Annotated in this window: 99 protein-coding genes and 1 tRNA gene; 51 read left to right on the top strand and 49 right to left on the bottom strand. The window is 65.0% G+C overall.

What is annotated here, in order from left to right:
- Positions 1 to 161: 161 nt before the first annotated feature.
- The 3 genes from groES to EPD66_RS18955 all read right to left on the bottom strand — a co-directional run bounded on the left by groES (position 162) and on the right by EPD66_RS18955 (position 2,760).
- Positions 162 to 476 (bottom strand): co-chaperone GroES, encoded by a 315-nt coding sequence (gene groES / locus EPD66_RS18965; RefSeq protein ID WP_142850081.1) that lies wholly within the window; start codon positions 474 to 476, stop codon positions 162 to 164.
- A gap of 216 nt (positions 477 to 692) precedes the next feature.
- A complete protein-coding gene (rpoH, locus tag EPD66_RS18960) occupies positions 693 to 1,577 on the bottom strand; it encodes an RNA polymerase sigma factor RpoH (protein WP_142850080.1) in 885 nt (294 codons plus the stop codon).
- Between the two features lie 142 nt (positions 1,578 to 1,719).
- Positions 1,720 to 2,760 carry an RluA family pseudouridine synthase gene (locus EPD66_RS18955; RefSeq protein WP_142850079.1) on the bottom strand — a complete coding sequence of 347 codons (1,041 nt, stop codon included), beginning with the start codon at positions 2,758 to 2,760 and terminating at the stop codon, positions 1,720 to 1,722.
- Positions 2,761 to 2,802: 42 nt separating this feature from the next.
- Between EPD66_RS18955 and EPD66_RS18950 the strand changes: the two genes are divergently transcribed.
- From EPD66_RS18950 to EPD66_RS18940, 3 genes are all read left to right on the top strand, one after another.
- Positions 2,803 to 3,156, top strand: coding sequence for a hypothetical protein (locus tag EPD66_RS18950; RefSeq protein ID WP_142850078.1), 354 nt, complete (start codon positions 2,803 to 2,805; stop codon positions 3,154 to 3,156).
- Positions 3,157 to 3,160: 4 nt separating this feature from the next.
- Complete coding sequence (locus EPD66_RS18945) at positions 3,161 to 3,586, top strand: Mov34/MPN/PAD-1 family protein (RefSeq protein WP_142850077.1); 426 nt, start codon at positions 3,161 to 3,163, stop codon at positions 3,584 to 3,586.
- Positions 3,587 to 3,635: 49 nt separating this feature from the next.
- Positions 3,636 to 3,711 (top strand) — tRNA-Glu (locus EPD66_RS18940).
- 25 nt (positions 3,712 to 3,736) lie between these two features.
- On the opposite strand, the gene EPD66_RS18935 is transcribed toward EPD66_RS18940, so the two are convergent.
- Positions 3,737 to 4,054, bottom strand: coding sequence for a hypothetical protein (locus EPD66_RS18935; protein ID WP_142850076.1), 318 nt, complete (start codon positions 4,052 to 4,054; stop codon positions 3,737 to 3,739).
- 176 nt (positions 4,055 to 4,230) lie between these two features.
- The gene (locus EPD66_RS18930) at positions 4,231 to 4,437 is read right to left on the bottom strand and encodes a hypothetical protein (RefSeq protein ID WP_142850075.1); all 207 of its coding nucleotides are present in this window, start codon (positions 4,435 to 4,437) and stop codon (positions 4,231 to 4,233) included.
- A gap of 359 nt (positions 4,438 to 4,796) precedes the next feature.
- On the opposite strand from EPD66_RS18930, the gene greB reads away from it, so the two are divergent.
- The 5 genes from greB to EPD66_RS18905 all read left to right on the top strand — a co-directional run bounded on the left by greB (position 4,797) and on the right by EPD66_RS18905 (position 8,452).
- Positions 4,797 to 5,342 (top strand): transcription elongation factor GreB, encoded by a 546-nt coding sequence (gene greB, locus EPD66_RS18925; RefSeq protein ID WP_142850074.1) that lies wholly within the window; start codon positions 4,797 to 4,799, stop codon positions 5,340 to 5,342.
- A 98-nt stretch (positions 5,343 to 5,440) separates the two neighbouring features.
- Positions 5,441 to 5,956: a hypothetical protein gene (locus tag EPD66_RS18920; RefSeq protein WP_142850073.1), complete on the top strand. Its 516-nt coding sequence runs from the start codon at positions 5,441 to 5,443 to the stop codon at positions 5,954 to 5,956.
- 157 nt (positions 5,957 to 6,113) lie between these two features.
- Entirely contained in the window at positions 6,114 to 6,323 is a 210-nt protein-coding gene (locus tag EPD66_RS18915) for a cold-shock protein (RefSeq protein ID WP_142850072.1), read from the top strand.
- 205 nt (positions 6,324 to 6,528) lie between these two features.
- Positions 6,529 to 6,756, top strand: coding sequence for a hypothetical protein (locus tag EPD66_RS18910; RefSeq protein ID WP_142850071.1), 228 nt, complete (start codon positions 6,529 to 6,531; stop codon positions 6,754 to 6,756).
- A gap of 178 nt (positions 6,757 to 6,934) precedes the next feature.
- A complete protein-coding gene (locus tag EPD66_RS18905) occupies positions 6,935 to 8,452 on the top strand; it encodes an inorganic phosphate transporter (protein ID WP_142850070.1) in 1,518 nt (505 codons plus the stop codon).
- Positions 8,453 to 8,665: 213 nt separating this feature from the next.
- Here EPD66_RS18905 and EPD66_RS18900 read toward each other — a convergent pair whose 3' ends face one another.
- Positions 8,666 to 9,976 carry a class I SAM-dependent methyltransferase gene (locus tag EPD66_RS18900; protein WP_255448581.1) on the bottom strand — a complete coding sequence of 437 codons (1,311 nt, stop codon included), beginning with the start codon at positions 9,974 to 9,976 and terminating at the stop codon, positions 8,666 to 8,668.
- Positions 9,977 to 10,103: 127 nt separating this feature from the next.
- On the opposite strand from EPD66_RS18900, the gene EPD66_RS18895 reads away from it, so the two are divergent.
- The 6 genes from EPD66_RS18895 (at position 10,104) to EPD66_RS18870 (ending at position 17,756) form a co-directional block, all read left to right on the top strand.
- Positions 10,104 to 10,697, top strand: a complete 594-nt coding sequence (locus EPD66_RS18895; RefSeq protein WP_142850069.1) for a TetR/AcrR family transcriptional regulator — start codon at positions 10,104 to 10,106, stop codon at positions 10,695 to 10,697.
- Between the two features lie 111 nt (positions 10,698 to 10,808).
- Positions 10,809 to 12,416 (top strand): carboxyl transferase domain-containing protein, encoded by a 1,608-nt coding sequence (locus EPD66_RS18890; protein ID WP_142850068.1) that lies wholly within the window; start codon positions 10,809 to 10,811, stop codon positions 12,414 to 12,416.
- A gap of 11 nt (positions 12,417 to 12,427) precedes the next feature.
- Positions 12,428 to 13,213 (top strand): enoyl-CoA hydratase/isomerase family protein, encoded by a 786-nt coding sequence (locus tag EPD66_RS18885; protein WP_142850067.1) that lies wholly within the window; start codon positions 12,428 to 12,430, stop codon positions 13,211 to 13,213.
- Positions 13,214 to 13,215: 2 nt separating this feature from the next.
- Positions 13,216 to 15,213 carry an acetyl/propionyl/methylcrotonyl-CoA carboxylase subunit alpha gene (locus tag EPD66_RS18880; RefSeq protein WP_142850066.1) on the top strand — a complete coding sequence of 666 codons (1,998 nt, stop codon included), beginning with the start codon at positions 13,216 to 13,218 and terminating at the stop codon, positions 15,211 to 15,213.
- Positions 15,210 to 16,112 carry a hydroxymethylglutaryl-CoA lyase gene (locus EPD66_RS18875; protein WP_142850065.1) on the top strand — a complete coding sequence of 301 codons (903 nt, stop codon included), beginning with the start codon at positions 15,210 to 15,212 and terminating at the stop codon, positions 16,110 to 16,112. Before EPD66_RS18880 ends, EPD66_RS18875 begins: the two co-directional genes overlap by 4 nt.
- 75 nt (positions 16,113 to 16,187) lie before the next feature.
- Positions 16,188 to 17,756 carry a GlcNAc-transferase family protein gene (locus EPD66_RS18870; protein WP_142850064.1) on the top strand — a complete coding sequence of 523 codons (1,569 nt, stop codon included), beginning with the start codon at positions 16,188 to 16,190 and terminating at the stop codon, positions 17,754 to 17,756.
- A gap of 2 nt (positions 17,757 to 17,758) precedes the next feature.
- On the opposite strand, the gene EPD66_RS18865 is transcribed toward EPD66_RS18870, so the two are convergent.
- From EPD66_RS18865 to EPD66_RS18815, 11 genes are all read right to left on the bottom strand, one after another.
- On the bottom strand, positions 17,759 to 18,862 hold the full coding sequence (locus EPD66_RS18865; RefSeq protein ID WP_142850063.1) for an alpha/beta hydrolase: 1,104 nt from the start codon (positions 18,860 to 18,862) through the stop codon (positions 17,759 to 17,761).
- Between the two features lie 26 nt (positions 18,863 to 18,888).
- Positions 18,889 to 20,124 (bottom strand): molybdopterin molybdotransferase MoeA, encoded by a 1,236-nt coding sequence (locus tag EPD66_RS18860; RefSeq protein WP_185961506.1) that lies wholly within the window; start codon positions 20,122 to 20,124, stop codon positions 18,889 to 18,891.
- Between the two features lie 4 nt (positions 20,125 to 20,128).
- Positions 20,129 to 20,899, bottom strand: coding sequence for a molybdopterin-synthase adenylyltransferase MoeB (locus EPD66_RS18855; RefSeq protein ID WP_255448580.1), 771 nt, complete (start codon positions 20,897 to 20,899; stop codon positions 20,129 to 20,131).
- Between the two features lie 10 nt (positions 20,900 to 20,909).
- Positions 20,910 to 21,203 (bottom strand): hypothetical protein, encoded by a 294-nt coding sequence (locus EPD66_RS18850; RefSeq protein ID WP_142850060.1) that lies wholly within the window; start codon positions 21,201 to 21,203, stop codon positions 20,910 to 20,912.
- Between the two features lie 22 nt (positions 21,204 to 21,225).
- Positions 21,226 to 21,480: a MoaD/ThiS family protein gene (locus EPD66_RS18845; RefSeq protein ID WP_142850059.1), complete on the bottom strand. Its 255-nt coding sequence runs from the start codon at positions 21,478 to 21,480 to the stop codon at positions 21,226 to 21,228.
- 5 nt (positions 21,481 to 21,485) lie between these two features.
- Positions 21,486 to 22,811: an NAD(P)/FAD-dependent oxidoreductase gene (locus tag EPD66_RS18840; RefSeq protein ID WP_142850058.1), complete on the bottom strand. Its 1,326-nt coding sequence runs from the start codon at positions 22,809 to 22,811 to the stop codon at positions 21,486 to 21,488.
- Positions 22,812 to 22,886: 75 nt separating this feature from the next.
- The gene (locus tag EPD66_RS18835) at positions 22,887 to 24,737 is read right to left on the bottom strand and encodes an aldehyde ferredoxin oxidoreductase family protein (protein ID WP_142850057.1); all 1,851 of its coding nucleotides are present in this window, start codon (positions 24,735 to 24,737) and stop codon (positions 22,887 to 22,889) included.
- A 15-nt stretch (positions 24,738 to 24,752) separates the two neighbouring features.
- Positions 24,753 to 25,229, bottom strand: coding sequence for a 4Fe-4S dicluster domain-containing protein (locus EPD66_RS18830; RefSeq protein WP_142850056.1), 477 nt, complete (start codon positions 25,227 to 25,229; stop codon positions 24,753 to 24,755).
- A gap of 144 nt (positions 25,230 to 25,373) precedes the next feature.
- The gene (locus EPD66_RS18825; RefSeq protein WP_142850093.1) at positions 25,374 to 26,057 is read right to left on the bottom strand and encodes a response regulator transcription factor; all 684 of its coding nucleotides are present in this window, start codon (positions 26,055 to 26,057) and stop codon (positions 25,374 to 25,376) included.
- A gap of 116 nt (positions 26,058 to 26,173) precedes the next feature.
- Entirely contained in the window at positions 26,174 to 28,657 is a 2,484-nt protein-coding gene (locus EPD66_RS18820; protein WP_142850055.1) for a PAS domain S-box protein, read from the bottom strand.
- A 94-nt stretch (positions 28,658 to 28,751) separates the two neighbouring features.
- On the bottom strand, positions 28,752 to 29,414 hold the full coding sequence (locus EPD66_RS18815; RefSeq protein WP_142850054.1) for a hypothetical protein: 663 nt from the start codon (positions 29,412 to 29,414) through the stop codon (positions 28,752 to 28,754).
- A gap of 120 nt (positions 29,415 to 29,534) precedes the next feature.
- On the opposite strand from EPD66_RS18815, the gene EPD66_RS18810 reads away from it, so the two are divergent.
- The 10 genes from EPD66_RS18810 to EPD66_RS18765 all read left to right on the top strand — a co-directional run bounded on the left by EPD66_RS18810 (position 29,535) and on the right by EPD66_RS18765 (position 41,195).
- Positions 29,535 to 30,242 (top strand): hypothetical protein, encoded by a 708-nt coding sequence (locus EPD66_RS18810; RefSeq protein ID WP_221931029.1) that lies wholly within the window; start codon positions 29,535 to 29,537, stop codon positions 30,240 to 30,242.
- Between the two features lie 103 nt (positions 30,243 to 30,345).
- Entirely contained in the window at positions 30,346 to 31,602 is a 1,257-nt protein-coding gene (locus EPD66_RS18805) for a cytochrome P450 (RefSeq protein WP_142850052.1), read from the top strand.
- A gap of 126 nt (positions 31,603 to 31,728) precedes the next feature.
- Positions 31,729 to 32,700: a PstS family phosphate ABC transporter substrate-binding protein gene (locus EPD66_RS18800; protein WP_142850051.1), complete on the top strand. Its 972-nt coding sequence runs from the start codon at positions 31,729 to 31,731 to the stop codon at positions 32,698 to 32,700.
- Positions 32,701 to 32,770: 70 nt separating this feature from the next.
- Positions 32,771 to 35,353 (top strand): ABC transporter permease subunit, encoded by a 2,583-nt coding sequence (locus EPD66_RS18795; protein WP_185961504.1) that lies wholly within the window; start codon positions 32,771 to 32,773, stop codon positions 35,351 to 35,353.
- Positions 35,354 to 35,368: 15 nt separating this feature from the next.
- A complete protein-coding gene (gene pstA, locus EPD66_RS18790; RefSeq protein ID WP_142850050.1) occupies positions 35,369 to 37,123 on the top strand; it encodes a phosphate ABC transporter permease PstA in 1,755 nt (584 codons plus the stop codon).
- Between the two features lie 12 nt (positions 37,124 to 37,135).
- A complete protein-coding gene (pstB, locus tag EPD66_RS18785) occupies positions 37,136 to 37,963 on the top strand; it encodes a phosphate ABC transporter ATP-binding protein PstB (protein ID WP_142850049.1) in 828 nt (275 codons plus the stop codon).
- A gap of 23 nt (positions 37,964 to 37,986) precedes the next feature.
- Complete coding sequence (gene phoU / locus EPD66_RS18780) at positions 37,987 to 38,721, top strand: phosphate signaling complex protein PhoU (RefSeq protein ID WP_142850048.1); 735 nt, start codon at positions 37,987 to 37,989, stop codon at positions 38,719 to 38,721.
- Between the two features lie 6 nt (positions 38,722 to 38,727).
- Positions 38,728 to 39,426 carry a response regulator gene (locus EPD66_RS18775; RefSeq protein ID WP_142850047.1) on the top strand — a complete coding sequence of 233 codons (699 nt, stop codon included), beginning with the start codon at positions 38,728 to 38,730 and terminating at the stop codon, positions 39,424 to 39,426.
- A 63-nt stretch (positions 39,427 to 39,489) separates the two neighbouring features.
- Entirely contained in the window at positions 39,490 to 40,509 is a 1,020-nt protein-coding gene (locus tag EPD66_RS18770) for an AI-2E family transporter (RefSeq protein ID WP_185961503.1), read from the top strand.
- A gap of 20 nt (positions 40,510 to 40,529) precedes the next feature.
- The gene (locus EPD66_RS18765; protein WP_142850045.1) at positions 40,530 to 41,195 is read left to right on the top strand and encodes an RluA family pseudouridine synthase; all 666 of its coding nucleotides are present in this window, start codon (positions 40,530 to 40,532) and stop codon (positions 41,193 to 41,195) included.
- Between the two features lie 4 nt (positions 41,196 to 41,199).
- Here the strand turns inward: EPD66_RS18765 and EPD66_RS18760 are convergent, their stop codons facing one another.
- On the bottom strand, positions 41,200 to 41,886 hold the full coding sequence (locus EPD66_RS18760; RefSeq protein ID WP_142850044.1) for a DUF2786 domain-containing protein: 687 nt from the start codon (positions 41,884 to 41,886) through the stop codon (positions 41,200 to 41,202).
- A gap of 4 nt (positions 41,887 to 41,890) precedes the next feature.
- Positions 41,891 to 42,175, bottom strand: coding sequence for a DUF3572 domain-containing protein (locus tag EPD66_RS18755; RefSeq protein ID WP_142850043.1), 285 nt, complete (start codon positions 42,173 to 42,175; stop codon positions 41,891 to 41,893).
- Positions 42,176 to 42,402: 227 nt separating this feature from the next.
- Between EPD66_RS18755 and EPD66_RS18750 the strand changes: the two genes are divergently transcribed.
- The gene (locus EPD66_RS18750) at positions 42,403 to 42,585 is read left to right on the top strand and encodes a hypothetical protein (RefSeq protein WP_142850042.1); all 183 of its coding nucleotides are present in this window, start codon (positions 42,403 to 42,405) and stop codon (positions 42,583 to 42,585) included.
- A 220-nt stretch (positions 42,586 to 42,805) separates the two neighbouring features.
- Here EPD66_RS18750 and EPD66_RS18745 read toward each other — a convergent pair whose 3' ends face one another.
- Together EPD66_RS18745 and EPD66_RS18740 are read right to left on the bottom strand one after the other, a co-directional pair.
- The gene (locus EPD66_RS18745; protein ID WP_142850041.1) at positions 42,806 to 43,591 is read right to left on the bottom strand and encodes a hypothetical protein; all 786 of its coding nucleotides are present in this window, start codon (positions 43,589 to 43,591) and stop codon (positions 42,806 to 42,808) included.
- Positions 43,588 to 44,313 (bottom strand): phosphatase PAP2 family protein, encoded by a 726-nt coding sequence (locus tag EPD66_RS18740; RefSeq protein ID WP_142850040.1) that lies wholly within the window; start codon positions 44,311 to 44,313, stop codon positions 43,588 to 43,590. Before EPD66_RS18740 ends, EPD66_RS18745 begins: the two co-directional genes overlap by 4 nt.
- A gap of 212 nt (positions 44,314 to 44,525) precedes the next feature.
- Here EPD66_RS18740 and EPD66_RS18735 point away from each other — a divergent pair, with 212 nt between their 5' ends.
- Positions 44,526 to 46,577, top strand: a complete 2,052-nt coding sequence (locus tag EPD66_RS18735) for a YgiQ family radical SAM protein (protein WP_142850039.1) — start codon at positions 44,526 to 44,528, stop codon at positions 46,575 to 46,577.
- 96 nt (positions 46,578 to 46,673) lie between these two features.
- On the opposite strand, the gene glgC is transcribed toward EPD66_RS18735, so the two are convergent.
- On the bottom strand, positions 46,674 to 47,954 hold the full coding sequence (gene glgC, locus EPD66_RS18730; RefSeq protein ID WP_142850038.1) for a glucose-1-phosphate adenylyltransferase: 1,281 nt from the start codon (positions 47,952 to 47,954) through the stop codon (positions 46,674 to 46,676).
- 164 nt (positions 47,955 to 48,118) lie between these two features.
- Between glgC and glgA the strand changes: the two genes are divergently transcribed.
- The 5 genes from glgA (at position 48,119) to EPD66_RS18705 (ending at position 53,170) form a co-directional block, all read left to right on the top strand.
- A complete protein-coding gene (gene glgA / locus EPD66_RS18725; RefSeq protein WP_142850037.1) occupies positions 48,119 to 49,567 on the top strand; it encodes a glycogen synthase GlgA in 1,449 nt (482 codons plus the stop codon).
- Between the two features lie 80 nt (positions 49,568 to 49,647).
- Positions 49,648 to 51,036, top strand: a complete 1,389-nt coding sequence (otsA, locus tag EPD66_RS18720) for an alpha,alpha-trehalose-phosphate synthase (UDP-forming) (RefSeq protein ID WP_142850036.1) — start codon at positions 49,648 to 49,650, stop codon at positions 51,034 to 51,036.
- Position 51,037: 1 nt separating this feature from the next.
- Positions 51,038 to 52,021: a glucokinase gene (locus tag EPD66_RS18715; protein ID WP_142850035.1), complete on the top strand. Its 984-nt coding sequence runs from the start codon at positions 51,038 to 51,040 to the stop codon at positions 52,019 to 52,021.
- A gap of 264 nt (positions 52,022 to 52,285) precedes the next feature.
- On the top strand, positions 52,286 to 52,699 hold the full coding sequence (locus tag EPD66_RS18710) for a hemerythrin domain-containing protein (protein ID WP_142850034.1): 414 nt from the start codon (positions 52,286 to 52,288) through the stop codon (positions 52,697 to 52,699).
- 42 nt (positions 52,700 to 52,741) lie between these two features.
- Positions 52,742 to 53,170: a YqaA family protein gene (locus EPD66_RS18705; RefSeq protein ID WP_142850033.1), complete on the top strand. Its 429-nt coding sequence runs from the start codon at positions 52,742 to 52,744 to the stop codon at positions 53,168 to 53,170.
- Here EPD66_RS18705 and EPD66_RS18700 read toward each other — a convergent pair.
- The 4 genes from EPD66_RS18700 to EPD66_RS18685 all read right to left on the bottom strand — a co-directional run bounded on the left by EPD66_RS18700 (position 53,140) and on the right by EPD66_RS18685 (position 56,423).
- On the bottom strand, positions 53,140 to 54,066 hold the full coding sequence (locus EPD66_RS18700; protein ID WP_142850032.1) for a hydrogen peroxide-inducible genes activator: 927 nt from the start codon (positions 54,064 to 54,066) through the stop codon (positions 53,140 to 53,142). The genes EPD66_RS18705 and EPD66_RS18700 overlap by 31 nt on opposite strands.
- A 61-nt stretch (positions 54,067 to 54,127) precedes the next feature.
- The gene (locus EPD66_RS18695; RefSeq protein WP_142850031.1) at positions 54,128 to 54,325 is read right to left on the bottom strand and encodes a bacterioferritin-associated ferredoxin; all 198 of its coding nucleotides are present in this window, start codon (positions 54,323 to 54,325) and stop codon (positions 54,128 to 54,130) included.
- Between the two features lie 112 nt (positions 54,326 to 54,437).
- The gene (locus tag EPD66_RS18690; protein ID WP_142850030.1) at positions 54,438 to 55,790 is read right to left on the bottom strand and encodes a tetratricopeptide repeat protein; all 1,353 of its coding nucleotides are present in this window, start codon (positions 55,788 to 55,790) and stop codon (positions 54,438 to 54,440) included.
- 105 nt (positions 55,791 to 55,895) lie between these two features.
- Positions 55,896 to 56,423, bottom strand: a complete 528-nt coding sequence (locus tag EPD66_RS18685; RefSeq protein WP_142850029.1) for a bifunctional 2-polyprenyl-6-hydroxyphenol methylase/3-demethylubiquinol 3-O-methyltransferase UbiG — start codon at positions 56,421 to 56,423, stop codon at positions 55,896 to 55,898.
- A gap of 94 nt (positions 56,424 to 56,517) precedes the next feature.
- Between EPD66_RS18685 and EPD66_RS18680 the strand changes: the two genes are divergently transcribed.
- On the top strand, positions 56,518 to 56,952 hold the full coding sequence (locus tag EPD66_RS18680; RefSeq protein WP_142850028.1) for a DUF1178 family protein: 435 nt from the start codon (positions 56,518 to 56,520) through the stop codon (positions 56,950 to 56,952).
- An 11-nt stretch (positions 56,953 to 56,963) separates the two neighbouring features.
- Positions 56,964 to 57,260: a hypothetical protein gene (locus EPD66_RS18675; protein ID WP_142850027.1), complete on the top strand. Its 297-nt coding sequence runs from the start codon at positions 56,964 to 56,966 to the stop codon at positions 57,258 to 57,260.
- Here the strand turns inward: EPD66_RS18675 and glp (EPD66_RS18670) are convergent, their stop codons facing one another.
- From glp (EPD66_RS18670) to glp (EPD66_RS18655), 4 genes are read right to left on the bottom strand one after another with little or no spacing between them, the layout of a single operon-like run.
- Positions 57,261 to 58,517, bottom strand: coding sequence for a gephyrin-like molybdotransferase Glp (glp, locus tag EPD66_RS18670; protein WP_142850026.1), 1,257 nt, complete (start codon positions 58,515 to 58,517; stop codon positions 57,261 to 57,263).
- On the bottom strand, positions 58,514 to 59,014 hold the full coding sequence (gene mobB, locus EPD66_RS18665; RefSeq protein WP_142850025.1) for a molybdopterin-guanine dinucleotide biosynthesis protein B: 501 nt from the start codon (positions 59,012 to 59,014) through the stop codon (positions 58,514 to 58,516). The genes glp (EPD66_RS18670) and mobB overlap by 4 nt, the downstream gene beginning before the upstream one ends.
- Entirely contained in the window at positions 59,011 to 59,529 is a 519-nt protein-coding gene (locus tag EPD66_RS18660) for a DUF2478 domain-containing protein (RefSeq protein WP_185961502.1), read from the bottom strand. Before EPD66_RS18660 ends, mobB begins: the two co-directional genes overlap by 4 nt.
- 4 nt (positions 59,530 to 59,533) lie before the next feature.
- On the bottom strand, positions 59,534 to 60,799 hold the full coding sequence (gene glp, locus EPD66_RS18655) for a gephyrin-like molybdotransferase Glp (protein WP_370511900.1): 1,266 nt from the start codon (positions 60,797 to 60,799) through the stop codon (positions 59,534 to 59,536).
- A gap of 132 nt (positions 60,800 to 60,931) precedes the next feature.
- On the opposite strand from glp (EPD66_RS18655), the gene EPD66_RS18650 reads away from it, so the two are divergent.
- The gene (locus EPD66_RS18650; RefSeq protein ID WP_221931028.1) at positions 60,932 to 61,840 is read left to right on the top strand and encodes a helix-turn-helix transcriptional regulator; all 909 of its coding nucleotides are present in this window, start codon (positions 60,932 to 60,934) and stop codon (positions 61,838 to 61,840) included.
- Between the two features lie 12 nt (positions 61,841 to 61,852).
- Here the strand turns inward: EPD66_RS18650 and EPD66_RS18645 are convergent, their stop codons facing one another.
- Entirely contained in the window at positions 61,853 to 62,239 is a 387-nt protein-coding gene (locus tag EPD66_RS18645) for a response regulator (RefSeq protein WP_185961501.1), read from the bottom strand.
- Positions 62,239 to 63,681, bottom strand: coding sequence for an ATPase domain-containing protein (locus EPD66_RS18640; RefSeq protein WP_142850022.1), 1,443 nt, complete (start codon positions 63,679 to 63,681; stop codon positions 62,239 to 62,241). Before EPD66_RS18640 ends, EPD66_RS18645 begins: the two co-directional genes overlap by 1 nt.
- Positions 63,682 to 63,911: 230 nt before the next feature.
- Here EPD66_RS18640 and EPD66_RS18635 point away from each other — a divergent pair, with 230 nt between their 5' ends.
- A complete protein-coding gene (locus tag EPD66_RS18635; protein ID WP_142850021.1) occupies positions 63,912 to 64,349 on the top strand; it encodes an Rrf2 family transcriptional regulator in 438 nt (145 codons plus the stop codon).
- A gap of 50 nt (positions 64,350 to 64,399) precedes the next feature.
- Here the strand turns inward: EPD66_RS18635 and EPD66_RS18630 are convergent, their stop codons facing one another.
- Genes EPD66_RS18630 through EPD66_RS18615 form a run of 4 tightly spaced genes read right to left on the bottom strand, consistent with a single transcriptional unit; the run spans position 64,400 to position 68,177 of the window.
- A complete protein-coding gene (locus tag EPD66_RS18630) occupies positions 64,400 to 65,908 on the bottom strand; it encodes a tripartite tricarboxylate transporter permease (protein WP_142850020.1) in 1,509 nt (502 codons plus the stop codon).
- A 42-nt stretch (positions 65,909 to 65,950) separates the two neighbouring features.
- Positions 65,951 to 66,394, bottom strand: a complete 444-nt coding sequence (locus tag EPD66_RS18625) for a tripartite tricarboxylate transporter TctB family protein (RefSeq protein WP_142850019.1) — start codon at positions 66,392 to 66,394, stop codon at positions 65,951 to 65,953.
- Positions 66,395 to 66,432: 38 nt separating this feature from the next.
- Entirely contained in the window at positions 66,433 to 67,392 is a 960-nt protein-coding gene (locus tag EPD66_RS18620) for a tripartite tricarboxylate transporter substrate binding protein (protein ID WP_142850018.1), read from the bottom strand.
- A gap of 38 nt (positions 67,393 to 67,430) precedes the next feature.
- A complete protein-coding gene (locus tag EPD66_RS18615; protein ID WP_255448579.1) occupies positions 67,431 to 68,177 on the bottom strand; it encodes a GntR family transcriptional regulator in 747 nt (248 codons plus the stop codon).
- Positions 68,178 to 68,326: 149 nt separating this feature from the next.
- Between EPD66_RS18615 and EPD66_RS18610 the strand changes: the two genes are divergently transcribed.
- On the top strand, positions 68,327 to 69,124 hold the full coding sequence (locus tag EPD66_RS18610; RefSeq protein ID WP_142850017.1) for an amidohydrolase: 798 nt from the start codon (positions 68,327 to 68,329) through the stop codon (positions 69,122 to 69,124).
- Here the strand turns inward: EPD66_RS18610 and EPD66_RS18605 are convergent.
- On the bottom strand, positions 69,121 to 69,606 hold the full coding sequence (locus EPD66_RS18605; protein ID WP_142850016.1) for an Lrp/AsnC family transcriptional regulator: 486 nt from the start codon (positions 69,604 to 69,606) through the stop codon (positions 69,121 to 69,123). The genes EPD66_RS18610 and EPD66_RS18605 overlap by 4 nt on opposite strands.
- Before the next feature lie 129 nt (positions 69,607 to 69,735).
- On the opposite strand from EPD66_RS18605, the gene hppD reads away from it, so the two are divergent.
- The 8 genes from hppD to putA all read left to right on the top strand — a co-directional run bounded on the left by hppD (position 69,736) and on the right by putA (position 85,181).
- The gene (hppD, locus tag EPD66_RS18600; protein ID WP_142850015.1) at positions 69,736 to 70,776 is read left to right on the top strand and encodes a 4-hydroxyphenylpyruvate dioxygenase; all 1,041 of its coding nucleotides are present in this window, start codon (positions 69,736 to 69,738) and stop codon (positions 70,774 to 70,776) included.
- Between the two features lie 130 nt (positions 70,777 to 70,906).
- Positions 70,907 to 72,358 (top strand): hypothetical protein, encoded by a 1,452-nt coding sequence (locus EPD66_RS18595; protein WP_142850014.1) that lies wholly within the window; start codon positions 70,907 to 70,909, stop codon positions 72,356 to 72,358.
- On the top strand, positions 72,345 to 73,211 hold the full coding sequence (locus EPD66_RS18590; RefSeq protein ID WP_142850013.1) for a hypothetical protein: 867 nt from the start codon (positions 72,345 to 72,347) through the stop codon (positions 73,209 to 73,211). The genes EPD66_RS18595 and EPD66_RS18590 overlap by 14 nt, the downstream gene beginning before the upstream one ends.
- Positions 73,198 to 78,216 (top strand): hypothetical protein, encoded by a 5,019-nt coding sequence (locus EPD66_RS18585; RefSeq protein WP_142850012.1) that lies wholly within the window; start codon positions 73,198 to 73,200, stop codon positions 78,214 to 78,216. Before EPD66_RS18590 ends, EPD66_RS18585 begins: the two co-directional genes overlap by 14 nt.
- Before the next feature lie 67 nt (positions 78,217 to 78,283).
- The gene (locus EPD66_RS18580) at positions 78,284 to 79,402 is read left to right on the top strand and encodes a patatin-like phospholipase family protein (protein ID WP_255448578.1); all 1,119 of its coding nucleotides are present in this window, start codon (positions 78,284 to 78,286) and stop codon (positions 79,400 to 79,402) included.
- Entirely contained in the window at positions 79,402 to 80,853 is a 1,452-nt protein-coding gene (locus EPD66_RS18575) for a GntP family permease (protein WP_255448577.1), read from the top strand. The genes EPD66_RS18580 and EPD66_RS18575 overlap by 1 nt, the downstream gene beginning before the upstream one ends.
- A gap of 148 nt (positions 80,854 to 81,001) precedes the next feature.
- Entirely contained in the window at positions 81,002 to 81,865 is an 864-nt protein-coding gene (rpoH, locus tag EPD66_RS18570; protein ID WP_142850010.1) for an RNA polymerase sigma factor RpoH, read from the top strand.
- 160 nt (positions 81,866 to 82,025) lie between these two features.
- Positions 82,026 to 85,181 carry a bifunctional proline dehydrogenase/L-glutamate gamma-semialdehyde dehydrogenase PutA gene (gene putA / locus EPD66_RS18565; RefSeq protein ID WP_142850009.1) on the top strand — a complete coding sequence of 1,052 codons (3,156 nt, stop codon included), beginning with the start codon at positions 82,026 to 82,028 and terminating at the stop codon, positions 85,179 to 85,181.
- A 3-nt stretch (positions 85,182 to 85,184) separates the two neighbouring features.
- Here the strand turns inward: putA and EPD66_RS18560 are convergent, their stop codons facing one another.
- The 7 genes from EPD66_RS18560 to EPD66_RS18530 form a co-directional block, all read right to left on the bottom strand.
- On the bottom strand, positions 85,185 to 86,348 hold the full coding sequence (locus EPD66_RS18560; RefSeq protein ID WP_142850008.1) for a PP2C family protein-serine/threonine phosphatase: 1,164 nt from the start codon (positions 86,346 to 86,348) through the stop codon (positions 85,185 to 85,187).
- Entirely contained in the window at positions 86,345 to 86,848 is a 504-nt protein-coding gene (locus EPD66_RS18555; protein ID WP_185961500.1) for an ATP-binding protein, read from the bottom strand. Before EPD66_RS18555 ends, EPD66_RS18560 begins: the two co-directional genes overlap by 4 nt.
- A 5-nt stretch (positions 86,849 to 86,853) precedes the next feature.
- Positions 86,854 to 87,159 carry an STAS domain-containing protein gene (locus tag EPD66_RS18550; protein WP_255448576.1) on the bottom strand — a complete coding sequence of 102 codons (306 nt, stop codon included), beginning with the start codon at positions 87,157 to 87,159 and terminating at the stop codon, positions 86,854 to 86,856.
- Between the two features lie 104 nt (positions 87,160 to 87,263).
- The gene (gene argE / locus EPD66_RS18545; RefSeq protein ID WP_255448575.1) at positions 87,264 to 88,454 is read right to left on the bottom strand and encodes an acetylornithine deacetylase; all 1,191 of its coding nucleotides are present in this window, start codon (positions 88,452 to 88,454) and stop codon (positions 87,264 to 87,266) included.
- Between the two features lie 64 nt (positions 88,455 to 88,518).
- Entirely contained in the window at positions 88,519 to 88,959 is a 441-nt protein-coding gene (locus tag EPD66_RS18540; protein WP_142850005.1) for an NUDIX hydrolase, read from the bottom strand.
- Positions 88,960 to 89,469: an isoprenylcysteine carboxyl methyltransferase family protein gene (locus EPD66_RS18535; protein ID WP_142850004.1), complete on the bottom strand. Its 510-nt coding sequence runs from the start codon at positions 89,467 to 89,469 to the stop codon at positions 88,960 to 88,962.
- The gene (locus tag EPD66_RS18530; protein WP_255448574.1) at positions 89,466 to 90,515 is read right to left on the bottom strand and encodes a type III polyketide synthase; all 1,050 of its coding nucleotides are present in this window, start codon (positions 90,513 to 90,515) and stop codon (positions 89,466 to 89,468) included. The genes EPD66_RS18535 and EPD66_RS18530 overlap by 4 nt, the downstream gene beginning before the upstream one ends.
- Before the next feature lie 185 nt (positions 90,516 to 90,700).
- On the opposite strand from EPD66_RS18530, the gene EPD66_RS18525 reads away from it, so the two are divergent.
- Complete coding sequence (locus EPD66_RS18525; protein WP_221931027.1) at positions 90,701 to 91,471, top strand: DUF502 domain-containing protein; 771 nt, start codon at positions 90,701 to 90,703, stop codon at positions 91,469 to 91,471.
- A 50-nt stretch (positions 91,472 to 91,521) separates the two neighbouring features.
- Here EPD66_RS18525 and recG read toward each other — a convergent pair whose 3' ends face one another.
- The gene (gene recG, locus EPD66_RS18520) at positions 91,522 to 93,603 is read right to left on the bottom strand and encodes an ATP-dependent DNA helicase RecG (RefSeq protein WP_142850003.1); all 2,082 of its coding nucleotides are present in this window, start codon (positions 93,601 to 93,603) and stop codon (positions 91,522 to 91,524) included.
- An 89-nt stretch (positions 93,604 to 93,692) separates the two neighbouring features.
- On the opposite strand from recG, the gene EPD66_RS18515 reads away from it, so the two are divergent.
- Together EPD66_RS18515 and mfd are read left to right on the top strand one after the other, a co-directional pair.
- A complete protein-coding gene (locus EPD66_RS18515) occupies positions 93,693 to 93,953 on the top strand; it encodes a succinate dehydrogenase assembly factor 2 (RefSeq protein ID WP_255448573.1) in 261 nt (86 codons plus the stop codon).
- On the top strand, positions 93,950 to 97,429 hold the full coding sequence (mfd, locus tag EPD66_RS18510) for a transcription-repair coupling factor (protein WP_185961499.1): 3,480 nt from the start codon (positions 93,950 to 93,952) through the stop codon (positions 97,427 to 97,429). The genes EPD66_RS18515 and mfd overlap by 4 nt, the downstream gene beginning before the upstream one ends.
- Here mfd and EPD66_RS18505 read toward each other — a convergent pair.
- Positions 97,384 to 98,067, bottom strand: coding sequence for a DsbA family oxidoreductase (locus EPD66_RS18505; RefSeq protein ID WP_142850002.1), 684 nt, complete (start codon positions 98,065 to 98,067; stop codon positions 97,384 to 97,386). The genes mfd and EPD66_RS18505 overlap by 46 nt on opposite strands.
- 82 nt (positions 98,068 to 98,149) lie before the next feature.
- A complete protein-coding gene (locus tag EPD66_RS18500) occupies positions 98,150 to 99,511 on the bottom strand; it encodes a diguanylate cyclase domain-containing protein (protein ID WP_255448572.1) in 1,362 nt (453 codons plus the stop codon).
- A gap of 131 nt (positions 99,512 to 99,642) precedes the next feature.
- On the opposite strand from EPD66_RS18500, the gene EPD66_RS18495 reads away from it, so the two are divergent.
- The 3 genes from EPD66_RS18495 (at position 99,643) to EPD66_RS18485 (ending at position 105,440) form a co-directional block, all read left to right on the top strand.
- Positions 99,643 to 100,731: an efflux RND transporter periplasmic adaptor subunit gene (locus EPD66_RS18495; protein ID WP_142850001.1), complete on the top strand. Its 1,089-nt coding sequence runs from the start codon at positions 99,643 to 99,645 to the stop codon at positions 100,729 to 100,731.
- 1 nt (position 100,732) lies between these two features.
- Entirely contained in the window at positions 100,733 to 103,798 is a 3,066-nt protein-coding gene (locus EPD66_RS18490; RefSeq protein WP_142850000.1) for an efflux RND transporter permease subunit, read from the top strand.
- Between the two features lie 73 nt (positions 103,799 to 103,871).
- Entirely contained in the window at positions 103,872 to 105,440 is a 1,569-nt protein-coding gene (locus tag EPD66_RS18485; protein WP_142849999.1) for a lysylphosphatidylglycerol synthetase family protein, read from the top strand.
- A gap of 10 nt (positions 105,441 to 105,450) precedes the next feature.
- Here EPD66_RS18485 and EPD66_RS18480 read toward each other — a convergent pair whose 3' ends face one another.
- Both EPD66_RS18480 and EPD66_RS18475 read right to left on the bottom strand, forming a co-directional pair.
- Complete coding sequence (locus EPD66_RS18480) at positions 105,451 to 105,978, bottom strand: peroxiredoxin (protein WP_142849998.1); 528 nt, start codon at positions 105,976 to 105,978, stop codon at positions 105,451 to 105,453.
- Positions 105,979 to 106,117: 139 nt separating this feature from the next.
- Positions 106,118 to 106,420 (bottom strand): DUF2293 domain-containing protein, encoded by a 303-nt coding sequence (locus tag EPD66_RS18475; RefSeq protein WP_142849997.1) that lies wholly within the window; start codon positions 106,418 to 106,420, stop codon positions 106,118 to 106,120.
- Between the two features lie 163 nt (positions 106,421 to 106,583).
- Here EPD66_RS18475 and EPD66_RS18470 point away from each other — a divergent pair, with 163 nt between their 5' ends.
- Entirely contained in the window at positions 106,584 to 107,588 is a 1,005-nt protein-coding gene (locus EPD66_RS18470) for a lipid A deacylase LpxR family protein (RefSeq protein ID WP_142849996.1), read from the top strand.
- Positions 107,589 to 107,763 lie beyond the last annotated feature (175 nt).

Below are 107,763 nucleotides of genomic sequence, written 5' to 3'. Positions count from 1 at the left end.
ATGCGCGGGGCGCCGAAGGACTTCTCGATGACCACGTTGCGGCCCTTCGGACCCAGGGTCACCTTGACCGCGTCGGCCAGGATGTCGACGCCGCGCAGCATGCGGGCGCGGGCATCGGCACTGAACTTGACTTCCTTAGCAGCCATTCCTCGATACTCCCCTTAAGCGGCCTTGCGATCAGCGGCGGCGCCTTCGATGACGCCCATGATGTCGCTTTCCTTCATGATCAGCAGCTCCTGGCCATCGATCTTGACCTCGGTGCCCGACCACTTGCCGAACAGAACGCGGTCGCCGACCTTCACATCCAGCGCGACCAGCTTGCCGTCTTCGCCACGGGCGCCCGGGCCGACGGCGATGACTTCGCCTTCCTGGGGCTTTTCCTTGGCGGTGTCGGGGATGATGATGCCGCCGGCAGTCTTCTGCTCCTGCTCGACGCGCTTGACCAGCACACGGTCATGAAGGGGCCGGAAGTTCATTTTCGTTGTCTCCGTCATTCCTAATCTCAGCAAATGACTTGTTGTGCCCGCGCTTCTCGCACCGGGCGACAGCGAGATAATCCAGGGCAGAGGGCTGTCAATGGGAGGACGAAAAAATTTTTTGGGTGGTTCACCGCACCCTTTGGAACGGCGATTCGGGCAGAAAAAGGGCCCCTGCGAGAGGGGCCCTGCAATCATTGCCGGGACGGCAGTCCGTCAGGCGTTGACGGTCTGTTCGATGACCGCGTTGCGCATGGCTTTCTGCAGCTTCTCGAAGGCGCGCACCTCGATCTGGCGCACGCGTTCGCGCGAAATGCCGTATTGCTGGCTCAGGTCTTCCAGCGTCAGCGGATTGTCGCGCAGGCGGCGTTCGGTGAGGATGTGGCGCTCGCGCTCGTTCAGGTTCTTCAGGGCGTCGCCCAGCAGGACCCGGCGGTTGCCCATTTCCTCGCGTTCGGCCAGTTCGGTTTCCTGGTCCTCGCGCTCGTCCATCAACCAGTCCTGCCACTCGCCCTCGCCGTCGGTGCGGACGGGGGCATTCAGGCTGTGGTCGGGGCTGGCCAGGCGACGGTTCATGCTGACCACGTCGGCTTCGGAAACGTCCAGCTTCTGGGCGATATTGGCCACGTTCTCGGGCGACAGGTCGCCTTCCTCGATGGCCTGCATCTGGCCTTTCAGCTTGCGCAGGTTAAAGAAAAGCTTTTTCTGAGCGGCGGTCGTTCCCATCTTCACCAAAGACCAGGAATGCAGGATGTATTCCTGGATGGCGGCGCGAATCCACCACATGGCATAAGTGGCGAGGCGGAAGCCCCGGTCGGGATCGAAGCGGCGGACGGCCTGCATCATCCCCACATTTCCTTCCGAGATCAGCTCGCCCATGGGAAGGCCATAGCCGCGATACCCCATTGCAATTTTCGCCACGAGGCGCAAGTGGCTGGTCACCAGCCGATGGGCCGCTTCCATGTCGCCGTCTTCCCGATAGGAGCGGGCGAGCGAATATTCCTCATCCGGTCCCAGCATGGGGAACTTTCGGATTTCCTGCAGATAGCGTGACAGATTGCCTTCGGGAGCAACCGACACTCCGGTGGAAAAAGCGGTCATCCGATCTCTCCTTTCGTCTCGTCCCGAGATGTCTCGTGTCGAGCCTGGTTCCGTTTTGGGCGCCTGGGCTGGCGCCGCCATTTCATTGTCTACCTCTCTCTGCTGCGAGATTACCTAACTGCAAGGCTCGGGTATAGAGTGGCTAAACGTTCTCTAACTTCTGGACTAATTGCCTTAGGTCATTAGGCTCTTCTTTTTCGAACCGCAGCATCTCCCCTGTTCGCGGGTGGATAAACCCAAGCAGGAAGGCATGTAATGCCTGGCGCGGAAAGCCGATCAATGCTTCCCGTGCCGCTGGGGCCAAATCGCGCAACTTCTGCGCCGAACGGACCCGGCCATAGGTACTATCCCCCACGAGGGGGTGGCCCAACGCGGTCATATGCACCCGGATCTGATGTGTCCGGCCCGTCGCCAACCGGCATTCCACCTGGCTTGCGGAGGTCCCGAACATCTTCAAGACCCTGTATCGGGTCAACGCATGTTTGCCGCCTTTGTTCACGATGGCCATTTTCTTCCTATTGGTCGGGCTTCGGCCGATATTGCCCTCGATTTCTCCACTTTTTTGCGCGGGCACACCCCACACCACGCAGCGATAGGCCCGCGTGATGCTGTGGTCCGCGAATTGGACAGCAAGCCCGTTGTGCGCGGCGTCATTTTTCGCCGCCACAATCAGGCCGCTCGTTTCCTTGTCCAAACGATGCACGATGCCGGGGCGTTTGACTCCTCCTATTCCGGACAGGGTCGAGGAGCAATGGTGCAGGAGGCCATTTACCAAAGTGCAATCCGGGCTACCCGGGGCCGGATGAACGACCAGTCCGGCAGGCTTATTGACAACGATCAGGTCCTCGTCCTCATACACGATGTCCAGGTCCATCGGCTGGGGCTGGGGGATGGCCGGGATACTTTCCGGAATGACCAGGGCGAAGGACTGACCCGATTTGACGCGGAAAGAGGCGTCGGATATGGTCGCGCCGTCTGCCGTGACCATGCCTTCCTCGATCAGCGCCTTGATCCGGGTGCGCGACAAGTCGGGCAGGGCGCCCGACAGCCATTTGTCCAGCCTTGTTCCCGCCTCTTCGGCGCCGACCGTGGCAGCCAGGGAAATTCCCGGCTCCACTTCCGCGGGGTCGATATCCTCGTCCAGGGAGTCGTCTTCAAAGGGCTCGAAAAGGGGGCGTGTCATCGGTCGGGCATCCACGGAATGAAAAAACGGACCTGAAAAAGCATGCAAGCCATCAAAGCCATCAAGACGCTGGTTCTTGTCCTGGGCCTTCTGATCCTGGTGGTCCTGGGATTGTTGGGCTACACGCTTTATAGCAGGAGCACGCAGATCCTCGCAGAGGATACCGCGCCGGGGGCGGCGGAATTGCCGGAACGGGCCCCGGCCCAGCGTGCTTCCGCCGTGTCGTCCCGGGTCTTCGGCGAGGTCGAACTGCCCGTCCCGGCGGGGGGACGTCTGGCCGAGATGACCTTGGCCGGCGAATTGGTGGTGCTGCGCGTCGAGACTCCGGACGGCGAGCGCGTGGTGGTCGTCGATCCGCGCACCGGCACTGTGAACGGCCTGTTCCGTCTGCCGTGATGCCATGATCCTGCGCCTCTCGCCCGATCATCTGCGCCTGATCGCCGCCGAGGCCGAAGCTGCCTGGCCGCATGAATGCTGCGGCCTGCTGGTGGGGCGCCACGACGGGGCAGGGGAGGCGGTGGTGACGCGCGTCGAACCGGCGGCCAATCTGATGGCCCACACCCGCGACCGTTTCGAGCTGGACCCCGCCGTGCATATCCGCCTGCTGCGGGAATTACGCGGCACGGAGCTGTCCATCATCGGCCATTACCATTCCCATCCCGACGCCCCGGCCGAGCCCTCCGCCGAGGATCTGGCCCGGGCCAACGACCCGGATCTGATCTGGCTGATCGTGCCGGTGGCGCAAGGCCGTGCCGGCACGCCCAAGGCCCACCGCCTCGATCCTTCCGGCAGCCGTTTCCTGCCTGTATCCCTCATGGGAAAATAGGGCTTGCGAGGCAGGGGGCAATCGGCTAAATACCGCCTCCCGCCTCGACGTCCCCATCGTCTAGAGGCCTAGGACACCGCCCTTTCACGGCGGCGACCGGGGTTCGAATCCCCGTGGGGACGCCATTTCCTGGGGCTGGATTTCCCGCCCCTACATTCCTTCGACGAAATCCGCCAGATCGTTCAGGCAGGCCGCCAGCAGGCGGTGGTCCTTGGCGTCGACCACGGCGGCCAGGATGACGGCGGTTTCCTCTCCGATCACGGTCATGGCTTTCAGCGCCGCGGCGAAACCCGATTCGTTCAGTGCGGCTTCGACGGGCAGATATTCGCGGCGGCGGCCGGCGCGCAGCTGTTCCTCGATATGCGTGCGCAGCACGTCTTCCGCCGGTTCCTTGCGGTGGATATGGAAGGCGAAGGCGCGCAGGAGGCGGGCTTTGTCGCCGCCGGAAAGGGACTGAGACCGGGCCATGGGATGCTCCAAGGAAAACGCGGCATCATACCGGCCGACGGCGACAAGACCAGCCCCAAGGGAAAGGGGCTGCCATGCATCTCTCGAAACACTCTATGAATAATGAAGGGGAAGGGAGAAGGCCGCTTCCCCTACTGTCGGCGCTGAAGGCGGAATTCAGCGGACAGGGGGAAGGGTCAGGAGACTTCCTGGGACTCGTAGCCGAGGGCGCCGGTATGGACGCGCCAGCCGGTCATTTCCTCGACCTGGTCGACGATCTCGACCATGCGATAGGGGTCGAGGGAATGGCTGAGGCTGGCTTCGACGCACATGAGTCGTGCCTGGAAGGCATCCTGGGCAGTCGCGGCAATACTGCGAGCGATAGAGGTTAGGGTTTCCGCCATGTCACGCATGTCCTGTAAGAGCAGTGTCACAAACCGGTGGGGCTATCCACGAGGCAGATAAAACACGGATCGTCCCCAATTGGGAATCCCTTTGATGCGCCTTCTCCTTCTGACCAGATAACCAAAGTCTAGTTGACGCCCCCCACCTCTGACCAAGGCCAGGCCTATGGTCGCCGGCCAGAGCGTGCCATGCGGAAGGAAATAGTCAGCCGCCATTTCGCCAGGATAACTGCGGCTTTCACGCAGGTCCTCCCAGGGACTGGACAAGGGCACGCGAATCCGCCGCCTGTCGCGGCGGCGCTTGCGTCCCGGGCTTTCAGGCCATATTCACTGACGGACAGCAATCATCGGCGTGAGACATGAGCCAGAGCTTCCTTACCAATCGCGAGGATGCCGACGAGGATGAGGGTCCGGCCCTGCCGCGCGGCACCAAGAATTATATCACCCGGGCCGGGTTGGAGCGGCTTCAGGAGGAGTTGAAGCATCTCGCCCGGGTCGAGCGGCCCAAGGTGGTCGAGATCGTGTCCTGGGCCGCGGGCAACGGCGACCGGTCCGAGAACGGCGACTACCTCTACGGCAAGAAGCGCCTGCGCGAGATCGACCGGCGCATCCGCTTCCTGAACAAGCGCCTGGAGATCGCCCAGGTGGTGGACCCCGCCGAGCAGACCAACCGCGACCAGGTCTTCTTCGGCGCCACCGTGACCTACGAGAATTCGCGCGGCGAGGAAAAGACCGTCACCATCGTGGGGGTGGACGAGGCGGATATGGAAGCGGGGAAGGTCAGCTGGATCTCGCCCATCGCACGGGCGCTTCTGAAGGCCCGCGAGGGCGACGTGGTGGAGTTGCGGGCGCCGTCGGGGCGGGAGAGCCTGGAGGTGATCTCGATCACCTATCCCGAGCGCTGAAAGGGGGCCCGGACGGGCGGGGGCGGGCCTTTCGCCTTGAGAAAGGGCGGGAGGATGCCCACTTGTATAAGGGTGGAATATCAGACCCGGAGATGCTCATGCGTTGGTCCCCGCCCGCCCATAGCGGTTATGACGTGGTCATGCCGATCACGCTTTACCGAGTCATCGGACGGCGGCCCAGCGCCGTCTACGTCAACGAACATCACGAGCCGACGGAAGATTGCTCGACCGGCAACCGTCTGTGGGACCGCGTCTTCCTGACCGCCTTGGCCGAGCCGGGTGACCAGATCCAGGAACGGTCCGGCGGGCTGGTCCTGGTGACCCAGGACGGCGAATGCCATGCCGTGCAGCTTTCGGAGCCCGAGGCGCGTTCTTTCGAGACGGCTTTCACCCAGGCGGATCATATTCTGGCCGCCGACCGAGACATGGCCGAGCGCATGCTCGCCGATGGCCGCCTGATCCCCGGCAAGACCAAACGGCTGAAATGCCCGCCGGTCCAACCGGCTTCGGTGAAGTTCGACGAGGACCATCCTTTGGTGGTCGATACCCTGCCGGAAGCCGTGGCCTTGGCCGAAGCGGCACCGGCTCCTGCGCGCAAGCCATACTTCCGCTGAGAGAGGCAGGCGGAAAGTCAGGGTAGGCAGGACGGTTAGGCGTCTTGCCAAACCTCCAACCGCTTCCCACTATCAACTTCGTGATCCTAAATCCTTGCCGACTTTCCGGCAGGGTCTGCATAGGATCCACGCACCGCGCAGTACGACGGAGGACAGGATGCCCACCGGCACCGTGAAATGGTTCAACAGCACCAAAGGCTACGGCTTCATTCAACCCGACGACGGCTCGGCCGATGTCTTTGTCCATATCTCGGCAGTGGAACGCGCCGGCATGGGCGACCTCAGGGAAGGCCAGAAGCTGTCTTATGAGGAAGAGCGCGATCCGCGCAAGGGCAAGACGGCGGCGGCCAATCTGAAGGCGTTGTAAGCCTCTTTGTCCGAAGCTTCTCGGGCGGTCGTGGTGATCACGGCCGCCCGAACTTTATTGGAGCGGTTTCCATTCAGGGGAAAACTCCTGTAAGGTGCCGCGTCGCTTGAATCCGCCAATCGCCGTTAAGGAGAGGAAGGCGGAGGGAAAGTGATGCGTTTAGGTTTTTAAGTGGTCCATCTCCGGGCCTGACGAGGAAATTTTCATGGCCCGCAAGAAAAGCAAAGCCGAGACCGAATTCGTCCTGTTCGATGTTCTTTACGAGGACGGCTCGCGCAGTTCCAACCGCCGGGTGCCCGGCAGCGAATTGGGCGGATTGGACGGCGACGAACCGGCCCGCCGCATCATCGAAGAGCAGGACGCCAAGATTGGCGAGATGTCCGGCAATCCGCGTCCGCGGATCAAGTCCATCTCCCGCACGCCCACGCGCTGAGGCCTTTCCGCTTCCTGCCCGTAGCCGCCCCGAGGGACGGCACAATTCGGTGGTGTAGACCTTCCCCCCCAAATCAAGTCTCGACATCGGCTCCATAAAGGGCGACAACGTCCGCTGTCACACTATTGTCATATGACAACGGCGTAATAGCTCCCTGCCCAAAATGCATCAATCAGATATGAACCGGCCGAACCCGTCTCAGATCCGGAAGAAGGCCGTCGACAAGGACCTCAAGAAGATCGTCCTGCTGGAGACGACGACTCAGGCCCTGGCCCGCCGTCATGCGGGTCTGGCTTTGTCGTTCCTGTTCCTGCTGGGCGTCTGGGCTTTCACCGCCGCCTATACCAGGGGGGTGGAGCACGGCTTCTTCATCATCATCGCCGGCGTCGTCGGCGGCTACATGGCCCTGAATATCGGGGCCAACGACGTCGCCAACAATGTCGGACCGGCGGTCGGTTCGAAGGCCCTGACCATGGTCGGGGCCCTGATCATCGCGGCAATCTGCGAAGCGGCCGGGGCGATCCTGGCCGGGGGGCAGGTGGTCAACACCATCTCGCGCGGGATCGTCGATCCCGCCCAGATCGCCGATTCCACCACGTTCATCCTGGCGATGACATCGGCATTGTTCGCCGGGGCCTTGTGGATCAATCTGGCGACCTATCTGGGCGCGCCGGTTTCGACCACTCATTCCATCGTCGGCGGCGTGGTCGGGGCGGGTATCGCCGCGGCAGGCCTGTCGGCGGTGAACTGGCCGGTCATGGGCGGCATCGTCGCAAGCTGGGTGGTCTCGCCCGCTTTGGGTGGCCTGGTCGCCGCGCTGTTCTACCTGCTGATCAACGTCGCCATCCTGCGCCAGCCCGACAAGGTGGCCGCGGCCCGCGTCTGGGTGCCGATCCTGGTTGCGGTGATGGCCGGGGCCTTCGCCGTCTATATGGCGAGCAAGGGGCTCAGCCGGATCTGGAAGCCGCCGATGTGGCAGGTCCTGGTCATCGGCGCGGCGATCGCCGCCGCTGTCTGGGCGGCCGCACGTCCGGCCGTGGCTTGGCGGTCGCAGGCCCTGGAGAACCGCCGCAAATCCATCAATCAGCTGTTCACCATCCCTCTGATCGCCTCGGCGGCGCTGCTGTCTTTCGCCCATGGCGCCAACGACGTCGCCAATGCGGTCGGTCCGCTGGCCGCCGTGGTGGCGGCGGTGGGGACGGGCGATGTGGCCGGTGGACAGGTGGCCGTGCCGGGCTGGGTCCTGCTGGTGGGTGCCATCGGCATTTCCGCCGGTCTGGCCCTGTTCGGTCCGCGCGTCATCCGCTCGGTGGGCGAGGAGATCACCCGCCTCGACCCCATGCGCGCCTTCTGCGTCGCCTTGGCGGCGGCGATCACGGTGATCATCGCCTCGGCCCTGGGGCTGCCGGTCAGCTCGACTCATATCGCCGTGGGCGGTATCTTCGGCGTGGGCTTCTATCGTGAATTCCATACCAACCGGAAACGCGCCCAACCGGACGAGACCTTGGCCGACCTGATCGACACCGCCGGTCAGCCGGAGGACAAGCTGGAACGCAAGCTGCAGAAGGCGCAGAAGCGGCGTCTGGTGCGGCGTTCGCATCTGATGACCATCGTCGCCGCTTGGCTGGTGACGGTGCCGCTGGCGGCAGGCTTGTCGGCGCTGCTGTTCTTCCTGATGCGGGCCGTTCTGGTCTGATCGAAGCAGAAAGGCCGGGGATTTTTCCCCGGCCTTCTTCTTATGTGCTGATAACGCCCTTACCCTTGCGTCATTCCCGCGAAAGCGGGAATCCATGGCTCGGCAGCTTCTATATTTTCCGCTGAAAGCTTGGCAGGCTGTAACATGGACCCCCGCTTTCGCGGGGGTGACGGAGGATGGAGGAAGGAGCGGGGGACATTCCCCCGGCCTTTTTCATTTTCCCAGAGCCGTCAGCCGGATCGCTACCTGCTTGGTATAGGGGCTAAGCGCCACATACTCGAAGCGCGCCCGGTATTCGGCGGCGAATTCGTGGAAGGCCTTGTATTCGTCTTCCCGCCAGCTTCGATTTCCGATGAATTCGTCGAAGACCAGGATGGTGCCGGGCTGCATCCTTGGCGCCAGGGCCGTCAGCACGGTCTTGGCCGAGGAATAGATGTCGGAATCGATGTTCACGAAGCGCACCGGCCCCGGATGCTCCGCAAGGAAGCGGGGCAGGGTGTCGCTGAACCAGCCCGGATGCAGCACCACATTCTCGGCCACCGGGGGTAGTTGAGCGCCGGTGGACAGCACCCCTTGCGGTTCGCTGCCCCAGGCTTCGGGCAGGCCCTCGAAGGAATCGAAACCATGCACCTTCTGTCCGGCCTGGGCGGCGATATGGTTGATGGAATGGCCGCGCCGCACCCCGAATTCCAGCACCATGCCGTCGGTATCGGCCAGGGACAGGGCATGGCGCAGCAAGGGCGCGCTGAGGCCGAACAGCCGGATGTCCGGCCTCAGCGCAGGCAGAAGCGCGCCCACCGCATCGGCCAAGTAGCGCCGCCGGGAATGGCCGTCCAGCTTTTCCTGCGCGATCCTTGCGGCTTCCTCGGTCCTGCCGAGCAGGGCGTTGTAGCTCCACAGATAGGCCCAGTACTTGCCGTTGGCCCCTTCGCATCGCACGGCGCGATGCAGGCGCAACAGGGCTTCCTCGGGACCGTGGACCTCCAACGCCGGGCCGTGGCTGTTGAACAGGCCGGCGGCATGGGTGGCGCGGACCTTCAGTACCGCGTCGAAACAGGCCAGGGCCTCTTCCGCGCGGCTGAGCTGGGTCAGGCTCATGGCCTTCTCGTAAAGCGGCTGTTCCGGCGGCAGGCCCAGCGCCAGGGCCCGGTCGGCCACGCCCAGCACGTCCTCATAGCGGGCATCGCGGCGATAGGCCGTCGCCAAGGCATCCAACACGCCGGGATGACTTGGGGCCGAGGCGGCGAGGCCTTCCAGAATGGCGATGGCGGCATGGGGCTGGCTGGCCTGGGTCAGCGCCCGGGCCGTCAGCAGCAGGGTCTCGGGATCGTCCGGCAGGGCGTCCAGGGCCTGGCGGAGATGGGCGAGCGCCATTGCATAGTTCCGCCGCCCGATATGGGCAGCGCCGAGAAGGCGATGCTTGTCCGGGGATTCCGCCTGGACTTCCTCCAGCATCTTCAGCGCCGCCTGGAAACGCCCGGCGGCAACGGCCTGTCTGGCGGCGTCGAAACACTCATGCCCCACGCCCGGTCTCCTGTCTTGTGGCGGGCCGGTTTTAGCCAGGAAGAGGGGCGCAGGGCAATGGCTGTTTCCGGGAGGCGGAGCTATAGTGTCCGGCAGCCCGCACGAGTAAGGCAAGACAGGAGAAGGCATGGTCCGCACGATCGGCTCCGATGGCGCCAGGACGCAGGAAGCCATCCGCAAGGCAGGATTGAAGCTGATCTACGAACATGGCTACGAAGCCATGAGCCTGCGGCAATTGGCGGCCGAGGTCGGGCTGCAGGTAGGGTCGCTCTATAACCATATCAGCACCAAGCAGGATCTGCTCTTCGGCCTGATCAAGTCCCATATGGACCACCTGTTCAGCGCCCTGGACGAGGCGCTGGCGGGGATCGAGGGGCCGGAAGAGGGCTTGCGGGCCTTCATCGCCTTCCATGTCACCTATCATATCGAGCGCAAGCGCGAGGTCTTCATCGCCTATTCCGAACTGCGCAGCCTGGAACCCGGCCATTACGAGGAGATCGTCGCGCTGCGCCGGGCCTATGAAGACCGGCTGGTCGCCATGTTGGAGCAGGGGGCGGAACAGGGACTCTTCCGGGGCGGAGATGCCCGCGTCGCCGCCTATGGCATCCTGTCCATGCTGACGGGCGTCTGCACCTGGTTCGACCCCCAGGGCCGCCTGTCGCCGCAACAGGTGGTCGATCTCTATTCCGACATGATCCTGAAAGGCCTGCTGCGGGCCTGATCCCCCTTATGGCTTTGGCCTCTATGCCCGATGGCGCGGGCCGCCCCTCTTGTTGTCCTGTTATAAAAACGTATGATCGTTTATGGCAGTCGGGACAACAGAGGCCAAGCCATGACCGTCATCAAATCTGCCCTCAACACCCGTTCGGAAGAGTTCCAGCGCAATGCCGCCGCCACCCGCGCGCTGGTCGAGGATCTGCGCGAGAAGGCGGCCAGGATCGCCCAGGGCGGCGGCGAAGCGGCGCGCGAGCGTCATCTGTCGCGGGGCAAGCTGCTGCCGCGCGACCGTATTCTCCATTTGCTGGACCGGGGCTCGCCCTTCCTCGAATTCTCGCAATTCGCAGCTTACGGCATGTATGGCGAGGATATTCCGGCGGCGGGCATCATCACCGGTATCGGCCGGGTGGCCGGGTGGGAATGCGTGCTGGTGGTCAATGATGCCACGGTAAAGGGCGGCACCTATTACCCCATCACGGTCAAGAAGCATCTGCGTGCCCAGGAGATCGCGCGCGAGAACAATCTGCCCTGTCTTTATCTGGTCGATTCCGGCGGGGCCAACCTGCCCAATCAGGACGAGGTCTTCCCCGACCGTGACCATTTCGGCCGCATCTTCTACAACCAAGCCAATATGTCGGCGGCGGGTATTCCGCAGATCGCCATCGTGATGGGCTCGTGCACGGCGGGCGGGGCCTATGTGCCGGCGATGTCGGACGAAAGCGTCATCGTGCGCAACCAGGGCACCATCTTCCTGGGCGGGCCGCCCTTGGTGAAGGCGGCTACGGGTGAGGTGGTCTCGGCGGAAGATCTGGGCGGGGCGGATGTTCATTGCCGCATCTCGGGCGTTACCGACCATTACGCCCAGGACGACGCCCATGCCTTGTCCATCGCCCGGCGCATCGTCGGCACCCTGAACCGGGTCAAGGCGCCCGGCCTGGAGCTGCGCAGCCCGGAAGAGCCCCTTTACGACCCGCGGGAAATCTACGGCATCCTGCCTGCCGATCCGCGCAAGCCCTATGACGTGCGCGAGGTGATCGCCCGCATCACCGATGGCTCCCGCCTGGACGAGTTCAAGGCGCTGTACGGCACGACGCTGGTTTGCGGCTTTGCCCATATCCACGGCTATCCGGTGGGCATCGTCGCCAATAACGGCATCCTGTTTTCCGAATCGGCCCAGAAGGGCGCTCATTTCGTGGAGCTCTGCGCCCAGCGCGGCATTCCGCTGGTCTTCTTGCAGAATATCACCGGCTTCATGGTGGGGTCGAAATACGAAGCGGGCGGCATCGCCAAGGACGGTGCCAAGATGGTCACCGCCGTCTCCTGCGCTAAGGTGCCGAAATTCACCGTGATCATCGGCGGCAGTTTCGGCGCGGGCAATTACGGCATGTGCGGCCGGGCCTTTGGGCCGCGTTTCCTGTGGATGTGGCCCAATGCGCGGATTTCGGTGATGGGCGGCGAACAGGCGGCCAATGTGCTGGCCCAGGTCCGTCGAGACAATTTGGAAGCGCGCGGCCAAAGCTGGAGCCTCGATGAGGAAGAAGCCTTCAAGGCGCCGATCCGCCAGCAATATGAAACCCAGGGCCATCCCTATTACGCCAGCGCGCGGCTTTGGGATGACGGCATCGTCGATCCCGCCGAGACGCGGCTGGTACTGGGGCTGGGCCTGTCGGCGGCACTGAATGCCCCCATCGAGACCACGCGCTTCGGCGTCTTCCGGATGTGAGGAGCAGATCCATGCAGACCACGCTCAGCCTTCTCGACGGCATCGCCACGCTGACCCTGAACCGCCCGGAGGTCCATAACGCCTTCGACGACCGCCTGATCGCCGAACTGACGGAACGCTTTCTGAATCTGGGCGGTGATCCGCAGGTCCGCGTGGTCGTGCTGGCGGCCAACGGCCCCAGCTTCTCGGCGGGTGGCGATCTGGCCTGGATGAAGCGCATCGCGGCCAATTCCGAGGAAGAGAATCTGCGCGACGCCATGGCCCTGGCCCGATTGATGGAGGTGATCGATTCCTGCCCCAAGCCGGTCCTGGGACTGGTTCAGGGCCCGGCCTATGGTGGTGGCGTCGGGCTGGCGGTCTGCTGCGATATCGTGATTGCCGCCGCCAAGGCGACCTTCTGCCTGTCGGAAGTTAAGCTGGGGCTGATTCCGGCGACCATCATGCCCTATGTGCTGCGTGCCATCGGTCACCGGGCGGCACGGCGCTATGTGCTGAGTGCCGAACGCTTCGATGCCGCCGAGGCGCAACGCTTGGGACTGGTTCATGAGGTGGTGGAAGAGGATGCTTTGTGGCGCCGGGCCGAAGACATCATTGCCGCGCTGAAGGCCGGCGGTCCCGCTGCCCAGGCCGCCGCCAAGGAGATGCTGCATCAGGCCTGGGATCGCCCGGGCGGGGAAGAGACCATGGCCTGGACGGCCCGGCGCATCGCCGAGATCCGGGCGTCGAGCGAAGGGCAGGAGGGGCTGGCGGCTTTCCTTGAGAAGCGCAAGCCCGCTTGGCTGGACGGAGGGGCTTGATCATGTTCGACACGATCCTGATCGCCAATCGCGGCGAGATCGCCTGCCGCGTCATCCGCACCGCAAGACGCCTGGGCATTCGCACGGTGGCCGTCTATTCCGAAGCCGATGCCACGTCCATGCATGTGGCCCAGGCCGATGAAGCCGTGCTGTTGGGACCGGCCCCGGCCGCCGAAAGCTATCTGAATATCGCGCGGGTGCTGGTGGCCGCGAAGGCGACCGGCGCCCAGGCCATTCATCCCGGCTATGGCTTCCTGTCCGAGAATGCCGCCTTTGCCGAAGCCTGCGGGCGGGAAGGCATCGTCTTCATCGGCCCGCCTGTCGAAGCCATCCGCGCCATGGGCTCGAAATCGGAGTCCAAGCGGCTGATGGAACAGGCCGGTGTGCCGCTGGTGCCGGGCTATCACGGGGAAGGGCAGTCGGATGGAGACTTGGCGCAGCAGGCCGAAATCATCGGCTATCCGTTGCTGGTCAAGGCCTCGGCGGGCGGCGGCGGCAAGGGAATGCGGGTGGTGCGGCAGGCAAGCGACCTGAGCACCGCCATCGCTTCGGCGCGGCGCGAGGCCAAGGCCGCCTTCGGCGACGAGACCCTGCTGCTGGAACGCTATCTGGATCATCCGCGCCATGTGGAAATCCAGGTCTTCGCCGACAGCCTGGGCAATGCCGTCTATCTGTTCGAGCGCGATTGCTCGATCCAGCGCCGCCATCAGAAGGTGATCGAGGAAGCCCCGGCGCCCGCCTTGCCCGACGGCATCCGCCGCGCCATGGGGGAAGCTGCCGTCGCGGCGGCCAAGGCGGTGGGCTATCGCGGCGCCGGGACGGTGGAGTTCCTCTATCAGGACGGGCAATTCTACTTCATCGAGATGAACACCCGCCTTCAGGTCGAGCACCCGGTGACCGAGATGATCACCGGCCAGGACCTGGTGGAATGGCAGTTGCGCGTGGCGGCGGGCCAACCCTTGCCTTTGGCGCAGGAGCAACTGACCCGGCGCGGCCACGCCTTCGAGGCCCGCATCTATGCCGAGGACCCGGCCAAGGATTTCCTGCCCGCGACCGGCCGCCTGATCCATCTGCGCCCGCCCGCCGGGGATGCCCATGTCCGTGTCGATACCGGGGTGGGTGAGGGCGATGCGGTGACGGTGCATTACGACCCGATGATCGCCAAGCTGATCGTCTGGGACGAAGACCGCGACAGCGCCTTGCGCCGCCTGCGCCGGGCGCTGGCTGAATATGAAGTGGCGGGACTGGTCACCAACCTATCATTTCTGGCCGCCATCGCCGCCCATCCGGCCTTTGCCGCCTTCGAGGTGGATACCGGCTTCATCGACCGCCATCACGCCGCCTTGTTGCCTCCGCCCGAGCCGGTGTCCGACCTGGCCCTGGCCTTCGCGGCGGCGGGTGTCCTGCTGCGGCAGCAGGACGAGGCCGCGAAGGAAAGTGCCGATCCTCATTCCCCTTGGAATACACTGTCCGGCTGGCGGATGAATCTCGTCCAGCCGACGCCTTTGATCTTCCTGGAAGGGGAGGACAGGCGGCGGGTGGCGGTGATCTTCCAGCGCGGCGGCTGGCGGATGGACCTGCCGGGCGGAGGGCGGGAGGTGCGTTTGGTCCAGCGCCAGGGCGCCCGGCTGGTGCTGGAGGTGGACGGCCTGCGCAAAACGGGCGTGGTGGTGGCCGACGGGCTGGACGTCACGATCCTGCTGGACGGCCAGTCCTGGCGGCTGCGTCTCGACGATCCGGCGATGCGGGCGGAGGAGCAGGTGATGGGGGGCGGCAAGCTGGTGGCGCCCATGACCGGCACGGTGGCTCAGATCCTGGCCTCGGCAGGGCTGAGCGTCGAGCGCGGCCAGCCTTTGATCGTGGTCGAGGCCATGAAGATGGAGCATACCATCACCGCCCCGGCCAGGGGCATCGTCGGAGAAATCTTCTTTCAGGTTGGCGATGCCGTGGCCGATGGTGTGGAATTGTTGTCCTTCGAACCCGAGGAAGCCGCGCCATGAGACCGCAAAGGGTCAAGATCGTCGAGGTGGGGCCGCGCGACGGCCTGCAGAACGAAGCCCAGCCGATTTCTGTTCCCACCCGGATCGAACTGATTGAACGCCTGGCTGCTGCCGGTCTGCGCAACATCGAGGCGGGCAGCTTCGTCAGTCCGAAATGGGTGCCGCAGATGGCCGGGACCGCCGAGGTGCTGGCCGGGCTGGAACACCGGCCCGGTGTCTCCTATTCCGTTCTGGTGCCCAACATGCGCGGGCTGGAGGCCGCCTTGGCCGCCGGGGCCGAAGAAGTGGCGGTCTTCGCCGCCGCCTCGGAAAGCTTTTCCCGCAGGAACATCAATTGCTCCATCGCCGAAAGCCTGGACCGCTTCGCGCCGGTGGTGGCGGCGGCGCGGGAGAAGGGCTTGCGGGTGCGCGGCTATCTGTCCTGCGTGCTGGGCTGTCCCTATGAAGGCGCCATCGACCCGAAGAAAGTGGCCGGACTGGCGGCGCAACTGGCGGAAATGGGCTGCGGCGAAATCTCGCTGGGCGACACGATCGGCGTTGGCACCGCCGATCAGGTGCGCCGCCTGATCGCGGCGCAGAGTGTGGCGAAGGATCGTCTCGCCATGCATTTCCACGACACCTATGGTCAGGCTGTCGCCAATATCCTGGTCAGCCTGGAAGAGGGGATCGCGACTTTCGACTCCTCCGTCGCCGGGCTTGGCGGCTGTCCCTATGCCGCCGGGGCGACGGGCAATGTGGCGACCGAGGATGTGGTCTATCTGCTGCACGGCCTGGGCATCGAAACCGGCATCGACCTGCGCGTCCTGGCGGAAACGGGAGCCTGGATCAGCGCCCGGCTGGGCCGCGCCAATGCCTCCCGCGTTGGCCGGGCGATGGAAAAAAACGGTGCGGGTGGGTGACGGCACGGGCGACAATCACAAGGTGGGTTGCTAGGTTGGGCAACAAAGAGAGTAGCCAGTCAAGCGGTTGAGGGCATGAGCGACACCCGCCAGCGGACCATCTTCATTTCCATCGCCAGTTATCGCGATCCCGATTGCCAGAACACGGTGCGCGACCTGTTCAGGAAGGCGACCCATCCCGACCGGGTGTTCGTCGGGATCTGCTGGCAGTTCGTTCCCGGCGAGGATGACGATTGTTTCGTCCTGTCCACCCGGCCCGAGCAGGTGCGCACCATCGAGGTTCATGCTTCGCAAAGCCGGGGGGCCTGCTGGGCGCGGCATCGCGTACAGGAATTGTGGCAGGGCGAGGATTTCTATTTCCAGATCGACAGCCATATGCGCTTCGTGCCCGGCTGGGACGAGCGGCTGATCGCCATGCTGGAGAACTGTCCCAGCCCCAAGGCCGTCCTGTCCACCTATCCGCTGGGCTTCACGCCGCCCGACGAACTGGCGCCCGACGGGCTGGTCACCATCCATCCCAAGGGCTTCGACGATAACGGCGTGCTGCTGCAACGCTCGACGCTGAGCGGTCTGGACCTCGCCCCCGAGCGCCCGACGCCGTCGGCCTTCATCGGCGCCGGGATGGTCTTCGGGCCGGGGCAATTGGTGCGGGAGGTTCCCTACGACCCCCATCTCTATTTCCAGGGTGAGGAAATCACGCTGGCGGCCCGGCTCTGGACCAGCGGCTGGGACATCTTCAGCCCAAACCGGGTCGTCGCCTATCACGATTACGGCAAGCGTCCCGAACGGCCCCGCCACTGGCAGGACCAGACCGACTGGAGCAAGCTGAACCAGCGTTCCGAACAGCGCATCCGCCACCTTCTGGGCATGGAGGTTTCCACCGATCCGGCTGTGCTGGCGGAGCTGGACCGCTATGGCCTGGGCAAGCAGCGTCCCTTGAGCGAGTACGAGGCCTTCGCGCGGCTCGACTTCAAGGGGCGGCTGATCGGCGGCAAGCCGGGGCTGTTGCCCGAACAGGCCGCCGATCAGCCCACCCAGATCGCCCGCCGCCAGTCCGTCTTTACCGATATCTGGGCCAATAACGGCTGGGGGCATCCGGAAACACGCTCGGGCGGCGGGTCCTCGCTGGCCGAAACCCAGATGCTGCGTGCCCATCTGCCGAACCTGCTGGAATTCCTGGGCGTGAAGGTTTTGGCCGATGCCGGATGCGGCGACGTCAACTGGATGCGCCAGATGACCGAGCGGCTGGACCTCTATCTCGGCTTCGACATCGTTCCCATGGTCGCCGAGGAAATGGGCAAGCTCTTCCGCGACCGAACGAATTGCTTCTTTGCCACCCGTGACGTGGTGATGGAGACCCTGCCCAAAAGCGACGCCATCCTGTGCCGCGACTGCCTGACCCATCTGCCCCATGACGCGGCGCTGATGGCGCTGAAGCGTTTCCGCCAAAGCGGCTCGCGCTACATCATCCTGACCACCCACCAGACCGGGCGGAATTACTGGATCCGCAGTGGCGGCTGGTATCCCATGGACCTGACGGCGGCGCCCTTCAACCTGCCGAAGCCGCGCCTGCTGCTCTCGGAAGGCCTGCCCCGCTCGACCAAGGCCTTGGGAATCTGGCTGGCCTCGGACCTGCCGGAATAGTCTTACAGCCGGTTGTCGCGGTCGTTCAGCAGGCGCAGCACGGCGCGCCACATGACCACGGCATCGCCCATGCCGGGCGGTGTCGGGTCCACATGATCGAGATTGTCCACCAGATAGGGATCCTCGCCCAGCACCTGGGCCAAGGCGCGGCTTTCGGTGAAGGGGATGATGGAATCATCGCGGCCGTGGATCAGGATCGCCGGCAGGTCCAGCCCCGACAGGTCGCGCCGGGCGAGGTCCAGGGCTTCGATCTCGGCGCGCACCGGGGCGGGCAGGGCGGCGATCAGCCGAGGAACGGCGGCGGGATCGGTATTGTCCATCAGCGCCATGACCGCGCTTCCTTCCGGTCCCAGTTCACGGGTCAGGAAGGAAACGTCATAGCGCAAATCCTGCAATTTCATGCGCGCCATGTCGGCCAGCAGGTTGGCGTCCCGCCGGTCCTGCAGGCGCGGGGCGTTGGACAGGACGAAGACCCATTTGCCGTATTCGTTGGGCTGGCCCTGGCGCCATTCCGCGCCGTCCTGGAACCAGCCGGTAGTGAAATAGGTGATCACGGCGGTCAGGTCGTAATAGCCGCCGACGCTTAGCAGCAAGCCCACCGCATCCGCCGCGCCATGCTCCTGCACGGCGATGATGCTGGGGCCGACGGCATAGGACAGGGCGAAGAGGCCGACCTGGCTGCCCCCCTGCGCCCGCCACACCTCCGCCAGATGCTGGGCGGCATCGGCGATGGGAACGGCATCTGCCGCCTCCACCTGCAATTCCCGCAGGTTTTCCAGTTCCGGCACCAGGACCAGGAAGCGGGCGCGGGCCAGCGTCTCGGCGAAGGAGACGAGGCGGGGATCATAGCGGCCCTGGGGCGCCACCCCCGGCACCACCACGATGGCGCCGAGCGGCGCCTCGCCCGGCTGGTAGAGATGGGCGGGGCGCGTGCCGGCCTGTCCGCTCATCGTGATCTCGCTACGCTGGGGCGGCGGCGTCGATCGCTTCAGCCTGCTGGTTTCATCCCCGGCGGCAAGGTCGTCCAGCACCATCCAGGCCTCGACTCCCCGCTGGGGGGAGCAGCCGGTAACAAGAAGCAGCAGGACGAGGGCCAGTACACGCATGACATGAGGATGGGCCTGCCCCTTGCTCAGCGCAACAGGGCATCGAGGGGCAGGAACGGCACGGAATCGCCCTCATCCACCGCACGGTCTTCGGCGATATCGACCAATCCGTCCATGCTGGACAGCGAGGCGATCATGCCACCTGGGCTCTTGTCGATGACAACGCGGCCGTCCTCGATGCGCGCGGGCAGGAACTGACGGCGGATATCCTTGCGGCGCATCTGGAAACCGGCAGGCAGGCCAAGGGCCTTGGGCAGGGCCGGTGCGGCCGATCCGGCCATATGGGCGAGAAGGGGACGGGCGACCACCAGGGCCGTGGCGAGGGCGGCGACCGGATGGCCCGGCAGGCCGAAGAAACTGGCCGCGCCGATGCGGCCATAGGCCAGCGGCCGTCCGGGCTTCAGGGCGAGACGGCGGCTTTCCAGGCGGCCCAGGGCCTTGATGCTGGGGCGCACATGATCCTCGCCTCCCTCGGCCACGCCGCCGGTGGTGAGGACGGCGTCGTAACGGCTGGCGGCTTCGCCGAAGGCCTGGCGGATGACATCGGCCTTGTCGGGCAGATGACCCAGATCTGCGACCTCGTGCCCCAGCATGTCGAGCAGGGCGACCAGGGCCGGACGGTTGCTGCTCCAGACCTGTCCGGGGGACAGGGGATGTCCCGGCTCGACCAGTTCATCGCCGGTGGAGAAGACGGCGACGCGCAGGCGGCGGCAGACGTCCAGGCTGTTCCGCCCGGCGGCAGCGGCGACGGCGATGTCCTGGGGACGCAGCTTGTGCCCTTTGGTCAGCAGCACTTCGCCCGGCTTCATGTAATGTCCGGCGGGACGGACGAAGCTTTCGCGCGGCAGGTCGGGCGGCAGGGTGACGACGCGGCTGCCGTCCTCCTGCTCGAGTGTGCAGACTTCCGTCATGGCGACGCAGTCCAGACCCGTCGGCACGGCTGCGCCGGTGAAGATTTCCACGGCGCATCCGGCGGGAACGCTGTCCTTCAGGGGATGACCGGCGGCGATGCGGGCGAAGACGGGCAGACGGGTGGGGCCGTCGGCGGCCAGATCGGCGCGGCGGAAGGCGAAGCCGTCGCGCATGGAGGTCGCGCTATCGGGCGAAGCGATGGGCGAGATTACATCCTCGGCCAGCACGCGCCCCACCGCCTGGCGCAGGGGCAGGGTTTCGGTTCCATTGACGGCGGGGGCCTCGGCGGCGGCGTCGCGCAGGAAATCCTCCAGCCGCAGCAAACCGGAGGGGGGGATGGAGCAGTTCATCACCTTACTTGCCCTCGCCGCAAGCCGGGCAGGCGGGGTTCCATCCCAACTTGATGGTGTTGAAGCTGGCTTCCTTGCCCTCATAAAGGAGCAGGCGCCCGGCCATGGACTCGCCCAGGCCCAGCAATTCCTTCAAAACCTCGACCGCCTGCAGGGTGCCGATCACTCCCGCGACGGCGCCGAAGATGCCCGCCTGGGCGCAGCGGGGCACGGTATCGGGATCGGGAGGGGTGGGAAAGATGCAGCGGTAGCAGGGTGCGCGCCTGCCGTCATCCAGATGCCGCCCAGGGCGCAGGGTGGTCAATTGGCCGTCGAACCGCAGCAGCGCGCCCGAGACCAGCGTCTTGCCTTGCTCCAGGCAGATATCGTTGAGCAGGTAGCGGGTGTCGAAATTGTCGCTGCCGTCGACGACGATGTCATAGGCGCCGACCAGGGCGGCGGCGTTTTCGGGCGTCAGGCGGGTAGGGTGGGTTTCTACCGTGATGCCGGGATTGAGCGCCGCCAAGGCGGTGGCGGCACTCGCCACCTTGGGCTGGCCCAGGCGTTCGGTGGTATGGGCGATCTGGCGTTGCAGGTTGGTCAGGTCCACCACATCGTCATCCACCAGCCCCAGCCGCCCGACACCGGCGGCGGCCAGATAGAGGGCGACGGGAGAGCCGAGACCGCCCATGCCGATGATCAAGGCACTGGAAGCCAGCAGCTTTTCCTGCCCCTCTTCGCCCACCTCGTCCAGGATCATGTTGCGGGCATAGCGGTGGAATTGCTCGTCGTTCATCTCTAAGGCCTTATCCTCCGCCGCGCTGGAACACGCGGTCGAATTCCCTGACGAAGGCATCGCGGTCCGGCGCGTCCCAGCCGTCGAAGGCCAGGGTGACGAGGCAGCGGGGCAGGGCCAGCGTGGCCGACAGGCGCCGGGGCGGCGCCGGTTCGGCCCGGATGACCAGCCGCCGCCCGTCCGCCTGCTCGACCACCGCTCCGTCCGCTTGCAGGCGGTGGGGCAGGTGGCGCAGGGCCAGGGGCAGATGCCGCATGAACGCGCCCAGGCTGATCGACATGTCCCGCAGGACAGGCGCCGTCACCGTCGGTCCGTCCAGCCCTGTCTCAGCCGCCGGCCACGGGGGGCCAGATGGCAAGGCTGTCGCCTTCCTTGACCGGCGTTTCGGCGCGGGCCTCGGGATGGACGAAGATGCCGTTGAGCAGGACCAGGTGACACGACTTGGCGGGCAGGTTCATGGTCCGGATAATAGACCCGACCGTCGTGGTCTCGTCCACCTCAATCGCCATCTTGTTCTGATGGGCCTCGGGCGGCAGGAACTTGGCCAGCACGGAATAGAGCTTCAGGGTTGCCTGGGCCATGGCCGTCATCCCTGGATCCTGCCCACATAGGCCTCCATGAAGCGCTGGGGCTGGGCCAGCAGCACGTCCTTCCATTCGCCCAGCGGCACGCCGGTCTGGATCAGCCCGCGCAGGGCGCCGATATTCTCGGTCATGCCCACGGATTGGGCGCCGACAAGGCGGTCTTCCTCGAATTCCAGCCGTAGATAGCGCCAGCGTTCCTCGTCCACCAGCCGCACGGATTGGCCGCCCTTGCCCTCCCACACGCCGAAGGAACTGGAGATCAGGCCCAGCGTGTCGAGGACGTTCATGTTCAGGCTGCCGACGAAGGCCATCTCGTGGCCGGTCATGTTATAGGCGGCGACGCGGCCATGCTCGGTTGCGGTGGGCTGGATGGCATGGACGTGGAATTCGCGGCTCATGATGTCCCGGCCCTGGCAGACGTCGCCGGCGGCATAGATGCCGGGATGGTTGGTGCGCAGATGGTCGTCCACCAGGATGCCCTGGTCGACGGCGAGGCCCGAGCCTTCGAGGAAGCCGATATTGGGCTTCACCCCCGCCGAGACGACGACCAGATGGGCGGCCAGGGTTTCGCCGTTGGACAATTCGACCCTCAGCCCGTCTTCGGGCTTGGCCCCATCTTCAGTACCGGCGGGAGTCACGGCATCGATCAGGCGCGAGAGGATGCCGGGCTTGTCCTCTTCTTCCTTGTTTCCCGCCGGGTGGATGCTGGTGATACGGGTGCCGGTGCGGACATGCACGCCCTTGGCCTCGCACCAGTTGCGCAGCATGTTGCCGGCGGTCTCGTCCATCATGCGGGGCACCATGCGGTCGCCCATCTCCACCACGGTCAATTCCACGTCGCGCATGGCCAGGGCTTCCAGCACGATGGTACCGACGAAGCCCGCGCCCATCAGCACGACATGCGAGCCGGGCGTCGCCAGTTCGGCGATGCGGCGGGCGTCCGCCAGCGTCCAGCAGGTATGGACGCCGGGCAGGTCCAGGCCGGGAATGGGCGGGCGGATGGGGCTGGCGCCCGTGGCGATCAGAAGCTGGTTGTATTGCAGATGCCGTCCGTCATCGAGGACGACGGTATTGGAATTGGGATCGACGCGGGTGACGCGGCGCTGCACATGGTCGATGCGCAGGTTGCGGAAATGATCCGGGTCATGGCGCAGATGGGTGCCTTCCTCGCCGATCTTGCCGACCAGGTAGTAGGGGATTGCCATGCGCGAATAGGGGGGCTCGGGCTCGTCGCCGATCAGGGTGATGGTGCCGTCCGCGTCGAGCTTGCGGATGGTTTCCGCTGCGACCACGCCGGCCGGGCCGGCTCCGACGATCACGTAGCGCATTGTCCGCCTCCGGATATAGGGTTCATGGACAGGAGGAAGGCCGCCCGGCTGTCGCAACCGGGCGGCCGGAGGGGATCAGGCCATCGACAGGCGCTGCAGGGTCTGCGTGGTCGGCACGCCGTCGGGCGTCCAGCCGCGCAGCTCGTAATATTCCGGCAGCATCTTGTCCAGCCCGGCGACCAAGCCCTTGGCCGGGCCGGTCTTGGCCGCGTCCTTGAGCAGGCGCTTGGGCAGCGTGTCGTCGGCGGCGGTCAGGCCGGCGGCGAGGTTGTACTGGCGTTCCAGGTTCCAGATGCGCTCGCCCACCTCCAGCAGGTATTCCGCCGTCCATTCGCCCTCGCAGGCGGCGTCGATCTGCGGGGCGATGTTGTCGAGCGTCCAGGCGAAGGTCGAGAAGACGCACAGGCCGCTGGAATCCACCGCCGCCGTGGCATCCTGGAAGGCCTTGACCAGGGCCGCCTTGCCGTCGGTCTGCAGCGGATCGGTCTTGACCGGGATGCCCAGGATTTCCGACGAGACGGTATAGCTGCGCAGATGGCAGGCGCCGCGATTCGAGGTGGCGTAGGTCAGGCCCATGCCCTGGATGCCGCGCGGATCGTAGGCCGGGAATTCCTGGCCCTTGACGGTCATGGACAGATCGGGGCGGCCGTATTTCTCGCACAGGCGCTTGCTGCCCAGGCCCAGTTCGCGGCCGAAGCCCTCGGCCCTGCCGGTCAGCTCGACCATGGTGGTCAGGGCCTCGGCGGAGCCGAAGGTCAGCTCGACGCCGCCGGTCTGTTCCTTGGTGATCAGCCCCAGGTCGTAAAGCTCCATCGCCGCCGCCAGGGTGGCGCCGAAGGTGATCGGGTCGAGGGATTGCTCGTTGCAGACGAAATTGGCGAAGGTCAGGGCTTCCAGGTCGCTGACCCCGGTCGCCGCGCCCAGCGCCCAGGCCGCCTCGTATTCCAGGCCGCCCGAGGCGCCCCAGTATTCCGGCCGGTTGATGACGGTGTAATGGGTCTGGTCCAATTGCGAGACGCGGCCGCAGGCGATGGTGCAGGCGAAGCAGCCCTGGTTGGTCTTGAGGTTGGTCTGGCCGTCGGTCTTGCGCGGCGTCGCCATCGCTTCGGCCGAGATGTCGTGGGCGCCTTCGAACTGCACGTCGCGGAAATTGCGCGTCGGCAGGGCGCCGGTCTCGTTGATGACGTTCATCAGCACCTGCGTGCCATGGGCCGGCAGGCCCTGGCCGGTGACAGCATTCTCCGCCAGCACCCGCTTCTGCTCGGTGGTGACCTGCATGAAGCGCAGCGGGTCCTTGACCCTGACGCCGCGCGTGCCGCGGATGGCCACCGCCTTCAGGTTCTTCGAACCCATCACCGTGCCCACGCCGGACCGTCCGGCGGCGCGGTGCAGATCATTGACGACGCAGGCATACATCACGCCGCGCTCGCCCGAGACACCGATCGTGGCGACACGCAGCATCGGGTCCTGGTGCTTGGCCTTCAGGCCCTCGTCGGTTTCCCACACCGACTTGCCCCAGAATTCCGAGGCATCCATCAGCTTCGCCGTCTCGTTCTCGACCAGCAGATAGACCGGCTTGGGCGCGCGGCCTTCAAAGATGATCATGTCCCAGCCGGCATTCTTCATCTCGTTGCCGAAATGGCCGCCGGAATTGGAACAGGCGATGGCATTGGTCAGCGGCCCCTTGGTGATGATGGAATAGCGGCCGCCGGTCGAGGCCATGGTGCCGGTCAGCGGGCCGGTGGCCATGATCATCTTGTTGTCGGGCGACAGCGGATCGACCTTGGGATCGGTTTCCTCGGCCAGGTATTTCGTGGCCAGCCCGCGCTGGCCGAGATATTCGCGCGCCCATTTCATGTTGAGGGGCTCGCTCTTGCAGGTGCCTTCGGTCAGGTTGACGCGCAGAATTTTGCCAGTCCAGCTCATCTCTCAGGCCCTCTCTCAGGCAACCACGGGGGCGTTGTCGGTCTTGGCGGCCCAGGCCCTCATCCTCTCGTAGCCGGTTTGCTCGGCGTCGATATAGGTGATGGCGTTGGTGGGGCATGCCGTGGCGCAGGCGGGATTGCCGCCGCACAGGTCGCATTTCACGACCTTGCCGGTATCGACATTGTAGTTCACCGTGCCGAAGGGACAGGCGATGGTACAGACCTTGCAGCCGACGCAGTGGTTGTCATGAACGATCTTGGCGCCGGTCCTGGCGTCCAGCGTGATGGCCCCAACGGGGCAGGCGGTCTTACACCATGCCTGTTCGCATTGGGTGCAGGTATAGGGCACGAACCGCGCTTCCGTGTGGAAGTCGAATACCCGGATGCGGGATTTCGCCGGGTTGAAGACGCCTTCCTTCTCGAAGGAGCATGCCATTTCGCATTGGCGGCATCCGGTACATTTTCCGGGATCGATAAGCAGCGCTTTTTGCATTGGTTCCTCCCCGCGGTCTCGATTCAGGCGGAATCAGGGTCATCTGTCATCAGACGATGCCCCATGATGAGAGTCGGGAAGGCTGAACGAAATAGTACTTTGGTCGCCCATGACGTGGGTCAACCGGAGGGTCCGGCCGGGAAATCAGGCCTGGAGGGGATGCAGTTCCCAGCCCGAGGACAGGGCGATCCGTACCGCCTGGGCGCGGTTGGCGGCGCCGATCTTGCGGTAGACGTTGCGCAGGTGGATCTTGATGGTGATCTCCTGCAGGTCGAGTACCCGGGCGATTTCCTTGTTGGTATGGCCCTGGATCAGATAGCCCAGGATCTCCGCCTCGCGGTTGCTGAGCGCGGACAGGGGCGATTCGCCCTCGGCACGGCGGCCATTGGCCGCGGCAGAGGTCAGGATGGGAGGGCTGTCGGAAATCTCGTCGTCGGAGAAGACGGAGGAGGGCAGGAATTTCTCGCCCGACAGGACCAGGCGCAGGGCATTGATCATGCCCGCGCCGCTGATGGTCTTGGGGATGTAGCCGGCCGCGCCGGCGCGGATGGCGGCCAGGACGTCGTCGCGGTGGATATGGCCGGTCAGGATGACCACCGGCACGCCGGGCACTTCCCGGCACAGCCGGACCACGCCGTCCAGGCCCTTCATGCCCGGCATCTTGAGGTCCAGCAGGACCAGGCGCAAGGCCGTGGCGCCGGCGGCGACTTCCAGGGCCTCGTCCAGCGTGGCGGCCTCCAGCACTTCGGCATCGCCGCTTAATTCATGCAAGAACGGCTTCAAGCCCTCGCGGACAAGATTATGGTCGTCCGCAATCAGGATCTGCATGCCGCTCACCCGTTCTTCTCCTAGCCTTATGGAAGGTCGATCAGCCTCTCCTAAAGTATAAGCCGCGCCTCGAAGGGCACGCAACCCGGGGATAGTTCCCTTAGCAAAAATAAGTATTATGCAGGCGGGCGACTCAGGCGTTCCACCTCTTGGGCCAGGGCCGCCAGGCTGACCGGTTTTTTCAATAGAGTCAGCCGGTCATCCTCGCCATGACGGCCCAATTGCTCGGTTGCTCCCATATGCCCGGTGACCACAACTATTGGCTGTAAAGGGTCGATATCGCGAAGATGATCGATTAACATCTCACCATCCATGTCGGGCATTCTGAGATCGGTCACGACCACATCGGCGGGGTCGTTCCGGTAGACCTCCCAGGCCTCGCGCCCGTTATGCGCGATCGAGATGCGGTAGCCCAGTTCGCCCAGGAAGTGAGCCATGGTTTCGACGGCCAGGGGTTCGTCATCGACCAGCAGTACATGGGTGGCTTCGGTCCCGGCGGAGGGAAGGGGCTGGGTGGCGCAATCGGCGGCAAGCAGCCCGCAATCGGCGGCGCGCGGCAGGGTGAGCACGAAGCACGATCCGGAACGGCCGGGCAGGGCTTCCAGACGCCCGCCCATGGAGGTGGCGATGCCGAAGCTGACGGACAGGCCGAGCCCGGTACCATGGCCCACCGGCTTGGTGGTGAAGAAGGGCTCGAACAGGCGGTCCAGCACGTCCGGCGGGATGCCGATGCCGTTGTCGCAGACCTCGACCCGCAACATGCCGTCGGCCCCGGCGGCGGCCTTCAGCGAGATGAAGCCGCGATGGCCGGGTTGTTCCTCGCGGCGCTGGCGGATGGCATCCACCGCATTGGCCAGCAGGTTGAGGATCACCTGTTCCAGCTGCACCGGCCGCCCGCTGACCGGCCAGGGGGCTGAGGGGAAGGCCAGTTGGACGGCGATGTCGTGGCTTTCGGCCTGATGGGCCATCAGCTGCACGGCGGATTGCAGGACGAGGATAGCGTCGAAGACCTCGACGGGGGCGGTGTCCTTGCGGCTGAAGATGCGGATATGGTCGATGATCTCGGCCATGCGTCCGGCCTGGGCCTCGATCATCGAGAATTGCGTGCGCTGGAAGTCGTGATTGGCCTTGCCCCGGTCCATGAACATCAAGGTCGCTTCCGCCGCCATGCGAATGACATTGATGGGTTGGCTCAGTTCATGGGCCATGCCCGCCGCCATCTCGCCCAAAGTCGCCAGCTTGGCCGTCTGCACCAGCTGGGCCTGGACCTGCCTGCGTTCGGTGATGTCGCGGGCGACGATCAGGCGGGCGCACTCGCCATGGAAATGGATCTCCGTTCCCACCACCTCGACGGGGAATTCCTGGCCGCCATGACGCACGAAGGACATCTCGCGCGGTACCTGGGCATAGGCGCCGCGTTCGATCAGGGGCAGGATCTGGGGGTGATGGCGCGGGTGGAGGAAGCTGGCGAGATGCCGCCCGACCAAGCGGTCGCAGGGAGGCAGATGCAGCAATTGCTCGGCCTTGGCATTGGCGAACAGGATATTGCCGTGGCGGTGGACGAGCACGGCGTCGGGCAGCAATTCCACCAGCGAGCGGTAGCGGGCCTCGCTTTCCTTGAGACGCCGCTCGGCGCGCGCCCGCTCGGCCTCGACCCGGCAGGTATGAATGCCGTAGGAAAGATTCTGGGCCAGATCGCCCAGCAGCCGAACTTCCTTGTCGTCGAAGGCATCGATATCGGTGGCATAGAGGATCATGGCGCCGATCGGCAGACCCTGGACGATCAGCGGCAGGGCGATGGTCGAGCGGAAGCCATGGCGCAGGGCGGCCTGGCGCCAGGGGGCGAAGGATGTCTCGGTGGCGATGTTGCGGGCGATCTGCATGCGGCCGCTGCGGATCGCCCGGCCTGCCGGACCCCGGCCCCTGGGATCGTTCTCCGACCAGGTGATGTCGGCTTCGTGGATATAGCTTTCATCCCTGCCGGCGACCGCCATGGCTTCGACCGGCTGGCCCGGCGTATGGCGGGCATAGCCGACCCAGACGAGGGGATAGCCGGCGATGTCATGGGCGAGGCGGCAGACCTCGTCGAGCAGCGAAGCCTCGTCCTTGGCCCGCACCAGGGCTTCGGACACGCGGGTCAGGGCGGTCATGGCGCGGTTGACGCGCAGCAATTCCCGTTCGAAATCCCCGAACCGCCGGGCGCTGCGGCCCAGGGCCTGTTCCAGCGTCACCGCTTCCGAATCGTCGGAAACGAACAGGGCCAGCGCGTTGTCGAAACATCGCAGGCGGAACGTCGCCGAATAGCGGGAGCCGTCACGTCGACGCCGCTTGCCGTAATGGAGGATTTCCTCGCGCTCGCCCTGGCGCAGGGAGCGGAACAGGTGGTCCATTTCCTGCGACGGGGGCAGCAGGTCGGCGAGATTAAGCCCGCATAATTCCTTCAGATCGTAGCCGCTGCGCCGGATGGCGGTGCGGTTGGCCCAGGTGACGCACAGGCTGGCGCCGTCCAGCAGGAAGACTTCTTCGGCAACCTCTTCCAGCACATTGCGCATGAGGGCGTCCGGCTGATCCGCCGGGCAGGCTTCCGTCTTGATCATCATTCCCCTTGAACCGCCCCAGCGAGACACGGCCCAGCATCTCGAAAATGTAATCTAGACTATCGCGTTGCTTCGGCGCCACCGGCATAGGACTTGCTTATACTCTGGTATTAGGAACGATATTGTTGAAGAAATCGTGATCGTCGATGTCGCGGAGCGCCGTCAAGGGACGTCCGTCTTCGTCAATCAGGCCCAGGGCCTGCAGCAGCGCCACCATGCGCAGGAAATGCGTGCGGTTCTCGGGCCGGTCGCCGCCCTCGAACCAATTCTGTTCCATATAGGCGAGGATGGCAGGATGCCCCAGCTCGGCCTCCCACAGGATGCCCAGCAGCGAGGACAGGGCCTCTTCGATGTCGCGTTCGACGCCGTCCAGGCGCTGGCAGGCATTGGCTTCCTCGATCAGGCCGCTTTCCGGCCCCGCGCCCAGGCCGAAATCGGGAAGCGAGCGGCGGCCGGGGGCGGCAAGCTGGTAATGGGCCACTTCATGGATCAGCACGCTCGGCTCGGTGCGGATGCGCACGGCCTTGCCGTCCCAGCTATAGGCCTGGGCCGGTTCCTCGTCCACCATGGGCAGGCCGAAGCGGCGGCACAGCTCCACCGCCTCGGCATGACGCTGCGCCTCGCTGCTTTCCTGTTCCAGCCCGACCGTCCCCGCGATGCGGGCGAAGATCGAGGCGGCAGGCTCGATTCCGCCGAGGGTCGCCTGGAAACGGGCAATCAAAAGAGGCAGTTCGTTGGTGGAAATGGGCGTGAGAATCATTGTCCTGGTATCCGCATTGGCACTGCGGGAATATAGCTAGCTCAGTCGGGCGATTTCCGCCACCTTTCCTCCATAATCGGCGGGCATTGTTCAGGTGTGTTCAGGCGAAGGGACAAGGTGATGGCGATGTGGGGACGGATGAAGACGGCAGGCAAGGCGTTGCTCCTGGCGGGCGGATTGTGTCTGGCCGGGGCCGGTCTGGCCATGGCGCAGCCCGTCGACAAGGTCACCCAGCCGGCCATCGAGATTCTCGATCCGCAGATCAGCTACACCGCCGATTTCTGGTTCTCCGACGGTGCCGGTAACCGCCAGAGGGGCGTCGTCCATCACGTACCGGGCCGCGAGCGGCGCGAGGTGACGATGCGCGACGGCAGCCGTCAGGTGCTGCTGGTGCGCCGCGACGAGGGCCAGGCCTATCTGCTGATGCCCAATCAGAGATGGTATCTCGGCCTGGGCTACGAGGCGGCGGCGCAACTGGCCGGAGGGCTGGAGACCATGACCATCACCCGCCGCGCCATCGGCCCCGACGAAGTGGACGGCGTGCCCGCGACCCGCTACGAGGCGACCGGCGAGGGGCCCCAGGGCCGCTTCACCGGCGATCTGTGGCTGAGCGAGGAAGGCATCCTGCTTCAGGCGGCGGGCAGCGTCACCGTGGACGGGCGGGTCAAGACCTTCGAGACCGGCCTGACCAATCTGCGCAAGGGGAGTGTCCAGGCCGATCTGTTCGACCTGCCCGACGGCTGGTCGGGGCTGCAATTGCGCAATCTCAGCCCCGAGCAGATCGAGCAGGCGGTGCGCATGATCGCGATGATGAACAGCCGCCGCTGACGCCGGTTGCCTTAGGGCAAAAGGAGAAGAGCGGTTGCAGCGCCGCCGCCTTTCCTCCCACTTCTGACGCCAGTAGGGTGACCTCATTCATGGGGAAGGGCTGGTGTCACAGATTCCCAGGGATACGGCGTTCGACAGTACCTTGGCCTTGCTGAGCGAAGCCTATCGGTTCATTCCGAACCGCTGCCGCCGCTATCGAAGTGACCTGTTCGAAACCCGCCTGATGCTGCAAAAGGCCGTTTGCATGAGCGGCGAGGACGCCGCGCGGGTCTTCTATGACGGCGACCGGTTCACCCGGCAGCGCGCCATGCCGCCGACGACCCTGATGCTGCTGCAGGATCTGGGCAGCGTCCAGATGCTGGACGGAGAGGATCATCGCTGGCGCAAGCGCATGTTCATGTCGCTGATGACGCCGGATTCCATCCGGCGGCTGGGAGAGCTGGCGAGCGAGGAAGCACGACTGTCCCTGAAGGAGTGGGAAAGGAAGGGCGAGGTCGTCCTGCACGAGGAGATGCAGGACATCTTGTGCCGCGCCGTCTGCCGCTGGGCGGGGCTGTCGATGAGCCTGCCCGAGAGCAGGGAAAAGGCCCGCGAATTCGGCGCCATGATCGACGGGGCCGGTGCCGTCGGGCCGCGCAACTGGAAAGGCATGCGGTTGCGCAACCGGACGGAGCGTTGGGCGCGGGGGCGGATCGAGGGAATACGCGCGGGCAAGGTCAGGGTCACCGAGGACAGCCCGGCCGCCGTCATCGCCGCGCATCGGGACCGGCAGGGGCGGCTGCTGGACGTCGCCGCGGCGGCGGTCGAGTTGCTCAACCTGTTGCGGCCGACGGTGGCCGTGGCGCGCTTCGTCGTCTTCGCCGCCTTGGCATTGCATGACCATCCCGGCTGGCGGACCCGGCTCGCCGAGGGGGACGAACAGGACCTCGAACATTTCGTGCAGGAGGTCCGCCGCTTCTATCCCTTCTTTCCGTTCATCGCCGGACGGGCGCGGGAAGCCTTCGACTGGAGGGGGTATCATTTCGTCAAGGACCGTTGGGTCATCCTGGATATCTACGGGACCCATCACGATCCGCGCGTCTGGTCCGAGCCCGACCTGTTCCAGCCCGACCGTTTTCGTGACTGGAACGGAAGCGCCTTTTCCCTCATTCCGCAAGGAGGCGGGGATCATTATTCAGGCCATCGCTGCCCCGGGGAATGGTTCACCATCGACCTGATGAAGCGCATGATCCGCCTGTTGGTCAGGGATATGGATTATGACGTGCCACAGCAGGATTTGAGCATCGATCTGTCACGCATGCCGACGATTCCGAAAAGTCGCTTCCGGATTGCCCATGTGCGCCCTAGGGTTGCTATGTAACAGTAGTTTCACAGAACCGTCGTCAAGCTGTCATACCCCATAAGTATAAGAGCCGCGTGGCGAGCCGTCGGGTCTCGCCGAAGCGATCCCGCCCAAAGAGGGGCGAATGTTGGGAGATATGACCAGATGTTGAAGAAGACTCTCGCCGCGGCTCTGCTTGCCAGCGTGTCTCTGGGCGCCGTCGCTCAGGCCGCCTCCATCGACCCGGCGCTGCCGGACTACCAGCCGGTCAGCGGTGTGTCGGGCAACCTGAAGTCGATTGGTTCGGATTCGCTGAACAACCTGATGGCGCTCTGGGCCGAAGGCTATAGCGCCGTTTATCCCAACGTGAAGATCGAAATCGAAGGCAAGGGTTCGGGCACCGCTCCGCCGGCCCTGATCGCCGGTACCGCCCAGTTCGGCCCGATGTCGCGTCCGATGAAGTCGAACGAGATCGACGACTTCGAAAAGAAGTACGGCTATAAGCCGACCCCGATCCGCAGCGCCATCGACGCTCTGGCCGTCTTCGTCCACAAGGACAACCCGATCGAGTGCCTGACCCTGCAGCAGCTCGACGCCATCTTCTCGAAGACCCGCCAGGGCGGCCTCGACCAGGACATCACCACCTGGGGCGACCTGGGCATGACCGGCGAATGGGCCAGCCAGCCGATCTCGATGTATGGCCGTAACTCGGCTTCGGGCACCTATGGCTACTTCAAGGAAGTCGCCCTGTTCAACGGTGACTACAAGGACAGCGTGAAGGAACAGCCCGGTTCCTCGACCGTGATCCAGGGCATCGCCTCGGACAAGTACGGCATCGGCTATTCGGGCGTTGGCTACAAGACCGCCGACGTGCGCAGCGTTCCGCTGGCCGCCGCCCCCGGCGAGCCCTGCTATGACGCCACCGACGTCAACGCCGTTTCCGGCGATTACCCGATCGCCCGCTTCCTCTACATCTACGTCAACAAGAACCCGAACGAAGCCCTCGACCCGCTGCGCGGCGAGTTCATCAAGTATGTCTACTCGAAGCAGGGCCAGGAAGCGGTTGTGAAGGACGGTTACTTCCCCGTGTCCCACGAACTGGCCAATGACGATCTGAAGATCTTCGGCCTGAAGTAAGCAGCCTTTCCGGGGAGGCGGCGGGCGCTTGCGGCCCGCCGCCTTTTCGTCTCCCGTACTGGAGCGCTCCATGACCAATCAGCGGCTGCGCCAACGCGGCACCCGCCGTTCCGTCCTGATTGCCGACAAGATGGCCGACTGGACCATCACGGTCGGCGGCCTGCTCGTCATTTTTGCCGTTCTCGGCATCATGTTCTTTCTGGCCGAAGTGGTCGGCCCGCTGTTCGGCGGGGGCAAGGTGGAGGGGCATCGTTCCTACCAACTGACGGCCATGGACGACGCCGTTTTCGTCAATACCGACGAATACCGCACGATGTCGGTTCGCGTTTCCGCTGACGGCCGGGTGGAGAGCTTCCATCTGGCGACCGGCACGCCGCTAGTGGCTACTCAACTGGATTTCGACGGACACAAGGCGACGGCGGTCGGGGCGACCGTGCAGCGCAACGACGTGGCTTTCGGCTTCGATGACGGGACCGTGCGCTTCGGGCAGGTGGCCCTGCGCGCCGAAGTCCTGACCGAACAGATGCTGCCGCAGGGCCTGCGTCCCCTGAGCGAAACCGACCTCACCGATGGCGAGGCGGTCTATACCTCCATTCCGGGCAATCAATTCCGCAAGGTCTATCTGGACCTTGTCCTGGACGAACCGCAGGTCGTGTCCGAGAGCGGCGCGGCCATCGTCGCCATCGATTACCGCATGGGCGGATCAGTGGAGCGGCCCACGCGGTCCTTCGTCACGGTGGATGCCGACGGCATCGCCCGTCTCAGCCGTGCCGAGACGCGCATCAATCTGATGACGCGCGCGGCCACCACCAATATCCGCACCAGCACCCTGCCGGCCCTGCCGGAAGGCATCCAGGCCTCGGCCGTGGCCATGACCACCCAGGCCGATCAGGTCTATGTCGCCGAGCGCAACGGCACGGTCTATCGCTTCGACACCCGTAACGTGGCCGAACCCACCCTGGCGGAAACCGTGCGCCTGACGCCCCAGGGCGTGGATCTCACCGTGATGGCCTTCCTCAATGGCGAGCAGGCGTTGTTCATCGGCGGCGCGGACGGTTCGGCCAATATCTGGTTCCGCCTGCAGATCGAAGGGGCGGCGACGCTGGACGGCTACAAGATGGTGCTGACCCGCGAACTGACGCCGCACGAGGCGCCGGTGACCGGTTTCGATTCCAGCATGCGGCGCAAGAGCCTGGTGACCAGCGATGCCGCCGGCAATGTCTGGTTCCGCCATGCCACCAGCGAGCAGGTGCTGTTGCAGGTCAAGCGCGACGGGGCTTCGGCGGAGGACCTGCTGATGCTGTCCCCGCGCGACGACGCGATGATCCTGCTGGGCCGGGACGGCGCCGATATCTGGAATATCCGCGTTCCCCATCCCGAGACCACCTGGCGCACCATCTTCGGCAAGGTCTGGTACGAAGGCTATCCCGAGCCGGGCTACACCTGGCAGTCCTCCTCGGGCAACGATACCTTCGAGCCCAAGTTCTCGCTGATTCCGCTGATCTTCGGCACCATGAAGGCGACCTTCTATTCGCTGCTCTTCGCCGTGCCGATCGCCCTGATGGGCGCCATCTATACCTCAGAATTCCTCCATCCCCGCCTGCGCGGTGCGGTCAAGCCGGTGATGGAGATGATGGAAAGCCTGCCGACCGTCGTCCTGGGGTTCATCGCCGCCCTGATCCTGGCCCCGCTGGTCGAGACCTGGATCGGCGCCATCATGCTGGTTTTCGTGGCGCTGCCGCTGTCGCTGATCGCGGCCGCCTATCTCTGGCAGATCCTGCCCCAGTCGACGGTGCTGCGCCTGCAGGGCGTGCCGAAATTCCTGTTCATGGGCGCGGTGGTGCTGTTCTCCTGCTGGCTGGCCTATATGGCCGGACCGGCCTTCGAATCCGCCTTCTTCGCCGGCGACCTGAAAGCCTGGACCACGGGCAATATCGGCTCGGGTACGCCCTTCATGTTCCTGCTGCTGCTGCCGCTGTCTTTCGCCGCACTGACCTTCGTCTTCAACCGCAGCATCGGCCATGCTTTCCGCCAGCGCCTGCGCGAGATGGACAAGAGCAAGGCCGGGGTCGTCGATGCCCTGCGCTGGCTGGCCATGCTGGCGGCGGCGGGGCTGGTCAGCTACGCCTTCGCCAGTCTGCTGGCAATGGTTGGCTATGACCCGCGCGGCGGGGTGGTGGACAGCTATGTCCAGCGCAACGCCCTGGTGGTCGGCTTCGTCATGGGCTTCGCCGTCATCCCCAACATCTACACCCTGGCCGAGGATGCGCTGAACGCGGTGCCGTCCTCGCTGCGCGCCGCCAGCCTGGCCTCGGGTGCCACCCCCTGGCAGACGGCCGTCTGGGTGATCCTGCCGACCGCCATGTCGGGCGTCTTCGCCGCCGTGATGATCGGCATGGGCCGCGCCGTGGGCGAGACCATGATCGTGGTCATGGCGGCTGGCAACACGCCGGTGCTGGACTGGAACATCTTCAACGGCTTGCGCACCCTCTCGGCCAATATCGCCGTGGAACTGCCCGAGTCGGTCAAGGACGGCACGCTCTACCGCATGCTGTTCCTGGCAGCCCTGTCCCTGTTCATCATGACCTTCTGCATCAACACCGTGGCGGAGGTGATCCGCCAGCGCTTCCGCAAGCGCGCCTTTCAGCTCTGATCCGGGGGAAGAGGAATGAGCATCTCTGTCGAGGAAAAGAGCCTCACCGGGGTTCCCGTCCCGGAGGTCACGGCCAAGCCGCGCAAGCTGCGCCATTACGGCACCGACCTGGCGGCGTCGGGCGAGCCCTTCCTGTGGGGATTGGGCGGCGCCCTGGCCTTGGGGATCCTGCTGATCCTGGGCTTCCTGACCCTGATCTTCTGGAATGGCGTGACCACCTTCTGGCCCAAGCCGATCAAGGTGGTGACGCTGACCGATGGCTCCTTGGTCGCGGGCGAGCCGCGGCGCGACGATCTCTATCGCGTCGGTGCCGAGGTTCTGGTGACCTTGCCGGAGGATGTCCGTGCGCAGATCGCCGCCAAGGACGGTTATGCCCACCGGGTGATGTACCGCATCGGCAATTACGACCTCTATAACGAGGATTTCCGCTGGGTCCCGGACTTCGTGGTGGAGAAGGTCGAAACGCCCAGGGACTTCTTCTTCTTCGAGCGCCAGGAATGGGGCCCCTTCATCGGCACCATCCAGAAGGTGACGGTGAATGGCCAGGAAACCGATCCCGCCGCTCTGGGCTTTGCCGGGATAACCTCCGAGCAGGAGAGGGCGCGCGAGCGCTGGCGCCAGATCCGCAAGATCGAGCGTTCCGATATCGGTGTGATCAACCATGAGATGGAGCAGATCCGCCTGAGGCTGCGCCGCATCGAATTGCGGCAGGGTGCCGACAGTCCGGAATTGCATGAGGCCCGCCTGCAGGCCGAGGCCCGCATGGCCGTCCTGCAGCAGGATTACGCCCGGCTGGCCGAACAGGCCGCCGCCATCCGCGCTGAAGACGCCAAGTTCTCCATCACCCTGGCCGAAGTGGGCGGGCGCGAGAAGGAAGTGCCGCTTTCGCAGATCGTGCGCTTCTATCCCGCCAACGACATGGGCCTGCTCCAGAAGGCCGGCGTCTATTTCTCCCGCTGGGGCGAGTTCCTGGGTGACGAGCCGCGCGAGGCCAATACCGAAGGCGGCATCCTGCCCGCCATCTTCGGCACCGTGGTCATGACCCTGCTGATGGTGGTGATCGTCGCCCCCTTCGGCGTCATTACCGCCCTCTACCTGCGTGAATACGCCAAGCAGGGCCGCCTGGTCTCGATCGTCCGCATCTCGGTCAACAACCTGGCCGGTGTGCCCTCCATCGTCTATGGCGTCTTCGGCGTCGGCTTCTTCGCCTATACCGTCGGCGGCTCCATCGACGCCATCTTCTATCCCGAACGCCTGCCCAGTCCGACCTTCGGCACGGGCGGCATCCTGTGGTCGGCGCTGACCCTGGCGCTGCTGACCGTGCCGGTGGTGATCGTCGCTTCCGAAGAAGCCTTGGCGGCGGTGCCCCGTTCCATGCGCGAAGGCTCGCTGGCCTGCGGCGCGTCGAAATGGCAGACCATCAAGCATGTGGTCCTTCCCCACGCCATGCCCGGTATCATGACCGGCCTGATCCTGGCCATGGCGCGCGGCGCCGGCGAGGTGGCGCCCCTGATGCTGGTGGGCGTGGTCAAGCTGGCGCCGGAACTGCCGATCGACGGCTTCTTCCCCTACGTCCACCTTGAACGCAGCTTCATGCATCTGGGCTTCCACATCTTCGACGTGGGCTTCCAGTCGCGCAATTCCGAAGCCGGCAAGCCCATGGTCTTCGTGACCACGCTGCTGCTGCTCGCCCTCATTGTCATGATGAACTCCTCGGCGATCTACATCCGCAATCGCCTGAAGAAGAAGTTCGTCAACGCCCATTTCTAGGAGCCTGCCCTCATGGCCGAAATCGCTCTCAACCCCGATGCTCCTGCCCAGGACAAGGTGGCCTACCATTTCCAGGAGGCTCCGGAGGGCACCATCATCGACATCGCCGACTTCAATCTGTGGTACGGCAAGTCCCAGGCCATCTTCGATGTCAATCTGAAGATCCAGAAGGGCCTGGTGACCGCCCTGATCGGCCCGTCGGGCTGCGGCAAGTCGACGCTTCTGCGGTCGCTCAACCGCATGAACGACCTGATCGACGGCCTGAAGATCGCGGGCCGGGTGACCATCGACGGCGAGGATATCTACCGCTCGGGCGTCGACGTCATCGCCCTGCGCAAGCGCATGGGAATGGTCTTCCAGAAGCCCAATCCCTTCCCCAAGAGCATTTTCGAGAATGTGATCTATCCGTTGCGCGTCGACGGCGTCACCGACCGGACCTACCTGGAAGAGGCCTGTGAACGGGCGCTGCAAGGGGCGGCCTTGTGGAAGGAGGTCAAGGACCGCCTGCACGAGAACGCCCTGGGCCTGTCGGGCGGGCAGCAGCAGCGCCTGTGCATCGCGCGCGCCATCTGCGCCGAACCGGAAGTGCTGCTGATGGACGAGCCCTGCTCGGCCCTCGATCCGATCGCGACCTCGAAGATCGAGGAACTGATCGACTCGCTGAAGGGCCATTACAGCATCGTCATCGTCACTCACTCCATGCAGCAGGCGGCGCGCGTCTCGCACAACACTGCCTTCATGTATCTCGGGCGGCTGGTGGAATACGGCCATACCGAGGCCGTCTTTACCGCTCCCCACAACCAACGCACGCTGGATTACGTCACCGGCCGATTCGGCTGAGGCGCGCAGCAGAGGAACAACCCATGTCTGGTGAATACATTCCCCATGTCGTCACGGCCTACGAGAACGAGCTGCGCGGGCTGGAGGAAGGCGTCTCGAAGCTGGGCGAGGCGGCAGCCCGTCAGATCGAGAATGCGGTCTCTGCGCTTGTAACCGGCGACGTTACCGACGCCCAGCGCATCATCGCCCAGGATAAGAACCTGGATGCTCTGGTCGCCGAGGCCGAGGGCGCCTGCATCCGCATCCTGGCCCTGCGCCAGCCGCATGCCGATGACCTGCGCCTGACCGTCTCCACGATAAAGGCTTGCAGCGAGGTGGAGCGGGCGGGGGATTACGCCAAGAACATCGCCAAGCGCATCGAGACGATCGCCAGCCTGCGGCCGGTCGGGCCGATGCGCGATATCCCCTATCTGATGGAATTGGCCGTCGGCAATCTGCGCAAGGCGGTCGGCGCCTTCGTCACCCGCGATCCCGGCTTGGCCGGTGAAGTGTGGAAGAACGATGCCGCGCTGGATGCGGCCTATACCGCCATCTTCCGCGACATCCTGACCTACATGGCCGAAGACAGCCAGTCCGTGACGGCCTGCACGCATCTGTTGTTCATCGCCAAGAACCTGGAGCGGGTTGGCGACCGCGCCACCAATATCGCCGAGCACGCCTATTATCTGGCGACCGGCCGTCAGTTCGAAGGCGAGCGTCCCAAAAGCGATCTGACCTCCAGTGCCGTGCCCGCGGCCCTGGATGGTGCGGAGGAGTAACATATCATGAAGCCCCTCATCCTGCTGGCCGAGGACGAAGCGGCCTTGGCCGGTATGCTGCGTTACAATCTGGAAGCCGAGGGTTACGAGGTGGCGGAGGCTGGGGATGGTGAAACTGCCCTCAAGCTGGCTTCGGAACGGCGTCCCGATCTCTGCATCCTCGACTGGATGCTGCCCGCGCTGTCGGGCGTCGAGGTCTGCCGTCAATTGCGCCGCCGCGATGAATTGCGGGAAGTCCCGGTCCTGATGCTGACCGCCCGGGACGAGGAAAGCGACAAGGTTCACGCCTTCACGCTGGGCGCCGACGATTACATGACCAAGCCCTTTTCCTTGCGGGAACTGGCGGCGCGTGTCCATGGCTTGCTGCGCCGCTCCCGCGTCGGGCGCCGCAGGGAAACCCTGATGGCCGGTGATATCGAGATGGACCTGACCGGACGCCGCGTGCTGCGCGACGGACGCTACATCCATCTCGGGCCCACCGAGTTCCGGTTGCTGCGCCATTTCATGGAAAGCCCCGGCTGCGCCTTCACCCGCCAGGACCTGCTGTCCTCGGTCTGGGGCACCGGCATCCATGTGGAATTGCGCACCATCGACGTGCATATCCGCCGCCTGCGCAAGGCCCTGACGGAGGTCGGCGGTGATCCCATCCGTACCGTCCGTGGGGTGGGATATGCCTTAGAAGTTGCACCGCTTCCCACAGAATAGAGGAAAAAAGTGTTTTTTCTCCCATCTCTTGCTTCGGGAGAAGCAAGAGATGGAGGGGGAGCCGTGCAAGAGAGACGGGGTGACGCACGGGCGGTGCTGCTGGCGGCAGCGGCAGCCGCCGGTTTGTTCCTGGCCTGGCAATTAAGCGAGGTCTTCATTCTGGCTTTCGGCGCGGTGGTCATGGCCGCCGTCTTCCGCGCCCTGGCCTTGCCGATCTCCCGGCGTACCCCCTTGCCCGAAGGTTGGGCGGTATTGCTCGTCGTTCTCGTTTTGGTGGCGGGGGTGCTGGCCTCGGGCTGGCTGTTCGGCAACCAGTTGATCGGCGAGGCGCGGGCCCTCATCGAATCCTTGCCCGAAGCCATCGAGGATCTGCGCGAGCAGCTGGAAGCGACCGGCATGGGGCGCAACCTGCTCGATGCTTTGCAGGACATGATCGAGGATGCGCCGGGTGCCTTGGGCAATCTGCGGCAGATCGCCACCGGCGCCCTGGGGGCCGCCACCACCCTGGCGCTGATCTTCTTCCTCAGCGTCTATCTCGCGATCAATCCCTCCCTTTACATCCGCGGCGTCGTCAATCTCTTCCCCAAGGCGGGACGGCAGCGGGTGCTGGACGCCATAGCCGAGGCCGGCGGCGACCTGCGGTCCTGGCTGGTGGGCCAGGCCATCGCCATGGTCTCGGTCGGGCTTTTGACCGGGCTGGGATTGTGGCTGCTGGATATTCCCTATGCCTTCGCCCTGGCCGTGGTGGCGGGAATTTTCGAATTCGTGCCCATCATCGGCCCCATCGCCGCCGCCGTGCCCGCCGTGCTGCTGGGCTTCGGTATGGGCGGGACGACCGGCCTGTGGGTGCTGGGCCTCTACATCGCCGTCCAGCAACTGGAAAGCAACCTGATCATGCCTGTCGCCCAGCGCTGGGCCGTGGCCCTGGCGCCCGGCGTGGGGCTGCTGGCGGTGGTGGCCTTCGGCCTGTTGTTCGGCATCCTGGGTGTCCTCTTCGCCACGCCGCTGGCCGTGGTGGCGGTGGCGATGGTGCGCAAGATGTGGGTGGAGGATACCCTGGGCGGGCCGCTGGAGAAGGACTGAGCAGCCTGTTATAAGGGGCCATGAGCCCTGACGAATTGCGCGCGCGCATCCTGCACAAGGATTCCAACCTGCTGATCCTGGACAAGCCGGCCGGTCTGGCCGTCCATGCCGGTCCCAGGACGCCTGTCCATCTCGAGGCCATGCTGGGCGCATTGGATTTCGGCCTTCGGCAGCCGCCCGCTTTGGTCCATCGCCTCGACCGCGACACGGCGGGATGCCTGGTGCTCGCGCGCCATCACAAGGCGGTGCGCCGCCTGGGGCGGCTGTTTGCCGCCGGTGCCGTGGAAAAGACCTATTGGGCCGTGGTCGAAGGGCGCCCGCCCGAGGAAGAGGGACGTATCGACCTGTCCTTGCGCAAGGTGACCGGCCGGGAGGGTTGGCGCATGGTCACCGATCCCGCCGGTCAGGCCGCCGTCACGGATTATGTTCTGCGCGGGACGGGGGATGGTCTGTCCTGGCTGGAACTCCATCCCCGTACCGGGCGTACCCATCAGATCCGCATTCATTGCGCCGCCCTGGGAATGCCGCTGCTGGGCGACCCGGTCTATGGCCGGGCCGGGCCGATGATGCATCTGCTCTCGCGCAAGGTGGCCGTTCCCTATTGGGAAGATCGTCCGCCGGTCACTGCCATCGCGCCGCCGCCCGTTCACATGGAAGCGGCCTTGCGGCAATGCGGGTGGGAATAGGGCTTTATTCGTCCCCGACGGCCGGGCGAATCGTCACGCCTTGCCCGGCGGCCTGTCCGGCTTCGTAGGCATCGACGGAGACCTTCCTGCCCGAGGCGCGGGTTTTCCTGAAGGTCAGGTTCATTCTGGCCAGTTCCGCCTCGACGATGGCGTTCTTGACCAGGACGAGGTCGCGCCCGCTTCCGGCACGGCTGGCTTCGTTGCGCCGTGTCTTCATCTCCGTCAGCTTGTCGGCGATGGAAACGGCCATGCCGAACAGGAAGGAGGTTCTGGCATCGTCGGAATAGCGGATGAAGCGCTGGGACCGCTTGTAGCGCTGCCATTCCGCGTTCATGGCCCCCGCCACCACGTCGTGGATATAAAGCGCCATCTCCACGCTGCCCGGTAGGCCGAAGAAGACATGGCTGATCTTGCCGGTTTCGTCCTTTTCCATCCACGCCTTGCAGTCGCAGAAATGGGCGATGGCCCCGATACAGGCGGAAATGGGCTGGCGCTGCTTGCGGTTGGTGGGCGCCACGGCGCGGCGGCATTGCTCCTGGGCCAGTTCCAGGTCCGAGAGGGACAGGTCGTGCCGCTCCAGCAATTCGGCGACCTTGGCCGCCGCCGCCAGGGCTTCCTCTTCCGTGCAGCCATTGGCCACCGTCTTGGCCCGCAGGGCCTGCAGGCGTGCTTTCAGCTTGTCTAGTTCCATGCTTTCACCAGCTATTGGCGGCACCGGGAAGGGCGGACCGCGCGACGATAACCATTTCCGGGTTGATCTCGGCGGCCTGTGCCACGGCGACGACATGGCGGTCGTCCTCCAGCACGAAATCCAGCACCGCTCCCAGGAAGGCGGGATCCGAGGCATTGCGGCGCAGGGAATCGCCGTCGCAGCCGGTCAGGGCGAGGAAGCGAGTCAGCAGGTCCTCGTCGGACAGGATGTAGGCCAGGGCATGCAGGGCGATGGCTTCGGCTTGTTCGCTGCGGGGCTGTGGCGGCATCTGGGCACCTGCGCATGGAGGGAGGGGGAGGAACGGGGGGCATTCTTCAGAGAGGCGTCGCGGCTTTGTCAAGCTCACCCTGAAAAAGGTTAAGACTCCGTCTTTCCAGCCCTCGGATTAACCGGTTGGGTGTTGCAGAAATGTGATGGCTGCTGCGCATAAACTGCGATTCCGCATTTGCGAAGGGAGGAATATCTTTGTTTGCAGATGTTTGGAGGATTTCCGTCATGAGCAGCATTGCCTTCCAGTCTCCTTCGCCTCTTCGCAGCTTCTTCCGTCTGCCCTACAAGCTCCTGTCCCAGGTCGCTCACTACCTGGTCTTGTTCCAGGCTGCGTCTGTTCTGAGCGCCCGCGCCGAACGTGGCGAGGCGATCACCTTCGAAGATATGAAGAAGGGCGGTCTGGTCTGATTTCCGCCATGCCTCTTCCGCTGCCCCGCCTGCACGATCAGGAGCGGGGCAGGGGGAGGCGGGCAGGATCTTCCCTTCCGGCGTAACAGCCGCTTCCAGCTGACATAGTATCCGGTTTTCTGTTCCCCTGGTCTGTAAAGACAGGGGTTTTTTGTTTTTCAGGGGGCAGGAAAGTCCTCTTTCCCGGACGGTTTTGTACCGCCCGGGAAAGGAACGAGGATCAAGCCGCCGTCAGGCTTTCGCTTGCCTTGCGCCGGGCCGCGACACGGCGCACCAGGTCGAGCAGGTAAAGGAACAGGAAGATCGAGATCATCAATTCCTGCAATTCCTGGTGATGGCGGGTGGACAGGTTGAAGGGATGGGGCAGGGAGGCGCCCAGCAGGACCGTGGCGCGGTCGAACAGGCGCGGCACGAAGACGCAAAGGGCCGCCGGGATCAGGGCGGTGGACGGCACCAGCCAATAGATCATGGGCAGCTTCCGCAGGCTTTGCAGGCGCCCTTTCTTGAGCAGGAAGGGCACGATCGCGCCGAAAAGCAGAGCGAGAATGGCCATCACGGCGCGCGGCTTCTGGTCCAGGGCCCGCTCGGCCATGTTGTGGAGATTTGTCTCGTTCTGCTTGTTCAGTTCGCCGACCCATTCCGGCGTGCTCCACTGGAACAGGTGCTGTCCCCAGCTCATTTCCTCGCCGCAGACGAAAAAGGCCGCCACGGCCAGCAGGATGAAGCCGCCGCCGATGATGGGCATGCGCGCGCGGTAGAGGGTCCGCGCCATCACCCCGGCAAGCAGGGCGGAAATGAAGAACAGGGCGGCGGTCAGGTTCTCGCCCGGCCCCAGTTCGTCATTAATCCACCAGACATAGACGGCCTCGTCCCAGGCGCGCAGGATCAGGGTGATCGCCAAGGCACCGAGCGGCAGCCACAGCCAGATCCCGCCGGACAGGGCATTCTCGCGGGAGGCGTTCAAGGGGGGAGCGGCACGCAGCTCCCGGAACAGGGATTTCATCATCTGCGGAAAAACTCCAGGGGCAGGCGGATCGGCTGCCCGTGCTGTTCGAAATATCTTTTCCAGAGGATCGTGCAGCAGATGCCGACAAAGGCACCCATCAGGACATCGCCGACGAAATGGGCGTTGGTGAAGATGCGGCTGGCACCGACCAGGATAGCGAAGGCGAAGAAGGGAATGCGGAAACGGGGAAAGAAGACGGCAAAGACGGTCATCGCCGCGAAGATGGTCTGGGTATGGCCCGAGGGGAAGCTGACGATGCTATAATCGAAGGTGAAGGGATACAGGCCGTACAGGTCTTCGCGCCACAGCAGGCGCGGCCGCATCCGGCCGATCAATCCTTTCGCCAATACCACCACAAGACCGGAACTGCACATGGACAGGACGAAGAAGGCCCCCGCCCGCTTCAGGGCGGCAAAGGAAGCCGCTTTGGCGGCACGGCCATGGCGCAGGCCGAGCCAGCCCGCGATCAGCATGAGAAAGGCGAGGCCGTACCACAGACCGCCTTCCCCGAGGACCGTGACATAAGAGAAGAAAGTATGAACTTCCTTCGGCTGGTGGTGCCGCATGAACATCACCACTTCCCGGTCCCAGAAGAAATACGAGGCCAGGCAGAGGATGCTGGTGACGATGAAATAGCTGGTAAGCGGAAAAGAAGCGATGCAGAGCAGGGGATTTTGCGATTGGAATTGCGGCAGCGACTTTTTACCGGGGGAAGTGTCCATGAAGCGCTTTTACAGTAATGGTGGTGTAGGGGCAGGAGCATACAAGCCTGCAGCAGCAGCTTCAATAGCTGCCTCTTTCGGCCCGCAGGAGGCCGGAAAAAGGCTGGTGCCGCGCTCTTTTTAGGAAGGATGCCGCCCCAGGACATTTCTGTGCTGCGGAGTCGGTCATTATGCCTTTATGATCCGCCGCCTATCGCCTTGCCAGGATTGCCATGCTCGACGCCAAGAATCTCTTTTCCTACCCCAAATACCGCCCGGACCTGCGTCCGGCGCCGTTCCTGCCCATGTCGCGTGCCGAGATGGACCGGCTGGGATGGGATGCTTGCGACGTCATCCTGGTGACCGGCGATGCCTATGTGGACCATCCCAGCTTCGGCATGGCGATCATCGGCCGATTGCTGGAAGCCCAGGGCTTCCGGGTCGGCATCATCGCCCAGCCGGACTGGAACGATGCCGCGCCGTTCAAGGTGTTGGGCAAGCCCCGGCTGTTCTTCGGCGTCACGGCGGGCAACATGGATTCCATGGTCAACCGTTACACGGCCGACCGCCGCCTGCGCCACAATGACAGCTACACCCCCAATGACGAGGGGGGCAAGCGGCCCGACCGGGCGGTGATCGTCTATTCCCAGCGCTGCCGCGAGGCCTACAAGGACGTGCCGATCATCCTGGGTGGGATCGAGGCTTCCCTGCGCCGCATCGCCCAATACGACCATTGGTCGGAAAAGGTGCGGCGCTCGGTCTTGCCCGACAGCAAGGCCGACCTGCTGCTTTACGGCAATGCCGAACGGGCCCTGGTCGAGGTGGCGCATCGCATCGCCGCCGGCGAGAAGGCGCGCGAGATCAACGACGTGCGCGGCATCGCCTTCATGCGCAACGAGGTGCCCGAGGATGTCATCGTGGTGGATTGGAGCGACGTGGACACCACGCCCACCCCGGCGCCCCGCGACGTGCCGCGCGACAAGGTGGTGGTGCGCCTGCCCAGCTATGAGCAGGTGAAGGACGACAAGATCCTCTACGGCCATGCCTCGCGCGTGCTGCATCTGGAAAGCAATCCCGGCAATGCCAGGGCCCTGGTGCAGCGTCATGGCGACCGCGAGGTCTGGCTGACGCCGCCGCCCATCCCGCTGACCACGCCCGAGATGGACGGTGTCTTCGACCTGCCCTATGCCCGCGCGCCGCATCCCATCTATGGCGATTCCCGTATCCCGGCCTGGGAGATGATCCGTTTCTCGGTCAACATCATGCGCGGCTGCTTCGGCGGCTGTTCCTTCTGCTCCATCACCGAGCATGAGGGCCGCATCATCCAAAGCCGTTCCGAGAAGTCGATCCTGCGCGAGATCGAGCATATCCGCGACAAGACCAAGGGCTTCACCGGCGCCATTTCCGATCTGGGCGGTCCGACCGCCAACATGTACCGCCTGGCCTGCAAGGACAAGGAGACGGAAAAAGTCTGCCGCCGCCTGTCCTGCGTCTATCCCGATATCTGCAAGAACCTGAACACCGACCACGATCCGCTGATCCGCCTTTACCGCAAGGCGCGCGAACTGCCGGGCGTGAAGAAGATCTCCATCGCTTCGGGCCTGCGTTACGACCTGGCGGTGCGCAGTCCGGCTTATGTCAAGGAACTGGTCACCCATCATGTCGGCGGCTATCTGAAGATTGCCCCCGAGCATACGGAAGCCGGGCCGCTTTCGAAGATGATGAAGCCGGGTATCGGTACCTATGACAGCTTCAAGGCCATGTTCGACAAGGCCGCCAAGGAAGCGGGCAAGAAGCTGTACCTGATTCCATACTTCATCGCCGCCCATCCCGGCACCAGCGACGAAGACATGATGAACCTGGCGCTCTGGCTGAAGCGCAACGGCTTCAAGGCCGATCAGGTGCAGACTTTCCTGCCGTCGCCCATGGCGATGGCAACGGCGATGTATCACAGCGAACGCAATCCCCTGAAGCCGATCCGCCGCCAGGGCACCGAGATCGTGTCCTCGGCCAAGGGCTTGCGGCAGCGCCGCCTGCACAAGGCCTTCCTGCGCTATCACGATCCGGAGAACTGGCCGATGCTGCGCGATGCCCTCAAGCGCATGGGGCGCGGCGACCTGATCGGCCCGGGCGAGCATCAGCTCATCCCCGCCTGGCAGCCCAGCGGCAGTGGACGGGGCGCCGGGGTACCCGCTGCCCCTGCCGCCAGGAAGCCGGGCGGACAGAAATTCATGACCCAGCAGAGCGGGCGCGGACGGCGCCCCTGGCGGGGGAAGAATAGCTGAGCGCCGCCCCATGCTTCTTGATAGGAAATTAGCCTCGTCCTGAGGAGCCGCGAAAGCGGCGTCTCGAAGGACGTGGCGGGCCAAAGGCCGTTTCGTTTATTCCAACGCGTCGAGCATGCTCTGGGTGATCAGGGTGATGCCCTTGTCGGTGCGGTAGAAGCGGCGGGCGTCTTCTTCCGGATCCTCGCCGACCACCAGGCCCGCCGGGATATGGCAGCCGGAATCGACGACGCAGCGATGCAGGCGGCAATGGCGGCTGACATCCACATCGGGCAGTAGGACCGAATCCTCGACCACCGAATAGGAATTCACCCGCACATTGGAAAAGAGCATGGAACGGCGCACCGTGGCGCCGGAAACCACGCAGCCGCCGGACACCATGGAATCCACCGCCATGCCGCGCCGGTTGTCGGCGTCGAAGACGAATTTCGCCGGGGGCAGTTGCGCCTGATAGGTCCAGATGGGCCAATCGGTGTCGTAGAGGTTCAAGGCCGGGGTGACGGTGGTCAGGTCGATATTGGCTTCCCAATAGGCGTCCACCGTTCCCACGTCGCGCCAATAGGGTTCCTTGTCCTCTTCCACCACGCAGGAATCCTGGAAGCGGTGGGCGACCACCTTGTAGCGCCCGACCAGCGAAGGAATGACGTCCTTGCCGAAGTCATGGGCCGATTCGGTCAAATCGGCATCCTTGGCGAGGTGGTCGTAGAGGAATTGGGCATTGAAGATATAGATGCCCATGCTGGCCAGGGCGATGCCCGGGCGGCCGGGGATGGATTTCGGATTCTCGGGCTTTTCCTCGAATTCGATCACGACGTCTTCGTCATCCACCGCCATGACGCCGAAGCTGGTGGCGTCGGCCACCGGGACTTCCAGGCAGCCGACGGTGACGTCGGCGCCACGGGCGACATGTGCGGCCAGCATGCGGCCGTAATCCATCTTGTAGACATGGTCGCCGGCCAGGACGAGGACGAATTCCGGGTCATGGGCATGGATGATGTCGAGATTCTGGAAGACCGCATCGGCGGTGCCCTTGTACCAGTTCTCGCCGGTGGTCCGCTGCTGGGCGGGCAGCAGTTCGACGAATTCGTTGAACTCGCCGCGCAGGAAGCCCCAGCCGCGCTGCACGTGCTGGATCAGGCTATGGGCCTTGTATTGGGTCAGCACGCCGATGCGGCGGATGCCGGAATTGATGCAGTTCGACAGGGTGAAGTCGATGATGCGGAACTTGCCGGCGAAAGGGATGGCCGGCTTGGAATGCCAATCGGTCAGCGCCTTCAGCCGCGACCCTCTGCCACCGGCAAGGATCAGGGCTAAGGTGCGGCGGGTGCGTTGGTTGATTTCGGTGTCGATGGAACCGGACCTGTCGCCTTGAAACATCCCTCGCTCCCTTGCCAAAAGTCGTCCTGACGGTGCCATACCCGCCCAAGAAGTCAAGCGCGCGACCCTCTGCCAAATGCCCTTCTGACATATGGTAAGGGGCCTTCCGAAAGCCCCGTCCTTGGGCTAGGGTTGACGCCCTTTTCGGCAAGGAGATCAACCCGATGCGTGTCCTGTTCGTCACTTCCGAAGCCTATCCGCTGATCAAGACGGGCGGCCTGGCCGATGTGAGTGGCGCCCTGCCTCCCGCCCTCAATGCGTTGGGCGTGGAAACGCGCATCCTGCTGCCGGGCTATCCCGCCGCCCTGGAGGGGGTGGAGGATGCCCGGGTGCTGGCCGATCTGTCCCATCCCTTTCCCATCGGGCAGGTGCGGCTGGTGGAAGGGCGGATGCCGGACAGCGGGTGCCTGGTGCTGCTGATCGACTGCCCGGCCCTCTATCACCGGGACGGCGGCCCCTATCAGGCGCCGGACGGGTCGGATTGGGCCGACAACCATCTGCGCTTCGGCCTGCTGGGTTGGGTGGCGGCACGGCTGTCCCAGGAAAATTCTCCCATCGGCTGGCGCGCCGACATCCTGCATTGTCACGACTGGCAGGCGGGTCTGGCTCCGGCTTACCTGGAATATTGGGGCGAGACCCATACCGCCAGCGTCACCACCATCCACAACATGGCCTATGCGGGCATCTTTCCGGCGGAGCGGGTGCCGCAACTGGACCTGCCCTGGTCGCTCTACACGCCGGAAGGCTTCGAGTTCTGGCAGAATCTCTCCTTCCTGAAGGCGGGGCTGGTCTTTTCCGACAAGCTGACAACGGTCAGCCCGACCTATGCCCGCGAGATCCAGTCCGCCCCCCATGGCTGCGGTTTCGAGGGCCTGCTGTCCCACCGTTCGGCCGATCTGGTGGGCATCCTCAACGGCGCCGATTACAGTGTCTGGACGCCGGAAACAGATCCCCATCTGCTGCATCCTTTCGCCCCCGGCGATCGTCGGGGCAAGGCGGCGAACAAGGCCGCGCTCCAGAGGGAACTGGGCCTGCCCGAGACGCCCGATGCGCCGCTTTTCGTCATCATCAGCCGCCTGAACTGGCATAAGGGGATGGATCTGGTGCTGGAGGCCCTGCCCAGGCTTGTGGCCGGAGGTGCTCAACTCGCGGTTCTGGGAACCGGCGAACGCGGGCTGGAAGAAGGCTTCCGAGACGCCGCCCTCCGTCATCCGGAACAGGTTGCCGCCCGCATCGGCTATTCCGAGGCACTGGCCCATCGCATGCAGGCGGGGGGCGACCTGCTGCTGATGCCGTCCCGTTCGGAACCCTGCGGCCTGACCCAGATCTATGCCTTCCGCTACGGCACCTTGCCGCTGGTCAATCGCACCGGCGGGTTGGCCGATACGGTGACGGATGCGGCTTTCGACAGCCTGAGCGACGGCAGCGCGACCGGATTCGTCTGCGACGAGGCGACCATGCCGGCGCTGGAATGGACGCTCGAGCGGGCCCTGGCGCTGTACCGCCAGCCCGATCAATGGAGCCGGATGGTCGATGCCGCCTTCGCCCAGGATTTCGGCTGGAACCACTCCGCGCAGCGTTATTTCGAGCTTTATCAATCCCTTCGCCCTTAGTGGGCGGGTAGAAAAGCCTTGACTCCTATCCTATCTTGAAGGGGAAGTGCGTAAGCATGCCATCCTGAAAGGAGGCCCAGGTGAAACGATTGGTGGTCGTTTCCAACCGCGTTGCCGTGCCTGACGGGACCACCCGTGCCGGCGGCCTTGCGGTCGCGCTGCAAGAAGCCTTGCAGCAGAATGGCGGCATTTGGTTCGGTTGGAGCGGCAAGATCAGCGCCCAGACTCCTTCGGCGCCGCAAATACTTGAGGAAGGTCCTGTGACCTTCGCCACGCTCGACCTCAGCCGACGCGATCATGCGGAATACTATAACGGTTACGCCAACCGCACCCTCTGGCCTATTTTTCACTATAGGTTGGGTCTGGCCGATTTCAACCGCGAGAATTACACCGGCTATCTTCGTGTCAACACCCTGTTCGCGCACCAGCTTTTCCCGCTGCTGCGCGAGGATGACGATATCTGGGTACACGACTATCACCTGATCCCCATGGGCGAGGAATTGCGCCGCCTGGGGGTCCGGCAGCGCATGGGGTTCTTCCTGCACACCCCTTTTCCGGCCATGGAAATCCTGCTGGCCTTGCCCGGCCATGACCGCATCGCGCGCTCGCTTTGCGCCTATGACGTGGTCGGGTTCCAGACCGAGAACGACCTGCGCGCCTTCCACGACTACATCACCCTGGAAGCGCGCGGGGAAGTGCTGTCCAACGGCATGGTCCAGGCTTTCGGCCGTACCTTGAAGGCCGAGGTCTTTCCCATCGGCATCGACGTGGACATCATCGTCGATGCCGCCGAGAATTCCGACGAGATCGAGGATGTGCAGGCCCTGAAGCGCCGCCTGCGCGACTGCCGCCTGATCATCGGCGTGGACCGGCTGGATTATTCCAAGGGCCTGGCCGAGCGTTTCAAGGCCTTCGGCAATCTTCTGGAACATTACCCGCAATGGCGCGGCAAGGTCAGCCTGATGCAGATCGCCCCGCCATCGCGCAGCGACGTGCCGGAATATCTGCGTATCCGGCGCAATCTCGAAGCCCTGGCCGGGCATATCAACGGCCGTTTCGCCCAGGTCGGCTGGACGCCGCTGCATTATTTGAACTCCAGCTTCGAGCGCAATGTGCTGGCCGGGTTCTACCGCAACAGCCAAGCTTGCCTGATCACCCCCTTGCGTGACGGGATGAACCTCGTCGCCAAGGAATACGTGGCGTCGCAGAACCCCGACGATCCTGGCGTGTTGGTTCTATCACGCTTCGCCGGAGCGGCGCGCGAGCTTCATGCCGCGCTGCTGGTCAATCCTTACGACGAAGCAGGCGTGGCCGAGGCCATCAATGCGGCCTTGTCCATGCACCACGACGAGAGGCGGGAACGCTGGTCGGACATGATGCGGGCGGTGCGCAATTCCTCGCTCGACCGCTGGCGGGAAAGCTTCCTGTCCGCCCTGCGCCAGGCCCCCTATTCTGTGGAAGAGGGATGACATGCGCGACGATGTGGTTCCCGGTCTGATCGCCGATATCGGCGGCACCAATGCCCGCTTCGCCCTGGCCTGGCCGGGGGGAGAGGTTTCCGACATCAAGGTGTTCCGCTGTAACGAACATCAAGGCCCCGAGGTGGCCGCCGCGGTTTACCTGGACGAGGTGAAGCCGCCCTTGCGGCCGGTGCGGGCGGCCTTTGCCGTGGCCTCGCCGGTCACGGAGGACCGGGTGGACCTGACCAATCATCCCTGGAGCTTCTCCATCAGCGGCGTCCGGGATCATCTGGGCCTGGATCATCTGCGGGTGGTCAACGACTTCACCGCCATCGCGCTTTGCGTCCCGCATCTGACCAAGAAGCAGCGCGTCCGCGTCGGCATGGCGGAACATGCCGTCGCCGACGCCCCCATCGCCGTGCTGGGCCCCGGTACCGGGCTGGGTGTTTCGGTGCTGGTCCCCCACGGCGCGGATTGGATTGCCCTGCCCACCGAGGGCGGCCATGTCACCATGCCCGCCCTGACGGCACGGGAGGCGGCGGTGATCGAGGTGCTGTCGCGGGAATTCGGCCATGTTTCGGCCGAGCGGATGATCTCGGGCCCCGGCCTGACCAACATCTATCACGCCCTGTGCACGCTGGAGAACAAGCCGCGCAAGCATCTCTCGCCGGGCATGGTCTCGGAACGTGCGCTCGACGAGACCGATCCGATCTGCATGGAGGCCCTGCAGATCTTCTTCGCCATGTTCGGCACGGTGGCGGGCAACATGGCCTTGTCGGTCGGGGCGCGGGGCGGAGTCTATGTGGCGGGCGGCATCATCCCGCAATTGATGACGGCCTTCCTGGCGTCGGATTTCCGTGCGCGCTTCGAAGCCAAGGGGCGCTTCCAGGACTATCTGGCGCAGATTCCGGTCTTCGTCATCACCCATCCCTATCCCGCCTTCCTGGGCCTGGGGGGGCTGGTCCAGATGCCCGCCGAAACAAGGAAAGCGTGACTGTATAGGGGAAAGACCTTACAAGCATATGACAAAACGTCGGGGCATAAGAGCGCCCCGACGGAAGTTTTACCACGGAGGAGAACGGATATTTATCCAGACCTGGGGCAGGGGAAGCTTCAGTTCAAGAAGCAGATGTGAACTGTTATTTTTCATGAGATTATGGATGAAGGGCTCTATCCCTTCGTATAAACGACTTCCGCATGTCTTCCCACGAATGTGGGTTGCCTTCACACTAAGGCTATACAGTGTGAAGGGCGGAACATGGTCAGCATTCGTTTCCTCGATGGATTGCGGACAGGGCATTCCCAGATCGACGACAGCCATCGCATCATCATCGATATCCTGAACGATATCAGTCTGGCCGCCGAGGCAGGAAATACCGCACGCTGCCGGGAATTGATGATCGTCTTCAGCGAGGTCTGCGAGTTACATTTCGCCGCCGAAGAAATGGTCCTCAACAGCGCACGTTTCCCCGGCGCCGAGGAGCATGCGCAGTTTCATCGCCAGCTTCTGGGGCGGGTGCGGGGCTTTCTCGGCCATTTCCTGGATGGCGCCGACATCTTCGAGATCCGCGACGGCCTGGAGGAGCTGGCAGGGCTGATCATCGACGACGTGGTCAAGGGCGATCTGAGTTTCCGCTCGTATCTGATCGAAAAGGGCTTGGCGACTCCCTAATTCCTCGACAGTTTCGGGGCGTGGGGGATAAGAAGCCGAGTCATGACTGCCTTTGCCGCTTATGGCGGCCTTTTTCTGTCCTCTTTCATCGCCGCGACCCTGCTGCCTGCCCAATCAGAAGCCCTGCTGGCGGGATTGCTGGCGGCGGGCGGCTTCGATCCCGTGCTGCTGGTCACCGTCGCCACCATCGGCAATGTGCTGGGGGCGGTCGTGAACTGGCTGCTGGGGCGCTATATCGTCCACTTCCGGGACCGCCGCTGGTTCCCGGTCAAGGGCAAGGCGCTGGACCGCGCCACGGCTCAGTTCCAGCGCTGGGGAAGCTGGTCCCTGCTGTTGTCCTGGATGCCGATCATCGGCGACCCGCTGACCGTGGTGGCGGGCATCCTGCGCGTGGATTTCCGCCTGTTCCTGCTGCTGGTCACGATCGGCAAGGCCGCCCGCTACGGCGTGATCACCTTGGCGTTCCTGTAATCCAGCTGCGTTCTCAGGAATTCTCCCAGCAGGCGGAATTCGGCCTTGCGGCCCGACGAGCGGCGCCAGGCCAGGCCGATCCCGCGTCCGGCATGCTCGTCGCTCAAGGGGCGCAGGGCGACGTCGACGCCTTTCAGAATGTCGGAGTCCAGGGCCATTTCCGGCAGGAAGGTGATCCCCAGGCCGCTGGCGACCATCTGCACCAGGGTATAGAGGCTGGTCCCCTGGATCGCCTGGGCATTGCGGTCGGCCACCAGATGGCAGGCGCTCAGGGCATGCTCGCGCAGGCAATGGCCTTCTTCCAGCAGCAGCATGTCCTGCACGTCCAGGTCTTCGGGCGCGATATGCCCGGCCCGCGCCAAGGGATGGGTCTTGGGCAGGGCGACCAGGAAACGGTCATGGCCGACTGTCATGAATTCGGCATCGGGGGCATCGTAGGGCAGGGCCAGTAGCGCCAGGTCGATGTCCCCGGCCGATAGCTGGTCGAGCAGGCGGGCCGTCTGTTCCTCGCGCAGGAACAGTTTTAGCTGCGGATAGGTTTCGCGCAGGGCGGGCAGGACCTTGGGCAGCAGGAAGGGGCCGACGGTCGGAATGACGCCCAGGCGGATTTCGCCGGTCAAAGGCTGGCGGGAGGCCTGGGCCAGTTCTGCCATGTCCTCGACCTCGCGCAGGACGCGGCGGGCGCGTTCGGCCAGTTCCAGGCCCAGCGGCGTCGGCAGGACCTTGCGTCTTGTCCGTTCGATCAGCACCACGCCCAGGATGTCTTCCAGTTCCTGGATGCCGGCGCTCAGGGTCGATTGGGTGACGAAACAGGCTTCCGCCGCCTGGCCGAAATGGCGCAGTTCGACGACGGTGACCAGATAACGGAGCTGTCGGAGAGTGGGAAGAGGGCGCATGAAGGAATAATAGCCAGCGCCGGGCCGTCTGTCTGCCGGGTTGTTCGGCAGTTGGGGGCCTTTATTCGGCCGCCATCTTCATCTCGAGCATGCGCGCTTCATTCTCGCGCACCAGCATGTCACGCATATGCGTCAGGCAGCGGCCGCATTGCGGACGGGTGCCGGTATGCTTGAAGACTTGTGCTGCGGAGCAGGCGCCTGCGCCAATAGCTTGGTTGACCTTCTTTTCGTTCAGGTTGTTGCAGACGCAGACGATCACGAGTGAGGCTCCTTGCAGCGGCTGAAGGAAGCATAGCCAAGGAGCCTCACTTGGCGCAAGTGCAATTCGTTCGCAATGTCATTCAACCTGTAGCCATGTTCCGCGACCGGCTCTAAACCCTCCGCAACACGAAAAGAAGGCTGGGCACCGGCTGATTCTTTTCCGTCCGGGCCACCACCGCGTCCATGGAGACGGTCTCCAGCCCGCAGCTTTCGGCGAGGCGGCGGATATAGGCGGCGTTATGGGCATAGCGGCGGGTCGGCTTCAGGAAGACGTCCTGGTCCTCGCAGCTTTCCACCGTGGCGACGAACAGGCCGCCGGGCTTCAGGGCGCCATGGGCGGCGCGCAGCAGCGGCGCCAGGTCGCCCAGATAAGCCAGCACGTCGGCGGCGACGATCACCTCCCATTCCCTGTCCAGGGGCGACAGGGCCTCGACCACCTCGCCCACGGCCAGATGATCGTAGAGGCCGCGCTCGGCGGCTTTCTCGACCATGCGCGGCGACAGGTCGATGCCGTGCAGGCGCCGCGCCAGGGGGCGCAGGGTGGTCGCGGCAAGGCCGGTGCCGCAGCCGATATCGAGGATGTCGCGGGGTTCCGTCAGCAAGGGCTGCAGCGCCTCGGCCACCAGGATATGGCCGCGATAGTTCAGGTTGCCGGTCAGATTGGCATCGAAGCGGTCGGCATACTGGTCGAAGAGGCAGCGCACATAGGAACGCGGCAGGGCGGTGGGCATGCGGCTTTCCGCTTCGGCCAGCAAGGCGCAGGCGCCGCGCGGGTCTTGCGGTTCCAGACCCAGATAGCGGGCGAAGGATTGCGCCGCCTTCTCGACTTCCAGCATGTCCAGCAGCACGCGGCCGAGATGGAAATGGGCGGCGGCGGCTTCGGGATCGTCGCGCAGCAGGCGTTGCAGCAGCGCTGCGGCCTGCGGCAGGTCGCCCAGTTCGGACAGCAGGGTCGCCAGTTCCAGCCGGGCCTCGGCGTCGCGGGGTTGCAAATGCAGCGTTTCGCGGTAATGGTCCAGGGCCTCGTCCTTGCGGCCTTCCTCGCGCAGCAGCCGCGCAAGGCAGAGATGGGCGCGCGGGCTGTCCGGGCGCAGGCGCAGCGCCAGTTCCCAGGCGGCGATGGCCTCACCGCGCCGTCCCGCCTGGGACAAGGCCTCGGCCTGCCCGGTCAGCCATAGCGAACAGGAGGGATCGAGCGCGAAGGCCGCGCCGAACGCTTCCGCCGCCTCGGCCGGGCGGCCCAATTCCATCAGCATCTCGGCATAGGCGCCGCGCGCCTCGGCCCGCTGCGGGTCGAGGGCGATGGCGGCTTCGAAACGGGCGAGCGCGGCGGCGAAGGTGCCGGCCTCGCGCATCGCCCAGCCCGCCGCCAGGGCCTCTTCGCAGGGATCGGGACGGAGAGCGTCATCCCGCGCGGAAAGACCCGTGCCGGCCAGCGGCAAGTCGAATTTGTCGTGCTGCAAGATGTGTCACTGCCTCGAAAGACATGGCCGCCGGACCGAAGGCGGCACCCCCATGCGGCGCGGAAATACGCTTCCGCCCGAGACAGTGCAATGGGATTATATTCTTTATGCCAGCGGCGCCGGTCCGTCCCCGCGAATCGCGCAGATTCGCTGCACCACGCTTGGTTTGGGCGTGCGCCCCTGTTCGAAGGCAAGGATGGTCAGGCGGCCATGCAGCAGGTCGATCAACTCGCTTGTCTTCAGCAGGTGGTCGGGATTGCGCGGGCGGCCGTATTGCTCGTTGCCCAGCGCGAAGGTCTCGTAGATCAGCACGCCGTCCTTCTCCAGGCTTTCGGCCAGCAGCGGGAAGAGGGGGCGGTGCAGGTAATTGGTGACGACGATGCCGGCGAAGCGGCGGCCCACCAGCGGCCAGGGCGAACCGTCCTCCAGGTCGGCGGCGATCACCTCGGCCCCGGCCGCATCGGACAATCCGGCGATATCGCGGTCGACCATGGTCACAGGATGGCCACGATCCAGGAACATCCTGCCATGGCGCCCCAGTCCGGCGGCCAGGTCCAGCACCGGCCCGCCGGGACGGATCAGCGGCGCGAAGCGGGTGACCCAGGGGGAGGGCGGGGCAGGGACGGCATGCATGCAAAAAGCTCCTTTCGCTCCTATATCCTTCACCTTGTAACCTTCTTCATGCTCCTGTAAAGGACCTGGATGGCTGATTCGGTGGCTAGGAAATATGATCGTCTTCAATCTGAGATGTGGCGGTGGCCATGTTTTCGAAGCCTGGTTCCGTGACGGGGCCAGTTACGAGGCTCAGGCTGCGGCGGGCGAAGTCTCCTGCCCGTCCTGCGGCAATCGGGATGTCGTGAAGGCGCCGATGGCGCCCAATGTGGTGTCCAGCCGCAATGCCGAGAAGGCGCGCAAGGGCGAGGAGGACAAGGCTGCCCGTGCCGCTGCCGAGATGCGCAAGGCGTTGGTGGAATTGCGCCGTCAGATCGAGGAAAAGGCTGACAATGTGGGGGATCGTTTCGCCGACGAGGCCCGCCGCATCCATTACGGCGAGACCGACCCGCGCGCCATCTACGGCCAGGCCACGCCCGAGGAAAGCCGCGAACTGGCGGAAGAGGGGGTGGATTTCGTCACTCTGCCCTGGTTGCCCCACGAGAATTGAGGAGAAGCGGAATGGCCGACTATACCCGCCGCAGGATCATCGGCCTGGCCGGGGCCTTGGGCGCCCTGGCCGCGACCCGTCCGGTCCACGCCCTGTCCATCCAGGACGCGCCGCCCCATCTCCAGGCCCTGCGCCAATCGGCCTGCGGCGGTCCCGATGACGACCATGTGGCCTTGCTGGCCGAGGTCGATGAGATGCTGGAAAAGGAAGCCGGCCGCCGCCTGACGCCCGAGGAAAAGCGCTTGATCCTGTCCGAGCTTTCGCTGACCTGCCCGACTTGCGGCTGCGCCGTGGCCGGGCTGTTCTGATCAGCCCAGCACTTCCGAGAAGGGCAGGAAGTCGAGCAGGGTGCCCGGCTCGACGGCGGGCAGGTCCTCCGGCAGCACGATCAGGCCGTCCGAGGCCACCATCGAGGTGAGGATGCCCGACCCCTCCGAGGGGAAGCGGCGCAGCATCACGCGGCCGTCCTCGGCGCGGTACAGGCTGCCGCGCAGCCATTCCCGCCGCCCCACGCGCTTCTTGAAGCTGAAATCGGCGATGGCCGGATAGGTACGGGGCAGGCTGTCCGGCATGCCCATCATGCGGCGCAGCAACGGGCGGGCGAAGATCAGGAAGGTCAGCATGGTGGCGACCGGGTTGCCCGGCAGGCCGATGAAGGGTGTCGCCCCCACTTGGCCGAAGGCCAGCGGGCGCCCGGGACGGATGGCGATGCGCCAGAAATGCAGCGAGCCCAGATCCTCGACCACGGCCTTCACATGGTCTTCCTCGCCGGTGGACACGCCGCCAGAGGTCAGCACCGCGTCGAAACCCGTCATGGCTTGCGTCAGGGCCTCGCGCACCAGTTCCGGGCGGTCCTTGACGATGCCCAGGTCGGTGACCTCGCAGCCCATGCCGCGCAGCAGGCTCCACAGCACATAGCGGTTGGAATCGTAGATGGCGCCGGGCTCCGCCTCCTGGCCGGGATCGCGCACCTCGTCGCCGGTCGAGAAGATGGCGACCTTCAGGCGGCGGAAGACGGATAGCGAGCCGCGCCCGATCGAGGCGGCGAGGCCGATCTCCTGGGGGCGCAGGATGGTACCCGCGCGCAGGATGACGCTGCCCGCCTGGATATCCTCTCCCGCCTTGCGCAGATTGGCGCCTTTCTTGGTGAAGGGCAGGGTGACGACGCCGTTTTCCTCGGCGCAGACTTCCTGGGGCAGGATGGTGTCGCAGCCTGCGGGAACCGGGGCGCCGGTGAAGATGCGGAAGGTTTCGCCCGGCCGGGCGGGGCGGTCCAGCACATGGCCCGCCGGGATGCGGCCGCCGACGGGCAGGCGGGTTCCGCCTTCTTCCTTCAGGTCGGAATGGAAGACGGCCCAGCCATCCACGGCGGAATTGTCATGGGGCGGCACGGCGCGGTCCGAGACCACATCCTGCGCCAGCACCCGTCCGGCCGCCTCGAACAGGCCGACCGTCTCGGTCTCGGCGACCGGCGCGACGGCGGAAAGCAGCGCCTGCAAGGCATCATGGGTCCGCAGCATGTCCTTGCCGGGGGCGAAGGCGTCGGGCGGGGTGCAGGAGGTCATGGCACAAGCCCCGTGCGTTTCAGGATGAAATCGGCGATGGCATCCACATCGTTGAGATCGAACAGCGGTACGCCCAGCCCGTCAAGCCCTTCGTCCGAGGCCACGGCGACCACATGGGGATCATGGGGCCAGAGCGGCGGCTTGCCGACCGAGGGACGGTGGATTTCCAGCTTGTCGTGGGGATGGCTCTTGAAGCCTTCGATCAGCAGCAGGTCCACCGGCGACATGCGGCCGATCAGTTCGGTGACCGAAGGTTCTTCCTCGTCGCGCAATTCATGCAGCAGCGCCCAGCGCGAGGAGGATGCGACCAGCACCTCGCTGGCCCCGGCCTCGCGGTGACGGAAGGAATCCTTGCCCGGCTGGTCCATGTCGAAACGGTGATGGCTATGCTTCATCGTCGATACCGTGAAGCCGCGCGCAATGATCCGGGGCAGGAGCTCGATGAGCAGCGTCGTCTTGCCGCTGCCGCTCCAGCCCGCCAGACCGAAAACCTTCATGGCCGAGGGGCCTCCTTCTGTACTTTCGCCCACCAGGACCGCAGGGCGTCCGGATCGGCCGCCAGGATGTCGCCCGCACAATCCGTCAATTCGTCCCAGGCCGCCTTGTAGCGGTGCGAGACGGCGGTCAGGACGGGGATGCCGCGGCTTACGGCTTCGAACAATTCGGCGGTCAGGCCGCGCCCCAGAGATTCGTGGCGGGCGAATTTGTTGATGATCAGCAGATCCAGGCCGCGCTCCATGTCCCGGCGCAGGACCATGCTGGCATCGGCCAGCCCGCCCGGATCGACGCAACAGGCCTGCGAGAAGCGGCCCAGATTCTGCGAGATCAGATAGACTTTTCCTTCGGCGATGTCGACCAGTTCCATACGGCTCTTGCCATTGGGGTCCGTGCCGCTGCGCTGATACAGGCCGCCGACGCGCACCCCCCGGTCCCGCAATTCCTCGGCGAAGGCGCCGAGCAATTCCTCGGTATGGCTGCCGCTGGGATGGAGGATGACGCCGATGGCCGCCATGGACTCAGCCCAGGACTTGTTCGTAGAACAGGAAATCCACCAGATCGCCCGGCGCGACGTCGCCGGCATCCTCGGCCAGGTCCACCAGCCCTTGGGTCCGGACCAGCGAGGACAGGACATTGGATTCCTGGGTGGGATAGGCCTCGGCCACCAAGCTGCCGTCCGGTCCCGGCACCAGCGAACAGCGCAGGAACTGGCGGCGCGGATGCCGCTTGCGGAAGGAGAAGTTGGCCTTCACGCGCAGGCGCGGCGGCGCCATGGGTTCGGCCATCGCGCCCGACAGGCGCAGGATCACCGGACGGCCGATCAGCATCAGGATGACGAGGCTGGACACCGGATAGCCCGGCAGGCCCAGGAAAGCCGCATCGCCGATCGTGCCCAGGGCGGTGGGCTTGCCCGGCTTGATGGCCATGCGCCAGAGATGGATGGCGCCCAGGGATTCCACGGCGCCGCGCACATGGTCCTCGCCACCCACCGACACGCCGCCGGCGGTGATCAGCAGGTCGTGCTGCCGCGAGGCCTCGTCCAGGCGGCGGCGGAGCAGTTCGGGCCGGTCGGGGATATTGCCCAGGTCGTGGACGTCGCAGCCCAGGGCGCGGATGGCGGCGACGATACCGAAGCGGTTGGAGCAATAGATGGCGCCGGGGGGCAGGGGATTGCCAGGCTCGACGATCTCGTCGCCGGTCGAGAAGACACCGACGCGCAGGCGGCGGTAGACGGTCAGGCTGGGCCGGCCATTGGCGGCGGCCATGGACAAATCGTGCGGGCGCAGGCGCTTGCCCTTGGGCAGGACGACGCTGCCCGCCATGAAGTCGTCTCCGGCCTGGCGGACGAAATTGCCCTTCGTCAGGCCGCCGGGGATGCGTACCCAATCGCCGTCTTCCGTCTGGCAATCCTCCTGCATCGCCATGGTGTCGGCCTCTGCGGGCATCGGCGCGCCGGTGAAGATGCGGGCCGCCTCGCCGGGGCCGAGGGTTCCGTCCCAGACATGACCGGCGGCGATGCGGGCGACGATCCTCAGCCGCGCGCCGTCCGCGCCGACATCCTCCGCGCGGAAGCAGAAGCCGTCCATGGCGGCATTGGCGAAGGGCGGCTGGGTCAGCTCGGCCACCAGATCCTCGGCCAGGACGCGCCCTCCGGCCTCGGCCAGCGGAACGGTCTCGGTGCCGACCACGGGGATCAGGCGCTCGTCCAGATAGGCCAGCGCCTGGTCCAGGGTCAGCAGCGTCTCGGGAGCTTTGAAGCAGTCGTTAAGGTCTTGTGCCATCATGATTCGAGCTTGCTTGCGGCCCGTTATCATGGCCGCGCGGGACGTGGGTATCCACAAAAAAAGTTGTCCGCCGACAAGGCCTTGCCAAGAGCCGTCCGCGGCGGCACTTTTGGCGCGAAGAAAGGGAGCCCGATGTCTGACGAATCTGCCGTGCCCGAATTGATGGGCACCAAGGAAGTGGCCGCCTATCTGCGGATCAAGGAGCGCAAGGTCTACGAGCTGGTGAGCGAGCGCAAGATCCCTTGCACGCGCGCCACCGGAAAATGGCTGTTCGTGCGCAGCGTCATCGACCGCTGGCTGATGAGCAACACGGAATTCGCCGGTGACCTTGGGGGGCTGGTCGGCCAGCCGCCGCCGGTGGTGGCGGGCAGCAACGATCCCTTGCTGGATTGGGCCCTGCGCGAGGCGGGCTGCGGTTTGGCCCTGCTCTCAGGCGGCAGCGCCGACGGGCTGGAGAAGATGGCTTCGGGCGAAGCCCTGATGGCGGGCGTCCATCTCTTCGATCCCGAAACGGGCGAATGGAACCTGCCGCAGATCCGCGAACGCCTGGGGCGGGCCGATGTGGTGGCGATCGAATGGGCGCGGCGGCGCCAGGGCCTGGTGCTGGCGGCGGGTAACCCGCTGGGCATCGCCAAGCTTTCCGATCTTGCCGCTAGCGGCGCCCGCATCGCCGTCCGCCAGAGCGAGGCCGGCAGCCAGCGCCTGTTCGAAGCCCTGTTGGAGAAGGAAGGCCTCAGCCTGTCGGAGTTGACGATCAATCCGCATCCGGTGCGGAGCGAGACCGATCTGGGGCTGGCGGTGCTGGAAGGCTCGGCCGATGCCGGACCGGCCATCGAGGCGGTGGCGGGATCGCTGAAGCTGGATTTCCTGCCGCTGGTGGAGGAACGTTACGATCTGGTGCTGCGCCGCCGGGATTATTTCGAACCGCCCTTCCAGAAGCTTCTGGCCTTCGCGAAAAGTGCGGCCTTCGCCGAAAAGGCCAGGGCCCTTGCAGGCTATGACGTCACGGGGCTGGGAAATGTGCGCTATAACGGGCCGTGATTATGGGGGCCGTCAAGAGGCCCCCCGCCCGTTTTTCAGCAAGGACGTGATGGCGGTCAGGATGTCCCCGGCCATGACCGGTTTGGACAGGAACTGGTCGACCAGTTCATAGGCATCCTCCTCGGGGGGGATGACCGCGCTCAGCATCAGTACCGGAATTGCGGCCAGGCGCGGGTCCTGACGCATTTCCCGCAGCATGGACAGGCCGTTGCGGTTCGGCATCATGTAATCGGTGATGATCAGGTCAGGAACCGTCTCGGCCAGGCACGTCAGGCCTTCTTCGCCATCCCCGGCCTGCATGACGCGGTAGCCCTCCAATTCCAGAAGGAGGGACAAAGCAAGCTGAATGCCGGATTCGTCTTCCACGATCAAGATGAGCGGAGGATTAGTGATGGCCATTATCCAGTGCCTGACGCGGGATCCCGGGGGCCGTCCGTGAAAAGGATGCCGCCTTGGCTGATCGTATATTCCCGCCATAGAGGGTCGAAGGCGCTATCGCGGACCTTGAGAACCGAAAGATAGCGGCGCAGATGCTTGCCTTCTTCCTCGTAGCGCAACAGCAGGATGTTTTCCGCTACGGCCGAGAGATTCCCGAGGTTGACGCTGAAAGTGGGCGGCGGAAGGATTTCGGTGCGTGTGGTGAAGAGACTGCTTACCTCCATGCGGCGCAATTCGCTGTTCAGGGCGTTCAGGAAGCCGGGCAACCTTTCGGGATGAACGGCCGAATCGTCGAAGGCGTCCACCCCATCCAGCACCAGCCGCTTGATCTTGTGCTTCTTGATGGCACGGAGAAGCTTGTTGCCAAGCTCGTCCAGCAGGTTCTCGCTGGGCGGGGTCCAGATGAAATGGATCAGCCCGCGATCCATCATCTCGCCCACATTTAGCCCGAGTCGTTCCGATTTCATGCGAAGCCTCACCTCGGCCTCGTACAAGCTATAGAACAACGCCGGTTCCTCTGCGGTCGCGGCGGCGGCGAATTGCAGGGCGAGCGTGGTCTTTCCCGCCCCGGTGGGACCGAAGAGCAGGCTGGTGGTGGCGGCGGGGAAGCCGCCGCTGACCATCTTGTCCAGCGCGGGGAGGCCGCTGGAAACCCGCCCTTCGAGCGGCGCTTCAGGGATTTCACGGCGCGTCACCGTCTCCAGGCGGGGGAAGACCCGCACGCCTTCGTCGCTGATGGTGAAGCTGTGACGGCCGGGTATGAAATCGCTGCCCCGGTATTTGCGGATGCTGAGGTCGCGGTAGGCCCGGTAGGCCAGTTGATGGGTGTTCATCTCGATCCAGCCATCGACCATCGTATGTTCCGGGCGGGGCTGGGGCTGCTGCCGGCTGTTGGTCAGCAGCAGAACGGTGCAATCCATCAGCGCGGCCAGGTTGGTGACGTCGTTGACGAACTTGCGGAACTCCCGCTCTGACTGGACATTCTCTTCCAGCACGAACAGCCCGTCCAGGACCAACATCGAGGCGTTGCGCGCACGGCATTCCTTCATGATCAGTTCAAGAATGCCGTTCAGGCCCTTGGTGGTCAGGATATGGAAGCCGCTGATGTAATCGATGCTCATGGGCCAGAGGTCGGCATCGAAGAAGCTCATGCTCGACAGGTTCTTGAGCAGCCGGTCATGGGATTCGGCAAGCAGGGTGACATAGACCGAGCGTTCGCCCGCCTGGGCCTGATGGAAGCAGACCTGATTCGCCAGCACCGTCTTGCCTGCCCCAGGCGAGCCTTCGAGGATGAAAACAGACCCACGCAGGAAACCGCCCAGGAGAATGGTATCCAGGCCGGCACATCCGGTGGAAATCCGGTGAGCGGTCTGAACCGGCGTATTCTGTGTCTTCGCTGTCATAGACGAGGGGATCCTCCAACTGGCGGTAGATTAGGCAATCTCTACACTGGCGTCCACCCTGGGCACGTAATGTGCGGGGCGAGTTTTTCGAGACGGGATCAATCTTTTGTCATGATGAAAAGCGACGAACTTGCCTCATGAGTAAAGTTTCATATGTAATGCACCTCCATCTGGGGCTCTAGCGGTTTGGAACGTCCGGAGTCTTCTTTTCCAAAGTCCAGGGAGGCGATGTGCGCATCACCCGCTATACCGATTATGCCTTGAGGGTGCTGCTCTATCTGGCGGTGCGTCCCGATGAAGTGGTGACGATCCGCGCGATCGCCGAGTGCTACGGCATTTCCGAGAATCATCTGATGAAGGTGGTCCACAAGCTGGGCCAGATCGGGGTCGTGCAGACGGTGCGCGGGCGGGGCGGCGGGCTGAAACTGGCGCGCCCGCCGGAAGAGATTTCGCTGGGTGCCGTGGTGCGGGCCACCGAGGACGACCTGGCCCTTGTGGAATGCCTGGATAGCACCGCCAATACCTGTCCGATCGCCGGGGGATGCGGGCTGACCGGCATCGTCAACGAAGCCCTGGCGGCTTTCCTGGCGGTCCTCGACCGTTACAGTCTGGCCGATGCCGTTTGCCGCTCCCGCGATCTGGAACGGCTCCTCAAGGTCGGCGTCTGAGATAAAAAAACGGGGCCGGCGAACCGGCCCCAAGTTGGGAGGCAACGCAATCAGTCGGCGGAAGCTTGCTTCTTCCGGCGCAAGGGATTGATCCGCCGCAGCAGCGGCATCAGCAGGACCAGGGCGGTCAGGATGGCGATGCCCAGCGAGATCGGGCGGGTCAGGAAGACCGTCCAGTCGTCGCGCGAGATCATCATGGCGAGGCGGAAATTCTGTTCCGCCATGGGGCCGAGCAGCAGGCCCAGGATGATCGGCGCCAGGGGGAAGTCGAGCTTCTCCAGGATATAGCCCAGCAGACCGAAACCCAGCATGACATAGAGGTCCGAGACGCGGCCGTTGACGGTGTAGACGCCGATGGCCATCAGAACCAGGACCAGGGGCACCAGGACCTGCGAGGGCAGGCGCAGCACCTGGGCGAACAGGCGGGTCGCCAGCAGGCCGCCGAGCAGTAGCAGCAGCGCCGATGTCACGAAGAGCTGGATCATGAAGCCGTAGACCACGTCCGGGGCGTCATGAAACAGACGAGGCCCCGGCTGCAGGCCGTGGATCATCAGCGCGCCCAGGATCAGGGCGGCGATCAGGTTGCCGGGAATGCCCAGCGTCAGGGCGGGAATCATGGCCGAGGCATTGTCGGCATTGTTGCCGCATTCGGCCGCGGCCACGCCGTCCGGATTGCCCTTGCCGTAGCTTTCGGGATCCTTCGAGCTCCGCTTCGCTTCGTTATAGCTGAGCAGGGCCGCGATATTCCCCCCGGCACCGGGCAGGATGCCGACGGCGATGCCGATGAGTGAGGAGCGGGTCCAGGTTTTCCAATGGCTGCGCAGGGCGGACAGAAAGGAGATGGCGCTCTTGAATTTCAGCGAGGCGCCGCGCAGCAGGTCGCCACCCCTGGCTTCGGCCATTTCCATCACCGGCGGCAGGGCGTACAGGCCCACCAGCACGACGATCAGTTCGAAGCCGCTCAGCAGGTACAGGCTGTCGAAGGTATAGCGGGCCTGGCCGCTGACCTGGTCCACCCCGACCATGCCGATCAGCAGGCCCAGCGCGGCGCTGATCAGGCCCTTCAGGGGATCGCCCCCGACCAGCACGGCGATGCTGGCAAGGCCGAAGACGGCGACCCAGAAATATTCCGCCGGTCCGAAGGCCAGGGTGACGAGCGACAGCAGGGGCGCCAGGGTCAGCAGGGCGATGGCGCTGGCCATGCCGCCGATGGCCGAGGACCAGCAGGCGACCGACAGGGCATGGCCGGCATCGCCCCGGCGGGCCATGGGATGGCCGTCGAAGGTGGTGGCGATGGCTGCTGGCGTGCCGGGAATGCGCAGCAGGATCGCCGGAATGGCACCGCCATACATGGAGCCGTTATAGATGCCGGCCACCAGGGCGAGCGCCGTCAGCGGGTCCATCCCATAGGTCAGGGGCAACAGCAGGGCGATTGCCATCACCGGGTTGAGGCCCGGCAGGGCGCCGATCAGGATGCCGGCGATGGTGCCCACCACCATGCCCAGCACCGATGTCCAATGCAGTGCGGCGGGAATGGCGTGGAGAAAGGCGTCAAGCATGAAGGACGATCCTTGACCGCGAGGCGAAAGGGGGCCGTGGGCCTAGAAGGCCATGAAGAACTCGGCCGGAAGCGGGCGGCGCAGCAACAGGATGAACACGGCGTAGAGCAGCACCAGGAAGATCACCGTCGCCCCGGCGAGATAAAGGGGGCGGCGGAAGCCCAGCGCCAGCGCCAGCACCGGAACGAACAGCGCGCTGCTGGTGAAGAAGCCCAGGCTGGGCAAGGCCATCACATAGACCACGCAGATCGCGGCGGTGACGGCAAAGAGCGGCAGGCTGGTGAAGAGCGGCTTTGCCGGGGCATCGCCCGCCGGACGGCTGCGCAATCCCCGCAAGGCGAGAATTGCGCCCAGCAGGGCCATGATGGAGCCGATGGCCGTCGGCAGCGCGCCAGCGCCGCCGACATAATCCTTGCCCATCATGGCCGCTCCGACACCCAGCCCCAGAAAGACGATGCCGGCGGTGACGTCACGCGACTGCATCATTGCGGTTCCTTCGGGGGTTCGAGTGGGTTGGGCGATGATCAGTTCTTCGCCAGGCCGAGATTGCGCAGGGCTTCGCCCAGGCCTTCATATTCGGCATTGATGCGCTGGGTCAGTTCCTCGCCCTTCAGGATGCGGGGCGATTCACCGAGCTTGGCCAGGAATTCGAGATATTCCGGGGTGTGCACGGCCTTTTCGATGGCATCGGCGAGGATGGCGCGGCGCTCTTCCGGCAGGTCCTTCGGACCCAGGACGAAGCGCCACAGGACCGTCTCGAGTTCCGGATGGCCCAGCTGGCCGAAGCTGCTGGCACCGGGCAGGGCCTCGACCGGATCGGCGGAGGTGACGATCAGGCACTTGGCCTCGCCGCTTTGCACATAGGGCACGACCGGGGAGATGGTGCCGCCGTAGATGTCGACGTGGCCGCCCAGGAAGTTCTGCAGGGTTTCACCGGCGCCGCGGAAGGGAATGGGACGCAGCTTCAGGTCCATGGCGCCGGAAAGACGCTCGACCGCCAGCTGCATCATGCCGCCGATGCCGTCATTGCCATAGGTGTAGTGGTCGGGGCGGTTGCGGATTTCCTCGATGAAGGACGGGCCGTCATCGGCCGGGAAGTCCGGCTTCACGCACAGGGTGTAGGCGGTTTCCGAGGTGCTGACGATGGGGGTGAAGCTGTCGAGCTTGTACTGCACCGGCTGCACATGGGGCACGCTGGTGATGGGGCTGTTCCAGGTCGCCAGCAGGGTGTAGCCGTCGGGCTGGGCGCGCATGAACTGGGTCACGCCCACCGAACCGCCGCCGCCGGCCACGTTCAGCACGGCGACCGGCTGGGACAGGACCGGCGAAAGCTGGCTCGCCAGCATACGGGCGGCCACGTCGGTGCCGCCGCCGGCCGGGGCGGGAACGATCATTTCGATCGGGCGGGCAGGGAATTCCTGCGCCATCGCCGGAGCGACGCCGGCGGTGACGGCCAAGCTGGCAGCGAGAAGGGTCCTCTTCATTCCTCTTCCTCCGGGAAAAAGTTGCTGTCGCCTTTCCATCAGCTGATGGAGACGCGATAACGGAAACGATCGCTACGCCCATAGGCGCGGCGCCACTCGACAACGCGACCCGAGGGATCGCGGGCCACACGTTCGATCACAGCCACGGGGGCACCGGGAGAGATGCGCAGCAGGCGGGCGCGCACTTCGTCGGCGATGCCGATGGATAGCTCATCCGTGGCAGACGCAATGATTACACCAAAACGTTGTTCGAAGATGGGGTAAAGTAGCGGACCGCTTTCCTTGTCGGGCAAGGATTGCATGTCTTCGAACAGCGGCAGGCGCAGATGGATTTCCTCGGCCAGCAGGGGTTCACCGCCCCACCGGCGGACACGGTCCAGCTTCAGGGAAACGGGCGGCGACTCAGGGCCGAAAAGGCAGGCCACATGCTCGGGAATCGGGACGATTTCACGATGCAGGATGCGGCTTTCCGGGATCACCTGGCCTTCGGCCTCGGAGGTCCTGATCTGGAAGAAACGGAACAGATCGGCATTGAAGGCGGGACGGCGGACGAAGGTGCCGGTGCCGCGATGACGTTCGAGCAATCCTTCGGCGACCAGTTGTTCGATGGCGCGCCGGATGGTGCCCACGGCCACGCCATATTCTTCAGACAGCTTGTTTTCCGATGGGATCAGGCTGTCGGCAGGCCATTCGCCGGAAACGATGCGGGCAGCCAGAAGGTCGCGCAGCCGGGCATAGATCGGCAGGCGTGGATCCGCACTGGCCAAGGCGCTGCTCGCTTTCACGTCGTTATCGCTCCCTCGTTCGCTAGGCTCTTTTGGTTAGGGCCTCTTATGTCTGTTGAGGGAAGCTAGCCATGGCGGCTCCGCCCTTGTCAAGTAGTTCTCTATAGAATTAAAAGTGACACATTGTCATTGATGGGGAGGGTTCGCCGATGTCCGGTTTCGATTGCCATGTCCATGTTTTCTCGGCGGATAGCCCCGTCGTTAGCGGTGCGCGCTATCGTCCTGCACAGGCTGCGCCGCTGGATGCCTGGCAGCGGAATCTGCGGGAAAACCGACTCCGGGGCGGTGTCATTGTGCAGGTCAGCTTCCTGGGCTACGACAACAGCCAATTGGTGGAAGCCCTGCGTCAGGCGGGGGAAAACTACCGGGGCATCGCCATGGCCGATCCGGCCGGACCGGTCGAAGACCTGGAAGCCCTGGCCGAGGCCGGGGTGGTGGGGCTGCGCTGGAACCTGGTCCAGAATCCCAACCTGCCCGACCCCAAGGCCGAGCCCTGGAAAAGCCAGATCGCGCAGATGAAGGCCCTGGGCTGGCATCTGCAGATCCAGCTGGAAGGGCCGCGTCTTCCGGCCCTGCTGCCGGCCCTTCTGGAAACCGGCCTGACCGTGGTGGTCGATCACCTGGGCCTGCCTGCAGGCAACGGCCCGGCCGAGGACGAAGGCTTCCGCACCTTGCTCGATGCCGCCGCCGAGGAACGGCTGTGGGTCAAGCTGTCCGCGCCCTATCGCTCGCAGGCCGCAGCCGATGCGGGTTATGCCAAGGCGCTGCTGGAGGCAATCGGCCCGGAACGTCTGGTCTGGGGCAGCGACTGGCCCTGGACCCGTTTCGAGGACCGCCACGACTATGCCCAGACCCTGGGCTGGCTGGCCGAATGGGTGCCCGATGACGCCGCCCGTCATCAGATCCTCGATCTGTCGCCCCGCCGCCTCTACGGCTTCAAGGGCTAAGGCTTCGCCGTTTTCCGGAGGGGGAGGGCGATCGTGCGCTTCAACTCCTCCAGGGCGATGGTCGAGCGGACATTGGTGACGCCGGGGACGCGCATCAGGCGATGCAGCAGGAAGTCGGAAAAGGACTTCAGATCCGGCGCCGCCACCCGCAGCAGGTAATCGGCCTCGCCGGTGACGGCATGGCATTCCAGGATTTCGGGAATGTCCCGGATGGCTTCGGTGAAGGCGCGGGCGGGATTTTCCCCGTGCATGGCCAGCGAGACGCTGACGAAGGCCAGCACCCCCAGACCCACCGCCTCGGGCGAGAGCAGGGCGGAATAGCCCTGGATGATGCCCTCTTCCTCCAGACGCTTGACCCGCCGCTGACATTGCGACGGGGACAGGAAAACCTGTGTGGACAGCTCGACATTGGTCAACCGCCCATTGCGTTGCAGGCAGTCGAGGATGCGGCAGTCGTAATCGTCCAGGATACGTCCCTGCATGAATCCCTCCCTTTCTTCGCGTCTGATGCGCGTTTGATGCATCAGCCTGCCTGAAGGAAGTTGCGAATGCAACCAAACGGCACCGCGCTTCCGCTAGACTGGTGACGGCTTCACAAAAAGGAATCCGTCATGGAACTCTGGGAAAACCCGATGGGCACGGACGGCTTTGCACTGGTCGAATATGCCGCGCCCGATCCGGCCCTGCTGGAAGACCTGTTCACCCGCATGGGATTCGCGCAGGTGGCGCGGCATCGCCGTCATGCCATCACCTTGTGGCGTCAGGGCGCCATCACCTTCGTGCTGAATGCCGTGAAGGACGGCCATGCCGCCCGTTTCGCCGCCGAACACGGCTCCTCCATCACCGCCATCGGCTTTCGCGTCGCCGATGGCGCCAAGGCCCGCGACGAGGCCTTGCGCAAGGGTGCGCAGGCGGGGCGGGGCGACTGCCTGGACCAGCCCGTCATCGAGGGCATCGGCGGCTCGCTGCTCTATCTGCTGGACGACCCGGATGCCGCTTTCGCCGCCGAATACGACTTCACCGGCGAGGCCTATCCCCAGGGCGCGGGGCTGACCTATATCGACCACCTCACCCATAACGTGCATCAGGGCCGGATGGATCATTGGGCGGATTTCTACAGCCGCCTCTTCAATTTCCGCGAAATCCGCTATTTCGACATCGAGGGCAAGCTGACCGGCTTGAAAAGCCGCGCCATGACCAGCCCCTGCGGCAAGATCCGCATTCCGATCAATGAAAGCGCGGACGATAAGTCGCAGATCGAGGAATATCTGCGGGAATACAAGGGCGAGGGCGTGCAGCATGTCGCCCTGGGCACCGGTTCGCTGGTCTCCGCCGTGGAGCGTCTGAAAGCCGCCGGCCTGAAATTTCTCGACACCCCCGACAGCTATTACGAATTGCTCGAAACCCGTTTGCCGGGGCATGGCCTGGACGTCGCGCCCTTGCAGCACAACTGCATCCTGGTGGACGGCGCGCCGACCGAAGGGCAGGGGCTGCTGCTGCAGATCTTCACCGAGAACGTCATCGGGCCGATCTTCTTCGAACTGATCGAACGGCGCGGCAACGAAGGTTTCGGCGAGGGTAATTTCCGCGCCTTGTTCGAATCCATCGAACTCGACCAGATCCGGCGCGGCGTATTGAAGGAGGCGAGCTGAGGGACGGGACATCGGGGCGTTCCGGGCGCCCCGATGTCTTTTATACGGCAGGCAGAGATTTCCCCCCACAAGCGCGGAATTCTGCGATATATCGGGCGCCCTCGAAATCGACCGATGAGGTGGGCGCTTGGTGGAGCAGGGTTCGAAGACGGTTTCGGCGGATCATCCCAGTTGGGTGCATTTTCTGGCTTCGGCCATGCGTCTGATCGATCTGCATGACAGCCAGATGCAACCCGGCAGCCGTGTTCTCGTGCCGCCGCCGGAAGAGAGGCGTGGGCAGTCCCAGGGGCTTTACGTCAGCATCGCCTGGCGGCTTCTGGAGGAATTGCGCGACCAGGAAATCAGCGGCAAGTTCGATTTCATCGACATCACTCCCTTCGCCCGCCAGGCCGCCGTGGAATACGGCGTCAGCGAAGAGGATGTGAAGCAGATCGCCCTGATCCTGGCGACGCCTACGCAATTCGACTATCTGGATGCCGCCACGCGCCAGCCGCGCGGGGCTCGGCGCATCACCCCGCTGATCGACAAGCAGCGCCGCGGCTATCGCTGCCGCCTGACCCGCAAGGGCCGCGAGGCGCTGCAATTCTCGGCGGGCTACATGCATTGGGTCCATGCCGGGGTGGAAAGCCGCAAGCTGCGCATCGACCTGGAAATGCGGAATTTCCGCTCCTTCCTCAACGTCGCCCGGCGCATCTGGCTGCAGATCCGCGACCAAGCCGCCGAGATCATCAAGGTGCTGGAACAGCCCGAGGCCGATGCCCTGCGGCAGGATTTCATCACGCATCACGACCGTTATCTCCAGACGCTGGAGGAGATCGGCGCCGTCATCGGCGAATGCCAGATGCTGCTGCGCCGCCCCGAGATGGCGGCGGCCATCGCGGCATGGATGGAAGAGGACGAGGAGGGCGTGGACGTGGACCACTTCCTCTTCCTCACCCGTGAGATCAGTGCCGCGGCCATGTCCCTCCAGCGCCGCTTCTCGCGCCTGATCATCGAGGTCCACGACCGCGCCCGCCCACTGATCCAGAGCGTGCGTTTCGAGGAGATGGCCGCCGAATTCTGCCGCCGCCCGCCCTCGCTACTGAGCGACGAGGACACTCTTGCCCGGATGTTCGACCGTCTCGGCCCGGTGGGGCTGGACCTCGAGCATTTCTCGCCGCTGGACCTGCATCAGGTGGTCGAGGCGCCGCGCGAGAAGCCGTCTCCGGTCAGCATGGTCAAGAAGGCCACGGGCATCACCGAGAAGAAGCTGCCGGCTCTGGAAAGCTTCATCGCCGCCAACCGCCCGATCCTGTTCGGCCTGCTCGAGAAGGGGCCGCTGCGCCTGTCCGATTTCCTGGCCGGGGCGGGGGAATATGGCGAGATGGATATGACCGGCCTGGACAAGATCATCGACGGAATCGGCATCTTCACCGCGCCGCTGACCCTGGGCATCGCCGACATGCCCGGCAAGATGGTCTCCGTCCGGCCTTTGCCCGTCAGGGTCTGGGACCTGCCGGACGGCTGGCGGGTCAGCGGCAACGATATGGAAATCAGGCTGATCGACCGGCCTTCGAAGGAGCAGAGACGTGGCGGAGATTGATTACGAGCGTATCAGCCGGTTGGAGGCCCAGCTTCTGCGGCAGCGCATCGTCTATTCCCTGTCCACCGAGAGCCGCAAGACCAGCACGGTCGAGCAGGAGATCGCCGCCGGTCTGCAGAAGCTGCGGCCCGAGGAAGAGGATATCCTCGACCGCCTGCTGGCGGCCAAGGGCTATCGCCTGCGGCGCGAGGACCAGACCTTTCCCGGCATTCCGCGCGGCGGGCAGGTCTGGGCGCTGGTGCGCCGTCCCGATTTCGACGGCCCGGCGCTGCTGTCCATGACCAAGGCCTGGGAAAGGCTGAAGCTGAAGCAGAGCGAGACCAAGCCGGTGACGGTCTATTGGTTCACCCTGCTGTGGTTCCTGACCATGTCGTTCTTCTACGACCGCATCGGGCGCGGCGTGTCCGAGGTGTCGCGCCATATTGAACCCAATTTCCGCCGCGAGGAGCTGGAGGAGAAGGTGTTCGACCATCTGGAAGCCCTGCGCCGCGAGGGCCGGGGCAAGGACCGGCTGAAGGACCCGGTGGCGTGGTCCCTGCTGGAAGGCGAAGAGGACGAGGCGAGCGTGCAATCGGCCCAGGTGCGGCGGCGTGTCGGCCGCTTCCTGGCCGTGATGCAGCAGATGGGGATGCTCGACGTGACGCGCGAGGGAACGGAGGAGAACTACCAGCAGTCCCTGCTCTGCGCCATGCAGATCGACGAACTGTTCTCCCGCGACCTGGTCGCCTTCCTGCCCGATTCCGCCTTGCTGGCCGAGGATTCGGCGGGCTTGGCCGATGCGGTGGGCGAGTTGGTGCATAGCGACAAGCCGGTTCAGGACGAGTCTCAGGAGGATATCGATGGCGCTGCTTAACCGCTGGGAATTCAGCAATTTCCTGGATTCGCGCAAGAGCGGCGGCTGGGACCCGGACTTCCTGGGCGAGGTGGCCGATTTGGGTGGGGCGTCGGCCGCCCTGGTCATGGCCAACGGCACCGGCAAGACCAGCATGGCCGATGCCGTCCTGTTCACCCTGTCGCAGAACCGGACCTTGATGGAACGCACCAAGGCCCGCCTCGCGCCGGTGAAATACGGCTATACCCATGTCCGTGTCGAATTCCTGGTGCCCGATGAAAGCGGCCAGCTGGTCCTGGCCGACCTGGGCGAGGCCTTCGGCAAGGGCGAGCATCACGTCTTCGGCATGTTCGGCAACCGGGATGCCTCGGGCAGCATTGATTACGACCTGTATTATTATCCGGGCAGGCTGGAGGACGTGCCGGTCTGCCTGTCGTCGCAGGGCGAGAACGGGCGGATCGACAAGCAGTTGATCCCCAACGACCAGTTCCTGAAAACCTTGCGCGAACACGAAGGGGCGGTGATTTTCCGGCCCAAGCGCGACCAGGTGGATTATCTGCGCCGCTTCATCTCCATCGAGCAGCTGGACAACCTGGTCTCCTACCAGTGCCGGGGATCGGGCGACAAATCGGCCAATTTCTACGACGTGAAGCCGCGCCCGAAGGAGGAATACGACCAGGCCTTCTTCCGGCAGGTGGTGGCTCCGGCCATCCTGTCCGCCCCCATGGCCGAGGCCGACGAACAGGGCGTGATCTCGCTGGAAGAGGAATTGGTGCGCCAGGCCGACCAAGTGATCGAGGCCAAGCTGAGCACCGAGGAGGCGCAGGCCCGCCTGGATGTCATGGCACGGGTCTACGACCTTGTGGACCGGGTGAAGGCAGCCGCCGATGCCGCCGGGCAGGCCCATGCCGCCATGCGTGACGTCTTCCGTGCGGAAGGGGCGTCGATCCAGGTGCTGCGCCGCCTGATCGAGGACGAGCAATTGCCCGGCGCGCCCATCCACGAGAGCCGGGGCCTGGGGCTGGAGGGCTTCCAGAAGGCCCAATGCTGCGCCCTGTCGCCGGCGGGTGCCCTGCTGGTGGACAGGGAAGCCCTGGCCTCGGCAGGGCTGCACCTCAACGCCATGGCGGTCGACTGGAGCGGAATTCCGGTCAAGGACGACCAGGACGTGATCGCGCTGGCCGTCTCGCATATCTATCGCGGTTCGCATTCCCAGAAGGACCGCCGCAAATATGTCGCCGTCGCGGATGTGCGCCGGGCGGTCCAGGCCAGCCGCCTTGATGAAGACCAGAAGGACCGCGCCCGCGCTTGGCTGGATGCCATGGAGGACGCGGCTTGGCGCTTCGCCGCCCATCCCCTGCGCCGTGCCCGGGACGAGACGGTAAGGGCCTTCGAAGAACTGGCGGCCCGGCAGAAGGAAAACGACCTCCGTCTGACCGAAGACCTGCTGCAGGTCAAGAGCCTGGCCGGCGAAGTGGAAATGCTGGAAGCCAATGAAGGCGCGTACAAGCAGATCCTCGGCTCGCCCGTGGTCGAGGATGCGGAACGGGCCTTGCTCGACAGCCTGGATGGCTTGCGCGAGCTGAAAGACAAGGTCGCGGCGGAGGCGCAGGAGGCGGCCCGGGAGATCGAGGCGCTGCAAAGCCTTCATGGCAGTTTCAGCGAGCGCAGGAAGGATTACCTCCGGGTTCGCGAACGCTATGGCTCGCTGGATCTGGCCGGTGTGGTGGAGCGCCTGAGCGGAGAACGCGACAGGAGTGCCGCCGCTGCCAAGCAGCGCGAGGCCCGTCACCGCGATCTGAAGAAACGGGCGGAACGGCTGGACAGGTTGGAGCCGGTCTTGCGTCAGGCCATCGCCGCCCTGGAGGCCGAGGAAAGGCTGTTGGCCGAAGGCGGCGCGGCCCTGGATCGGCTGCGTGCGGAATTCGGCGAAACTGCCGATCCCGCTTCGGTCCGCCAGACCCTGGACATCAAGGCGGAAGCCGCCGCGATGGCGCTGGGCAGCAACAAGACCGCGCAAGGCGAAATGCGCGCCCTTCAGGCGGAATTGGTGAAGCGGCAGACCCGCCTGTCCGCCGGGATGGAGCAGCGGAAGACGGCGTTGGCCGAGCTCGAGGAACTGGGGCGGGCCTATGACGAATTCCGTCGGCGCTTGCCCCAGGAAGACCCGGAAGGCCATCGCCAGCGCCAGGAAGGACGGCGCGACGCCGCCCGGCTCGCCCTGGCCCAGGCGGAAGAGGAGATCGCACGCTGGCGCGGCCTAGCCGCCGTGCTGGAGGAATTCCGCGACTCCACCTCACGGGAGCCGCAGGACTGGCTGGCCGAGGCCGCGCGGCGCCGGGCCGACCTGCTGGCCGAACGTCCTCGTCTCGAGGACCAGCGCCGGACGGTTCGGCGCAAGCTGGACAAGCTGCGGGCTACCAGCGTCGCCCCGACCTCGGTCAATTTGCAGGCCGACGAGGTCTTGTCCGGGCTGCCCCATCGTCCCTTGCATGAAATCCTGGCGGGCCTGGACCTGGACAAGGCGCATCGCCAGCATCTGCTTGCGGCCCTGTCGGCCATCCTGCATGCCCCCGTCTTCGCTTCCGCCGCCGAGGCCGCGCAGGCCGCTGCCTTGCTGGCCGAGCAGGACCTGCCGGTTCCGGTGCTGTTGGAAGAGGATATCCGCAGCCTTGCCGGATCTCCCTTGCCGGAAGGGCGGGACGGGCTCTACCGGGCCGTGCTGGCCGGTGTGGCGACGTCGACGGTGGAACTGATCCTTGATCCCGAGGCGGTGCAGGGGCGGATCGCCCAGCTGGAAACCCAGGAACGGGACCTGGCCCGCAAGCTGTCCGAGGCCGAACAGGCCCTTGCAGCTTTGGCGGAGGATCACCCCGACATGATGCGGGCCCGCCGGGCGGCGCAGGCGGCGGGCGAGGAAGCCCCCGCCAAGCTGGCCCAGGCTGAACGGGCGCGTGCGGAGGCGGAAGAGGCGCTGGAAGGGGCCGAAGCCTTGCTGACCGCCGATATCCTGACGCTGGCGTCCCGCGCCGCCAGCTTCCTGCATCGTGGCGGGATCGAGCAGCAGGCGGAGCTGCGCGGGGCGTTGGAGGAAGACGCCCTGGCCCTGGAAGAAGGGGCGCAGAAGCTTGCCGAGGCCGCGCAATCCCTGACCGAACTGGAAGAAGGCGAGGCCGAACTGCGCGTGGTTCAGGAAAAGGCCCGTTTCGACCTGCTGGCCTGGACGGACGTCTGCGGCAAGGCTGAGGAGTTCATGGCGGCCGGAGGCCTGAACAAGATGACCGCGCTGCGGGCACGCCGGAAGGAGGCGGAAGACAGGCTGCTGCGCTGGCGCGATCTGTCGCAGCGCCTGGGGCAGGCCATCGAACGGGCCGAGGACGCGGCGAAGGAGAGCGGGCGCAAGGCGGCAGAGGCGCGCAGCATTTTCGACCAATGGGGCGAGAAGCTGGACAAGGCGCTGCGTTTCGAACGCGACGGCGGACCGGATTTCCTCGAAACCTATGCCGCGCGGAAACAGGAACTGGAACAGCGGCGGGCGCGGAGCCTCGAACGCGAGAAACTGCCCTATGAAGCCGCCGAGGCCTTCCTGCGCGCCGGGGTCGCCAGCCTGAGCGAGAAGCAGCGGCTTCTGGCTGAACTGAAGCGTTCGGCCGAACAGGCGCAGACGCTGCGCGAGGAATTGACGCGCAGGGTCCCCGAAGCCCAGGCGGCGGCGGAAAGGGCCCAGGACCTGCTGCGCCGCTACGAGGAATCCCTGCGCGCCATCCTGCGCATCTGGCCCCAGGCCGCCCTGGTCTGGCGGGAGGCTTCCTTGAAGGCGCTGCTGGACGAGACGATGCGCGATCATGCCGGGCTCGACCGGCATGCGGTCCTGCGCCAGTCGGCGCTGGTCAAGGCGGCGGCCGAAGAGGGACGTCTGGAAGACATGGCCCGCGCCATGGAGGAACTGGCCGTCCAGGTGGAGGAACTGGACGTCGCCCAGGCCGCCGAGGCCCTGGCCCAGGCGTCGGAGGTCTTCGCGAAGAAGCGGCGCGCCTTCAACGACAGGCGCCAGGATGTGCTGGACAGCTGGGAGCAGACGGCGCCGCCGGGCTTCGGCTCGGTTCTCGAACGCCTGAAGGAAGCGCGCGAGGATCATGCCAAGGTCATCCGCCTGCATGCCGAACAGGCCCAGGCGCTGAAATCGAGCCAGGACAATCTCGACCTGACGCGGCAGGCCGAAAGCCGCAGCCGCGCCGTCCTGGAAAGGACGCTGGCTAATCATACCGCCCTGGCCGCCCAGCAGGTGGTGACCATGCAGAATGTGCTGAACCGGGGCGGCGGGGCGACCTTCATCCTCGAACATTGCGACGTCGCGAGCGAGGCGGAGATATCGGAACTGGTCGGCAGCATCGTCAGCCGGGTCGAGCACCAGAAGCGGCGCTATGCCGAGGACCTGGCCCAAGGCGTGGCCCAGGCGCAGGAACCCTATTCGGAAAGCTTCCGCGCCGATATCCGCGACATGCTGCACAGCCGCCTTTTCCCCCATGCCCGCATCAAGGTGCGGCATCCGATGATGCGCGGCGGCAATGAATTTTATCTGGTGCGCGAGGGTATCTCGGGCGGACAGGCGACAGCCCTGAACCTGCTTTGGGCGATCAAGCTGGCGGCTTTCTCGATGGCGCGCGAGGCGGCCCATCTGTCGGGGGCAAGGCGGCGGCGGACCCTGGCGGCCTCGCAATCCATCATCCTGGTGGACGGCCTGTTCAGCGACCTCAGCGATCCCAGCCTGATCGCGGAATCGCTGGAGGCGATGAAGGAGATCAAGGGGAATTTCCAGCTGATCGGCCTGATCCACTCGCCCTATTACCGCAACGACTGGGAGTTCTTTCCGACCTGCATCAACGGTATCCGCACCGATACCGAGGACGGCGAGGGGCGGCGCAGCAGCATGGTGGTGTTCGATCCCCAGGCGCGGCCCGCGGGCGGCCATATCCGCATGACCGGCATGCGGGCGCGCAGCAAGCTGGCGCCCGTGCCCGCATGAGGTTCGGGCGCGGCCGTTCCTCGCCCGTTCCGGTTGTCGTGACGCCGCGAACGCCCATATGGCGGGCATGGCGGAGCAGAAAACCATCGAACTGGCCTTGCAGGGTGGGGGCGCCCATGGCGCCTTCACCTGGGGCGTGCTCGACCGTTTGCTGGCGGATGAACGTATCCGCATCGAGGGGCTGAGCGGCACCAGCGCGGGCGCCATGAATGCCGTGGTGCTGGCCGACGGCCTGGAACGCGGCGGACGGGAAGGGGGCAGCAAGGCGCTGGCCTCCTTCTGGCGGGCGGTCAGCGACGCCGCACGTTTCAGCCCGGTGCAGCGCACGCCGTTGGACGTGTTCATGGGCCGCTGGAGCCTGGACTATTCCCCCGGCTACATGATGATGGACATGCTGACGCGGATGGTCTCGCCCTACGAGATGAATCCGCTCGACGCCAATCCCTTGCGCGACATCGTCGCCGCGCAGGTGGATTTCGACCGGGTCAACCGCTGCCGTTCTGCCAAGGTCTTCGTCACCGCCACCAATGTCGAGACGGGCAAGGCCCGCATCTTCCGCCAGCCGGAGCTGAGCGTGGACACGATCATGGCCTCGGCCTGCCTGCCCTTCCTCTACAAGGCGGTCGAGATCGACGGGGGCTATTACTGGGATGGCGGCTATATGGGCAATCCGGCCCTCTATCCGCTGGTGGATGAATGCGATGCCCGCGACCTGATCATCGTGCAGATCAATCCCTTCTTCCGCAAGGGACCGCCCCGCAGCGCGCCGGACATCACCAACCGGCTGAACGAGATCACCTTCAATTCCAGCCTGATCAAGGAATTGCGGATGATCGCCCTGTTCAAGCAATTGATCGAGGCCGAGGGGCTGGAGCATGAACGCTACCGCGACATGCTGATCCACCGCATCCATGCCGCTGACGATCTGGAACATCTGCGGGTATCGAGCAAGCTGAACGCGGAATGGGATTTCCTGCGCTATCTGCACGATATCGGCTGGCGCACCACCGAGGACTGGCTGGACCGGAATTTCGACAAGCTGGGCCGGGAGTCCACCTTCGACCTGGATATCCTGTTCGACGACAGCTTCCGTCCCCTCGATCTTTCGCGGGGGAAAAGGCAGGGGAAATCCCCTTCCGTCCAGCCGAAACAGGTAGGGCCGAAACAGGCGGAAAAGAAAAGCTGATGGGACTCCTCGGCATCCTCCTCGCCTTGGCCCTGCTGATGTATTTCGCCTATCGCGGCATCAGCGTCCTGATCCTGGCCCCCCTGGCCGCCTTGCTGGCGGTGGTCCTGTCGGGGGCGATGCCCCTGCTGGCCTCCTATACCCAGATCTTCATGCCGGCGGCGGGCGATTTCATCATCACCTATTTCCCGCTTTTCCTGCTGGGTGCCATCTTCGGCAAGCTGATGGATGCCAGCGGCTCGGCCCAGGCTATTGCCAACTGGGCGGTGGACGTGCTGGGGCGGCAGCGTTCCATCCTGGCGGTGGTGCTGTCCTGCGCGTTGTTGACTTATGGCGGAGTGTCGCTGTTCGTGGTCGCCTTCGCCGTCTTCCCCATCGCCGCCGCCTTGTTCCGTGCGGCGCAGATTCCCAAGCGCCTGATTCCCGGCACCATCGCCCTGGGCTCCTTCACCTTCACCATGACGGCCTTGCCCGGAACGCCGGCCATCCAGAACGCCATTCCCATGCCCTTCTTCGGCACGTCGCCCTTTGCCGCGCCGGGGCTGGGGGTGATCACCGGGCTGGTGATGTTCCTGCTGGGTACGGCCTGGCTGTCCTGGCGGGCCAAGCGGGCGCTGCTGGCGGGCGAGGGCTACGGCAATCACGACGACGCGCCGCCCTTGCCCGACAAGGATTTGCGCGAACATGCCCAGGAGGAAGCCTTCGACCTGATGGAACTGGAGCCGCGCGGCCAGGAACGGCACGACCTGCCGCCGGTCTGGCTGGCGATCCTGCCGGTGGTGCTGGTGGTGGCGCTGAACCTGCTGTTCGTGGCCGTGGTCATTCCCGCCATGGATACCGGCTATCTGGCCCTGCCCGAATATGGCGGGACGACCGAGGGGGCGGTGCGCGGCGTCTGGGCCATCACGGCGGCGCTGGTCCTGACCATCCTGGCGCTTCTGGCCCTGAACTGGACGCGGCTGCAAAGCGTCAAGCGCACGGTGGATGACGGTGCCAATGCCTCGGTCCTGCCCATCTTCAACACTGCCAGCCTTGTCGGCTTCGGCGCGGTGATCGCCGCCTTGCCGGCCTTCGAGGTGATCCGAGGGGCGGTGCTGGGGATCGGGGCGGACAATCCGCTGATTTCCCTGGCGGTTGCCGTGGGCGTGCTGGCGGGCATCACCGGCTCGGCTTCGGGCGGCATGACCATCGCCTTGCAGAATTTGGGACCGACCTATGTGGACATGGCCCAGGCGCAGGGTATTTCTCTGGAAGTGATGCATCGGGTGACGACTGTGGCGACGGGCGGCCTGGACAGCTTGCCCCATAACGGCGCGGTGATCACCCTGCTGGGGATCTGCGGCCTGACCCACCGCGAAGCCTATGGCGACCTGTTCATGGTCGCGGTGGTGGCGCCGGTCCTGTCGCTGGTGGTTCTGATCGCCCTGGGCACCCTTTTCGGTTCCTTCTGACCCTTCCCCTGTAAGCCGCAGGCTTGCCGTCGGATATTGGCTTGTGTAGAATATGAGTAAGGTCGGCGCCCATCCGGGGTTGGCCTTATTTCGGCCCGACCATGTCGGTGGGTCGTGTCATGTTGCTTCTGTGGGAGGATATGACGTCATGAACGCTCTTGCCGTTCCGACGCCCGAAGGGGGGCTTGCTAAATACCTGCGCGACATCCGCCGCTTTCCCGTGCTGGAAGCGGAAGAGGAATATATGCTGGCCAAGCGCTGGCGTGAACATGAGGATCTCGCAGCAGCGCATCGCCTCGTCACCAGCCATCTGCGGCTGGTCGCCAAGATGGCCGCCGGCTATCGTCATTACGGCCTGCCCATGGCCGACCTGATTGCCGAGGGTAATCTGGGCCTGATGCGCGCGGTCAAGAAATTCGAACCTGAACGCGGCTTCCGCCTGGCGACCTATGCCATGTGGTGGATCAAGGCCGCCTTGCACGAATACGTCCTGTCGTCCTGGTCCATGGTGCGGATCGGCAGCAATGCGGTTCATCGCAAGCTGTTCTTCAACCTGCGCCGCCTGAAGGCCCATCTGCGCATCGTCGATAGCGGCGAGATGACCGAGGATCAGGTCCGCAAGATCGCCACCGAACTGGATGTGGACGCCAAGGAAGTGGTCGAGATGAACCGCCGTCTCCAGGCGCGCGATTCCTCGCTCAACGCGCCCGTCACCCTGGACGGATCGGCCGAGGTAATGGATTTCCTGCCCGATGACTCGGATAACCAGGAAACCGTCCTGGCCCAGCGCCAGGAAGCCGCGCGCGGGCATCGCCTGATCTCCCAGGCCATGGAAAAGCTGGATGCGCGCGAACGCGACATCATCGAACGCCGCCGCCTGCGCGACGACCCGGTGACGCTGGAGGAAATCGGCCAGGATTACGGCATCTCCCGCGAGCGTGTGCGCCAGATCGAGGTCCGCGCCATGCAGAAGCTGGAGGCCGCCGTCAAGCAGGCCGCCCGCGCGGCCTAAGCGGAGGCCGCGCCCTCGCGGGCAAGAAACAAGCTGAAGGATCAAGCGATGGCGTGATGCGGATTTCCGGCATCACGCCATAGTCTTTTGGGCCTGTCTTGCAGCGGCCTTCTTTCCCCGTCACATAGGAGTCAGGATTTCCTGTGGACGGGGGAGAGGAATGCGCATCATACGCGACCCCATCGGATCTCAGCCCTTGCGCCACCAGATGCGGCAGGCGGCCCTCGGAAACGAGTCTCAGGCGGTGGCCCGGCTTCTGCAGGAAGTCCATCTTTCCCCCGAAGCGCGCAGCCGGATCGAGACCGTCGCCCGCCAGTTGGTCGAGGATGTGCGCCTTGCGGTCCGTAAGCGGGGGCAGCCGGGGATCGAGGCCTTTCTTCGGGAATACCGCCTGACCAGCGAGGAAGGCGTGGTGCTGATGTGCCTGGCCGAGGCCTTGCTGCGCATTCCCGATTCCCAGACCGCTAATCGCCTGATCCGCGACCGGCTGGCGGCGGCCGATTGGGCCCGCCATCTGGGACAGAGCGATTCCGCCTTCGTCAACGCCTCGACCTGGGCGCTGATGCTGACGGGGCGCATGGTGGCCACGCCCGAGGGCGAAGGCTGGCGCGACCCCTTGCGCCGCCTGCTGGCGCGCAGCGGCGAACCGATGCTGCGCCAGGCGATCATGCAGGCCATGCGCATCATGGGGCGGCAATTTGTCATGGGCCGCACCATCGGCGAGGCCTTGTCCCGTGCCCGCGCGGACGAGAAGCGCGGCTATCGCCATTCCTTCGACATGCTGGGCGAGGGCGCCCGTACCGCCGCCGATGCCGAACGCCACATGGGCGCCTATGCGGGCGCGATCGCCGCCATCGGGCGAGTGGCCGAGGGCCGGGGCCCGGTGGAGGGGCCGGGCGTCTCGGTCAAGCTGTCGGCCCTGCATCCCCGCTACGAATATGCTCAGCGCGACCGGGTGCTGGCGGAACTGGTGCCGCGTCTGGCACAGTTGGCGGCGATGGCGCGGGGCCAGGATATCGGCCTGACGGTGGACGCCGAGGAAGCCGACCGCCTGGACCTGTCGCTGTCGGTCATCGAAGCCGTGATGATGGACGATCGTCTGCGCGGCTGGGACGGATTCGGCGTGGTGGTTCAGGCCTATCAGAAGCGGGCGATCTACGTCCTTGACTGGCTGGCCGATCTGGCGCGGCGGACCAACCGGCGGCTGATGCTGCGGTTGGTCAAGGGCGCCTATTGGGACAGCGAGATCAAATGGGCGCAGGAACGCGGCCTGCCGGGCTATCCCGTCTTCACGCGCAAGGCAGCGACGGATCTGTCCTACCTGGCCTGCGTCCAGCGCCTGTTCCACGAACGCCGGGCTTTCTATCCCATGTTCGCCACCCATAACGCCCATACGGTGGCGAGCGTGTTGCAGATCGCGGGGGCGCGGCGGGATTTCGAGTTCCAGCGCCTGCACGGCATGGGCGAGGCCCTCTATGACCGGGTGATCGGGCCCGAGGGCTGGGAGGTCGCCTGCCGCATCTACGCCCCCGTGGGCAATCACGAGGAATTGCTGCCCTATCTGGTGCGCCGCCTGATGGAGAACGGGGCCAACACCTCCTTCGTCCATTCGATCGCCGACGAGAAGGTGCCGGTGGACGAGGTGGTGGCCGATCCGGTGGCGCGGGTCCAGGGCTTCCGTTCCAAGCCTCATCCGCGCATTCCGCTGCCCCGCGACCTCTACCGGCCGGAGCGGCGCAATTCCACCGGGATCGATCTGCCTAATCCGGATACGGTCGCCGGATTCGTCGGGGCCATGGCCGAGGCGCTGGGCGATTGGCGGGCCGGTTCGATCATCGCCGGGCGGGAGGACGATGCCAGGGGGCAGCCGGTTTTCGACCCCTCCGACCGCCGCCGCATGGTGGGCCATGCCGCTTCCGCCAGCTTCGAGGATGTGGACCAGGCGCTGGAGGTGGCGAGCCGCGCCGCGCCATCCTGGGAAAAGATGCACGCCGAACAGCGGGCGGACATCCTGGCCCGCGCCGCCGACCAGATGGAACGGGCCATGCCGCAACTGGCCGCCATGTGCGTGCGCGAGGCGGGCAAGACCATTCCCGATGCCGTGGCGGAGGTGCGCGAGGCGGTGGATTTCTGCCGCTATTACGGTGCCCGTGCGCGCGAGCTTTTCGGCCCCGCCCGCGCGATGCCCGGCCCGACGGGCGAGAGCAACCGGCTTTCCTTGCATGGGCGCGGCGTCTTCGCCTGTATCAGCCCGTGGAATTTTCCGCTGGCCATCTTCACCGGGCAGGTGACGGCGGCCTTGGCGGCGGGCAATGCCGTGGTCGCCAAGCCCGCCGAGCAGACCCCCCTGATCGCGGCCGAGGCCCTGCGCATCCTGCTGGAGGCCGGTGTGCCCCCGGAGGTGCTGCATCTGCTGCCGGGCGAGGGCGATACGGTCGGTGCCGCTTTGGTACGCGACCGGCGGGTCAACGGCGTGGCCTTCACCGGCTCGACCGAGGCGGCGGCCGCCATCAACCGCAGCCTTGCCGGGCGCGGCGGCGCCATCGTGCCGCTGATCGCCGAGACCGGCGGGCAGAATGCCATGATCGTGGATTCCTCGGCCCTGCCGGAACAGGTGGTGGGCGATGTGGTGACTTCGGCCTTCCACAGCGCCGGACAACGCTGTTCGGCCCTGCGCATTCTCTGTGTGCAGGAGGAAATCGCCGACCGGATCTTGGACATGCTGGCCGGGGCCATGGAGGAATTGTCGGTGGGCGACCCCTGGCACCTGTCCACCGAGATCGGCCCGGTGATCGATGCCCCGTCGCTGGCGGTGCTGGAAAAGCATGTCCGCCAACTCGACCGTCTGGGCCGGCTGATCGGCCGGGCGCCGCTCCACGCCGGAGAGACCGGCCACGGCACCTTCATCGCCCCCGGCGCGTGGTATATCGACAATGTCCGCGTCTTGGAACGGGAGGTCTTCGGCCCCATCCTGCATGTCGTCCGCTGGCACAGCAGCCAGTTGGACAATCTGCTCGACGACTTGTCCGCCACCGGCTACGGCCTGACGCTGGGGGTGCATTCCCGCGTCAATTCCACCATCGACCATATCTGCCGCCGCATGCGCGTGGGCAATATCTATGTCAACCGCAGCATGATCGGCGCCGTCGTCGGCACCCAGCCTTTCGGCGGCGAGGGCCTGTCGGGAACGGGGCCGAAAGCGGGCGGGCCGCATTACCTGACGCGTTTCGCCTGCGAACGCAGCGTCACGGTCAATATCGCTGCTTCGGGCGGCAATCCCGCCCTGCTGGGCCTGGAGGACGCAGAGGATATCTAGGGATCAGGGGCGGCACAGCAGGACGGCCGTCAGGTCGTCGGGCAGGGGACGGTGGATGCTGGAGAGAACGGGGCCGAGGATGCTGTCCAGCCGGGCCTCGCCGCCCGTCGCGGGCAGGAGCGTGAGGATGCGCTCCTCGCCCAGCATGGCGCCGCTTTCGCCCATCGGGCTTTCGGTCAGGGCGTCGCTGTAGAGGAAAAGCGCCGACCCCTGGGGAAAGGAATGGCTGCGGTTCTCCCAGGCCGCCGACTTGAGGACGCCCAGCGGCAGGCCGCTGCCGTCGAGAGGCTGCCAGCCTTCCGGACCGCCCAGGATGGGCGAGGGGGCGGCAGCGGCGGCATAGACCAGCCTGTCCTCGGCCGGGTCGAGGATGGCATAGAGCATGGTCGCATATTGTCCCACCGGCAGCAGCCCGGCCAGGGCGCTGTTCAAGCGCCCCAGATGACCGGCGGCATCCATGCCTTCGGGCTCGATCTGCGCCATCAGCGTGTGCAGGCGGAAGACGTTCAGGGCCGCCGTGGTGCCATGGCCGCAGAAATCCACCGTGAACAGGGCGATGCGGCCTTGCGGCAGGCGTTCCATGCCCCAGAGGTCGCCGCCGAGTTCGGACGAGGTCTCGAACAGGCTTTCGATCACCACGCCGGTCTCGTCCTGCAATGCCGCGATACGGGCCGGACTGGGCAGGAGGTCTTGCTGCATTTGCCGCGCCAAGGCCAGTTCCTGTTCCAGACGCGCCTGGTCCTCGCGCAGGCGACGGATCAGGAAACGGTTGTGCAGGTGCAGCCTGACCCGCGCCACCAATTCACGGGCATGCAGGGGCTTGGTCACCAGATCGGTGGCGCCGATTGCGAAGATGTCGCCGCGCTTGTCGGCGGAATCGAGCGCCGTCTGGATCAGGACCGGTACTTCGGCGAAAGCCGGGTCCGCACGCAGGCGGCGGCACATCTCGAAGCCGTCCATATGCGGCATCATCAGATCCAGCACGATCAGGTCCGGCAGGAAGATGGCAGCCAATTTCAGCCCTTCGCGGCCATCGGCGGCACAGAGGATGTGGCCGACCCCGGCCGAGCGCAGCAGGGCTTCGAGCAGGCGGCGGTTGACCTCGCTATCCTCGACCACCAGCACGCGGGCATGGCTGAAGGAAAGCTCCGGAAAGGGTGAGGTCATCTCCGGAAAACCATGGTGATGCAGCGTCCGTTCTCGGAAAACTCCACCCTGTCGGCAATCTCGAGGATGAGAGTGAGGCCGCGTCCGGATTTGCGGTCCGGCCTGTGGGGCGGAACGGCCTTGGGATTAAAGCCCGGCCCTTCGTCCCGGACCCGGAACGTCACATGGCTGTCGCTCCATCCTGCCTGGACATGCACGCGACGATTGGCGTAGCGGGGATCGGCCAGACGGGATTCCAGTTGGGCGCAATAGGCGAAATAATCTTCGAAATTCTGGCGCAACAGGCTCCCGACCTCCAGATTGCCGTGCTGCACCGCATTGGCGATGGCTTCATGCAGGGCGGTTTCCATCACCATGCGCTTGCCGTCATCCAGCGTGATGCGCGTGGCGACGGCCTGGCAAAGCTGGCGGGCGAGATCGCTTTCATAGGCGGTGGGGCTGTTCACCGACAGGCTTAATCCCTCGTCCCAGTTTGCCGCAGAGCGGTCGTGGGAGGCCAAGGGGGCTAGTCCTCGAGGATGAATAGGCTGTCGAAGCGGGCCACGTCGAGCATGCGCTTGACCTGGCCCTGGGCACCGCGCAAGGTCAGCTTGACGCGGTCATTCTCGGCACCTTCGCGGGCCAGCAGCAGCATGCCCAGCCCGGCGGAATCGATGAATTCGACCCGCGACAGATCCAGCACCATCTCCCCTCCGCTACAGGAGGAAAGCCGGGACACCACTTCCCGGAAGGAGCCATGATCGGCAAAGGTGAGCCGCCCGCTGATGGCGACTTCCATCACCTGCCCGTTTTCGTGCAGAGAATATTCCACGGCGTCTTCCCCTTGAACGAATTCCCCCTCCTTTGGAACTCTACCGGAAAAACGTCTGTACGTCATCTATCCTGCATTGTGGAGAAAAGGCGCCGGGGAAGGCGTCAAGCGGAGGCGGGACGGCAAATGCGGTCCATCAGGCGGCGCAGGAAGCTCTCGCATTGGGCGATCTGCTCGATGGCGATGAATTCGTTGGGTTTATGCGCTTGTTCGATGCTGCCGGGGCCGCAGATGATGGTGGGAATGCCGGCATCCTGGAACAAACCGGCCTCGGTACCGAAGCTGACGCGGCCCGACGTGTTGTTGGCGCCGGTCAGGGCGGCGACGAAGGCGGTGGCCTCGTCCTCGGCCGCCATGTGCAGGCCGGGAGTGAAGTTGACTTCCTCGAAGGTGAAGCCCGCTTCCGGGTGGACGGCCTTCATTTCCGGCTCCAGGCGGGTCAGGGCGTAATCGCGGATTTCCGCGAAAAGCGCCTCCGGGTCGTCGTCGGGCAGGTTGCGGATCTCGAATTCGATCAGGCATTCGCGCGGCACGATATTCAGGGCCGTGCCGCCCTGGATCACGCCGGTATGAATGGTGGTATAGGGCGGATCGTATTCGTGGTCGTGCGGCCCGTGGTCGCGCAGGCGGCGCTGCATGGTCTTCATATAGGCCACCAGCTCGGCGGCGGCCTCGACTGCGTTCACGCCCTGGTTCGCCAGGGCCGAATGGCATTCCAGGCCATGGACGCGGCAGCGCATGCTCTTCTTGCCCTTGTGGCCGATGATGATCCGCATCTCGGTGGGTTCGCCGACGATGCACAGGAAGGGCTTGGCGGGCAAGGCGGGCAGTTCGGCGATCAGGCGGCGTACCCCGATGCAGCCCACTTCCTCGTCATAGGACAGGGCCAGATAGAGCGGACGTTCCAGGCCGCGCTGGATGAATTCGGGTGCCAGGGCGAGGCTGGCGGCCAGGAAGGTCTTCATGTCGCTGGTGCCGCGTCCGAACAGCAGCCCGTCGCGCTCGGTCACCTGGAAGGGATCGCTGTCCCAGGCTTGACCGTCCACAGGAACCACATCCGTATGCCCCGAGAGGATCACGCCCGGACGATCCAGCGGGCCGATGCTCGCCAGCATGTTGGCCTTGCGCCGGTCGTCGTCATAGGTGAGTTGCGTCTGGAATCCCAGCCCCTCCAGATAGTCCTGGACGAAGGCGATCAGTTCGAGATTGGACTTCCAGCTCGTGGTGTCGAAAGCCACCAGCTTTTCCAGCATGGGATAGGTGGCCAGGGTGCGGGCAGCGATCTGGACGGACAAGGCTCAACCTCGGTCATCGGGGGAAAGGGAATGATAGGGCGAAGGCGCGACGCTCCGCCAGTAGCTAAATGGTGCGGCGCTTGACGCTTGCCAGGGCGATGACGCGGCGTGTCTTGTCGTCCAGGCCATAGGCGTCGAATTCCTCGGGGCTGGCCCAGGCCACGTCGCTGGCATCGTCGCCGGCCACGGCCTCGCCGCCGCGCCATTCGGCGGTGACATCGATGATGGTGTAGTGGTAGCGCACCTGGCCGTCCTCGTCGCGGTCGATGATGTCGACGACGGCGGCCAAATCGGTGACCTCGCACTCCACGCCGGTTTCTTCCAGGACTTCGCGGCGCGCCGCCTCGAAGACCGTTTCGCCCAGGTCCTGCGCTCCGCCGGGCAGGGTCCAGCTGCCCTGGCGGGGCGGATTGGCGCGGCGCACCAGCAGGACTTGCCCGCCGCGCCAGACGACGGCGCCGACGCCGGGGATGGGGGCGCTGGGATAAAGACGGCTGGAAGACACTCAAATCCTGACATGGTTGCGGCGCACCGCCAGGACCTGGTTCTCCACATGGATGCGCCAGGCCAGCAGGGCCCCGTTCAGCAGCGAAAAGACCAGGGCAATCTGCCATGCCCCGAAGGCCAGGGGCAAGACCGCGATCTCGCCCACCACCACCGCGTAATTGGGATGGCGCATCAGGCGGTAGGGGCCGCGCCGGACCAGGGGCTCGTTATGCACCGTGATGATGCGGGTGGTCCAATAGGGGCCCAGCGAGGAGATGACCCAGAGGCGCGCCGCCATCAGCAGGGCGAACAGCACCAGCAGGAAGGGATTGGCCGGAGCCTGGGGCGGGATCAGCAGGGCCATGGACAGCAGCCACAGGCTGTGCAGCAGCACGAAGAGAGGGTAGTGCCCGGCGCCGAATTCCTGGCCGCCGCGCGACAGCAGGCGGTTGGTGTTACGCCTTGCCAGGACCAATTCGCCCAGACGCTGGACGACGACCAGGGCGAGGATGACATAGAGCAGGCTCATGATGCCTCCAGGACGACGAAACCGGCGGTGAAGCCCGGCCCCATGGCCGCCACCAGCGAGCGGCCCGGCACCATTTCCTTCAGCCCCCGGTGCAGGACGAACAGGACGGTTGCCGCGGACATGTTGCCGTAATCGCGCAGGATGATGCGTTCGTGGTCCAGCGTGCCGTTCCGCAATTCCAGCGCATCCTCCAGGGCCGCCAAGACTTTCGGCCCGCCGGGATGGAGAAGGAAGCTCCGGATGTCGGGCAGGGACAGGTCGTGGCGGGCCAGGAACGCGTCCAGGGCATGGCGGAAATCGCGGCGGACGAGGGCGGGAATGCTGGCCGAGAAGACCACGCCCAGCCCGTCATCCTCGACCCGCCAGCCCATGACGTCCAGGCTGTCGGGCCAAGTATGCTCGCCCCAGGCGGTGACGGCGGGGCCTTCGCCCGTGCAGGAGAGGAGGGCGGCGGCGGCACCATCGCCGAACAGGGCGGTGGCGATGATGTTGCTGTTTGAACAATCGGAGGCGCGGAAGGTCAGGCCGCAGCATTCCACCACGACCAGCAGGACGTTGGCTGTCGGCTGCGCCTTCGCCAGGGCGGCGGCGCGGCCCAGCCCCAGCGCGCCGCCGGCGCAGCCCAGCCCGAAGACGGGCAGGCGCTGCACGTCCGGGCGGAGGCCGATGCGGTTGAGAAGCTGTGCATCGAGGCTGGGGGTAACGATGCCCGAGGTGGAGACGGCGACGATGGCGTCGATATTCTCGACTCCCAGCCCGGCCTGCTTCAGGCAGTCCAGCGTCGCCCGCTCCATCAGCGTCAGGGCATTGGCGATGAACAGGCGATTGCGTTCCGACCAGCTATGGGCGCGCTCGTACCAGGGCGGCGGCACGCAGGAATAGCGTTTTTCTATGCCGGAATTGGTGAAAACCGGCATCAGATGTTCCAAATGTGAGGAACGTCCCCCGAAGACCCGGTGGGCGAGGCGGATCGCATCTTCACGCCCCACCTCGTAAGGCGGCACGGCAGTCGCGAGCGACAGCAATCGGGGCGTGGTCTGCATCATCCTGCGAAACCTCTGGTCTATCTTCCTTTGTCCCATATTGGGACGCAGGACCGGCTTGGGGAGGTCATAGGGCCACGACAATGGGCAGGGCGAATTTTGACGGAGAAATTCCACTGAATCATGTTGCGGCGCGACGCGTCTCGCATCATCTTCTCGGCTGATATCGTGCAGGTGGTTCATCCAAGATGACACGTCCTCCTTCTTCCGAAACACCAACGCCTGACAGCGGAAGCGGGGATGCGCCCCATCCGAAACCGGCGATGACCTTCATGGGGCGGTTGCGGGCCTATTTCTTCGCCGGCGTGCTGATCACCGCGCCGATCTCGATCACCTTCTACCTGGCATGGCTGTTCATCGACTTCGTCGACAGCCAGGTCACGCCGCTGCTGCCCGCGCGCTACAATCTGCAGGAACTTGGCGGTGTGCCGGGGATCGGCCTGGTGATCGTCGCGGTGGGGCTGACGCTGATCGGCTTCATGACCGCCGGTTTCGTCGGCCGTACCCTGGTCAAGGTCAGCGAGAGCATCCTTGAGCGGATGCCGGTGATCCGCAGCATCTACAGCGCCATCAAGCAGATCTTCGAGACGGTGCTGGCCCAGCAATCCACCGCCTTCCGCAATGTGGTGCTGATCGAATATCCGCGCCGGGGCTGCTGGTGTCTGGCCTTCATCACCGGCGAAACGGTGGGCGAGGTGCAGAACGTCACCGAGGACACGGTGCTGAACGTCTTCCTGCCGACCACGCCCAACCCGACCTCTGGCTATCTGCTGTTCCTGCCCAAGCGCGACGTGCATGTGCTGGAGATGACGGTCGAGGAAGGCATCAAGATGATCATGTCCGGCGGCATCATCACACCGCCCGACCGCCGCCCCGCCGAAGAGCAGGAAAAACCGGTCTTCATGACCGGCCCCGCGGGCGAGGAAGAGGAAGCCCTGGCCCGGCGCGAGGCGTCGTAAGGGAGGCCTCGACCTGAGGAGCCCCGCAGGGCCGCCTCGAAGGGCGTTTTTTATCCCGAACGCAGCGTCCTGACCTGTGCGTCCCGCTCGAAGAGATAGAGCAGGGTGCGCAGGGCTTCGCCGCGCTTGCTTTGCAGTTCGGGATCGGTTTCCAGGATCAGGCGGGCATCGTCGCGGGCGACCGGCAACAGGTCGGCATGGGCGGTCAGGTCGGCGACGCGGAATTCCGGCAGGCCGCTCTGGCGCGTGCCCAGCAACTCGCCCGCCCCGCGCAGGCGCAGGTCTTCCTCGGCGATGCGGAAGCCGTCTTCGGTCTGGCGCATGATCTCCAGCCTTGCGCGCGCGGTTTCCGACAAGGGCGAACCATAGAGCAGCAGGCAGGTCGAGGCACCGCTGCCGCGCCCGACGCGGCCGCGCAGCTGGTGAAGCTGGGCGAGGCCGAAACGTTCGGCATGTTCGATGACCATGACGGTCGCCTCCGGCACGTTAACCCCGACCTCGACCACGGTGGTCGAGACCAGCAGGTCGATATTGCCTTCGGCAAAGCCCTCCATCACCGCGTCCTTCTGGGCGGCCTTCATCTTGCCGTGGACCAGCCCCACGCGCTCGCCGAAGATCTGCGACAGATGCAGATGGCGCTCCTCGGCCGCCGCCAGGTCCGAGGTTTCGGATTCGGCCACCAGCGGGCAGATCCAGTAGACCTTGGCGCCGCCTCGCATGGCGCGCTCGACGCCCATCACCACGTCTTCCATGCGGGCCAGGGGCAGAACACGGGTATCAACCGGCTGGCGCCCCGGCGGCTTCTCGTCCAGGCGCGAGACGTCCATGTCGCCATAGGCGGTCAGGGTCAGGGTGCGCGGGATCGGCGTGGCCGTCATCACCAGCACGTCCACGGCCCGCCCCTTGGCCGCCAGTTCCAGGCGCTGATGCACGCCGAAGCGGTGCTGCTCGTCGATCACCGCCAGCGCCAGGTCCTGGAAGACCACGTCCTCCTGGAACAGGGCATGGGTGCCGACGATGATCTTGATCTCCCCGGCGGCGAGGTCTTCCAGCACCGCCTTGCGCGATTTGCCCTTGTCGCGCCCGGTCAACAGCCCGGCCCGGATGCCGATCGAGGCCAGCAGGGGCTCGATGCTGGCGAAATGCTGGCGGGCGAGGATTTCCGTCGGCGCCATGATCGCAGCCTGGGCGCCGGTCTCGACGGCATTCAGCATGGCCAGCAGGGCGACGATGGTCTTGCCGCTGCCGACATCGCCCTGCAACAGCCGCAGCATGCGGGCCGGTTCGGCCATGTCGGCGGTGATTTCCTTGAGCGAGCGTTCCTGCGCCCCGGTCAGGGCGAAGGGCAGGCTGGGCATGATCCTGGCGCGCAAGGAGCCGTCCCCGGCCACCGAGCGGCCCTTCAGCTTGCGCATGCTGGCCCGCACCAGCGACAGGGCCAGTTGGTTGGCCAGCATCTCGTCATAGGCCAGGCGCTGGCGGGCCGGGCGGTCGAGGTGAAGATCGGCCTCGCTTTCCGGGCTGTGGACGATGGTCAGCGCTTCCTTCCAGGACGGCCAGCGGCGCTGGCGGAAGACTGAGGGCTCGATCCATTCCGGCAGGTCCGGCGCCCGTTCGAGCGCCCGGCTCACCGCCCGCGCCACGACCTTGGGCGTCAGCCCGGCGGTCAGCGGATAGACCGCTTCGATGCCTTCGATTCCCTCCAATTCCTCCAGCGTGCCGTGGCGGTCGGGATGGGTCATCTGGGCTTCGCCGTTGAAATGCTCGACCGTGCCGCTGACGACCCGCACCTCTCCCACCGGAAAGGCCCGTTCCAGCCAGTCCTGCCTTGCATGGAAGAAGACCAGGGTCAGGAAGCCGGTATGGTCGCGGCAGCGGATGCGGTAGGGGCGCCGGGGTGCGGTCGAGGGTTCGTGGCTTTCCACGGTCACCACCAAGGTGGCGATGCGCCCGCTGGGGGCCTCGGCCACGGTGGGACGGAAGCTGCGGTCCACCAGGCCGGACGGCAGGTGCCACAACAGGTCCGCCACATGCGGCCCGGTCAGTTTCTCGAACAGCTTGGCCAAACGCGGGCCGATCCCGGGCAGGCTGTCGACGGGACAGAAGAGAGGAAAAAGCGATTGAGGACGCATGATGACGAATTCGGCGATTTGCAAAGCTGACAGGGCGCGTGGAAGGCTCTATATCCTAGGGCTCCTGAACGAACACGCAACGCGTAAGAATGACCGCACAGCTCAAACGCCTCATGTTTCGCGCCCATCACATGGGCTCGACCGAGAACGACATCATCTTCGGCAGCTTCGCCGACCGCTATCTGGCGGATTTCACGCCCGAGCAGTTGGACCGTTTCGAGGCTTTGCTGAAAGAGAATGATGCCGATCTGTTCGACTGGGTGACGGGCAAGCGTCCGCCGCCGGCCGATCTGAACCACGACGTCATGCAGATGCTGATCGCCCACAAGCCGGTGACCGATAAGTTTTGAAGCAGATCGCGGAAATCCTGTCGGCCCCTGGCCGGCATGTCATCGCCGGAGCCCCCGAAGGCTTCGATGCGCTGATCCTGGCGGGTATCACGGCGGAGCGGGGCGTGGCCCTGCTTCATGTGGCCCGCGACGATGCGCGTGTCGCCCGGCTGGCCGAAGCCCTGACCTTCGTCGCGCCCGATGTCGAGGTGCTGCTGTTCCCGGCCTGGGATTGCGTGCCCTATGACCGTGTCTCGCCCCATGTGGACATCGTCGCCCAGCGCATCGACACGCTGACCCGGCTGGTGGCCGATTCCGGCAAGAGCCGGATCGTCCTGACTACCGTGGCCGCCGTGACCCAGCGCGTGCCGCCGCGCCATGTCTTCGCCGATGCGGTCTTCGTGGCCGAAGTGGGCGGGCGCGTGGCCCTGGATGATCTGCTGCAATTCCTTTCACGCAATGGCTACACCCGTTCCGACACGGTGATGGAGCCGGGCGAATATGCCGTGCGCGGCGGCATCGTCGATCTGTTCCCGCCGGGCACGGAAGAGCCGATCCGGCTCGATCTGTTCGGCGACGAGATCGAGGGCATCCGCTCTTTCGATCCCATGACCCAGGTTTCGACCACAAGGCACAAGCGCATCGAACTCAAGCCGATGAGCGAGGTGATGCTGGACGATGCCTCTATCGCCCGCTTCCGCAGCGCCTATCGCGAGATGTTCGGTGCTGTCGGGACCCAGGACCCGCTTTACGAAGCGGTCTCGGCGGGCCACAAATATCCCGGTATCGAGCAATGGCTGCCGCTGTTCCATGACGGCATGGACACGTTGTTCGCCTATCTGCCCGAAGCGGTGGTGACGCTGGATTACCAGGTCGAGGAAGCCCGCGCCGCCCGCGAGGAGCAGGTCTTCGAATATTTCGAGGCGCGCCGCAGCCTAGCCGGGGCGGGCGTCCAGGAAGCCGGCAGCGTCTATCATCCCATTCCGCCGCCCCGGCTCTATCTGGACCGCGAGGAATGGGACCGTCACCTGTCCTTCTATCCCGTCGGTGCCTTCTCGCCCTTCGCCGCGACCGAAGGCGCGGCGGCGACCGTCGATGCCGGGGGACGGCCGGGCCGCGATTTCGCCGATGCTCGCGCCCAGCCCGACGTGAACGTCTACGACGCCCTGCGCCAGCATATCATTGCCGAGGGCAAGGCCGGGCGGCGGGTGGTCGTGGCCGCCTATTCCGTCGGCTCGCGCGACCGCTTGGGCGGGCTGATGCGCGACCATGGGGTGCCGAACCTGCATGTGGTGGATTTCTGGCAGGAAGTGCAGGCCTTGCCGCCCGGCCATACGGCCCTGGTGGCGGTGGGGATCGAAAGCGGTTTCCAGGGGCCGGATCTCAGCCTGATCACCGAACAGGACATCCTGGGCGACCGCCTGGCCCGTCCGCCGCGCAAGAAGCGCCGGGCCGAGAAGTTCATCCAGGAAGCCTCGGCGCTGAGCGAAGGCGACCTGGTGGTCCATGTCGATCACGGCATCGGCCGCTATGACGGTCTGGTGGCGCTGGAAGTGGCGGGCGCGCCTCATGATTGCCTGCGGGTGATCTATGAAGGCGGCGACAAGCTGTTCGTGCCGGTCGAGAATATCGAGGTTCTGTCGCGCTACGGCTCGGAAGAGGCGGGCGTGCAGCTCGACAAGTTGGGCGGCGTCGCCTGGCAGTCGCGCAAGGCCAAGCTGAAGCAGCGCATTCGCGACATGGCCGACCAGTTGATCGCCATCGCCGCCCAGCGCGAACTGCGCCGCGCCGAAAGCATGACGCCGCCGGAAGGGCTGTGGGACGAGTTCTGCGCCCGCTTCCCCTACGCCGAGACCGACGACCAGACGCGCGCCATTCACGACACCTTGGCCGACATGTCCTCGGGCAAGCCGATGGACCGGCTGATCTGCGGCGATGTCGGCTTCGGCAAGACCGAGGTGGCCCTGCGCGCCGCTTTCGTCGCCGCCATGAGCGGCATGCAGGTGGCGGTGGTTGTGCCGACCACGCTGCTGGCCCGCCAGCATTACAAGATCTTTGCCGAGCGTTTCGCCGGCCTGCCGATCCGGGTCGAGCAATTGTCGCGCCTGGTGACGCCCAAGCGCGCCACGCAGATCAAGAAGGAACTGGCGGAAGGCAAGGTGGATATCATCGTCGGCACCCATGCGGTGGTGTCGAAGAACGTGAACATCCCCAATCTCGGCCTGCTGATCATCGACGAGGAACAGCATTTCGGCGTGGCGCATAAGGAGCGCCTGAAGCAGATGAAGGCCGACGTGCATGTGCTGACGCTGACCGCCACGCCGATTCCGCGCACCCTGCAACTGGCCCTGACCGGCGTGCGCGAGATGAGCATCATCGCCACTCCGCCGGTGGACCGTCTGGCCGTGCGGACCTTCGTGCTGCCCTTCGACGGGGTGATCATCCGCGAGGCGATCCTGCGCGAGCGTTATCGCGGCGGGCAGGTCTTCTATGTCTGCCCACGTCTTGCCGACATGGACAAGGTGGCCGACCGCCTGCGCAAGCTGGTTCCGGAGGTCAAGTTCGTGATGGCCCATGGCCGCATGGCGGCGAGCGAGCTGGAAGAGACCATGACGGCCTTCAGCGAGGGCAAATACGACGTCCTGCTGGCGACCAACATCATCGAGTCGGGCATCGACATGCCCAGCGTCAACACCATGATCATCCATCGCGCCGACATGTTCGGGCTGGGCCAGCTCTATCAGCTGCGCGGCCGTGTCGGGCGCGGCAAGCTGCGCGGCTATGCCTATCTGACCCTGCCGCCCGACCGGGTGCTGTCCAAGACCGCCGAGAAGCGTTTGCAGGTGATGCAGACCCTCGACAGCCTGGGGGCGGGCTTCACCCTGGCCAGCCACGATCTGGATATCCGCGGCGCGGGCAACCTGCTGGGCGACGAGCAATCGGGCCATATCAAGGAAGTCGGCATCGAGCTTTATCAGCATCTGCTGGAAGAGGCGGTGGCGGCGGCGCGCGGCGGTATCGGCGAGGAGGGGCCGGGGGGCGACTGGTCGCCGCAGATCACCGTCGGTACGCCGGTCCTGATCCCCGAAAGCTATGTCACCGATCTCAGCGTCCGTCTCGCACTGTATCGCCGCATCGCCGGCTTGGCCGATCAGGCCGAGATCGAGCAATTGGCCGTCGAGCTGATCGACCGTTTCGGCAAGCTGCCGCCCGAGGTCGAGAACCTGCTGGAGATCGTTGCGATCAAGGCGAAATGCCGCCTCGCCGGGGTCGAGAAGATCGACGCCGGGCCGAAGGGGGCGGTGGTCACCTTCCGCAACAACAGCTTCGCCAATCCCGCCGGTCTGGTGCAGTTCATCGCCCAGCAGGTCGGCACGGTGAAGCTGCGCCCGGACCACAAGCTGGTCTACAAGCGTAATTGGGAGGATGCCAAGGAACGGGTGAAGGGGGTTCAGGCCTTGATGGGCACGCTGGTCAAGCTGGCGACGTCCGGCTGACCCAGCAGCGCCCCGTCCATCCGCCCCAGGTCGAGCAGGCGCAGCAGGATGTCGTATTCCTGCGCGCCGGCGATGGCATAGGTTTCCTCGACGATGAAGCAGGGGACGCCGTTGACGCCAAGGCGCTGGGCGCGCGCATTCTCGTTGCGGACCGGCTGCACGCCGATATCGGAGGCCAGCAGGATCAGCACGGTCCGGCGATCCAGCCCGATGCTCTCGCCCAGATCGGCCAGGATCTCGTGGTCGCCGATATCCAGCCCCTGCGTGAAATAGGCGGAGAAGAGCGTCTCGACCATTTCGGCCTCGCGCCCGATCTGCGCGGCGAGGGCGATCAGGCGGTGCGAGTGAAGGCTGTTGGGGACGCGGCGGACCAGGTCCAGGCGGAAGGAAATACCCGCCGCCCGACCGGCGGCCTCGATGGCTTCCTGAATGCGCTGCAGGCGCGGCGCGCCGCCGAACTTCCGTTCCATATAGGCTTGGCGGTCCACCCCCTGGGGCGGCAGGTCGGGATTGAGCAGGAAGGGCCGCCAGCGGATATCCGGGCGCAAGGCTGGGCGTTCGGCCAAAGCCCGCTCGAAGCGCCGCTTGCCGATATAGCACCAGGGGCAGACCGTGTCGAAAATGATGTCCAGTCTCACAATGAGGCTATTCTAGCAGACCCGTCCCGGTTGAGGCGAGGGTGTTGTCGCCAGATCCCGTTGATTTCACGAAATATCCTGCTCAGTCTAGGTTGAGCCGCGCCCGCCCGATCAGCGCGGCCGGGTCGTCTTCGGCGCGTAGATCGGCGCAACCCGCCTGGACCCAGACCTTGACCGGCTGGAAGACATCGCGCACGGCGAAATCGGTATAGGCGAGGATGCCGGCAATGCGGTGCATCACCACTTCGGCCTCCTCGCGCGGGGTATCGGGCAGGACGACGCAGAATTCGTTGCCCTGGTAATGGGCGGTCAGATCCTCGGCGCGCAGCAGGCTGGAAATCCATTGCGCCAGTTGCTGCAGCAGATGACCGGCGGCGTCCTCGCCGAATTGCGTGCGGACCCCGTCCACATTGGGAATGTAGAAGTACAGAACGGAGAGCGGCCGGTTCTGGGTCTTCGCTTTTTCCAGCCTGGCGGCAAGATAGCTTTCCAGGAAGGCGCGGCTGTAGACCCCGGTCTGGGCGTCGCTGCTGTGTGGCGTCAGGGTTTGCATCAGTGCTTCGCGGATGCGCCAGCGCAGGCGCTGGCGGCGCACCAGCATCTCGATCGCGCCATGGAGCAGGGCCATGTCCAGCGGGCGGGGCATGACCCGCGTGGCGCCGCGCCGATAGGCTTCGGCGACATCCGCTTTCGCGGGGCCGTCCAGGATCAGCAGGACCGGCAGGTTGAACAGTCGGGGATTGTGGCGGATCTGGGAGCAGAGATCGAGATGAGCCTCGGTCCGCCCGCCCGCGACCAGCAGGGCGGCATCGAAATTCTGCCGCGCCACCAGATCCTCGGCTTCATACAGATTGGCCGTGGTGGTGATCTCGGCATAGCCTTCGGGGAAAGCGAGATCGCCGACCCCCTCGCCGACCAGCAGCAGGCGTGCCTTGCCACCCTTGTCCTGGCCGTCGACGCGCCGCCCGGCGCTAACGCCGAAGCGTTCGGCGAGCTCGGCGCGCAGGCGCAGTTCTCCATGCATGGTAGCCAGACGGAGCAGCGGATACAGGCGGGCCAGAAGCTCCGCTTCCTCGCCGGGCAGGCGCAGCAGGTCGTCCGCTCCGGCCGCCAGGGCGCGTTGCGCGACCGCTCCGGCTTTTTCGTCCGGCACCATCAGGAAAGTGGGAATGTCCTCGGTCTGCGGATCGGATGCCAAGCGGGACAGCAACTCCGCCGGCTCCATGTCTTCCAGCAGCGGGCCGATCAGCACGATATCGGGATGGTGCTCGCGCGCTTCGGCCAGCGCCTGCGCTCCGGTCCCGGCTATTTGCCCGTGGTAGAAGTTGCGGCGCAGCTTGGCGGAAAGATCCTCGGCCAAGGCCGTATCTGCGGTGGCGATCAGCACATTGGCCAGATGTATCATCGACGGGCTTTCCTCGCGCGATCCATTTGCTTTCATCATAGTACGGATCTGCGCGTCGAGGTAGAGACAAGGAAGAAAGGAAAAGAGCTTCAGCCGCAGCAGAAGGAGGTTTGACTGAACCGTCCAGTTTAGTTATTGAGTAAAGCCTATGGTTTCTTAGGGAAACGGAAATGCGCAAGGCATTGTTGGCGGTCGCCGCGATCGCGGTGGCGGGAGCTGCGGGTTGGTATTGGCAAATGGGCGGCTTCCTGCCCAATACACCACCGGCGCAGGCCGCCGGTCCTGCCGCGCTCGGAGGAGCGCCGCCGGCGGTGCCGGTCGAAGCCGCAGTCGTGACCGTCGGGCGCATGGCCCGTGAACTGACCGCGGTCGGGACGGTGATCTCCAACGAATCCGTGATCATCAGGCCGGAAATCGCAGGCCGGGTGTCGGAAATCCTGTTCCAGGAGGGCGAAAGGGTCCGCCAGGGCCAGCTTCTGCTCCGCCTGGACGACACGATCGACCAGGCGGCGGTCGCGCAGGCCGAGGCAAATCTCGCCTTGGCGCGCAGCAACCGCGACCGCACCCAGCAATTGCACGAGCGCGGCGCCGCCGCCAGCCGGTCCCGCGACGAGGCGGAAGCGACCCTGCGGGTGGATCAGGCGCAGCTGGAACTGGCCCGGGCACAGCTGGAAAAGACCCGCATCCATGCGCCCTTCGACGGCATCGTCGGCCTGCGCAAGGTCAGCGTCGGGGCCTATGTGGCACCGGGCCAGGATGTGGTGAACCTGGAAAACATCGATCCCATCAAGGTGGAATTCCGCATCCCGGAAGTGCATCTGGGCGCGCTGGCGGTGGGACAGCCGCTGACGGTCACCGGCGACGCCTATCCCGGCCGGGAATTCTCGGGCAGCATCTATGCCATCGATCCGCAGATCGACCAAGCCGGACGCAATGTGGTGGTGCGGGCGGTCCTGCCCAATGAGGATCACGCCCTGCGCCCCGGCCTGTTCGTCCGCCTGACCCTGGCGGTGGACGAGGTGCTGGACGCCATTTCCGTCCCCGAGCAGGCCGTCGTGCCGCAGGGCAATGCCTCGATGGTCATCCGCGTGGTCGAGGGCAGGGCGCAGATGGTGCCGGTCACGCTGGGACGGCGCGGCAACGGCATGGTCCAGGTGTTGGAGGGGCTGGCGCCGGGCGATGTGGTCGTCACGGCCGGTCAGATGAAGCTGCGCCCCGACGCCCCCGTGGCGGTGGTCGGCGCCACGCCGGGAGTCTGACATGAGGCTCCCTGAAATCTGCATCCAGCGTCCCGTCTTCGCGACGGTGATGAGCATCCTGGTGCTGCTGGTCGGTCTGATCGCTTATGACCGGCTGCCGGTGCGCGAATATCCCAATATCGACGAACCGGCGGTCACCGTCGAGACCAAGTATCCCGGCGCCTCGGCGGAGATCATCGAGACCCAGGTCAGCAAGCCGCTGGAGGATTCGATCGCGGGGATCGAAGGGATCGACGTCATCACCTCGATCAGCCGTGCCGAGACCAGCCAGATCACGGTGCGCTTCAAGCTCAACCGCGATGCCGATGCCGCCGCCAACGATGTGCGCGACCGCGTCAGCCGCGTGCGCGGCCAATTGCCCGACGACGTAGACGAACCGGTCATCGCCAAGGTCGAGGCCGACGCCCAGCCCATCATCTATCTGGCCTTCTCCAGCGACCGCCACACCCCGGCGGAAGTCACGGAATATGCCGACCGCTATGTGAAGAACCGGCTGCAAACCATTGATGGCGCAGCCGATGTGCGCCTTTTCGGCGACCGCCGCTTCGCCATGCGCATCTGGCTCGACCGGGCCCGCCTGGCGGCCTACAACCTGACGCCACAGGATGTGGAAACCGCCTTGCGCCTGCAGAATATCGAGGTGCCGGCGGGCCGCATCGAAAGCCAGCAGCGCGAATTCACGGTGCTGAGCGAAACCGACCTGCGCACGCCCGAGGAATTCGGCAATGTCATCGTCGCCGACCGCAACGGCTATTTCGTCCGCATCAAGGACCTCGGCCGGGTGGAACTGGGCACCGAGGACGAACGCCGCATCGTGCGCCTGAACGGCCGCAGCGCGGTGGCGCTGGGCGTGATCAAGCAATCGGTCGCCAATCCGCTGGACGTGTCCGCCGGGGTGCGCGCCTTGCTGCCTGAGATCGGCGAAAGCCTGCCGGAAGGCATGAGCGTCGAGATCGGCTATGATTCCTCGATCTTCATCGAGCGCTCGATCCAGTCGGTCTACACCACCATCGCCGAGGCCGTGGTCCTGGTGGTGCTGGTGATCTTCTTCTTCCTGCGCAACCTGCGCGCCACGCTGATCCCGCTGGTGACCATTCCGGTCTCGCTGATCGGGGCCTTCGCGCTGATGTATTTCCTGGGCTTCAGCATCAATACGCTGACGCTGCTGTCCATGGTGCTGGCTATCGGCCTGGTGGTCGACGACGCCATCGTCGTGCTGGAAAACATCTACCGCCATATCGAGGAAGGGATGCCGCCCATGCAGGCGGCGATCCGGGGCTCGAAGGAAATCGCCTTCGCCGTGGTGGCGATGACGCTGACCCTGGCGGCGGTCTATGTGCCCATCGGCTTCATGGAAGGCCGCACCGGCAAGCTCTTCACCGAATTCGCCATCACCCTGGCGGCGGCGGTGATGGTTTCGGGCTTCGTCGCCCTGACCCTGTCGCCGATGATGTGCTCGCGCCTGTTGCGTCACGAGCGCAAGCATTCCCGTATCTACAACCTGATCGAAGCCTTCCTGGTGGGGCTGACCAACGGCTATCGCCGCCTGCTTGTCGCCTCGCTACATCACCGCTGGGTGGTGGTGCTGGCGGGACTGATGATCGCGGGTTCTTCCGTCCTGCTGTTCAACAGCCTGAAGTCGGAACTCTCTCCGACCGAGGACCGGGGCACCATCATCGGCATCGGTATCGGCCCCGAGGGCGCGACCATCGGCTATACCGACCAATATGCTCGCCAGATCGAGGAGATCTATTCCCGCACCCCGGCGCTCTCGAGCTATTTCGTGATTTCGGGCGTGCCGGTGGTCAACCAGATGCTGTCCTTCGTGCGTCTGGAAGATTGGGAAAACCGCGAGGTGCGCCAGCAGGATGTGGCGGCGGGATTGATGCCCCAGCTGATGGGCGTGCCCGGCCTGATGGCCTTCGCCGTCAATCCGCCCTCGCTGGGCCAGCGGCCGAACAGCAAGCCGGTGCAGATGGTGGTGCAGTCCAGCGCCGAATATTCCGAATTGCAGAAGGTGATCGACGAACTGACCGCCGAGATCGCCAGGAATCCCGGCCTGGTCAACGTGGACACCGACCTGAAGCTTAACAAGCCGCAGATCCGCGTCCGCATGGACCGCGAGAAGGTGGCCGATATCGGCAGTTCGGTCGAGATGGTGGGCCGTACCCTGGAAACCATGTTGGGCGGGCGCAAGGTCACCCGCTTCAAGCGCGACGGCGAGCAATATGACGCCATCGTCCAGGTCGAGGGCGTGGACCGCAGCAATCCCGACGACGTCACCGCCATCTATGTGCGCGGGGCGGACGGCCGCATGGTCCAGCTTTCCAACCTGCTGCGGGTCGAGGAGACCGTGGCCCCGCGCGAGCTGAACCACTTCAACCAGATGCGCGCGGTCACCATCACCGCCAATCTGGCGCCCGGCTATTCGCTGGGCGAGGCGGTGGCCTATCTGGAGGAGACGGCGGCCCGCATGCTGCCGCTCGGCGCGCAGGTGGATTGGGACGGCCCGTCGCGCGAATACAAGACCTCCTCGGCGGGGATGATGGTGACCTTCGCCCTGGCGCTGTTCTTCATCTATCTGGTGCTGGCGGCGCAGTTCGAAAGCTTCATCAGTCCCTTCATCATCATGCTGACCGTGCCGCTCTCCATGGCCGGGGCCTTGCTGGCGCTCTATCTGACCGGCGGGACACTCAACGTCTACAGCCAGATCGGCCTGGTGACGCTGATCGGCCTGATCACCAAGCATGGTATCCTGATCGTCGAGTTCGCCAACCAGCTCCAGGAAAAGGGCAGGGCGCGGATCGAGGCGGTGATCGAATCCTCGGTGCTGCGCCTGCGTCCGGTGCTGATGACCACCGGCGCCATGGTCCTGGGGGCGGTGCCGCTGGCCCTTGCCTCGGGCGCGGGGGCCGAAAGCCGCCAGCAGATCGGCTGGGTCATCGTCGGCGGCATGACGCTGGGGACCCTCTTCACCCTCTTCGTGGTGCCGGTGGCCTATAGCCTTCTGGTGAGGGAGGAGAAGGGGGCGGAGGCGCTTCCGGCGCATCCCGCTGCTGCGGAATAGTCAAAAGGGCTCCTTCGGGAGCCCCTTTTTCTTTGGAATGCGGCTTACAAAATTGCACCGGGTGCACATTTCAATGAACCGCAAGAAGGTGGCGACCCGGCTGGCGGCCACCCTGAGCGTCGGCATCTTTGCCCTGGCGCTTTGGGCGCTCAGCCGTTCCCTGCAGGAATATCGGGCGGCCGATATCCTGGGGGTGATCCGCTCCATGCCCTTGACGCTGATCCTGGCATCGGTGCTGCTGAGCCTCGCCAGCTATGTGGCCCTGGCCGGTTTCGACTGGCTGGGAAGCCGCTACATGAAGCGGCCGCTCAGCTGGCGGCGCATTCTCTTCGGCTCCTTCCTGGCTCATGCGATCTCGCACAATACCGGCTTTGCCGCCCTGACCGGCGGCTCCATCCGCTACCGCATCTATTCCGGAGCGGGTCTCACGCTGCTCGATGTCGGCGGGCTCATCGCCTTCGCCGGTCTGACCTTTTCCCTCGGCGCCCTTGCTCTTTCCAGTCAGGCGATGCTGACCGAGCCGGTCTTCCTGGCGCGCGTCCTCGGCTTCCCCCCGTTCCTGGTCACCCTGCTGGGGCTGCTGGGGTTGGGGCTGGTGGGCGGCTATTTCATCTGGGGATGGCTGGCCGAGCGCCCCTTGCAGATCTGGAAATGGCGCATTCCGGTACCGGGGCCCAAATTGGGGCTGGCACAATTGTCCATGGCGGTCGTCGATCTGGTCCTCGCCTCGGCCGCGCTCTACATCCTGCTGCCCGCAGGCGCCGAGATCGCCTTTCCGACCTTCGTCGGCATCTATGTTATCGCCAATGTCGCGGGGGCCGTCAGCCATGTGCCGGGCGGGCTGGGGGTCTTCGAGACGGTGGTGATCCTGCTGGTGCCCGAAGCCTCGCCGGGGGCACTGCTGGCCAGCCTGCTGGTCTTCCGCGCCGGATACAACCTGCTGCCGCTGCTTGCCGCGCCCTTCCTGCTGGCGGCCTATGAAGTGCGGGAGGCGAAGGCCAGGGCCAATGCCGTTCATTCCTTGCGGAAAGTGGCCGAGGCGATGGCGCCGCCGCTGGCTTCAGTGCTGGTCCTGGGGGCGGTCCTGACCCTGGTGCTGTCCCTGGCGACGCCCAGCGCGCGGGTCAGCCTCAACCGGCTGGAAGCCTATCTGCCGCTGTCCCTGGTCGAGGCCGCGCATCTGGCGGCGGGAATCTGCGCGATCCTTCTGCTTCTGCTCATCCAGGGGCTGGGGCAGCGCAAGCGTGCCAGCTGGGCGGTCGCCTTGGTCCTGCTGGCGGGCGGGGCGCTGTTCATCCTGGTCAAGGGGCTGACATGGTCGCCGGCCCTGGTCCTGCTGGCCATCGCCGGTTTGCTGGCATGCACGGCGGCGGTCTTCGACCAGCCCGGCCCGCCTTTGCCCCGGCATATGGAGATGCCCTGGCTGGCCTTGCTCTGGCTGGTCGTGGTGGGATCGATGTGGCTGACCGATTTCGCCTTCCGCCCCCGGGATTGGGTGGCGGAAATGTCCATCATGAGCCATCGCGCGGAAACCGGGCGGGCGCTCAGGACGCAGATGCTGCTCTTGTTTCTGGCCTCGGCGGTGAGCCTGTGGCGCCTGTCCCTGACATTGGGCGAAGGCCGGGACGGGCGCCGCGTCTGACGGAGCGGTCTTACAGGCTCTTCATCTGCCGCAGCCAGCCGATCATGGTATCCGCATCGGAGACTTCGAAGGGATCGGTCGGGCAGTTGTCGTCGAAATCGGGCTCGACGAACAGCTTCCGGATCTCGCCATCCTCCACATACATGGAATAGCGCCAGCTGCGCATGCCGAAGCCCAGATTGGACTTGTCCACCAGCATGCCCATCTTGCGGGTGAATTCGGCATTGCCGTCCGGCAGCATCCTGACCTTGCTGATGCCTTGGGACTTGGCCCATTGGAACATCACGAAGGCATCGTTGACGGACAGGCAGATGACCTCGTCCACGCCCAGCGCCTTGAACTCGTCGTAAAGCTCTTCATAGCGGGGCAGGTGGGTGGACGAGCAGGTGGGGGTGAAGGCACCGGGCAGAGCGAAGAGAACGACATTCTTGCCCTTGAACAGGTCCTCGGTGCTGACATCCTTCCATTCGAAAGGATTGGGACCGCCCAGGGCCTCGTTGCGGACACGGGTTTTGAAGATGGTCTTCGGGACGCGCATGGAAATGCCCTCTCCTCGATGTGGATGACTGCAGCCTAGACAAAGACCTCTCTGCCAGCAATGCGCCATTGGGGAAAGACGAACTCTTTCAGAAGCTTGTGATGCTTTTGGGTTTGTCTTGTCCTGCCGGGATCTTTCCTCACTCCTCGCCGCCGACCCGCCGCCGGCTTCCCCATTCCGCCAGGACGAGGTTCATCTGCTCGGCCACGAAATGGCGCGCGGAGTCCACGTCATATCCTTCCGCCAGCAGGTCGTCGTAATCGGTGAAGTTATGGCGGATATAGGACAGGGCCGAGAGCCAGGCGGCGGCCTCGGGGCTGGCATGGCGCAATCCTTTCGAGGACGCAGCCTGGTCGGCGATGGCCCTGGCATCCTGTTCGGCAATGCGGGGAAAAAGCCGGTGCAGGACGGTTTCCAGGGAATGATGACGTGCGGATTTCATAGATCTCCCGACGGGCGAGCCAAGACTTTGGTAATGCATCCCTTCAAAAGGAGACAGATCCCCTTGTTTCGGGCAAGGCCGGATTAAATAAAGGAAAAGGATTCACCTCTTCCTGAAAATCTCCCGCGCCAGGTCGTGTTCATCGACTCCCAAGGACGTCCAAATGGCACATGCGCCTTGCAAAGGGCTTTTGGCCCTGGTCAGTTGTCTCATTCCTGTTTGTTTCGCCTTTTCATCCGCCTCGGCCGCCGAGCCGGAAAAGGGCACCTTCAGTTTCATCCTTGAGAACGATTTTTTCTATGAAAATGACCGGGGCTACACCAATGGTCTGCAGTTCCGCTGGACGTCCTCACCGCAGACGGAAGGCTGGCCGGTGCGGATGGCCCAGTGGCTGCCCTTCTTTTCCAGCACAGGGGAAATCCGCAAGAGCTACGCGCTTGGCCAGAACATGTATACGCCCAGCGACCTCGAAAGCGATGTTCCTTCCGCCGAGGACCGTCCCTATGCGGGATGGCTCTACGGTGCGGTCGCCCTGATCGCCGACGGCGAGCATTATCTCGATCAGCTGCAGCTTCAGGTCGGAGTCGTCGGCCCGGCTTCCTTCGCCGAACAGGCCCAGAAGCTGATCCATCGCTGGACGGATTCGGGAGAGCCGCAAGGCTGGCGGTCGCAATTGCGTAACGAGCCGGGCGTCGTGCTGACCTATCAGAGAAGCTGGAAGGCCTATCGCTCCGATACGATCCTGGGCGGGCTCGGCTTCGATGTGACGCCGCATTTCGGGGCTGCGCTCGGCAATGTCTTCACCTATGCCAATACCGGCGCGACGCTGCGGGTGGGCTGGAACCTTTCCAACGATTACGGGGCGCCGCGCATCCAGCCCAGCATGCCCGGCTCGGGATTCTTCAAGAGACGCGAGGGAATCGGCCTCTATTATTTCGCCGGGGTCGAGGGCAGGGCGGTCGCCCGCAACATCTTCCTCGACGGCAATACCTGGCAGGACAGCGCCCGGACCGACAAGGTTCCTTTGGTGGGCGATTTGCAGATGGGCATGGTCTTGACGCTGGGGACGGCCCGGCTTACCTACACCCACGTCCTCCGCACCAAGGAATTCAAGCATCAGCAGGAAGACGACCGTTTCGGGTCCGTCAGCCTGTCGGTACGCTTCTAGCGTAAATGTGATGACTTTTTGAATTAGGCGGTTGACAGGGGGCGGTGGGAAGGACTACATAGCCACCTCGCCGGACGGACCGGGTGACCGGTTGGTACGGCGGGCCAGAGTTTTCGAAAGGCTCCCGGTTCCGGGGGCGGCGCTTTGAGCGCCACGTTCTTTGACAAGTGAAGAC

Source organism: Telmatospirillum sp. J64-1 (assembly GCF_006980715.1).
Lineage (GTDB): Bacteria > Pseudomonadota > Alphaproteobacteria > Rhodospirillales > Magnetospirillaceae > Oleiliquidispirillum > Oleiliquidispirillum nitrogeniifigens.
The sequence above is the reverse complement of the archived record's forward strand: the minus strand, read 5'-3'. Positions and strand labels throughout refer to the sequence as shown.

Excerpts from the sequence above, each read along its gene's own strand:
- EPD66_RS18815 (WP_142850054.1), bottom strand. The coding sequence starts at position 29,414 with ATGATTCTCACGCCCATTTCCACCAACGAACTGCCTCTTTTGATTGCC.
- EPD66_RS18675 (WP_142850027.1), top strand. The coding sequence starts at position 56,964 with ATGGCCGACTATACCCGCCGCAGGATCATCGGCCTGGCCGGGGCCTTG.
- glp (WP_142850026.1), bottom strand. The coding sequence starts at position 58,517 with ATGACCTCCTGCACCCCGCCCGACGCCTTCGCCCCCGGCAAGGACATG.
- EPD66_RS18700 (WP_142850032.1), bottom strand. The coding sequence starts at position 54,066 with ATGCGCCCTCTTCCCACTCTCCGACAGCTCCGTTATCTGGTCACCGTC.
- EPD66_RS18750 (WP_142850042.1), top strand. The coding sequence starts at position 42,403 with ATGAGCAGCATTGCCTTCCAGTCTCCTTCGCCTCTTCGCAGCTTCTTC.
- EPD66_RS18745 (WP_142850041.1), bottom strand. The coding sequence starts at position 43,591 with ATGATGAAATCCCTGTTCCGGGAGCTGCGTGCCGCTCCCCCCTTGAAC.
- EPD66_RS18775 (WP_142850047.1), top strand. The coding sequence starts at position 38,728 with ATGAAGCCCCTCATCCTGCTGGCCGAGGACGAAGCGGCCTTGGCCGGT.
- EPD66_RS18945 (WP_142850077.1), top strand. The coding sequence starts at position 3,161 with ATGATCCTGCGCCTCTCGCCCGATCATCTGCGCCTGATCGCCGCCGAG.
- EPD66_RS18885 (WP_142850067.1), top strand. The coding sequence starts at position 12,428 with ATGCAGACCACGCTCAGCCTTCTCGACGGCATCGCCACGCTGACCCTG.
- EPD66_RS18915 (WP_142850072.1), top strand. The coding sequence starts at position 6,114 with ATGCCCACCGGCACCGTGAAATGGTTCAACAGCACCAAAGGCTACGGC.
- EPD66_RS18880 (WP_142850066.1), top strand. The coding sequence starts at position 13,216 with ATGTTCGACACGATCCTGATCGCCAATCGCGGCGAGATCGCCTGCCGC.
- EPD66_RS18860 (WP_185961506.1), bottom strand. The coding sequence starts at position 20,124 with ATGAACTGCTCCATCCCCCCCTCCGGTTTGCTGCGGCTGGAGGATTTC.
- EPD66_RS18955 (WP_142850079.1), bottom strand. The coding sequence starts at position 2,760 with ATGACACGCCCCCTTTTCGAGCCCTTTGAAGACGACTCCCTGGACGAG.
- EPD66_RS18630 (WP_142850020.1), bottom strand. The coding sequence starts at position 65,908 with ATGCTTGACGCCTTTCTCCACGCCATTCCCGCCGCACTGCATTGGACA.
- EPD66_RS18895 (WP_142850069.1), top strand. The coding sequence starts at position 10,104 with ATGGTCCGCACGATCGGCTCCGATGGCGCCAGGACGCAGGAAGCCATC.
- EPD66_RS18740 (WP_142850040.1), bottom strand. The coding sequence starts at position 44,313 with ATGGACACTTCCCCCGGTAAAAAGTCGCTGCCGCAATTCCAATCGCAA.
- EPD66_RS18890 (WP_142850068.1), top strand. The coding sequence starts at position 10,809 with ATGACCGTCATCAAATCTGCCCTCAACACCCGTTCGGAAGAGTTCCAG.
- EPD66_RS18620 (WP_142850018.1), bottom strand. The coding sequence starts at position 67,392 with ATGAAGAGGACCCTTCTCGCTGCCAGCTTGGCCGTCACCGCCGGCGTC.
- EPD66_RS18830 (WP_142850056.1), bottom strand. The coding sequence starts at position 25,229 with ATGCAAAAAGCGCTGCTTATCGATCCCGGAAAATGTACCGGATGCCGC.
- EPD66_RS18585 (WP_142850012.1), top strand. The coding sequence starts at position 73,198 with ATGGCGCTGCTTAACCGCTGGGAATTCAGCAATTTCCTGGATTCGCGC.
- recG (WP_142850003.1), bottom strand. The coding sequence starts at position 93,603 with ATGCGTCCTCAATCGCTTTTTCCTCTCTTCTGTCCCGTCGACAGCCTG.
- EPD66_RS18950 (WP_142850078.1), top strand. The coding sequence starts at position 2,803 with ATGCAAGCCATCAAAGCCATCAAGACGCTGGTTCTTGTCCTGGGCCTT.
- glgC (WP_142850038.1), bottom strand. The coding sequence starts at position 47,954 with ATGTTTCAAGGCGACAGGTCCGGTTCCATCGACACCGAAATCAACCAA.
- EPD66_RS18645 (WP_185961501.1), bottom strand. The coding sequence starts at position 62,239 with ATGGCCATCACTAATCCTCCGCTCATCTTGATCGTGGAAGACGAATCC.
- pstA (WP_142850050.1), top strand. The coding sequence starts at position 35,369 with ATGAGCATCTCTGTCGAGGAAAAGAGCCTCACCGGGGTTCCCGTCCCG.
- EPD66_RS18685 (WP_142850029.1), bottom strand. The coding sequence starts at position 56,423 with ATGCATGCCGTCCCTGCCCCGCCCTCCCCCTGGGTCACCCGCTTCGCG.
- EPD66_RS18795 (WP_185961504.1), top strand. The coding sequence starts at position 32,771 with ATGACCAATCAGCGGCTGCGCCAACGCGGCACCCGCCGTTCCGTCCTG.
- EPD66_RS18575 (WP_255448577.1), top strand. The coding sequence starts at position 79,402 with ATGGGACTCCTCGGCATCCTCCTCGCCTTGGCCCTGCTGATGTATTTC.
- EPD66_RS18800 (WP_142850051.1), top strand. The coding sequence starts at position 31,729 with ATGTTGAAGAAGACTCTCGCCGCGGCTCTGCTTGCCAGCGTGTCTCTG.
- EPD66_RS18485 (WP_142849999.1), top strand. The coding sequence starts at position 103,872 with ATGAACCGCAAGAAGGTGGCGACCCGGCTGGCGGCCACCCTGAGCGTC.
- hppD (WP_142850015.1), top strand. The coding sequence starts at position 69,736 with ATGGAACTCTGGGAAAACCCGATGGGCACGGACGGCTTTGCACTGGTC.
- EPD66_RS18515 (WP_255448573.1), top strand. The coding sequence starts at position 93,693 with ATGACCGCACAGCTCAAACGCCTCATGTTTCGCGCCCATCACATGGGC.
- EPD66_RS18920 (WP_142850073.1), top strand. The coding sequence starts at position 5,441 with ATGCGTTGGTCCCCGCCCGCCCATAGCGGTTATGACGTGGTCATGCCG.
- greB (WP_142850074.1), top strand. The coding sequence starts at position 4,797 with ATGAGCCAGAGCTTCCTTACCAATCGCGAGGATGCCGACGAGGATGAG.
- glgA (WP_142850037.1), top strand. The coding sequence starts at position 48,119 with ATGCGTGTCCTGTTCGTCACTTCCGAAGCCTATCCGCTGATCAAGACG.
- pstB (WP_142850049.1), top strand. The coding sequence starts at position 37,136 with ATGGCCGAAATCGCTCTCAACCCCGATGCTCCTGCCCAGGACAAGGTG.
- EPD66_RS18525 (WP_221931027.1), top strand. The coding sequence starts at position 90,701 with ATGACACGTCCTCCTTCTTCCGAAACACCAACGCCTGACAGCGGAAGC.
- EPD66_RS18760 (WP_142850044.1), bottom strand. The coding sequence starts at position 41,886 with ATGGAACTAGACAAGCTGAAAGCACGCCTGCAGGCCCTGCGGGCCAAG.
- EPD66_RS18605 (WP_142850016.1), bottom strand. The coding sequence starts at position 69,606 with ATGCAGGGACGTATCCTGGACGATTACGACTGCCGCATCCTCGACTGC.
- groES (WP_142850081.1), bottom strand. The coding sequence starts at position 476 with ATGAACTTCCGGCCCCTTCATGACCGTGTGCTGGTCAAGCGCGTCGAG.
- EPD66_RS18755 (WP_142850043.1), bottom strand. The coding sequence starts at position 42,175 with ATGCCGCCACAGCCCCGCAGCGAACAAGCCGAAGCCATCGCCCTGCAT.
- EPD66_RS18650 (WP_221931028.1), top strand. The coding sequence starts at position 60,932 with ATGTCTGACGAATCTGCCGTGCCCGAATTGATGGGCACCAAGGAAGTG.
- EPD66_RS18640 (WP_142850022.1), bottom strand. The coding sequence starts at position 63,681 with ATGACAGCGAAGACACAGAATACGCCGGTTCAGACCGCTCACCGGATT.
- EPD66_RS18560 (WP_142850008.1), bottom strand. The coding sequence starts at position 86,348 with ATGACCTCACCCTTTCCGGAGCTTTCCTTCAGCCATGCCCGCGTGCTG.
- EPD66_RS18905 (WP_142850070.1), top strand. The coding sequence starts at position 6,935 with ATGAACCGGCCGAACCCGTCTCAGATCCGGAAGAAGGCCGTCGACAAG.
- EPD66_RS18930 (WP_142850075.1), bottom strand. The coding sequence starts at position 4,437 with ATGGCGGAAACCCTAACCTCTATCGCTCGCAGTATTGCCGCGACTGCC.
- EPD66_RS18875 (WP_142850065.1), top strand. The coding sequence starts at position 15,210 with ATGAGACCGCAAAGGGTCAAGATCGTCGAGGTGGGGCCGCGCGACGGC.
- EPD66_RS18475 (WP_142849997.1), bottom strand. The coding sequence starts at position 106,420 with ATGAAATCCGCACGTCATCATTCCCTGGAAACCGTCCTGCACCGGCTT.
- EPD66_RS18835 (WP_142850057.1), bottom strand. The coding sequence starts at position 24,737 with ATGAGCTGGACTGGCAAAATTCTGCGCGTCAACCTGACCGAAGGCACC.
- glp (WP_370511900.1), bottom strand. The coding sequence starts at position 60,799 with ATGATGGCACAAGACCTTAACGACTGCTTCAAAGCTCCCGAGACGCTG.
- EPD66_RS18855 (WP_255448580.1), bottom strand. The coding sequence starts at position 20,899 with ATGAACGACGAGCAATTCCACCGCTATGCCCGCAACATGATCCTGGAC.
- rpoH (WP_142850080.1), bottom strand. The coding sequence starts at position 1,577 with ATGACCGCTTTTTCCACCGGAGTGTCGGTTGCTCCCGAAGGCAATCTG.
- EPD66_RS18480 (WP_142849998.1), bottom strand. The coding sequence starts at position 105,978 with ATGCGCGTCCCGAAGACCATCTTCAAAACCCGTGTCCGCAACGAGGCC.
- EPD66_RS18705 (WP_142850033.1), top strand. The coding sequence starts at position 52,742 with ATGACTGCCTTTGCCGCTTATGGCGGCCTTTTTCTGTCCTCTTTCATC.
- mobB (WP_142850025.1), bottom strand. The coding sequence starts at position 59,014 with ATGAAGGTTTTCGGTCTGGCGGGCTGGAGCGGCAGCGGCAAGACGACG.
- EPD66_RS18935 (WP_142850076.1), bottom strand. The coding sequence starts at position 4,054 with ATGGCCCGGTCTCAGTCCCTTTCCGGCGGCGACAAAGCCCGCCTCCTG.
- putA (WP_142850009.1), top strand. The coding sequence starts at position 82,026 with ATGCGCATCATACGCGACCCCATCGGATCTCAGCCCTTGCGCCACCAG.
- EPD66_RS18845 (WP_142850059.1), bottom strand. The coding sequence starts at position 21,480 with ATGGCCCAGGCAACCCTGAAGCTCTATTCCGTGCTGGCCAAGTTCCTG.
- EPD66_RS18500 (WP_255448572.1), bottom strand. The coding sequence starts at position 99,511 with ATGATGAAAGCAAATGGATCGCGCGAGGAAAGCCCGTCGATGATACAT.
- EPD66_RS18825 (WP_142850093.1), bottom strand. The coding sequence starts at position 26,057 with ATGCAGATCCTGATTGCGGACGACCATAATCTTGTCCGCGAGGGCTTG.
- EPD66_RS18490 (WP_142850000.1), top strand. The coding sequence starts at position 100,733 with ATGAGGCTCCCTGAAATCTGCATCCAGCGTCCCGTCTTCGCGACGGTG.
- EPD66_RS18535 (WP_142850004.1), bottom strand. The coding sequence starts at position 89,469 with ATGAGCCTGCTCTATGTCATCCTCGCCCTGGTCGTCGTCCAGCGTCTG.
- EPD66_RS18840 (WP_142850058.1), bottom strand. The coding sequence starts at position 22,811 with ATGCGCTACGTGATCGTCGGAGCCGGCCCGGCCGGCGTGGTCGCAGCG.
- EPD66_RS18680 (WP_142850028.1), top strand. The coding sequence starts at position 56,518 with ATGATCGTCTTCAATCTGAGATGTGGCGGTGGCCATGTTTTCGAAGCC.
- EPD66_RS18710 (WP_142850034.1), top strand. The coding sequence starts at position 52,286 with ATGGTCAGCATTCGTTTCCTCGATGGATTGCGGACAGGGCATTCCCAG.
- EPD66_RS18765 (WP_142850045.1), top strand. The coding sequence starts at position 40,530 with ATGAGCCCTGACGAATTGCGCGCGCGCATCCTGCACAAGGATTCCAAC.
- rpoH (WP_142850010.1), top strand. The coding sequence starts at position 81,002 with ATGAACGCTCTTGCCGTTCCGACGCCCGAAGGGGGGCTTGCTAAATAC.
- EPD66_RS18735 (WP_142850039.1), top strand. The coding sequence starts at position 44,526 with ATGCTCGACGCCAAGAATCTCTTTTCCTACCCCAAATACCGCCCGGAC.
- EPD66_RS18820 (WP_142850055.1), bottom strand. The coding sequence starts at position 28,657 with ATGATGATCAAGACGGAAGCCTGCCCGGCGGATCAGCCGGACGCCCTC.
- EPD66_RS18810 (WP_221931029.1), top strand. The coding sequence starts at position 29,535 with ATGGCGATGTGGGGACGGATGAAGACGGCAGGCAAGGCGTTGCTCCTG.
- EPD66_RS18660 (WP_185961502.1), bottom strand. The coding sequence starts at position 59,529 with ATGGCGGCCATCGGCGTCATCCTCCATCCCAGCGGCAGCCATACCGAG.
- EPD66_RS18530 (WP_255448574.1), bottom strand. The coding sequence starts at position 90,515 with ATGATGCAGACCACGCCCCGATTGCTGTCGCTCGCGACTGCCGTGCCG.
- EPD66_RS18865 (WP_142850063.1), bottom strand. The coding sequence starts at position 18,862 with ATGCGTGTACTGGCCCTCGTCCTGCTGCTTCTTGTTACCGGCTGCTCC.
- EPD66_RS18580 (WP_255448578.1), top strand. The coding sequence starts at position 78,284 with ATGGCGGAGCAGAAAACCATCGAACTGGCCTTGCAGGGTGGGGGCGCC.
- EPD66_RS18470 (WP_142849996.1), top strand. The coding sequence starts at position 106,584 with ATGGCACATGCGCCTTGCAAAGGGCTTTTGGCCCTGGTCAGTTGTCTC.
- EPD66_RS18910 (WP_142850071.1), top strand. The coding sequence starts at position 6,529 with ATGGCCCGCAAGAAAAGCAAAGCCGAGACCGAATTCGTCCTGTTCGAT.
- EPD66_RS18870 (WP_142850064.1), top strand. The coding sequence starts at position 16,188 with ATGAGCGACACCCGCCAGCGGACCATCTTCATTTCCATCGCCAGTTAT.
- EPD66_RS18495 (WP_142850001.1), top strand. The coding sequence starts at position 99,643 with ATGCGCAAGGCATTGTTGGCGGTCGCCGCGATCGCGGTGGCGGGAGCT.
- EPD66_RS18610 (WP_142850017.1), top strand. The coding sequence starts at position 68,327 with ATGTCCGGTTTCGATTGCCATGTCCATGTTTTCTCGGCGGATAGCCCC.
- EPD66_RS18625 (WP_142850019.1), bottom strand. The coding sequence starts at position 66,394 with ATGATGCAGTCGCGTGACGTCACCGCCGGCATCGTCTTTCTGGGGCTG.
- phoU (WP_142850048.1), top strand. The coding sequence starts at position 37,987 with ATGTCTGGTGAATACATTCCCCATGTCGTCACGGCCTACGAGAACGAG.
- EPD66_RS18715 (WP_142850035.1), top strand. The coding sequence starts at position 51,038 with ATGCGCGACGATGTGGTTCCCGGTCTGATCGCCGATATCGGCGGCACC.